Genomic DNA, 108288 nt, shown 5'->3' on the forward strand with positions numbered 1-108288 from the left:
CGCGGAACGCCTTCACCGTCGCCGGCAAGCCGGTCGACATCGGCAAGATCACCACGGTCGCCGTGAAGGTCGTCGAGGGCGAGGAGGATGACATCTCCGCCCCCGGCCAGTGCTACGCGGCGCTCGACCTCTTGACCGGCCTGCCCCGCGAGAAGAAGGCCGCGCATCTGGAGCCGGGCGCCGGGCATTACGGCATCTTCGCCGGCAAGTCCTGGCGCCACAACATCCGGCCGCTGGTCCTGAAGTTCATCGACGCCAATGCCGGCGCGCCGGCGGCGAAGCCGCGGCCCTGGCCGCGCATCGTGGCCGTGAACGAGACGAGCGACGAGGGGAACGAGCCGGAACCGGCGCGCAAGGACGGCGCGACGGCGGTTTGAGAGGGGGGCCGGCCCGTTGGGCCGGGTGGAGGCTCTGCCTCCACACCTCCGAGGTATTTTCGGCCAGATGAAAGGGGCGCGGGGGTTTCCCCGCCCCTTTTGCCTTCAGAAGATGATCGAGAGGCCGAGCCCGGCCGTCACCAGCCCGATGGCGCGCGAGGCATAGGGGCCGAGGCGCGCGAGGGCGAGGCCAAGGATGGCGCCGGCGGCATGGAGCGCCGCGGTGGCGGCGATGAAGCCGAGCCCGAAGGCCAGGGCGCCGGCCTCCCCCAGTTCCGCCCCATGCGCATGGCCGTGGAAGAGCCCGAAGAAGGCGCAGATGCCGCAGGCGATGCGCAGATCGGTGCGGAGCGCCAGCGCCACGACGAGGCCGAGGACCACCGTCGAGGCGAGGATCATCGGCTCCACCACCGGCAGCGGCAGACCGGCCATGGCGAGCGCATAGCCGGCCACCATCGCGCCGACGAAACTCGCGGGCAGCGCCCAAATTGCCCGGCGGCTGATGAGAACGCCCCAGAGCCCCACGGCCACCATGGCGAGCACATGATCGAGCCCGAAGAGCGGATGGGTCACGCCGGCGAGGAGCGAGCCATGCTCGCCCGGATCGACATGGGCGAAGGCCGGGGCGGCGGCGAGGGTCAGGAGGGCGGCGAGGGAATAGCGCATGAGGGATCCTTGTCATTGGTCATCCGGCACCCCGGAACGGGTCGTGCCACCCTGCCCCTCGCACGGGCGGCGCCCGGGGTCCAGCGAGGGAGCGACAGGTCAGGAGGCCTCGGCGACGGCCCGGACGATCAGCCGCAGGCACTCCGGCGTCGAGAAGCGGTGGTCCGCCCCCTTGACCAGCGTCAGGCGGATGTCCGGCCCCTCGGCATGGGCGAGGAGCTGGAGCGCGCGGGCCTGGGGAACATCCGCATCCGCCGTGCCCTGCAGCATCCGCACCGGCATCGTGAGGGTCAGGGGATCGGTCATCACCAGATGCTGCCGCCCCTCCTCGATCAGCCGGCGGGAGATCGGATAGGGATCGCCGTAATCCGACGGGCGGTGCGTCAGCCCCGCCTCGGTCAGCTCGGTGCGCTGGGCCTCCGTGAAGCTCTCCCACATCTCTTCCGTGAAGTCGGGCGCCGCGGCGATGGTGACGAGGCCTGCCACCCGCTCCGGCTGCGACCGCGAGAGGAGAAGCGAGATCCAGCCGCCCATGGAGGAGCCGACGAGCACGAGCGGCCCGTCGAGAAGCGCGATGGCGGCGGCGGCATCCTCGGCCCAGTCGCCGATGGCACCCTCCTCGAAGGTGCCCGACGAGCTGCCGTGGCCGGAATAGTCGAAGCGCAGGAAGGCGCGGCCCTGCTCGCGGGCCCAATCCTCGAGGAAGAGCGCCTTCGTGCCCTCCATGTCGGAGCGGAAGCCGCCGAGGAAGACGATGGCCGGCGCATCGAGCGAGCTGTCGCCGGGGGTGAGGTGATAGGCCAGGCGCCGGCCGCGGGGCGTGTCGAGATGATCCATGCCCCGGGTCATGGCCCGGGGCGCGGCGCCTGTCCACCCGCGCTATTCGCCGGCGAAGATGCCGACGGAGAGCCGCGCCTCCTCCCCGGTATAGAGCGAGGGCCCGTCGAAGCCGCGCTGGCCGAGGACGAGGATCTCGCCGTCGGCATCCTCGAAGAGCGACACCGGAAGCCAGGTATCGATGTCGAGCACGTTGCCCTGCCGGGTCAGCGTGCCCTCGGCATGTGTCGGCATCTGCGCGGTGAACCCGTCATCGCGGATGCTGGTCGCGAGGAAGCTGAGCTCGCCCTCCACCTCGCGATTGTCCACGTCGATGAAATGTGCCGCCTCGCCCTCCAGCCGCTCGGCGGCGAAGTCGAGCCGCATGGCAAGGCCGCCGACGGCCGCCGGCGCATCGTCCAGCGCCGGATCGCCGATGATGGCGAGGCCCTCCATCTCTGCGGTGCCGGAGGTCGGCAGATCGTCCGCCCGCAGGGGGCGCGCCTCTTCGAGCCGCTCGTCGAGCCCGGCGACGATGGCCCCCGCCTGGGCGATGCCGGTCACGTCGAGCGGCTCGAGCGGCGCCGCTGAGCAACCCGCAAGGGCCAGGAGCCCGGCCCCGAGAAGGGGGGCCGCAGACCCCGAAAGATAAGAGGATGTCATCCCGATCTCCCTGACTGAAACGATGCCGAGCCTACGCCCCGCCCCCTGCCCCCGGCAAATCCTTTCGGCGCCCGGCCTGCACGCCCCGCGGCCACGCGCCGGCTTGACCTCGCCGCCGCCCCGGGCCATGTCAGCGCCACGACATAGACCCGCAACCGGGCGCTTCGTAGGCGCCGAACCGACGAGGAGAGAGGCCCATGGCCGATATTTCCCTGACCTTCCCCGATGGCTCCAGCCGCGACTATCCCGCCGGCACGACGCCGGCCGAGGTCGCCCAGAGCATTGCCCCCTCTCTCGCCAAGCGCGCCATCTCGGCGGCGCTCGATGGCCAGCACTGGGATCTGCAATGGCCGCTGGAGCGCTCCGGCGAGATCACCATCCACACGATGAAGGACGATGCCGAGGCGCTGGAGCTCATCCGGCATGACCTCGCCCATATCATGGCCCGCGCCGTGCAGGAGCTCTGGCCCGATGTGCAGGTCACCATCGGCCCGGTGATCGCCCATGGTTGGTACTACGATTTCGACCGGGCCGAGCCCTTCACGCCCGAGGATCTCGGCGCCATCGAGGCGAAGATGAAGGAGATCATCAACGCCCGGGAGCCGGTCCGGACGGAGGTCTGGGACCGCGCCCGGGCGCTCGCCCACTACGAGGCGGCCGGCGAGCCCTACAAGGTCGAGCTGGTCGAGGCGATCCCCGAGGATCAGCAGATCCGCATGTACTGGCATGGCGACTGGCAGGATCTCTGCCGCGGGCCCCATCTGCAGAACACCGGGCAGGTGCCGGCGGATGCGTTCAAGCTCATGTCCATCGCCGGAGCCTATTGGCGCGGCGACAGCACGCGCCCGCAGCTCCAGCGCATCTACGGCGTGGCCTTCCGCAACCGCGACGACCTCAAGGCGCATCTGACGATGCTGGAGGAGGCCGCCAAGCGCGACCACCGCAAGCTGGGCCGCGAGATGGACCTTTTCCACATGCAGGAGGAGGCGCCGGGCCAGGTCTTCTGGCATCCGCGCGGCTGGACGATCTACACCGAGCTGCAGGCCTTCGTCCGCCGCCGCCAGAAGGCGGGCGGCTATGTCGAGGTGAACACGCCCGAGGTGGTCGACCGCAAGCTCTGGGAGGCCTCCGGCCACTGGGAGAAGTATCAGGAGAACATGTTCATCGTCGAGGTCGACGAGGAACATGCGCGCGAGAAGCGCATCAACGCGCTGAAGCCGATGAACTGCCCCTGCCACGTGCAGATCTTCAACCACGGGCTGAAGTCCTACCGCGACCTGCCGCTGCGCATGGCCGAGTTCGGCGCCTGCCACCGCTACGAGCCCTCGGGCGCGCTTCACGGCATCATGCGGGTGCGCGGCTTCAAGCAGGACGATGCGCATATCTTCTGCGAAGAGAAGGACATCGCCGCCGAATGCGAGCGGTTCATCTCGATGCTCTCCGGCATCTACCGCGACCTCGGCTTCCCGACCTACAAGATCAAGTTCTCCGACCGGCCCGACGTCCGCGCCGGCAGTGACGAGATCTGGGACAAGGCCGAGAAGGCCCTCCTCGACGCGACGCGCAAGGTCACCAACGATGTCGAGCTCAACCCCGGCGAGGGCGCCTTCTACGGGCCGAAGCTCGAATTCGTGCTGACGGATGCCATTGGACGCGACTGGCAATGCGGGACGTTCCAGGTGGATTTCGTCCTGCCCGAGCGGCTCGACGCCACCTATATCGGCCAGGACGGCGCCAAGCACCGCCCGGTGATGCTGCACCGCGCCATCGTCGGCTCCTTCGAACGCTTCATCGGCATCCTCATCGAGGAACATGCCGGCAAGCTGCCGCTCTGGCTGGCGCCGACGCAGGTCGTCGTCGCCTCCATCGTGTCGGATTGCGATGCTTACGTGCTCGAGACGGTGGAGAAGCTGAAGGCGGCGGGCATCCGCGCCGAGGCCGACATCCGCAACGAAAAGATCAACTACAAGGTCCGCGAGCATTCGCTGGCCAAGGTGCCGGTGATCTTCGCCGTCGGCCTGCGCGAGGTCGAGGAGAAGAGCGTCTCCATCCGCCGGCTCGGCGAAAAGGCGACCTCGACCGCCTCCCGCGAGGAGGCCATCACGGCGCTCGCCGCCGAGGTGACGCCGCCCGACCTCGCGGCCACGGCCATCGCCGCGGAATAGGCAGGAGGGGTGCCCCTGGCGGGCGCCCCTTCCCCAAGGTTACCTAAAAGTGTCGACAGCGCGCGGCCTGCGGGTGCAGGCTTTGCTCATCATTCCATGTCGATTCTAAGGGAACCCTTGAAATGAGAACGTTTGCTGCCATCGCCGCCATATCCGCCGTCGCCCTGTTTGCAGGCTGCGACACGGGCCCCTCTTCCACCGGCGAGGATGCCCCTCAGGTGACGCTGAGCTACGCCTCCGGCGGGCCTTTCATGGCGCTCAGCAGCAACGTGCCCGGCGCCGGCGTCGCGGCGCGCGGATGCCCCGGAGGGAGCGGCTCTGCAGACGCGGTGATCGTGCCGCGCGGCGGCACCGAACGGCTGCGTGTCGAGGCGAGTGCCGCCACCGGCATCGCGCAGATCCGCTTCACCTTCGAGAATTCCAGCACCTATGCCTTCGAGGATGCCCGGGTGGGCACCAGCAGCGGCGCCGGCGTCGCCCGCACCACGACAGGCGCGACTTATGCCTATGGCCAACAGGGCACCACGAATACGCAGACGATCTACACGGCCAATATCCCCGCCGAGCAGCGGCGGACGACGGATGGCATGACGCTCAGCTACGACATGTCGTCCCCCTCGCAGACTTATATCGTCCGCGTGACCTCCGGCGCGGGGGGCGTGACGACGCAGCGCGTCAATGTCGAGGACGCGGCCTACCGCTGCTGACAGGCGGCCTACCAGCGCAGCCACCGGGCGCCGGCCAGCGCGCCGAGCCCGGTGGCGATGCCGATGCCGCAGGAATACCAGACGGCATAGAACACCGGGGAATCCTCGGTGCAGAAGGTCGAATAGACCGCCGCGGCGAGCCCGCCCGCCACCAGCCCGGCCAGCGCCCCGGCGCGGGCCGGATGCTCCGGCGCGCCGCGGCGGAGCGCCGCCACGATCCCCGCGGTGAGCGGCAGCGACAGAAGCGAGATCGCCGGCAGGCAGACCTGGATCGAATGGCCGATGAAGGTGGCGAGCCGCTCACCCGGCGCCAGCCCGGCAAAGGCGAGCGCGAAGAGCCCCGCCGCCAGCGCCGGCACAAGCCAGAGCGCCCGTGCCCCCGCCCCGAGCGCCGCGCCGGGGCGGACGGAGGGCAAAAGCGCGGTCAGCGCGAGGCACGCGGCGGCGAGCGGCATCAGCGTTTTCGCGGCGATGAGCGGATCGGCCCAGAGCCCCAACAGCCCCGGCCGCGGCCCGAGCACCGCGAGGAAGAGTGCCACGCTCACCGCCAGCCCGGCGGCGAGCCCCAGCGCCAGCGCACGGCCCATCGGCGCCGGCGGCTTTGCGCCGGCGGGCCTCTTCGACAGTTCCGCGATCAGCTCCTCGGTCGTCATGGCTCTCTCTCGGTTGCACCGGCACCGGCCTTCAGCTCGGCCATGGCGCGGTGATAGGCGACGCGCACGGCGCCCTCGCTCATTCCCTCGCGCGCCGCCACCTCGGCGGCGCTCCGCCCCTCGATGCCGAGGGCGCGCACGATCCGCGCCGCCCGGCCGCCCTCGCCGCCGCCGAGCCGGGCCAGGAGCCGCGCCACGTCGCCGGCCGCGCCGGGCTCGGGGAGCCGCTCGTCGGCGGGCTCGGCCGCCTCGTCCAGCGGGCTCATCTGCCCACGTCGCCGCCCGGCCCGCGCCGCATCCAGCGTCTTGTAGCGGGCGATGGCGTAGAGCCAGGGGGCGACCGGCTCGCTCTCGCGCCAGGTGTGGCGCTTGGTATGAAGCGCGATCAGCACCTCCTGCACGACATCCTCCACCTCGGCGCCGAGGCTCCGGCCGCGCCCCGCCACCACGGTGCGGATCACCGGCGCGACCTCGGTCAGGAAGGCAGCATAGGCCGCTCCGTCGCCGCGGTTGGCGGCGCGGAGGAGCTCGCTCCACCGTCTGTCGCGCTCCGCGCCCATGCCCTCCCCTTCGCCGCGCTTCGGGGAAATGTTACACGCGGCAGGGCGAAAAGCGCCAGATGGTCACCGATGCGTGAAGGCGGTAACGCCGGCGGCCCGCCTCCCGAAGAGAGGAGCATGGGGCCGCCCGGCCCCGGCCAACATCGGGAGACCAAAGATGACCATCACCAAGACCAGCCTTCTCGTCGCCTCCGCCGTCGGCACCGCGCTCGCCGGCCTCGCCGGCGCCGCCACCGCCCAGGAACAGGTGAAATGCTACGGCGTCAGCCTCGCGGGCGAGAACGATTGCGCGGCCGGCCCCGGCACCACCTGCGCCGGCACCTCCACCATCGACTATCAGGGCAACGCCTGGACGCTGGTGCCCTCCGGCACCTGCGAGGAGATGATGCTGCCGACCATGGCCGACGGCTCCCCCCGCATGGGCTCGCTTGAGCCGCTCGAACGCGACCTGCCGGCGTAAATCCGGCCGCCCGGGGTGGCCGAACCAGCCACCCCGCACCATCTTTCAGCCATGCCCCGGGGAGGACCCGTAACATGCTCGACGCAAGCGCCGCCGCGCCCCGCCTGCCCGCCGCCCCAGGCGTCGGCTACAAGCCGCAGCATTACGCCGCGATCCTTGAAGACCCCGCCCCGGTCGAATGGCTCGAGATCCATGCCGAGAACTACATGGGCGAGGGCGGCCGCCCACTCGCGCAGCTCCGCGCCCTTCGCGAGCGCTTCCCCATCTCCGTCCATGGCGTCGGCCTCTCCATCGGCGGCGCGGGGCCGCTCGATGACGCTCACCTCGCCCGGCTGAGGCAGCTCTGCGACTGGCTGGAGCCGGCGAGCTTCTCGGAACACCTCGCCTGGTCGACGCATGAGAGCGCCTATTTCGACGACCTCCTCCCTCTGCCCTATACGGACGCGACCCTCGCCCGGGTCTGCGCCCATGTGAGCCAGGTGCAGGAGGCGCTCGGCCGCCCGATGCTGCTGGAGAACCCCTCCTCCTATCTCGCCTTCGCCGAGAGCACCTGGGAGGAGCCGGCCTTCCTCGCCGAGATCGCCCGCCGCACCGGCTGCGGGCTCCTCCTCGACATCAACAATGTCTTCATCTCGGCCACCAATCTCGGCACCTCCCCCCGCGCCTATCTCGATGCCTTCCCGCTCGCGGAGGTCGGCGAGATCCATCTCGGCGGCCATGACGAGGCGGAGGATGACGCGGGGCGCCCGCTCCTCATCGACAGCCATGGCCGCGAGGTCGCCGACCCGGTCTGGACACTGCTCGACTACGCGCTCGAGCGCGCCGGCCCCCGCCCCATCCTCATCGAATGGGACAATGACATCCCCGACTGGCCGACGCTGGCGCTCGAAGCCTCCCGCGCCGAAGCCGCGCTCGACGTGGCCCCGGCATGAGCCGGGCCCCCCTGTCTTTGCTCGCGGAAAATCTTCGGGGGGTCGTCATCGCAGCGCCACCGGTTCGAGCGCGATGACGACGCCGAAGGAGACGGGGGGCAGACAGCCCCCCTCCGACGCCGATGCCAAGGCACAGGGCTTCCCCACCGCCCTCCTCGACCCCACGGCCCCGCCGCCCCCCGGCCTGACGGACGGCCAGGGCGGCCCCGCCGGGCGGCGGTTCGACGTCTATCGCAACAATGTCGCCGTGGCGCTGAGGGAGGCGCTCGCGGCCGGCTTCCCTGTCACCCAGGCGCTGGTCGGAGAGGCGTTCTTCCATGCCATGGCCGGCGCCTTCGCGCGGGTCTCGCCGCCTCAGAGCCCCGTCATGCGTCTCTATGGCGCGGCCTTCCCGGAGTTCATCGCCGGCTTCCCGCCCGCCGCCACCCTGCCCTATCTGGCCGATGTCGCCCGGCTGGAGATGGCGCTCCGCGAGAGCTACCACGCCGCCGACGCCGCCCCGGTCGGGCCCGACGCGCTGGCGGCATTCCCAGAGGCCCGGCTACCGGCGCTCCGGCTCCGCTTCGCCCCGGCCACGCGGCTGGTGACCTCCGCGCATCCCATCGTCTCGATCTGGGCGGCGCATCACGGGGGGCCCAAGCCCGCCCCCGGCCCCGAGGCGGCGCTCGTCACCCGCCCCGGCTTCGACCCGGCGCCGCATGTCGTGCCCGAGACGGCCCTGCCCGCGCTCAGGGCTCACATGGAGGGCGCGCCGCTCGGCACTGCCGCCGCGCTTGCGCCGGAGGCGCTGCCGGGGCTCCTCCGGCTCCTCCTCACCTCCGGCGCCCTCTCGGAGCTCGCCTGATGGTCCCTGCCCTCACCCGCACGCAGGCGCACCTCGGCCGGATCGGCGAGGAGGCGCTGCCGCTTCTGGCGCGGCTCACCTTCGCCGGGGTGCTGCTCACCTATTTCTGGAAATCGGCGCTCACCAAGACCGGCCCCGGGATCTTCGGATGGCTCCACCCCTCCGCCGGCGCCTATGCGCAGATATTTCCGCGCCAGCTCGAAGCGGCGGGCTACGACCCGTCCGCGCTCGGCGCCTGGCCCTGGGCGGTCACCACCGCCGGCACGCTGGCGGAATTCGTCCTGCCGGCGCTGATCCTCCTCGGCCTCGCCACGCGGCCCGCCGCGCTCGGCATGATGGCCTTCATCGCCGTCCAGAGCCTCACCGACATCATCGGCCACGGGGCGGATTCTGCCACCATCGGCCGCTTGTTCGACCGCGATCCGGGCTCGCTCATCGCCGATCAGCGGGCGCTCTGGGGGCTCTGCGTCGCGGTCCTTCTCTTCAAGGGCGCGGGGGCGCTCAGCCTCGACAGGCTGTTGGCGCGCCGCCTCGGCGGCTAGAAATGCGCCTTTTCCTCGTCGGGCTTGCCGGCCGCGATGGCGAGCACGCCGGCGAGGGCGGCCATGGTGATGGGGAAGAGCGTCGCCACGTTGAAGCCGAAACCGGCATAGAGAAGCGCGGCGGAGAAAAGGAGGAGCACCCCGCCCCAGAGCGCCAGCGCCCGGGCCATGGCACCGCCGGCGATGGCGAGGACGGGCGCGAGGATCGAGGCCGCCCGCACCAGACCCTCGTTCTCGAAATCGAGGAACCGCGCCGCCTCGGGGTGAACCCGGGTCAGCTCCGTCCAACCGAAGCCGAAGAGCCCGACGAGAAGGCCGATGAGCCCGGCGATGATGCCGAGGACGAGAGCAGCGTTGCGCATGAAGGTGCTCCTTTCAGGTCTCGATCTAGGGCCCGGGGGCGGCCGCTCCAAGAGGGGAAAACCGGGCCGCCCTTCCCCGCGGCGCCCCTATTCCCCGAGCGCGCGCGCCCGCGCCTCGTCTTTCCAGCCCATCGACCAGCGCCCGCCCGCCTCGATCACCGGGCGCTTCATGAGGAGCGGATGGGCGGTGAGCAGCGCCTCGGGCGGCTGCGCCCGCTCCTCCTCCGTCAGGCCCCGCCAGGTGGTGGAGGCGCGGTTGACGACGCCCGGCCCCAGCGCCGCCACCATCTCGGCCGCCAGATCCGGCGGGATCCCCGCCTCGCGGATGTCGATCACCTCCGCGTCGCGGCCCGCGGCGGCCAGTTCCTTCCGCGCGCGGCGGCAGGTGTCGCACGCGGCCAGCCCGAAAAATCGCATCTGCTGCCTCCTTCATGGGCAAACGCGGCCGCCCGGCGCGCCGGGGCCGCGTTGTCATTTGCCTTTTGCAGGCATTGGCCAATTCTGGACCATACGGGCGGGAGGGGCCAGCCGGCCCCGAAGGGCCCCCGCCCCGGCCTGCCGCAGCGCCAGCGGCACGTGAAGGAGAAGGACATGCCGAAGGGCTCCGTGAAGTGGTTCAACACCACCAAGGGGTATGGGTTCATCGAACCGGAGGGCGGCGGACGGGACATCTTCGTCCACATCTCCGCCGTGGAACAGAGCGGCCTCACCGGGCTCGCGGACAACCAGCAGGTCGAGTTCGAGCTGATCGACGGGCGGGACGGACGGCAGATGGCGGGGAATCTGAAAAAGGTGTGAGGGGGGCGGCCTCCGCCCGGGAGGCCAACTCCATTGACCGGCAGGCCGCTTCATCCTAAATTAGTACGCAGGTCGTACGACGGATGATACGCAGCTTCGCGGACAGGGAAACGCAACGGCTCGCCGCCCGCGAGCGCGTCCGCCGGTTTCAGGCGGTGGAGCGTGTGGCCCTGCGCAAGCTGGCGATGATCGACGCGGCGCATGTGCTCGACGACCTGCGCGTGCCGCCCGGCAACCGGCTGGAGGCGCTGCGCGGCGACCGCGCCGGGCAGTATTCCATCCGCGTCAACGATCAGTACCGGATCTGCTTCCGGTGGGAGAATGGAGAGGTCCATGACGTCGAGCTCTGCGACTACCATTGAACGTCTGGCCCCAGTGCATCCGGGTGAAGTGCTGGCCGAGGAGTTCCTCGGCCCGCTGGAGATTTCCGCCGCCGCCCTCGCCCGCCGGATCGGCGTGCCGCCCAACCGGGTGACGGAAATCGTCCGGGGCCGGCGCGGGATCACCGGCGACACGGCGCTGCGCCTGGCCGAGGCGCTGGAGACGAGTGCGGAGTTCTGGATGAACCTGCAGAAGACGTGGGAGCTGGCGGTGGCGCGGGAGCCAAATATCGTTGAGCAAATTCACACTGCAAATGAAAAAGTATTCACGCCACTTGAAAAGCTCGTCGCGACTGACAACATCGAATCAGCGAAAAGCTACAAGAGAGGTGAAGATGTGGCCGAAGAACTTTCAGTTGGTGACAGGGTGCAGTTGAAATCCGGCGGGCCGGTGATGACTGTGGAAGAAATCACAGACGATGCGATATCTTGTGTTTGGTTCGAGGGGAAACAGGGCACGAAAAGGCCAGTTAGGGACGTTTTTTCAAGCAAGATTCTCACGAAGTTTAAGCCGAGTACTGGATTTTCCCTTCTAAGGTGATTTCGCTTGGAACTCCAATTTTGGAGGCAACTCGGTCATAGCGTAGTGGACAAATTGCTGACCCAATGCAGTGAGCTCGTAACCTTCCTCCCGATCAAATGCAGACTTTAGTGTAGTTGAGTCGCGACCACCTTTTCTGCTTGGGTTCTTTAAAAAGTTGCCATATCCATCTGTCGGACGGTATTGCCTTATTACCGAACCTGTGGATAGGTCTCGAACCAGTAGCTTGAAGAGGTCTGCATCAGCCGAGTTCTCCGGAACCCGGTCTTTGCCGATCTTGTCCCATATTTCCCCTCGAGAAATGCCCGCAGAGTTGTAAATTGCTGCGATAACTTGAAAGTGAAAATTGGAGTAGATTCGAAGCCAGTCCACAAAAAGCCTGACGACGTCGTCCCCGACAAGTTTGGCCGAGGCCGCATTTGACAGCAGGTTTCTGAGATAGATTCTCTTATCCTCGCTTTCGGCCACCGGCCAATCCCTGAAGCTCTTTTTGATTAACGACTGGAAGCTTGGCTCTGTTATTCGTTCTTGAATTTTTTCGTCATGTACGTCCAACCTTGCCATGATCTCTAGGATCGTGCGCTCTTTCTCAGCAACCTCGTCTCGAAGCATTTCTATCCAGCTTCGAAGGAACTCATTAACCTTCTCTTCCTCACGCTCGCCCCAAAATCCAGCAGCTGCGGAAAAGAGCCCTCCCGCGAACGGAACGGCCCCTAGGGTGTTGAGAGCCGCACGGCCCACTTTGCCCCGCGCAGAGGCGGGTAACTTATCAGGCAGTTTCTTCTTTTCTTCACCCACCCCAAACCTCCCAGAACTCCCGCCATTCCCCCTTGCTCATCCCGCTGGTCTCCTGGCTCACCTCTTCTCCCCCCAGCATCCGCTTCAGGCAAGCCACTCCCTTCGCCGAGAGCTGCACCCCGCCCATCCGGTAATCCTCGAAGGCCGCATAGGCCGCCGGCACCCAGTCCTTCACGATATCACAGATCGCCTCCGCATAGACGCGGATCTCGTATTGCGCATGGGCATCCGCCCTCAGCCTCAGGAAATGGAAGAGGTTGTGGAGGTCCACCTTCCAGTACCATTGCGTGTAGATATTCGCCGGCAGGTTCATCCGGGCGAGTTCTCGCGCCAGCCCCTGCTGGCCGTCCTGGGAGATCATCGCCTCGTAATGGTCATAGGCCCGCCCCGCATCGGCCCTGAGCCAGTCGAGCACGCGGGCGGCCTCCTCACCTGACAGCGCCTCGCCGCGGCCCTGGTTGTTGACGACCGACTGGGCGGCGAGCGCGTCGGGCTCGGGGATGTAGAACTCCCGGTCGAGGATCGAATAGCGGGCAGAATACTCGTTCACATTGGCCGTGCGGTGGCGGATCCATTGCCGGGCGACGAAGACGGGCAGCTTCACATGCAGCTTCACCTCGCACATCTCGAAGGGCGTCGAATGCCAGTGCCGCATCAGGTAGCGGATCAGCCCCTCGTCGTTCTGCACGCTCTTGGTGCCCCGCCCGTAGCTGACCCGCGCCGCCTGGCAGATCGCCGCGTCGTCGCCCATGTAGTCGACGACGCGCACCATCCCGTGGTCGAGCACCGGATGGGCGCGGTAGAGATGCGCCTCCATCCCCTCCGATACCGCGCGGAGGGTCGGCCGGCTTTCGGCCCGTTGCGCCTCGATCTCGGCGCGCTCGCTGTCACTCAGGCTCATCACTGTCACTCGCGTCTGAAAATCCCGCCCCCACTATATATGGCCACCCCCGTGGCGAAAGCGCCGATTGGGCGAAAAGCTTCCCCGCTCCTTTGTTGACAGGCACCGGAGCGGGCCGGATGATGGCGCGAAGAGCAGGCACCCTCGCCGAAGCACGAGGCACGGATACATGCGAAAACTGGCACTTTCCGCCGCGCTTCTGGCGCTTCTGGCCGCCTGTGGCGACGGCCAGCCCTTCTTCGAGGAGCCGGGCGGCGAGTCGCCGACGCAATCGGAGGGCGATGGCGAGGTCGAAGGCACCAATGACGAGGGCTCGCTCACCGGCACGCTCCCCCCGGGCACGAATGACCCCAGCCGCGGCCGGGGCATCACCCGCTACGAGGAAGAGAACGAGCAGGGCGGCGGCTATGTGCAGAACGCCCGCTACAATGCCGAGAACGACAGCTTCGTCGTCGACAACCTCGCCTTCGACGGCTTCAACCGCTACCGCCGCGGCCGCGATCTCGACACGCTCGGCGGCTACGGCGTCTTCGACGGGGTCGAGACGGTCCGCGACAGCCAGACCGGCGCGCTGATCGACCAGTTCACCTACCGCGCCCTCTACGGCGCCAGCCGCAACAACGTGCGCGTCGACGGCGAGATCCTGCCCTCGACGCAGTTCGCCATCGTGCGCACGGGCTCCTATCTGGAATACGGCTTCGGCGGCTTCATCTACCTGCGCAACGGCGATGTGACCCTGCCGACCTCCGGCCAGGCGCAGTTCACCGGCGATTACGCCGGGATCCGCACCTATTCGGAGGACGAGGGGCTGGAATTCACCCGCGGCGACATGGAGGTCGCCATCGATTTCGAGGATTTCAACGCCGGCAACGGCGTGCGCGGCCGGGTCTACAACCGCGAGCTCTTCGACATCACCGGCGACCCGATCCCGCTGACGAACGACCACAATGTCGACGGCGGCCGCATCTTCCTGCCCGACCTGCGCTTCGTCGTCGGCCCCGGCACGATGAGCGATGACGGCGAATTGACCAATGGCATCTTCTCGCGCGCCTATAACGACGCGGGCGAACTTGTGACCTACGAGGAAGGCAGCTACTACGCAATCCTCGCCGGCGACGGGCCCGACGAGCTGGTGGGCGTGTTCGTGATCGAAAGCGCCGACCCGCGCTTCGAGAACAACAATGCCCAGGAAACCGGCGGATTCATACTGTACCGATGAAAGCCCTGTTTGCCGCCTTGCTCGTCGCGCTCTGGCCCCTCGCCGGGGCAGCGCAGGGCGTGACACTTACGCCCGAAGAGCTGCGCGCCGTGGCCGTGCAGCTTCTGCGCGAGGGGAACGTGCCCGAGGCGCTCCGCCTCGCCCAGCTCCTCCTGGAGCGGGATCCGGCGGATGACATCGGGCTCTATGTGAAGGCCGAGGCCGCGCTCGTTCTAGGCCATCCCGAGATCGCGGCGCGCGCCGGACGGGCCGCCTTCCGCGCGACGGAGGAAGACCGGCTCCGCTTCCAGGCCGCACGGCTGACGGCGCTGGCCGAGGCGCAGTCGGGCCATCCGACCTGGGCGCAGCTCTGGCTCCGCAGGGCGACGCCCTACGTCCCCGATGTCGAGGCGCGCCGGGCGCTGGAGCAGGATTACCAGGCGCTCCGCGCCGCCAATCCCCTGTCGCTCTCCTTCGGCTTCGGCCTGACGCCGACGCAGAACGTCAACGGCGGCTCGGAGGCGGAGACGATCGAGCTGCCACTTCTGCCCGGCATCGACTTCGTGCTCTCGGGCGACGCGCGGCCGCTGTCGGGGCTGGAGGTCAACGGCGCCGCCAATATCGCCTACCGCCTCGCCGAGAGCGAACGGACGCGCACGACCTTCAACCTGCAGGCGCAGGGGCGCACCTATGCGCTGAGCCCCCAGGCCCAGCGTCAGGCGCCGGATGTGAATGGCTCCGATTTCTCCGACTCGGCGATCAGCGTCGGCTTCACCCATGTCGTGGCGCCGGAAAGCGGCCCCCGCCAGCTCACCTATTCCGCCGCCATCGGGCAGATGTGGTACGGGGGCGATCCGCTCCGCCAGTTCCTCCGCCTCGGGCATGACCGGCAATATGTGCTGGAGAACAGCGCGCTGACCCTCTCCTTCACCGCCGAATACCTGATGGAGGACGGGATCGAGGATTACTGGCAGCTCGGCCTTCGCGCCCGCCAGAGCTTCGCTCCGGGCGAGATCGGGCGGCTGTCGCTGACCTACGGGTTCAGCTCTGCGATGACGAGCGAGCCCGACCGCGGCTACGACGGGCTGACCATCGGGGCGGATTACGACCTCGAGGAGCCTCTGAGCGGCATCGGCCTTCTGGGGCCGACGGGCGTCAGCTTCGGCGCCTCGCTCGACGCGCGCCGCTTCGACGACACGATCTATGCCCGCGGCGAGCGCGGCGACCTGCGCGGCCGCGCCTATCTGTCGCTCGACCTGCCGAAATACGAGATCTACGGCTTCACGCCCCGGGTGACGATCGAGGCCTCGCACACCTGGTCGAATGTCGAGTTCTTCGAGCGCGACGACATGCGGCTCGGGATCTCCTTCTCTTCGGCGTTCTGACCCGGGGGCCGTCCTGCGCCCGCGGAGGCCACACGGCTTCCACCGGCGATTTCCATGCGGACGTCCAAGCGCCCGGCCAGCCCGTCCCGCATCGTCACCCCGCGGCCGCGCGGAGTTGTGATGGACGCCCTCGCCCTGCCTGATAGACTCGCCCCAAACCTCACCTTTCGGGAGACCCCATGTCCCTTCGCTATCTGCACACCATGGTTCGCGTCAAAGACCTCGAGGTCTCCATGGCCTTCTACCGGCTTCTCGGCCTCGAAGAGACGCGCCGCATCGACAACGAGGGCGGCCGCTTCTCGCTGATCTTCATGGCCGCCCCCGGCCAGGAAGAGGCGCCGATCGAGCTGACCTACAATTGGGACGGCGATGACGCCCTGCCCGACGACAGCCGCCATTTCGGCCATCTCGCCTATGGCGTCGACGACATCTACGCCACCTGCCAGACGCTGATGGATGCCGGCGTCACCATCAACCGGCCGCCGCGCGACGGGCACATGGCCTTCGTGCGCTCGCCGGATAACATCTCCATCGAGCTTCTGCAGAACGGCGAGCGCAAGGCGCCGGCCGAGCCCTGGGCCTCGATGGAGAACACCGGGCACTGGTGAGGCGGGGCGCCGCCCACCTTCCCTTCGCGGCCGCGACATTCGCGGCCGCTCTATTCCCTGCCGCCCCTGCCCATGCCTGCCGCCTCGCGCTCGTCCTCGGGCTCGACGTCTCGGCCTCGGTCGATCAGCGGGAGGATCTGCTGCAGCGCCAGGGGCTGGCGGCGGCGCTTCTGTCGGACGGCGTCCAGGAGGCGCTCTTCGGCTCCGGCGAGCCGCCGGTCGCCATCGCCGCCTTCGAATGGTCGGGCCGCGTGAACCACGACGTGATGCTCGACTGGCGGCTGATCGAGACGGAGGAAGACCTTCTGGACGCCGCCGCCGCCATCACCGCCTCCCGCCGCCACGATGACGAGTTCCCCACCTCCATCGGCGCCGCCCTGGGCTTTGCCTCGCGGATGCTGTCGGAGGCGCCGGCCTGCACGCGGGCGGTCATCGACCTCTCCGGCGACGGCGTGCACAACGACAGCTACCCGCCAAGCACCGCCTACCGGGTCTTTCCTCTGGAGGGCGTCACGGTGAACGGGCTGGTGATCGAGGGCGGCGTGAATGGCGCCGGCGAGGTGGAGGACGTCTATACCCATTACCTCCGCGAGGTCATCCGCGGCCCTGGCGCCTTCGTCATCGCCGCCGAGGGCTTCGACGATTACGAGCGCGCCATGCGGGTGAAGCTGGAGCGCGAGCTCCGGGCGATGGCCCTGGGCGCGCTGGACATGCCCGGGGGCGGCCCCGGGTGAGGCGTCTCGCGCTCGCACTGGCGCTCGCGCTCCCCGGCGCGGCGGAGGCCGCCTGCCGACAGGCGCTGGCCATCGGGCTCGACGTCTCGGGCTCAGTCGATGCCGAGGAATACCGGCTGCAGCTCGGCGGGCTGGCCGGGGCGCTCGCTTCGCCCGAGGTGATCGCCCGCCTGACGGAGCCGGGCCCCGAGGTGCGGCTCATGGTCTATGAGTGGAGCGGGCCGGCGGCGCAGCGGGTGCTCCTGCCCTGGACGGCGCTGCGCACCGAGGCCGATGTCCTCTCCGCCGCGGCGGTGCTGCAAGCCACGCCCCGCGTCGGCACGGCGCCGACGACGGCGCTCGGCACGGCGATGGGCTGGGGCGCGGCGGCGCTCGAGCCGCAGGATTGCTGGCAGCGGACGCTCGACCTCTCCGGCGACGGCAACAACAACACCGGCCCCCGGCCGCAGGACATAACGGTGCCGGAGGGGATCACGGTCAACGCCCTCGCCATCGGCGGCACCGCCATCGCTAGCGATCAGGACATGGCGGATATCAAGCAGCTCACGGCCTATTTCCGCGCCTATGTCATCCGGGGGCCGGATGCCTTCGTCGAGGCCGCGCTCGGCTGGGAGGATTTCGAGGAGGCCATGCGGCGCAAGCTCCTGCGCGAGCTGAAGGCGCTGGCCATCGGGGCGCTGGAGACGGCGCCGGGGTGAGGTGGGCGTGGCGCGGGGCTCGCCCCCGCCCGGTACGCGCCGGAACGGCGCAGGGCGAGCGCCGGCCCGTCCCGCGGGCTGGCGCTCTGGTGAGGCTGGGCGCGACGGTAAGGTGGGAGGTGGTTGCACCATAAAGCGCCCCACGGAACCGGCAGGAGCGCTAACCCCCAAGCCGGCGCTCACCCCGCGCGGCATCGTCGTGCCCGGGTGAGGGAGAGACGGTGGGTTGAAAACCCACCCTACGCGTGCCGCCCCCGTGGGCGCCCCGCCCTACTCCCCGAGCAACACCGCCGAGAGCGGCGCGAAGCTCACCTGCGCCGCGCGGTTCGCCGTCTCCCAGAGCGACAGCGCCGAGATCGTGTCGGGGCGGAGCCGCGCCAGCAGCACCACGCCACCGCCGTTCCGCGCCTGAAACGCCGCCTGGTCGAGGAAGCGGCGGATCACCCGCGCGTCCTGCCCCTCGGCATCGAGGTCGCGGTAGATCGCGGCGGAGGGCACATCCGCCGCCTCCGCCTCGCGCCGCGCCGTGCCGAGCCCCTCGTCGAGCGCCACGAAGCCGCGGCCGTCGGCGGCGAGGCGCGCCATCGTCTGCTCGGCCACCGGCTCGCGGGCCGTGAGCCCGCCGGCATCGACCAGCGCCACCGCCTCGGGCAGCGCGCCGAAGACGGCCTCGAGCGCCACTTCGACATCCTGCGGCGTCGCGCCCGCGGGCAGCCGCGCGATGGCGGCGACCTCGTATCCGGCGGCGCGCCAGGCTGTAGCGGCGGCGCCGGCATCGGGGCGGCTGGGGTCGATGAGCACCGTCAGCGGCATCTCGATCTCGCCGAGCGCCGAGGGCGGCAGGCTGCCGTCGTCGAAGAGAAGCACGGTGAGAAGTGGCAGGTCACTGCCTTCAAACGGCGCCGCATAGGCAGAGAGCGCGCCCTCCTCGGGGACGGGCGCGACGAGCACCTCGTCCTCCGCCTCCGCATCGCCGAGGCGGAGCACCGGCGGCCCGGATGAGGCGCCGGGCAACCCGCCGCCGGTTCCGGTGCGGGCGATGACCTGGGGGGCGTCCGCCGTCTGCTCCGGCGCATCATCCGGCTCTGGCAGCGCCATGTCCGGCAGCTCGGCAGGCTCCGCCACCTCCGGCTCCGCTTCCAGCGCCGGCGCGGCGGGCGGGGCGCTCTGCGGATTGGGGAGGACGGGGCTCTCCTCGGCGGGCTCGCCTTCGGGGAGGCTCCCCGCCTCGGGCGCGCCGAGGGCGGCGGGGGCCGGCGCCTCGCCGAGGGCGGGGGCCGGGGCGCTGGCGATCTCCGGCGCCGCCTCCTCGCCCGGCAGGGCCGGCAGGTCCGGCGCATCGAGCCCGGGGGCCCCGGCTTCGGGGCCGGCATCCCCACCCGGCAGCGCGTCGATCCCTGCCGGCTCGGCGCCCATGTCGGGCGTTGCCGGCGCGGCGGGCGCCGCATCGCTGACGGCGGCATCGGGTAGCGCGGCGGGGCTGGGCGGCGTGGCGCTTTCGGCGTCGAGCCCGCCCTCGGCCCCGGCGGCGGTGCCAAGCTCGGGCGTGGCCACCCGCTCCGGCGCGGCACCGGTGGCGGGCGCCTCCGGCGATTCCTCCGCGCCGCTGCCGGCGCTCAGCGCCTCGGCCTCGAGCCCGCCGGCCTGGGGCACGGCGGCGGCGACATCGGCCTCGGGCGCGGCCTCGGGCGCGACGCTGCCGGGCGCGGCGGGGGCATCCACCTCCGGCACGGCCTCGGCCTCCGCCGGGGTCTGGGGCGCCTCGTCGGCCTCGGGGGCCGCGGCGCCGGCGGGTGCCGTCACCTCTGGCGCGGCGGGCGGGGTGTTGCCGGGCGGCTGTGGCGCCGCGAGCGAGGCGACGACAAGCGTCCCGCCGCCGACGAGAAGCCCGAACACCACCCCCGAAAGTACGCCGCGCAACAAAGCTGCCTCCTGCCCGATTATCGGCCGACCGAATCCGGCGCGCGGCTTGACGCCGTGCCGGCCCCGGGGCCATCTTGGCCCGACCTTAGCGCTTGGGCCCGCCCCCGGGCCAGACCAGAATTTCCGGACCCTTGGATGCTCCTGCTCATCGATAATTACGACAGCTTCACCTACAACCTCGTCCATTACCTGGGCGAGCTCGGGGCGGAGGTGACTGTTCGCCGCAATGACAAGCTGGACGTGCAGGAGGCGATGGCGATGCGCCCCTCGGCGATCGTGCTCTCCCCCGGCCCTTGCGACCCCTCGCAGGCCGGCATCTGCCTGGCGCTGACTGAGGCCGCGGCCGAGACGGGCACGCCGCTCCTCGGCGTCTGCCTCGGCCACCAGACCATCGGCCAGGCCTTCGGCGGCAAGGTGGTGCGCTGCCACGAGATCGTGCACGGCAAGATGGGCCGGGTCACGCATAGCGGCACCGGCATCTTCGCCGGCCTGCCCTCGCCCTTCCTCGCCACGCGCTACCATTCGCTGGTGGTCGAACGTGAGAGCCTGCCGGAGGTGCTCGAGGTCACCGCCGAGCTGGAGGACGGCACGATCATGGGCCTGCGGCACCGCTCCCTGCCGATCCACGGCGTGCAGTTCCACCCCGAGAGCATCCGCTCGGAGCATGGCCACCAGATGCTGAGGAATTTCCTCGACATGGCCGCCGCGAGCGCCGAGGTGCCGGCATGAACGACGCGATGAAACGCCTGATCTACGCCGCCTCCGAAGGCCCGCTCTCCCGCGCCCAGGCGGAGGAGGCCTTCGCCATGCTCTTCGAGGGCGCCGCGACCCCGGCGCAGATCGGCGGCTTCCTGATGGCGATGCGGGCGCGGGGCGAAAGCGTCTCGGAATATGCCGCCGCGGCCCAGGCGATGCGCGACCGCTGCGTGGCCGTCACCGCGCCCGAGGGCGCGATGGACATCGTCGGCACCGGCGGCGACGGCAAGCACACGCTCAACATCTCCACCGCCACGGCCTTCGTCGTGGCCGGCGCCGGAGTGCCGGTCGCCAAGCACGGCAACCGCAACCTCTCGTCCAAGAGCGGCACGGCGGATGTGCAGGGCGCGATGGGCATCGACGTGATGGCCGGGCCGGAGGTGATGCAGCGCGCGCTCGACGAGATCGGCATCGCCTTCCTGATGGCGCCTCTCCATCATCCCGCAATGCGCCATGTCGGGCCCGTCCGCGCCGAGCTCGGCATAAAGACGATCTTCAACATATTGGGGCCGCTCACGAATCCCGCCGGGGTGAAGCGCCAGCTCACCGGCGCCTTCGCGATCGACCTGATCTTCCCGATGGCCGAGACGCTGCAGGAGCTCGGCAGCGAGGCCGCCTGGCTCGTCCATGGCGCCGACGGGACGGACGAGATCTCGATCTCGGGCCCGACCTCCGTCGCCGCGCTGGCCAACGGCAAGATCACCTCGATGGAGGTGCATCCCGAAGATGCCGGCCTGCCGGAGCATCCGTTCAGGGACATCATCGGCGGCACGCCCGAGGAGAATGCCGTCGCCTTCCGCGCGCTGCTGGACGGGCAGAAGAGCGCCTACCGCGACGCCGTCCTGATGAATGCCGCCGCCGCCCTCCTCATCGCCGGCAAGGCGAGCTCTCTCTCCGAGGGCGCTGAAATCGCGGCGGAAAGCATCGATTCCGGCGCGGCGCGGGGCAAGGTCGAGGGCCTCGCCCGGCTCACCTCCGGCACGTGACGCCCGAGGTTCCGGGCTGGGAGGCGCTGCCCTTCTGGCGTGACGGTTGGCCCGCCGTGGAAGCCGCGCTGGCCGCGGAGGAGCGGCAGATCCTGCCGCCGGAGCCCCGGATCTTCGCGGCGCTCCAGGCGCTCCGGCCAGAGGAGGTGCGCGTCCTCATCCTCGGGCAGGATCCCTATCCGACCCCCGGCCATGCCCATGGCCATGCCTTCTCGGTGGAACCGGACGTCCGCCCCCTGCCCCGCTCCCTTTCGAACATCTTCAAGGAGTTGGAGGCCGATGTTCAGGCGGCTCCGCCGACCGGCGACCTCCGCCCCTGGGTGGCGCAGGGCGTGATGCTCCTCAACACCGCCCTCACCGTGCCCGCCGGCACTACCGGCGGCCATACACGGCTCGGCTGGCTGCCGCTCGTCCGGCAGGTGGTGACGGAGGTCTCCTTGCGCCCCACCGCCTTCCTCCTCTGGGGCAAGCCCGCGCAGGCGCTCGGCGCCGCCTGCATCCGCCCGGGGGCCCACCTGATCCTTGAGAGCCCTCATCCCTCGCCCCTCTCGGCGCGACGCGGCTTCTTCGGCTCTCGCCCCTTCAGCCGCGTCAACGCCTGGCTCGAGGCGCGCGGCGAGGCGCCCATCGACTGGGCGGGGGCGCTTCCCTCCGCCGCAAGCCCGGAGTAGTGTCGCGCCATGGATATTCTCGACAAGATCAAGGCCTATAAGCTGGAAGAGGTCGCCGCCCGCAAGGCCGAGACCCCCCTTCAGGAGATCGAGGCCCGCGCCTCCGCCGCGCCCGCCGTCCGCCCCTTCGCCGAGGCGCTTTCCGGCGCGATCCGCGGCGGCTACGGACTCATCGCCGAGGTCAAGAAAGCTAGCCCGTCCAAGGGCTTGATCCGCGCGGATTTCGACCCGCCGGCCCTCGCGGAGGCCTATGAGGCCGGTGGCGCCACCTGCCTCTCCGTCCTCACCGACGGCCCGTCCTTTCAAGGCGACGATGCCTATCTCGTCGCCGCCCGCGCCGCGGTGTCGCTGCCGGTCCTGCGCAAGGATTTCCTCTACGACCCCTGGCAGGTCGCCGAGGCCCGCGCGCTCGGCGCCGATTGCATCCTCATCATCATGGCCAGCGTCTCCGACGCCCAGGCCGAAGAGCTGGAGGCCGCGGCCAGTCATTGGGGCATGGACGCGCTCATCGAGGTGCACGACCAGGAGGAGCTCGAGCGCGCGTCGCAATTGAGCTCCACGCTCATCGGGATAAACAACCGCAATCTCAAGACCTTCGAGACCGATCTTGAGACAACGCGAACCCTTGCGCGCCGGGTCCCCGAAGGGCGGATCATCGTGGCCGAAAGCGGCATCTTCACGCCCGAGCATATCGAGGACCTCGCCCGCTACGGCGCCCGCGCCTTCCTCGTCGGCGAGAGCCTCATGCGGCAGGCGGATGTCACGGCGGCGACCAAGGCGCTTCTCGACGTCCCCGCCCGCGCCGGTGGCCTCTGATGGCGCTCAGCCATTTCGACGAGAGCGGCGCAGCGCATATGGTCGACGTGTCGGGCAAACCGGTCACATCGCGCGAGGCGGTGGCCGTGGGGCGCATCAAGATGACCTCGCAAACCCTTGATATCGCGATGAGTGGCACCGCAAAGAAGGGCGACGTCATCGGCACGGCGCGCCTCGCCGGCATCATGGCCGCCAAGCGCACCGCCGAGCTCATCCCCCTTTGCCACCCCCTGCCGATCACGCATGTCTCGATCAGCATCGAGCCGGACGAGGGGCTGCCCGGCCTCCGCATCTCCGCCACGGTCCGGACCACGGGCCAGACGGGCGTGGAGATGGAGGCGCTGACGGCCGCCTCGGTCACGGCGCTGACGATCTACGACATGCTGAAGGCGGCCGAGAAGGGCATGGAGATCGGCGAGATCCGCCTGGCGCGGAAATCCGGTGGAAAATCTGGGGATTACGAGGCGTGATCACGGTCGCCGAGGCGCTGGAGCGACTGTTCGCGCTGGTCACGCCCCTCGGCGAGGAGGAGGTTCCCCTCACCGCCGCCGCCGGCCGCGTCCTTGCCCGGCCCATCGCCGCCCGCCGCAGCCAGCCCCCGTTCAACGCCTCGGCCATGGACGGATATGCCGTGCGGCAGGCGGATGTGGCCGCGGGCGGGCGCTTGAAGATCATCGGAGAAAGTGCTGCGGGGCATGGATTTTCCGGAAGCGTTGGTGCTGGCGAGGCGGTGCGGATCTTCACCGGCGCGCCGGTGCCGGACGGCGCCGATCAGGTGATCCTGCAGGAGGATGTGGCCCGCGAAGGCGATGTGATCACGCTCTCCTCCGAGGCCGGAAAGAGCATCAACATCCGTGCCATGGGCGCCGACTTCGGGCCGGGCGACAGCCTGTCCGCCCCGCGCCGGCTCTCCCCGGCCGACATTGCCCTCGCCGCCGCAATGAATCACGCGACCCTGCCCGTAACGCGCCGGCCCGAGGTGGCGATCATCGCCACGGGCGACGAGCTCGTGGCCCCCGGTGACGCGCCCGGCCCCGACCAGATCATCGCCTCCAACACCTACGGACTTTACGCGCAACTTCAGGCTCTTGGCGCCTTGCCGCGGCTCTTGCCGATCGCGCGCGACACGCTCGAGTCTCTCGCGCTCGCCTTCCGCCTCGCCGAGGGGGCCGACCTTGTGATCACGGTCGGCGGTGCCTCGGTTGGCGATCACGACCTGGTCGGCGAGGCGGCGGCCGGCGCGGGGCTCGAGCGCAGCTTCTGGAAGGTGGCCATGCGCCCGGGCAAGCCCTTGATGGCCGGCCGGATGGGCGAGGCCATGCTCTTGGGATTGCCGGGAAATCCCGTCTCCGCCCTCGTCTGCGGCAGCATCTTCATGGCCCCTGTGATCACGGCGATGCTCGGCCTGCCGCAAGGCGCCGCGCAGCGCCGCATGGCCCGCCTCGCTGCGCCGCTCGCCGCCAACGGGCCGCGGGAGCATTACCTGCGGGCAAAGAGCGGGCCGGAGGGCGTGACCGCCTTCTCCAAACAGGATTCCTCTTTGCTGTCAGTCCTTTCCGAGGCCGATTGCCTGATCGTCCAGCCGCCGGGCGACCCTGCGCGCGCGGTGGGCGAGACGGTCGAGATCGTGCCGATTGGCAACGGGCATTGACACAAAACAGGAACACATATAGAACATTGCCCAAACAGGCGGGCAATGAGGGCGACCATGCTGACACGCAAGCAACTGGATTTGCTGGAGTTCATCCACAAGCGCGTCCAGCGCGACGGGGTGCCGCCCTCCTTTGACGAGATGAAGGAAGCGCTCGATCTGCGCTCCAAATCCGGCATCCACAGGCTGATCACGGCACTGGAAGAGCGCGGCTTCATCCGCCGCCTCGCCCACCGCGCCCGCGCGCTGGAGATCGTGAAGCTCCCCGAAGCGCTCGAGCAGAAACTCGGGGCCGAGAAAGCCGCCGCGAATAAGGTCGTCGCCCTGCCGCGGCGCGCCCCCGCCCCCGTGGCGGAGAGCTCCGCGCCCGGCGTCATGGATCTGCCCGTCATGGGCCGCATCGCCGCCGGTGTGCCGATCGCGGCGATCAGCGAGGTCTCGCACATGATGGCGGTGCCGCAGGCGATGCTCGGCAAGGGCGCGCATTTCGCGCTCGAGGTGCGCGGCGATTCGATGGTCGGCGCCGGCATCAACGACGGCGACATCGTGGTGATCCACGAAAGCGACGCGGCCGACGATGGCGACATCGTCGTGGCCCTCATCGAGGAGGAGGAAGCGACGCTGAAGCGCCTCCGCCGCAAGGGCGGCATGGTGGCGCTCGAGGCGGCCAACCCCGCCTATGAGACGCGACTCCTCCGCGGCGATCAGGTGCGGGTGCAGGGCAAGCTCGTCGGGCTGATCCGCACCTATTGACGGATAAAGGGCCCGAGCCGCCAGGGCGGCCGGGCCGGATGCGGGCCCACCTCCGTCCAGGGGCGGAGCCCGGCGCGGGCGGCGGCAGTGACGAGCTGGAGCGGCGCAAGCGGGTGCTCTTCGCCGGCGCCCGGCTCTCCAAGCGCCGTAACCTCGGCTGAACCACCGTCGAAAGTGATACCCTCGGGTGCCGCAGGATCTGCGAACGGGATGGGCGCCGCGCCGTGACCGGCCGGGTCAAGCGCCAGGGCGCCCGTGCCGCGCAAGCGCAGGGAATCGTAGACGTCGCAGGGGCGCGGGCCCGGCACCTCGACATTTGCGATGAGGATCGCCGCCCCGCCGCAGTCCGGCCCGAGCGCCGCCAGCGCACGGGTGCCTCGGATCTGCAGGATCTCCACCCCGCCCAGGGCGATGCGGAGCTGGCCGGCGCTTTCGGCGAGCGCACCGCTGGCGGCCGCCTCCTCCTGCGTCGCGAGGCTGCCGTCATTCTGAAGCCAGATGCCAGCGTTATAGCTGTCCGTCCGCTCCCGGCTGAGGGCGCGGCCGTCGGGCGTCATGAGCCCCAGAAGGCCGCCGGTGTCGGAGACGAGCAGCGCCGGGCGCGGCGCGCCTTGCCAAAGGGCCAGCGCCAGGCCGAGGGGCGCGAGGCCCGCCCAGCGGCCGCGACCCCGCCAGAGCGCCAGCACCAGCCCGCCGAAGGCGAGAAGCGGCAAGACCGCCGCCGGCGGCGAGACGACGGCGCGCACCGCGCCCTCCGCCTCCGACACGCGGGCGGCCACTGCGAGGATCCAGCGGGCGCCGAATTCCATGAGGAGCAGGCCCGGCGCCGCAAGGCCGAGGGGCGCGAGGAGCCCGGCGATCACCGCGCCCGGCATGACGAGAAGCCCCATGGCCGGCACCGCCAGAAGGTTCGCGGCCAGCCCGTAAAGCGCCATCCTGTTGAAATGCACGGCCGCGATAGGCGCCGTCGCCAGCCCCGCCACCAGCGACGAGAGCCCGAGGAGCAGGGCCGGCATGGCCCATCGCCAGAGCCGCCCCCGCCGCGCCAGCCCCCAGAGCGGCATGGCGCCGAAGACGGCGACGAGCGCCACGACGGCCGCAAAGGACATCTGGAAGCCGGCATTCACCAGGCTCTCGGGGCGGAGGACAAGCACGATCAGCGCGGCGATGGCGACGGCGCGCATCGAGATCGCCCGGCGGTCGAGCAGCACCGCGACGAGCGCCACGGCGGCCATGACGAAGGCCCGTTCCGTCGGCACGGCGCGGCCGGCGAGCGCGAGATAGGCGGCGGCCGCCGGCAGGGCGACGAGCGCCGCGAGCTTCTTGGTGGAGAGCCTCAGCGCCAGCGCCGGGATCAGGGCCAGCCCGCCGCGCACGAGGGCGAAGACGAAGCCGGTCAGCAGCCCCATATGCATCCCCGAGATGGCGACGAGGTGATAGAGATTGGCGCCGCGGAGCGCCTCCGCCGCGCCGGGCGAGAGGCCCGAGCGGTCGCCCGTTGTCACCGCCGCCGCGAAGCCGCCGGCATCCCCCGCGATCCTGTCGCGCACAGCGAGGGACAGCGCCCGCCGGAGCCGGGCGAGCGGCAGGGCGCCGGGCTCCGCCTCTTCCGAGAGGAGGGCCGGCGCCCGGGTGTAGCCGAGCGCGCCCAGCCGCTCGAACCAGGCGTGGCGGCGGAAGTCGAAGCCGCCGGGCTCGGCCGGAGCGGAGGGGGGCGACAGATGCGCCGTGGTCATGATGCGCTGCCCCGGCTCGGGCGCCAGCCAGCGCATGTCTCCGAAGAGCGAGATGCGCACCCGGGCCGGTATCCGCTCCGGCGCCATGTCGCGCAGGACCACCTGATCGAGGAGGAGGCGCGGCGCCTCGCTGGCGGAGACATCTACCTCCAGCACCCGGCCCTCGACCGGGCCGTAGTAACGAAAGCCGAGCACCGGCTCGGCGACGGCAGCTACGCGCGCTCCGGCGAGGCCGGCGCCGAGCGAAGCGAGCACCAGGGCCAGCGCCAGGGCGCCGCCGAGCCGGCCGCGCCCCAGCCAGGCGCCACCGGCCAGCAGGGCCCCGACCAGCGCCAGGGCAGCCCAGCCGAGCCGCGAGGGCTCCACCGGCAAGGCGAAATAGAAGCCGATCCCGGCGCCGAGGCAGACGGGCACCCAGAGGAGCAGATGGCCGCGCTGCGCCTCCCATCCCGTCGCGGGCCCTGCCCCGGCTTGGATCCAGCGGCGCACTTGTTCTCGGCTCCCCAAGCCACTATCCCGCTTCTGCCGAGCCTCTCCCCTCATGGTGAAAGAAAGGTTAAGCCCTCATGCCAGACCGCTCCTCCGACCGGCCGGTCGTCACCCGATTTGCCCCCTCGCCCACCGGCGCGCTGCATATCGGCGGTGCCCGCACGGCGCTGTTCAACTGGCTCTTCGCCCGCGGCCGGGGCGGCAAGTTCCTGCTGCGCATCGAGGATACCGACAAGGCGCGCTCGACGCCGGAGAACACCGCGGCGATCCTCGACGGGCTGAGCTGGCTCGGGCTCGACTGGGACGGCGAGCCGATCAGCCAGGCCGCCCGCGCCGCGCGCCACGCTGAGGTGGCCGAAGAGCTGCTGGCCTCGGGCCGCGCCTACAAGTGCTTCTCCACCCAGGAGGAGATCGAGGCCTTCCGCGAGGCGGCAAGGGCCGAGGGCCGCTCGACGCTCTTCCGCTCGCCCTGGCGCGATGCCGACCCGGCGAGCCATCCGGACGCGCCCTATGCCGTCCGCATCAAGGCGCCGCAGGAGGGCGAGACCAGCATCGAGGATGCCGTGCAGGGCCGCGTGACGCTGCAGGCCGACCAGCTCGACGACATGGTGCTGCTGCGCTCCGACGGCACGCCCGTCTATATGCTCGCGGTGGTGGTCGACGATCACGACATGGGCGTGACCCATATCATCCGGGGCGACGATCACCTGACCAATGCCTTCCGCCAGAAGATGATCTTCGACGCGATGGGCTGGGAGCTGCCGGTCATGGCGCATATCCCGCTGATCTTCGGGCCCGACGGCAAGAAGCTCTCCAAGCGCCACGGCGCCACGGGCGCGGCCGAGTATCGCGCCATGGGCTATCCGGCGGCGGGGATGCGCAATTACCTGACGCGGCTCGGCTGGAGCCACGGCGATGCGGAATTCTTCACCGACGAGGAGGCCCGCGCCTGGTTCGACCTCGGCGGAATCAACAAGGCGCCGGCCCGGTTCGACACCAAGAAACTCGAAAATCTCTGCGGCCAGCACATGGCCGCGATGAGCGATGCCGCAGTGCTGCAAGAACTGGAAGGCTACCTCGCCGCGACCGGCACCGGCCCGCTCTCCACCACCGCCTGGAGCGCCCTTGAAGAGGCCATCGGCCCGGCGCGGCAAGGCGCCAAAACCTTCGATCAAGTCCTTGAAAAGGCTGGATTTGCCTTGGCGACCCGGCCGCTCGATCTGGACGAGAAAGCCGCCAGGGCGCTCGATCCGGTATCCCGTGGTATACTGCGAGAATTGACGCCGCAGCTGCAAAATGCTAGCTGGTCCCGCAGCGATCTCGAGGAGGTGGTCAAGGCTGTTGCGGAGGCGCATGGGCTCGGGCTCGGCAAGCTGGCCGCCCCCCTCCGCGCCGCGCTCAGTGGCCGCGCCGTGAGCCCGAGTGTGTTTGACATGATGATGGTCCTCGGCAGGGACGAAAGCCTCGCCCGTATCGCCGATCAGGCCGCGTGAAGCAGAACCTTTGCCATTCGGGTGCTATGCCCCGGCAAACGGTTGGTTGAGGCCCGCCCCGCCCGGGGCCAGGGCTTTGAGCATAAGGGGATAGACATGCCTGAAGAGACCAAGACAGCAACCCTGCAGATCGGCGGCGAGAGCTACGAGCTCCCCGTGCATTCGCCGACGGCGGGGCCCGATGTCATCGATATCCGCAAACTCTACGGCCAGGCCGGCGTTTTCACCTATGACCCGGGCTTCACCTCCACCGCGGCCTGTGATTCCACCATCACCTATATCGACGGCGAGGCCGGCGTGCTCCTGCACCGCGGCTATCCGATCGGCCAGCTCGCCGAGCGCTCGCATTATCTCGAGGTCTGCTACCTGCTGCTCTACGGCGAGCTGCCCGCGGCGAAGGAGCTGGAGGATTTCGAGAATCTGGTGACGCGCCACACGATGCTGCACGAGCAGATGCAGTATTTCTTCCGCGGCTTCCGGCGCGATGCGCATCCGATGGCCATCATGGTCGGCGTCGTCGGCGCCATGGCCGCCTTCTACCACGATTCGACCGATATCTCGGATCCGCACCAGCGCGAGGTCGCCTCGATCCGGCTCATCGCCAAGATGCCGACCATTGCGGCGATGGCCTACAAATATTCGATCGGCCAGCCCTTCGTCTATCCGCGCAACGATCTCGATTACGCGGCGAACTTCCTGCACATGTGTTTCTCGGTACCGGCGGAGCGCTATGAGGTCTCCCCCGTTCTCGCCCGCGCGATGGACAGGATCTTCACGCTCCACGCCGATCACGAGCAGAACGCCTCGACCTCGACGGTGCGGCTCGCCTCCTCCTCCGGCGCCAACCCCTTCGCCTGCATCGCCGCCGGCATCGCCTGCCTCTGGGGCCCCGCCCATGGTGGCGCCAACCAGGCCTGCCTGGAGATGCTCCGCGAGATCGGCACGGTGGACAAGATCCCCGAGTACATCGCCCGCGCCAAGGACAAGGACGACCCGTTCCGCCTGATGGGCTTCGGGCACCGCGTCTACAAGAACTTCGACCCCCGCGCGACGGTGATGAAGGAAAGCGCCGACGAGGTGCTCGAGCTCCTCGGCATCGAGGACAACCCGACGCTGCAGGTCGCCAAGGAGCTGGAGAAGCAGGCGCTCGACGATCCCTATTTCGCCGAGAAGAAGCTCTTCCCGAACGTCGATTTCTACTCCGGCATCATCCTCGAGGCGATGGGCTTCCCCACCTCGATGTTCACGCCGATCTTCGCGCTGGCGCGGACCGTCGGCTGGATTTCGCAGTGGAAAGAGCAGCTTGCCGATCCGCAGCTGCGCATCGGCCGGCCGCGGCAGCTCTACCTCGGCGAGACCGAGCGCGACTACGTCGATATCGAGAACCGCTGAGGGCGGGGCTGCCCCTGACACCATCAGGGGCAGCTCGGGCTACCGCTAGCCGACGCCAAAAAGGAAACGGCCCCGAGGTGAGCACTCACCCCGGGGCCGTTTCTCTTTCGCCGCACTGTGGGCTGTGGGTCAGCCCTCGTCCTCGGCCAGGGCGCGATAGATCTCGCGCCGCACGAGCTTGCGGACGTTGCGGGTGATGCGCTCGCCGAGCGCGCCCTGCAGCTCCTCGCGGATGATCTTGGTGACGAGCTCGCGAAGTGCCGCCTCGTCGATCCCGTCGACACGCAGCGCCGCATCGAGTCGCTCTTCGACGGAGGTATCGGCGGCGGCATCGGCGCGGCGGCGCTCGCCGACCTCATGCGCCTCGGCCAGGGCCTTGGCCCAGGCGGCGGCGGCCGGCTCCGGGCCATCGGCGGGGGCGACGATGGGCGGCAGCGCCGCCTCCTCCTCCACCGCCGGGTCGCGCGCCATGTCGACGAGCCGCAGCGGGCGCCGCGCCGGAGCTTCGGCGCCGCCGTCGGCAAGGATGCCGGACAGGTCGCCGGCGAGGTCATCGGCGGGTGCATCCTCGGCCTCGCGCTCTTCGGCCGGTGTCTCGGCCGCCCTCGGGGGAAGGTCTTCGCCCGCGGCCAGCGCTCGGCGGCGGGCGATGGCGGCCTCGAGGCTCGCGACCTCCTCGTCGAGCGCGGGGGCCTCGTCCTCCTCGTCCTCCAGCTCGGGTCCGATGCGGGGCTCATCCGTGCCCAGGGTCTCCGCCTCGGCCGGGCCGAGCCAGTCGTCGACGGACCAGAGCTCGCGCTCCGGCTCCTCGGCTGCTTCTTCAGGGATGTCATCCGCTTTTGGCGCTGCCGGGACCTTCCAGTGATCTTCGGCGTCGCCGAGTCTGGAAGCCTCTTCCATATCGGCATCCGACCAGAAGGGCGCCTCCGCCACGTCGGATGCCGGCGACTCCGCGGGGGCTTCCTCGGGGGCCTCGGCGGCGACCGGGGCGGGTGCCTCTTCCGGCGCCTCGGCCACCGGATCGGCCTCCGCCTCATCGGGCGCGACGCGCTGCGCCGGCGTCAGGATCAGCCGCCCGGCGCCGCGCCGTGCGGTGCCGTGACTCTGGCTGCGCTCGCCCTCCGACACCAGCCGGCGGATCGAGGCCAACACGTCCTCGATATCTACGTTCTTTGCGGGATCCGACATCGCTCTGCCCTTTTTAGGCGAGTCTAGACGGCAAACGTTACCAAGCAAACCGCTAAAAGCAGCGGCCTTTAGCGACCGGCGGCGACGTCACTCGCGGCCGATGGCCTCCAGCACCCGGTCGAGCGCCTGACCCTGCGCCGAGAGCCGCGTCGGCGCGCCTTCGACCAGCGAATAATAGGCTTCGGGATCATAGACCTGCACGTTGAGCCCGAGGTCCTCCGCCGTCAGCAGCCCCATCGCCGAGAGAACACCGTAGGACGCGATGGCCTCGTCCACCTCGGCGGAGATCAGGTTCGTGCGGGCGTCGAGCAGTTCCTGCTCGGCGTTCAGCACGTCGAGCGTCGTGCGGGAGCCGAGCTCGGCCTCCTCCCGGACACCGTTGAAGCCGACGGTCGAGGCCTCGACCTGGCGCTGATAGGCCTCGCGGCTGGCGCGGGCCACTTCGAGATAGGCCCAGGCATTGCCGACCCCCTGCTCGACGCCCTGCGCGGTGATCAGAAGCTGGCTGCGCGCCGCATCCCGCCGCTGCATGAGCTGGCGGATGGCGCTGGAGAGGCGCCCACCCTGGTAGATCGGCCCGGAGAGCTGAAGCTGCACGGTCCGCCCGGTGTTGCCGTCCCTGTCCACCCCGACGCCGCCGGAAAGGCCGAGAGTCGGGCGGAGCGCCGCCTCGCCGCGCTCGATGCCAAGCTCGGCCGCCGCGACGCTGTGCTGGCTCTGGATGATCGACGGGTGGTTGCGCAGCGCCCAGGCCTTGGCATCGGCGAGGCTACGGTTGATCGGCGCCGGGCCGGCCCATTCGAGCGAGCCGGGCTCGCGGCCGACCGCCACCTGGAATTCATAGACGGCGCGCACCAGCGTGCCCTGCTCGGCCGCATAGAGCGAGCGGGCGGCGGCGAGCCGCGCCTCGGCGAGCGAGACATCCGTCCGCGTGATCTCGCCGACCTCGAAGCGATCCCGCGCGGCGCGAAGCTCGCGGGTGATGAGGCTGACGTTGTTCTCGCGGAGCGCCACGAATTCCTGCGCGCGGCGCAGGTTGAAATAGGCCTCGACGATGCGCATCAGCACCTGCTGCTCGATCCCGACGAGCGAGGCGCGCGTGGCGAGCACGTTCTCCTTCGTGGCCTCGACAGCCAGCCGATTGGCCCCGCCGTCATAGAGCGTGAGCTGCGCCGAAAGCTGCAGGTTGGCGGAAACGAGATCCGCCCCCGGCTGGTCCTGCAGGGTGCTGGAGGCGGTGGCCGACCAGCTCACTACCGGGAGGAGCGCGGCATTGGCCTGGGCGACATCCTCGTCGGCGGCGCGCAGGAGCGCGCGGTTCTGCTCCAGAAGGCCGGAATGCTCGTAGCCATAGGCAAGCGCGTCGGCCAGCGTCTCCGCCGTGGCGGCATTGCCAAGAGGCAGCGCGAAGAGCGCCGCGGCGGCGAGCCGCCGACCCCAAGATTTCATGCGCATTGCCCCACCCCTGATGTCTGCCGGTTCTAGAATGCGAAGGCCGGCGCGGTGCTGAAGCCGGGCAGCACCGGCGCGCCGGCATGGAAGAGATCGCGCCAATGGACGGTGCCGCCGATGCGGATGCCGACCCGCACGGTGGCGAGCGTGCCCTTGGCGAAGATGGCGGCGATCCGGCCGCCCTCCTTGAGCTGGTCGGTCAGCGCGGCGGGGATGGCCTCCACCGCCCCTTCGACGAGAATGGCATCATAGGGGCCGCTCTTGGCGGCGCCCTCGACCAGGGGGCCGGCGATCACGGCGGCATTGTCGATCTCGACCTCCGAGAGGAGCGCCTCCGCCTCATCGGCCATCGGCGCTTCCTCGACGGCGACGACGAAATCGGCGATCCGCGCCAGGACGGCCGTCGAATAGCCCTGCAGGCAACCGATATCGAGGACGACATCCTGCGCCGTCAGCTCCAGCGCGTCGATCATCTTGGCGAAGGTGCGCGCGGCGAGCAGCGCCCGCCCGTCCCCCATCGCCAGGTTCTCGCCGGCATAGGCGGCCTCGCGCAGCGGGCCCGGAACGAAATGCTCGCGCGGCACATGCAGCATGGCGGCGATGATCGGATATTTCGTGACGTCGGAGGGCCGGACCTGCGTATCGACCATCATCGTGCGGCGGCGGGCATAATCGGCCATGACAGAGCCTTCCTCGAGGGGTCCTTCTCGAAGGGTGATGCCATAGCTTCCCCCGCCCTTCAACGCCCGATCGCCGCGCTTGAGTCCTTGTGATCGGCAAGGCGGGTGCGGGCCACCGGCTGCGGCCCTTTGGCGGCGAGACACCGGCCGGGCCGCCGCTCCGCAAGGCGTCGGCGCGCGGCTTGCATGGCGCCGGGGGCTGGGCTATCAGGGCCGGGCTCAGGCGAGTGGGCAGGTAGGTTATGCAGCGGATTGCAAATCCGTCTAGACCGGTTCGATTCCGGTACTCGCCTCCACAATCTTCCCAGACATTGTGTTTTTTGTTCCGGCCCCGAGTACGGAATGCGGTCGTTCGCTGCGGCCGGACCGGCACGTGCAAGACGGGCGCACACGCCGCCCGCCTGCAATCGGCCGGCGTGTGCAGACACCGATGGTGCGTCAGATATCCCGGGCGCGGAAGAGCAGATGACAGGCCCCGAGTGCCAGGGCGGCGCAGGCTGCGAGAATGCCGAGGCCCAACCCAGGCGCGACCGCCTCTGCGGAGGGCAATGTCGCATAGGCCGCCTGCCCCGCGTTGATCGGCCAATAGCGCGCGAAGGCCTCTCCGATGGCCCCCGGCAACCCGGGCGCGATGGCCGGCACAAGGAGTGTGATGCCCACCAACGCCCCCAGGCTGCCGGTCGCGGATTTCAGGATGCCTCCGACAGCCACGCCGAGAAGGCAGACGAGGGTCAGGTAGCCAATCGCTCCGGCGAGCGCCACGAGCACATTTGAGCCGTCCGCCAGGGCAGATGGGAGCCCGGCCCCCTGGAGCGTCAATTGCACGGCGGCGAAGCTGAATGCCGTTGTGACAAGAGAGGTCACGAAGGCGATCGCCAAGACCACTCCGGTCTTTGCCGCCAACAGCCGCCCACGCGACGGTGCGATTGAAAGGCTGGGCGCGATCGTCCCGGTGTCGAACTCGGAGGTGAAGACAAGCGCGCCCAGCATCCCGATCAGGAGTTGGGCAAAGAGGAAGCCCTTGAGGCTCTCTGCGGTCGGGTCCCAGTCTGCCGGCAGGTCGGCCGGCGCGCTTCCCAGCATATCGGAGACCCCCAGGAGGCTCAGCGCGACGCCCGAGCCAACGGCGCTGAGCGCCAGAATCCAGGTCGTCCGCAAGCTGCGGAGTTTGGTCCATTCGGAATGCAAAAGGCTCATGCGGCACGGCTTTCGTAATCTGTGGCATCGCGGGTGAGAGTGAGGAACACCTCCTCGAGCGAGTCGCGGACCTGCACGAGTTCCTCAAGGGCGATCCCCTCGGCGGCAGCGATCCGTCCGACAGTGGCGGTGTCGCCGCCGGTGATCAGCAATCCGGGGCCGGCGCCAGCGTCCACTTGCAGACCGGAGCGGCGCAGCACCCGCGCGAGGTCGTCCGGTGACGCGGCACGGGCCCTGACCCTCTGCTCGGTATGCGCATCGACGAAGGCGTCCAGCGACATCTGGGCGATCAGCCGCCCCTGCCCGATCACGATCAGATCGTCAGCCGTCAGCGCCATCTCGGACATGAGGTGGCTGGAGAACAGGACCGTCCGCCCCTCGTCCGCGAGGCGCCGGAGCAGCAGGCGAAGCCACCTGATGCCCTCGGGGTCGAGGCCGTTGAGCGGCTCGTCGAGCACAAGGATTTGCGGATCGCCGAGCAAGGCGGTCGCGATTCCCAGCCGCTGCAGCATCCCGAGCGAGAACTCTCCCGCAGGGCGATGCGCGGCGCCGCTGAGCCCCACCAGCTCGAGGACTTGCGCAACGCGCTCTCGCCCCAGCCCTGCCGCCTGGGCGAAGGCGCTCAGGTGGTCTTCGGCGGTGCGGCGCGGGTGGACCGCCCGCGCATCGAGCAGCGCGCCGACGACGCGCGCCGGCCTGTCGAACTCGGCAATGCTGCGGCCATCGATGGTGATCCGGCCGGCGGTAGGACGGGTGAGGCCGAGCAGCATCCGGAGCGTGGTGCTTTTGCCTGCGCCATTGGGCCCGAGAAAGCCGGTGATGACGCCGGGCTTCGCGTCGAACGACAGGCCCCTCACCGCGAACTTGTTGCCGTATTGCTTGGTCAGGCCCTCCGCCCGGATGCCCGGCGCCGCAGGGAGATGACCATGGGTCGAAGGTTTCATGGGCGGACTCGCTTGTTACACTACACCGTGTAGTGTAATTACGCGGTGACGGAACTTAAAGAGGCTCGATGCGATGAATTCAGATCTGGATCGACAGCCCGGCCGCCAGCCGAGATCGGACGCAAAGCGCACCGACATTCTGGACGCGGCCGAGGCGCTCTTCGTGGCCTACGGCTACGAGCGACCGAGCGTGGACGCGATCGCCGCCCGGGCGAACGTGTCCAAACGCACCATCTACAATCAGTTCGACGGCAAGCAGGCGCTCTTTGAAAAGGTCCTCGAGCGCGTCCATGAGACTCTGGTCGCCATCGTCCGGTCGGCGCTGGACGAGGAACTCTCGGACCCAGGCGACCTTCGCGCCTCCCTGATCGCCTTCGCGAGGCGGGTGACAATCGAGGCCCTTCCCTCGGCGGATTATGTGAAGTTCCGGCGGCTGACCTTGCCCTCCACCCCCAGGGAGCTGCTTCCCGCAAGCGTGCGGATACACCCCGAGACGCTGCTAGAAGAGCGCTTCGCCCAGCTCGCCGCTGAGGGCCACATCGCAACGGAAGAGCCCCGCACCGCAGCCAGACACTTCACTGCGCTGACCATCCGGCTCGTCCTGGAGGAATCCGGGGACGGTGAGGCGTTTGCAACGGCGGATGGTGGAGCGGGCAAGATCATCGCGGACGGCGTCGATGCCTTCCTGCGAGCCTATGGGACCCGCTGAAGTATGGTGACTTGGTCGCCGATTTTTCGGCTTCTCGCACACACCTACCCGGCCAGCCCCCCGGATGCGGCTCAGGAGCTCCGCACCGCCCCGGCGACGCTGGCGCCCAGTTCACGCGCCACGAGGGAGGTCTGCTCAAGGACCTCGGCATCCACATCGCGTAGCGTGACCGTGATGTGAGGCGCCTGTTGCAGGGTGACGGGCATGGCGGAGAGCGTTTGCGGGAAGCCGGCGCCGATCGCCGTGATCTCGCGCACGCGCTCCGGCCAGAGGAAGCCCAGGACCATCGCGAGGACGGCGCCCTGCCCCTGGCCGAGAAGGCCGACGGGGGTGCCAAGGCGCTCTGCGACCTCTCCCAGCACGATCTCGATCTGGAAGAGCGCATCGCCGAAGGTCGAAAGCTCAGGCCGCTCCACCGGGCCGATATGCCAATAGGCGCCGTAGGGCACGCCATTGCCGCCGATGGTCTGCACCCGCGAGCCCCGGACCGCGATGCGCCGGGTGTCGGCGGGCAGTTCCGCCTCGCCGAATCGCCGCACGTCATCGAGCGAGTGATACTTGTCGGCGAGGACGAGCCAGGGCAGCCCGCCCTCCGGCCCGTCCTGCGCGGTGTAAAGAAGACTGTCGGTCACTCTGAGACATCCGCGTCGGTCGGCTCGGCCGCGTCATCGGCGTCCGCGGCGTCCTCGCCTGCGTCCTCCGCCGCGTCTTCCGCCGCGCCCTCCTCGGGCGGCAGGCTCTCGATCCAGGCGAAGATCGCCTCAAGTTCGGCGTCGCGCAGCCGGCCGCCGAGCGGCATCCGTTCGCCGGAGCCGCCCACCTCGACATGAGTTCCCTGCAGCTTGTGCGCGAGGTAGGATTGCTCGAGGTTCCCCGGCTCGACGCGGTTCATCCCGGCCAGCTCGACGGAGGGCACGCCGAGGATGTTGTCGAGCGACGAGCCGGCCTGCAGAGACATTTCAGAGCCGGGCGCCCTGTCGTTGTGGCAGGCGACGCAGCGCCGGTCGAACGTGCGCTGCACGTCCGCCTCGAAATCCACGGTGGCAGCATTCTGCGCCGCAGCGGCGCCCGCAAGGAAGGTGAGACCGCCGAGGGCGGCCGCGAAAGGCAGTTTCATGGGTGGCATCCTGAGAGGGGAAGTGACCCCGCCCCGCGCAACCGGCGGGGCGGGATGGAGCCGGGTCAGCCCTGCGACGCGGCGTGTTCGCCCGCCATGTAGCCGAAGGTGATCCCGAGGCCGAGCGTGCCGCCACCGCCGAGGTAGCTCTTGCCCGAGGGCGAGGCGCCGGCATTGCCCGCCACGTAGAGGCCGGGGATCGGCTCGTCCCGGGTCGAGATCACCTGGGCGTTCTCGTTGAAGACCGGGCCGCCCTTGGTGTCGAGCGTGCCGGCCGCGAGGAGGATGGCGTAGTACGGCCCCTCCTCCGAGATCGGCGCCATGTAGGGGTTCGGATAGCCGCGGTCGAGCGGGATCGCATGGAAGAACCGGTCGATCGGCGCCTCGCCGCGGTGGAAATCCTCGTCCACGCCGGTCTCGGCGAACCCGTTGAAGCGCGTCACCGTCTCCGCCAGCGCCTCGGTGAAGTTGTCGGCCAACTTGTAACTGCCGATCTCGCTCGCCAGCGAGTCGAAGCGCGCCTGGATATTGGCCGCAAGCTCCTCCCAGGTCGCGCCGGTGATGACGTGCTTGGGCAGGTCGGCGCCCGGTTGCGGAATGAGGAAACCGCCGAACTCGCGGGCCTTCTCGTCGAAGATCATCATCTGGTAGAGATTGGGATAATCCCCGTTGAAGATGTCGTAGGCTTGGTGAGAGCGCGTGCGCTCGGGATAGACGTATTTCTCGTCATACATCCGCTGGCCGAACCGGTTGACCGCGATCATCGAGTCGCCGCCGAGGAAGAACACGCCCGACGGCACCGAGGAGTATTCGAGCACTTCCTCGAGGATCTCCTGCTGGTTCCACGCCTCGTTGAGGTTGCCGAGCTTGGCGCCGATCTCGGAGGCCATGAGGATCAGGTCTCCCTCGTTGGTCGGCACGGCGCAGCCGCCCATGACCGGGGTGCGCAGATAGGTGGTGCGCATCTGCTTGTTGTGGGTGAAGCCGCCCGACCCGAAGATGACGCCCTTGCGCGCGCGGAACATGCGCTCGCCGTCCGGCGTGTCGGCGACAACGCCGATGACCCGGCCGTCTTCCTCGCGGACGATCTTGGTCACGCGGTGGCTCGTCAGGATCTCGCCGCCGTGGTCGAGAACGTAATTCTCGAAATAGTAGATCATGTCGGCGCCGAAGCCTTCGGTGCCGTCCTCGTTGCGCGTGCTCGTCTGGCGGCCGCGGATGCCGGCGTTCTCGGCCAGCTGGGCATGATAGTCGGAGCCCGGCTCGCCCTCCCAGGACAGGGCCATGGTCGAGGGCAGCGCGCCGCTGTCGTTCAGCGTCTCCACGACGCGCGCGGCGTTGTCGTAGTAGGTGTCGAGCAGCTTCAACTGCAGATCATAGAGCCCGTAGGTCTCGCTCTGGTCGTTGTAGAGTTCGGGGAAGGAGACGCGGGCGCAATAGCGCAGGAAGTCTTCCTTGCTGTCCTCGATGCCCATCGCCCGCATATAGGGGCTGTTCGGGATCCAGAAGCCGCCGCCGGATTTCGCCGTCGTGCCGCCGGTATAGGGCGCCTTCTCGAGCATGATGACCTCGGCGCCGTTGTCGATCGCACCGACCGCGCCCGCAAAGGCCGCCCCTCCCGAGCCGACGGCGATCACGTCCGTTTCCTGGTCCCAGCTCTGCGCCTGCGCGCTCGATACCGTGACGACGCCCATGCTCGTGCCGGCCGCGCCGAGACCGGCAGCCTTCATGAAGCCCCGGCGCGAGACGCGCGAGGCCGACTTCTGTTGATCTGTCATCGTTTCCTCCCTGGGATTATTGTATCCCTGCATACTGTATTAAGGAATACAGCCTTTCCGGTCAAGGAGCCGGGCCCTGTGGCCCTTCCCGGGGGGACGAGGTAAAGGGGCCCGAAACAATCAGGCCGCGCCATGGATGACGATCATTCCGATGCTCAGACCGCGAAGGGCAAAGCTGCGCGCATCGCGCGGCAGAGCAGTGCCCTTTATGCGATCCACGAGGTCTCGCGCCTGATCTCGGTCGTCTATGACGACTACGTCGCGGAGCACGGGCTCACGCGGGCGCGGTGGTGGACGCTGATGCATGTGGGCGAGAACGAAGGCGCCTCGCAGACCAGCATTGCCGCCATGCTCGGCACCGGGCGGGCCGCCGCGGGGCGGCAGATCTCCAAGATGGAGGCGCTCGGGCTGATCGAGCGGCGCTCCGATCCGAACGACAGCCGGGTGCGCACCGTCTATCTGACGGCGAAGGGCCGCGAGCTGCTCGAGCCGATGGAGCACGCGGGCTACGTGCTCTTCGCCAAGTTCTTCAGGGGGTTCGAAGAGGCGGAAGAGAAGACGCTCGTGCAGTTCCTCGACCGGCTGAAGGCGAACGCGGCGGAGTGAGACGCCCGATGGCGCCCTTAGGCGTCAGACGAGCCGCTCCAGCCTGACGATTGCCCCTCGTCGGCCGCCCTGCTCCGCCCCCTACTCCGCCGGCCGCTTCCGATCGGGCCCGCCCGCCTCGCTCTCAAGCCGCGCCGCCCGAAGGCGGGCGGTCTTTTCGGCGCGGGCGTCGGTCTCCATCTCGATGAGCCGGCGTGCTTCGCGGTCGGTCCGTTCGAAGGGCGACAGGGGCGACCAGACCTTGGTCTTCTTCGTTGAGCGCGTCATGATTGCCTTTCATGATTGGGGGATATGGCCGGCGCCTCAGCCCCGGCCGGCGCTTTTAAAGGCGCTAGTGCTGCAGCCAGTGCCGCCGCCTGTCAGGCCAGGGCCAGGTTGGTGGCGTTCGGCCGGCCATCGCGGCCGTCCTCGACGTCGAAGGTGACCTTCTGGTCCTCGTCGAGCTGCGAGAGGCCCGCCTGCTCCAGGGCGGAGCGATGGACGAAGACGTCCTTGTCGCCCGTATCCGGCGTGATGAAGCCGAAGCCCTTGGTGGCGTTGAACCATTTCACGGTGCCGGTGGCCATCGTGACATCCCTTCGCATCTCCGCCGCCCGCAAGATGCGGCAGCCCGGCAGCTCAGGATCGATGCCTGAACCACGTGCGCCGGCAAACGGGCCACTGCGATTGGGGAGCAGAAAGTCGAAACGGGGTTGCCCTGTCACGCTACGCTCATTCCATCCGTTAAAGAACCCGGAAAAGGGGACAATGCAGGGCGAAGAGGAGGAAATAAATATTTCCGTTTATAATCAACATCCTTGGCGATCCGGCGCGCTTTTCCCGGCATTTACCCCGTATTTCGAGGTGCTTTTCGCCCGCGAGAGCCTATCTAAGAGGGAGAGCGGAAAACTCCGCCTTATCCATTGCCCGGAACTCCGCGACCACGCCCGCGGTCATGTCCGTTTTCGCCTTCACGATCAGCGCAAGCACGAGCCTCCCGGCATGCCCGGGCCCGGCTCGTGGCGGCCTTCCGGCGCCTCTGGGCGCCCGCCATAGCGGCGCAGGAGGGCGACCCGCGCCGCCCGTCTTCACCCGTCATACGGACAGGAGCCTTCCTTCGATGCGATCAAGTCAGACAGAGGCCGCCCACGACCTGGCCGCCCCCGCCATGGCCTCCCCCAATGTTGCTGCCCCCGACGTTTCTGCGCCCGACTTGGCCGGACGCGACTGGATTCGCGTTCTCGCGAGCTATCGCGACCCCTCCCCGCGCCGCAGCAATCTGGAAGTTGCGCTGACCATCATCCCCTTCTTCGGCCTCCTCGCCCTCGCCTGCTGGGCGTTGTCGATCAGCCATGCGCTGGCCGTCGCCATCGCGGCGCTGAACGGCGCCTTCCTCGTGCGGCTCTTCCTGATCCAGCACGATTGCAGCCACGGCGCGCTCTACCGCTCGCGCTCGCTCAACACCTGGCTCGGGCGGGTGCTCGGCGTCTTCACGCTGACCCCTTTCGACGTCTGGCGCCGCTCGCATTCGATCCACCACGGATCGGTGGGCGATCTCGACGAGCGCGGCCTCGGCGATATCCCGACGTTGACCGTCGGAGAATACCGGCAGCTCACCCCGCTCCGCCGCGCGATCTACCGCACCTACCGCCACCCGCTCTTCCTCTTCGGCTTCGTGCCGGCCTTTCTCTTCTTCGTGCGGAACCGCGTTCCCGCGGGCCAGATGTGCGCCGGGGCCCGGTACTGGACGAGCGCCATGCTGACCAATCTCGCCATCGCAGTGCTCGTCGCCATCGCGATCTGGCGGGCCGGGGCGCCGGCGCTCTATGCCTTCGTGCCCACGACGCTCGTCGGCTCCACGATCGGCATGTGGCTCTTCTACGTCCAGCACCAGTTCGAGAAGACAGAATGGGACAGGAAGCCGGAGTGGACCCTGCACGAGGCGGCGCTGCACGGCAGCTCGCATCTCGTCCTGCCGCCGGTGCTGCGCTGGTTCACCGCCAATATCGGCGTGCACCATGTGCACCACCTGCATGCACGGATCCCCTTCTATCGCCTGCCCGAAGTGCTGCGCGATCACCCCGCGCTCGACCAGGCGCAGCGGCTGACGCTGCTTGAGAGCTTCCGCTGCGCGCGCCTTCACCTTTGGGATGAGGATCGCCGCCGGCTCCTCTCGTTCCGCGATGCCTCCCGCGCCCCCATGGCCGGCGCGGCTGCCTGATCCCCGCCTTATCCCGCCCTCAGAAGGAGCCCGACATGGGTTATTCGACCCCGAAGAAGCCGTTCGACCTCAAGGAATTCCTCGAAAGACCGCCGGTGCCCGGCCGCAATTCCGGCTACCGCCGCTTCCGCTCGATCTACAGCATGCGCAAGAAGGAGGAGCTGGCGGAGGCGGAGGGCAAGCCCAAGAACGCGCCCTCCTGACGGCCCGCCAGTCCCTGCCCTTCCCGGCCCCCAACGGGGACCCTGCTCCATCGCCATGAGGAGGACCTTGATGCGTCTGCGCGTCGGTTTCCGGATCGAATTCCAGCTGCCCCAGCCCACCCCGATGATCACCCTGCTGAACATCCATTCCTCCCGCTCGGGCGATCTCGAAAGCCCCGACGGCCTCAGGGCGGCGCCGGCCGTCTGGCTGCGCGGCTATCATGACGGCTTCGGCAACTGGTGCACCCGCTTCGTCGCCCCCGCCGGGCGGTTCGAGATCACCAGCGACGCGGTGATCCGCGACAATGGCCAGCCCGATCCGCAGGCCCCGCGCGCGCGGCAACTGATGGTCGAGAGCCTGCCCGACGAGATGCTGACCTTCCTCCTCGGCAGCCGCTATTGCGAGACCGATGTCCTGCAGGAAGAAGCCTGGCAGCGCTTCGGCCAGATCGAGGGCGGATGGGACAGGGTGCAGGCGATCTGCGATTTCGTGCACGGGCACATCCGCTTCGACTATCTCGAGGCCAGCGCCACGCGGACGGCCGCCGGCGCCTTCCATGAGGCCCGCGGCGTCTGCCGCGACTTCGCGCACCTCGCCGTCACCTTCTGCCGCTGCCTCAACATCCCGGCCCGCTATTGCACCGGCTACCTGGGAGACGTCGGCACCCCCCCGCCGCATCCGCCGGGCGATTTCGCCGCCTGGATGGAGGTCTATCTCGACGGCGGCTGGCACGTCTTCGACCCGCGCAACAACACGCCGCGCATCGGCCGGATCCTCATCGCCCGCGGCCGCGACGCCGCCGACGTGCCGCTGACGCAGACCTTCGGGGCGAGCGAGCTTAAGGGCTTCGAGGTCTGGACCGACGAGATCGGCTGAGACGGCGAGCCTGGGTCTGGCGATGGGGAAATGGCGCACCCGAGAGGATTCGAACCTCTGGCCTCTGCCTTCGGAGGGCAGCGCTCTATCCAGCTGAGCTACGGGTGCCGCGCGCGCCTCTATAGGGGCATCCTCCCTGCCCTGCAACGGGCAAAGCGCCGGTCAGGCGAAGAGGTCGTGGCAGAGCTCGAGGGCCGAGATCAGCCGGTCGACCTCCTCCTCGGTGTTGTACATCGCGAAGGAGGCGCGGGCCGTCGCCGAGACGCCGAGGTGGTCGAGGAACGGCATGGCGCAATGCGTCCCCGCCCGTACCGCGATGCCGCGCTTGTCGAGCACGGTGGAGAGGTCATGCGCATGCGCGCCCTCCATCGTGAACGAGAAGATCGCGGCCTTGCCGGGCGTCTGGCCCTGCACCTGCAGCCAGTTGAGCCCCGCGAGCCGCTCCTGGGCATAATCGCGCAGGCGCCGCTCATGGGCGGCGATGTTCTCCATGCCGAGGCCCATTATGTACTCCAGCGCCACGCCGAGCCCGATGGTCGCGGCGATGCCGGGCGTGCCGGCCTCGAACTTCATCGGCGGGTCGTTGTAGCTGACGGCATCGCGGGAGACCTCGCGGATCATGTCGCCGCCGCCCATGTAGGGGCACATCTCGTCCATCCGGTCGCGGCGGATCCAGATGGCGCCGGAGCCGGAGGGCCCGTAGGTCTTGTGGCCGGTCATCGCGTAGAAATCGCAGCCGATCTCGGCCACATTGACCGGCATGTGGACGGCCGATTGCGAGCCGTCGACGAGCACCGGAATGCCCTTCTCGCGGGCGCCGGCCGAGATGGCGGCGACATCCACAACCGTGCCGGTGACATTGCTCAGATGCGTGACCGCGATGAGCTTCGTCCGGGGGCCGCAGGCGGCCAGCACCGCTTCGGGGTCGAGGGCTCCGGTCGCATCCGTCTCCACCCATTTCAGCACCACGCCCTGCCGTTCGCGCAGGAAGTGCCAGGGCACGATATTGGCATGGTGCTCCATGATCGAGAGGACGATCTCGTCCCCCGCCTCCAGCCGCGGCGCGGCCCAGGAGGAGGCGACCATGTTAATGCCGTGGGTGGTGCCGGTGGTGAAGACGATCTCGTCCTCGTCGGGCGCGCCGAGGAAGCGGGCGATGATGCCGCGGGTGCCCTCGTATTTCTCCGTCGAGATGTTCGACAGCGTGTGCAGGCCCCTGTGAACGTTGGAATAATCCTGCTCGTAGAGGCGGGTCATCGCGTCGATCACGACGCGCGGCTTCTGGGCGCTGGCGCCATTGTCGAGATAGGTCAGCGGGTGGCCGTTGACCTCTCGCGACAGGATCGGAAAATCGGCGCGGACGCGGGCGATGTCGAAGCTCACAGCGGCGCTCCCAGAAGGATGGATATGGCGGAGATCACCACCGTCCCGCCGATCAGGATGGCGAAGCCGAGGCCGACGATCAGCATGAAGCTCTTCATCAAGGAGCCGAACCTGTGGGTTTCATTGATGAAATGCAGCATGATCCAGAACTGCAGGATGATCGCGGCGATGGCGGTGAAGATCAGGACAGGCGGGATGACCAGCGCGAGGACGAGCTGACCGAGGCCGAGGACGACGCTCATCACCTCCGTCCAGAGAACGGTGGTGAGTGCGCCGGTGAAATCGCCCTCGCCCCCGATGGCGCGGCCGCCGTAGTGCAGCGCGAAGACGAAGATCACCAGCGCGGCGCCGACGATGAAGGCGAAGGTGATGGGGCTGAGCGCCACCATGCCTTCGGCGATCGGCTGGATGGTGCCCCCCGCCGGAATGCCGGCGACGAGGGCATTGAGGATGGCGACGAGCGCGATGCCCGGCCAGAGGACCTGCCGCGTCAGGCGCATGTCCAGAAGCTCTCGCGCGACGCCGGCCGGGTCGCGGAAGCTCTCACCAATGAGCCGCGCGAGGCCCGCCCCGCCTGCGGGACCGGAGCCGCCGGAGGGCAGGCTCACGACGGTGCCCCGGCCGCTTCGCGCAGACCCGCGACGAAGATGAAGGCGAAGCCGGCGATCCAGAGCGCGCCCACCAGATGCGTGCCGGGCGCGGGGCCGACGAAGCCGGCCATCAGCCCGTAAAGGAGCGCGCCGGGTGTCGCGGCGAGCAGCGCCCAGAAGAGCGACAGGCGGAGCTGCCAGCCCTCTATGCCGGAGCGGAGGAGGCGCAGGAGCCCCGCGGCCAGCCCCGTCAGCAGATAGAGCGCCAGCGGCCAGACGAACATCCAGGCGAGGAATTCATAGGCCATGAGCTGCGCGAGCTCGGTGCCCGTCGCCTCGGCCACCCGCGCCAGCCGCGGCCATTGCGCCACGAAGATCACGAAGCAGCCGGCCATGAGGAAGACCAGCGACCGGTCTTCCCGCCGTCCGGCGGCCGTGAGGCGGCGCATCACCGCACGCGGCGACCACCAGCTCGCCAGGATATCCGTCGAGACCGCCATCTCAGCCGCGCCGGCGGGCCAGCCAGCCCTCGAGCCGGTCGCGGATCTCGTCGGCGAGCCCCTCGTCCTCGATCTCCTCCAGCGCCTCGGCGAGGAAGGAGAGCGTCAGAAGGTCCGTCGCCCGCTCCTTCGGTATGCCGCGCGAGCGGAGGTAGTAGAGCGCCGTCTCGTCGATGGCGCCGGAGGTGGAGCCGTGGCTGCAAACGACGTCATCGGCATAGATCTCGAGCTCGGGCTTCGCGAGGAACTGGCTGTCGCCGTCGAGAAGGAGCGACTGCGAGATCTGGTAGCCATCGGTCTTCTGCGCGCCGGGCTTCACGAGGATCTTGCCCTGGAAGACGCCGGTGGCGCCGTTCCGCAGCACCTTCTTGAAGACCTGCCGGCTTTCGCAGCCGAGCGCGTCATGGGTGATGAAGACCGTGTCGTCGTCGTGGAAGTCCTTGCCGTCGCCGAGCGAGGCGCCGGCGACATGAGCCACGCCGTCATTGCCATCGAGCCAGAGCACCGCCTCGTTGCGGGTCATGGCGCCATTGGCGGTGAGCGTGAAGCTCTTGAAAAGGCTGCCTTCCCCGAGCGCGGCGAAGACATGCGTCGCCGCACGGCGCCCGTGCTCGCGGCCCTGGGTGCGCACGTGGTGGAACTTCGCGCCCTTGGCGACATCGACCTCCATCACAGCGTTCAGCCGCGCGGCGGCGGGGCCATTCTCGAGCAGCGTCAGCTCGGCGCCCTCCTCCAGCCGGATCACATGGTGCAGCGCCACATCCGCCGTCTCGCTCTCGCGGCGATAGGTGATGTGGACGGGCCGGTCTGCGGTGCCGGTGACGCGGATGACGACGCCATCGGTCGCGATGGCGGAGTTTAGCGCCGCAAAGGGCCGGGCGACGGGGCTCTGGCCGCGCGCCTCCAGCTTGCCGTAAAACTCGCGGGCCCAGTGGATATCAGCGTCCATGGCGGCGGAGAGCCGGGCGATCTCAAGCCCGGTGCCCTCGAGCGCGCTCGAGGCCGCGGCATCGAACACGCCATCGGTGAAGACGATGTGCAGCGTCTCGCGGGCGGCAAAGATGTCATCCTCGGCGCCGTCGAACAGCGCCGCGGGCGCCGCCTCGGGGGCGTTGAGGCTGTCCGGCCGGGTGAAGCGCCAGTATTCGTCGCGGCCATGCGGAAGGCCCATGGCCGTCAGCCGCCCGAGCGCCTCGGCCCGCGCCTCGCGGGCCCAGAGCGCGCCCTGGGGCAGCGTGAGCGTCGCCAGCCGCGCGTCGGTCACATCCTGCTTGGGCTTCGGCAGCGCCATCAGGCCAGCTCCCCGAGGATGTTGGCGTAGCCGTTCTCCTCGACCTCGAGCGCCAGTTCGGGCCCGCCCGTCTTGATTATCCGGCCATCGGCCATGATGTGCACGACATCGGGTGTGATGTGGTTCAAAAGCCGCTGGTAGTGGGTGATGACGAGGAAGCTGCGGCCCTCGGAGCGCAGGGCGTTCACCCCTTCGGAGACGAGCTTCATCGCATCGACATCGAGGCCGGAATCGGTCTCGTCGAGGATGCACATCTTCGGCTCGAGGACGGCCATCTGCAGGATTTCGTTGCGCTTCTTCTCACCGCCCGAGAAGCCGACATTGACGGGCCGCTTCAGCATCTCGGCGTCGATGTTGAGCGTCTTGGCCCGCTCGCGCACGAGCTTGAGGAAGTCCGCCGCGCTGACCTCCTCCTCGCCCTTGGCCTTGCGCTGCGCGTTGAGCGCGGTGCGGAGGAACGTCATGTTGCCGACGCCCGGGATCTCCACCGGATACTGGAACGCCAGGAACAGCCCGGCCGCCGCGCGCTCCTCGGGCTCCATCGCGAGCAGGTCCTCGCCCTCGAGCGTCGCCGTGCCGCCGGTCACTTCGTAGCCCTCGCGGCCCGAGAGCACGTAGGACAGTGTCGACTTGCCGGAGCCGTTCGGCCCCATGATCGCATGCACCTCGCCGGCGCCGACCTCGAGATCGACACCCTTCAGGATCTGCTTGTCTTCTTCTTCAAGATCGACCGTCAGGCCCTTGATGTTCAGCATATCGTCCTCATCATCTCATTTCGGCGTGACCATCAGCGACGCGATGCGCCGCAGGTCGCCGGGATTGATCGTCTGCGGCGAGATCTCGAAGCGGGCCATGCGGCCGCGCGTCTCGGCAGGCTTCACGAAGTCCTCCACGACCTTGTAGATCGGGCGGTCGGTGTAATCGTCGAAGAGCACCCGCATCGGCGCCTTCGTCAGAAAGAGGCAGGCCAGCAGGCAGGCGGGGCGGAAGCGCCCGTCGATCAGCGCGAGGTCAGGCTGCACGAAATCGGGGCGTTCCCAGACCGACAGCGGGTAGTCGGGAAACCGCGTGAAGGGCGGCTTCGGCAGCGGCATCCCCCAGTCGCCCGTCGGGCCGATATCGGCATGGTGCAGGTGCAGCTTGTCCATCGGCCCGTCGCCGGCCAGCGCCTCGCTGAGGCTCTTCAGCCATTCGGCATCGCTCTCGACGGAGAAGACGCGCTTGCCCAGCGACTGCGCGAGCGCCGTCGACCCGCCGGAGCCGTATTCTAGGATCACCTCGGCGCGGGCATATTCCTCCCGCAGCCAGGCTTCCTCCTGGTCCGGCATCGAAATCTTGGGCGCACCAGCCAATGCAACCATCACTCAACTCTCCTCGCTGAAATCAGAAAAAGCTCAACCCACGGAGCCTTCGAGCGAGATCGCCACGAGCTGCTGGGCCTCCATTGCGAATTCCATCGGCAGGGCCTGCAGCACGTCCTTGCAGAAACCGTTGACGACGAGCGCCACCGCCTCTTCCTCGTCCATGCCGCGCGAGCGGCAGTAGAAGAGCTGGTCGTCATCGACCTTGGAGGTCGTCGCCTCGTGCTCCACCCGGGAGGAATTGTTCTTCACCTCGATGTAGGGCACCGTATGCGCCCCGCAGCCGGAGCCGATCAGCAGCGAGTCACACTGGGTGTAATTCCGGCTGTTCGTGGCCTTGGGATGCATCGAGACGAGCCCCCGATAGGTGTTCTGCGCCCGGCCGGCGCTGATCCCCTTGCTGACGATGCGGCTCTTCGTGTTCTTGCCGAGGTGCTGCATCTTCGTGCCGGTATCGGCCTGCTGGGCGTTGTTGGCGATGGCGATGGAGTAGAACTCACCCTGGCTGTCGTCACCGCGCAGGATGCAGGAGGGGTATTTCCACGTGATCGCGGAGCCGGTCTCGACCTGCGTCCACATGATCTTCGCCCGGTCGCCCCGGCAATCGGCGCGCTTGGTGACGAAGTTGTAGATGCCGCCCTTGCCGTCCTCGTCGCCGGGATACCAGTTCTGCACGGTGGAATACTTCACCTCGGCGTCTTCCTCGATGACGATCTCCACCACCGCGGCGTGAAGCTGCGCCGTGTCGCGCTTGGGCGCCGTGCAGCCTTCCAGATAGCTGACGTAGGAGCCCTTGTCGGCGATGATCAGCGTCCGCTCGAACTGGCCGGTGTTCTCGGCATTGATGCGGAAATAGGTCGAGAGCTCCATCGGGCAGCGCACGCCCGGCGGCACGTAGACGAAGGAGCCGTCGGAGAAGACCGCCGAGTTGAGCGTCGCGTAGAAGTTGTCCGAGACGGGCACGACGCTGCCCAGGTACTTACGCACCAGCTCGGGATGCTCGACGATGGCTTCCGAGATCGAGCAGAAGATCACGCCGGCCTTGGCGAGCTCGTCCTTGAAGGTGGTGCCCAGGGAGACGCTGTCGAAGACGGCATCGACGGCCACGCGGCGGTCGCCTTCGGCCGGCTCGACGCCGGCGAGGAGCGCCTGCTCCTTCAGGGGGATGCCGAGCTTCTCGTAGGTGGCAAGGAGCTTGGGGTCGACCTCATCGAGCGATTTCGGCTTGGTTTCCATGCTCTTGGGGCGGGCGAAGTAATACTGCTCCTGAAAGTCGATGTCGGGCAGATCGAGCATGGCCCAGGTGGGCAGGCTCTGGTGCTGCCAGCGCTCGAAGGCCTTCAGGCGCCACTCGGTCATCCACTCCGGTTCGTTGTTCTTCGCCGAGATCAGGCGGACGATATCCTCGTTCACGCCCTTCGGAGCGTATTCCGTCTCGATCTCGGTGTTCCAGCCGAACTTGTAGGTGCCGGCGAGCTTGGCGACGGCATCCACCGTCTCCTGCTCGACGGCCTCTCTTGTGGTGACGACCTCGGTCATGCGTCTATCCTCGTCTCGGAGCGGGGGCCGATGGCCCGGCGCCGCTTTTCTCCAAATGTGCGGGCGAAGGCCAGCACGGATTCCTCTGTTGTGTCGGGCCCCAGCGAGATGCGCATCGAGCACGCCGCGTCCTCGCCGTAGCCCATCGCCTCGAGCACCCGGCTCCGCCGCACCTTGCCGGAGGAGCAGGCCGAGCCCGCCGAGACGGCGAAACCGGCGAGGTCCATGACCATCACCTGAGTCTCGCCCTTCCAGCCGGGGGAAATGACATTCGTGACGTTCGGCAGGCGCGCCTGCCCTCTCCCCACGATATGGACCCCCGGGGCGGCCTCTTCCAGTGCCTCTTCAAGAAGAGCGCGGCGGGCCGCAACCTCTTCCCAGACCCCGGCGGCCAGATCGGCCTGCGCGGCGGCGGCCGCGGCGCCGAGCCCGGCGATGCCGATGATGTTCTCGGTGCCGGCCCGGCGCGACATCTCCTGCCCGCCGCCGAGCGCGCGGGCGGCGACCTCCTGGCCCGGCTTGACGATCAGCGCGCCCACGCCCTTCGGCCCCCCGAACTTGTGGGCGGAGAGGACGGCCATGGAGATGCCGGACCAGCCGAAGGCGAAGGGCAGCTTGCCGAAGCCCTGGGTGATGTCGCTGAGCGCCAGCCCCTCGGGCAGATCCTGCAGGATCCCCGTCTCGGAATTGGCGAGCTGCAGCGCCGAGGTGGCCGGGTCGGTTACCGCCACCCTGCCCTCGCGGCTCACCTCCAGATCGGGGGTGCACCAGGCGAGCGCCGCCTCGTGCTCGACCGGCGCGCAGTGCAAGGCCCGGCCGGCGAGGCCGAGCCCGAGCGCCTCCGTCGCGCCGGAGGTGAAGATGATGTCATCTGCCTCGCAGCCCACCGCCTCGGCGAGCTGGGCGCGGGCCTTCTCGACCAGCCCCTTCGCCGCCCGCCCCTCGGCATGGACGGAGGAAGGGTTGCCGGCGACATCCATCGCCGCCGCCATGGCGGCCCTCGCCTCGGGGCGCAGCGGCGTCGTTGCCGCGTGATCGAGATAATGGCGCATCGGGTCCTCTTCCGGGCTCAGGCCGGGCTCACGGGGTCGCGCCCCACGATGTGGTCCTCCGACCCCTCGCCGGCAATCGGGCCGAGCGTTTCCTCGACGACCTCGAAGAGCGCCGGCACAGCGCGGCAGGGGGCGAGGCCGTTGCGGGTCACGTCCGACAGGCGCGTCTGGTGGAGGAAAACATAGACATGCGCCGCGAGCGATTCCCACAGGCGGTTGGTCAGGCTCTGCGCCCGGCTGCCCGAGGCGCCGCCCGAGGCGCCGGCGCCCTTGTGCATGGCGCTGACCGTCTCGTCGACTGCCGCCAGCACATCGGCGATGGTGATCTCCTCCGCCGGGCGCGACAGGCGGTAGCCGCCGCCGGGGCCGCGCACGCTGTCGACCAGATCGGCGCGGCGCAGGCGCACGAAGAGCTGCTCCAGATAGGGCAATGACAGATCCTGGCGGCGGGAGAGCTCGGTGAGGCTCATCAGCTTGCCCTCCGGCTGGAGCGCCAGATCGCAGAGCGCCACCATCGCGTAACGACCCTTTGTCGACAGCTTCATCGGCGTCTCTCCTCTCGCTCCAAGCCCGGGCGCGGGCCCTATTGCATTGACGCCGCGCCGGGGGGCCATTACCTCCCTTGCAGCTTGGCCGGGCCGAAAGGCGCCGGTTTAGAATTATTCTAAAGAGCCCGAGCGTTTCCGTCAAGAAACCCCGGGCGGTCTTGAGGACGCACATGCCCGAAGTCATCTTCCCCGGCCCCGAGGGCCGGCTCGAAGGCCGCTACCACCCGCAGCGGGCGGCCGACGCGCCCATCGCGATCATCCTGCATCCGCATCCGCAATTCGGCGGCACGATGAACAACCGGGTTGTCTACAACCTGCATTATGCCTTCCACGATCTGGGCTTCACGGTGCTGCGCTTCAACTTCCGCGGCGTGGGGCGGAGCCAGGGCGAATACGATCAGGGCATCGGCGAGCTCTCCGACGCCGCCTCGGCGCTCGACTACCTGCAGTCGATGAACTCCAACTCCAAGCATTGCTGGGTCGCCGGTTTCTCCTTCGGCGCCTGGATCGGCATGCAGCTTCTGATGCGCCGGCCGGAGATCACCGGCTTCATCTCCGTCGCGCCGCAGGCGAACATGTACGACTTCTCGTTCCTCGCCCCCTGCCCCTCCTCGGGCCTCGTCATCAACGGCTCGGCCGACCGCGTGGCGCCGCCCGCGGATACCGAAGCCCTTGTGAAGAAGCTGCACGAGCAGAAGGGCATCACGATCACCCATGAAACCATCGAAGGCGCCGGGCATTTCTTCGAGGATCCGCACATGGACACCATGATCGGCTCGGTGAAGGAATATGTGGCCCGCCGGCTGACGGAGAACACCCGCTGAGGCGCAATGAGCATCCTTGAAGAGATCGCCGACAAGCTCGCCATCGAGACCATCAAGGTGATGGATGCGCTCGGCGACGATCAGTATTTCAATCAGGTGGCGAAGGAGATCGGCTCCTCCAGCCAGACGATGGAAGAGGCGTTCCTGACCGCGATGCGGATGCGCCTCGCCGAGCGGCGCGCCAAGGCGATGCTGCGGGCCGAGGCCGAGCGGATCGCCGAGGCGCGCGGCAAGCCGAAGGCATGAGCGCCGGGCCGAATGCCCGCCTCGAGGCCCAGCTCGCCTTCCTGGTGGAGGCCGACCGGCTGAAGAGCGTCGCCCGCGCCAACCTCCTGATGGACGGCTCGCGCCGCGAGACGACCGCCGAGCATTCCTGGCACCTCGCGCTCTGGGCGCTGATCTTCGAGGATCTGGCGCCGCGAGGCTGCGACCTCGACCGGGCGCTCCTCATGGCGCTGATCCACGATCTGGTGGAGATCGACGCCGGCGACCATCCGATCCACGAGGGCCACGACCCCGCCGAGGTGGCGGCGAAGGAGGGGGCGGCGGCGCGGCGACTCTACGGGCTTCTGCCGGAGGATCAGGGCACCCGGCTCCACGCCCTCTGGGAGGAGTTCGAGGCAGGCCAGAGCCCCGAGGCGCGCTTCGTGCGGATTCTCGACGCCGCCCAGCCGATCCTGCAGACGCTTTTGCAGGAAGAGATGTCGGCAGCCGACCGCGACATCACCCGCGCCAACCTGACGCTCGGCCGCAGCGCCGCGCTTGCCGACCTCTGGCCGGCGTTCCACGCCCATGCGGTGGGCCTGATCGAGGGCGCCGCCCCGCGCCCGCCCGAGCCGCTCGGCGCCCGGCTGCGCTTCCTCGCCGAGGCGGACCGGCTGAAGACCGTGCTCCGCGGCACCACGATCTTCGACGGCTCCCGCCGCGAGAATTCCGCCGAGCATTCCTGGCATCTGGCGCTCTATGCGCATCTTCTGCCCGAACATGCCGAGCGCCCGGCCGATGCGGCCCGGGCGCTGCGGATGCTGATCCTGCACGATCTGGTGGAGATCGACGCCGGCGACGCGCCGATCCACGGCGATCACGACGTGGCGGCGCTGGAGGCGGCCGAGCGCCGCGCGGCAGACAGACTGTTCGGTCTGCTCCCCGGCGGCGCCGCGCTCCGCGCGCTCTGGGACGAGTTCGAGGCCGCCGAGACGGCGGATGCGCGCTATGCCAAGAGCATCGACCGCGTGCAGCCGGTCATGGCCAATCTCGAGGCTGGCGGCGGCACCTGGATCTCCTTCGCGGTCAGCCGCGAGAAGCTGGAGACGCGGGTCGGATCCAAGGTGCGCCGGGGTGCCCCGGCGCTCTGGGCGGCGCTCCTGCCCCGCATCGACGCCTGGTTCGGCGAACGGGCCTGACCGCCCTGGCCGTCAGGCGTCTGGGGCGGTCTTCGTCAGATGCGCGCGCAGGATCGCGGCATTGCGCAGGTTGGCCTTGAAGCCGAGGTCGAAGAGGTCGCCCAGGACGGGCACGAGACCCACGACGTAATCCACGCCGGTGTTTATCATCATCTTCGCGATCTGGTGCCGCGGCAGCCCGAGCTCCCGCGCCCGCCAGATCATCCAGGCCGAGGGCGCCAGCACGACCGTATCGCCGACGCCCGGCACGAGACCGATGAGGGAATCGAGCCCGAAGGGCACACCGAAGATGCGCCAGCGCGCATCGAGAAGCCGCGCCACCTTCTCCAGCCGCGCCAGCTCCGCCGCGTGGTCGACGGTGGCGTGGTCACTGGGTGTGGGACGGACCTGTCTGTCTGTATATGTCATGCGCGGAACCTCCGTGGCATCAACGCAAGCGGAGCGGAAAGGTTCGATCCCGGGTGTCTCGGGGCAGGAAGGGGGTGGCCGGCGCCAGTGCGCCGGCCAGCGGGGGCCCTGCCCCCGCACCCCCGAGGTATTTCCGGCCAGATGAAAGGCAGCGTATCGCCGGAGCGATGTATACAATGGCATACTCCCTTCCCCCATGACGGGGATTGGGCTATGAGCCGCGGCAACCCGCAACTCATCCGGAGATGGATCCATGACGAAGATCAAGGTTGAAAACCCGGTCGTCGAGCTCGACGGCGACGAGATGACCCGCATCATCTGGGACTTCATCAAGCAGAAGCTGATCCTGCCCTATCTCGACATCGACCTTCTCTACTACGACCTCGGCATCGAGGAGCGCGACCGCACGGACGACCAGATCACCGTGGATGCCGCCGAGAAGATCAAGGAAGTCGGTGTCGGCGTGAAATGCGCCACCATCACGCCGGACGAGGCGCGGATGGAAGAATTCGGCCTCAAGCGCATGTATCGCAGCCCCAACGGCACGATCCGCAACATCCTCGGCGGCGTGATCTTCCGCCAGCCGATCATCTGCAAGAACGTGCCGCGGCTCGTCCCCGGCTGGACCAAGCCCATCGTCGTCGGCCGCCACGCCTTCGGCGATCAGTACCGCGCCACCGACTTCCGCTTCCCCGGGCCGGGCAAGCTGACGATCAAGTTCGAGGGCGCCGATGGCGAGGTGATCGAGAAGGAGGTGTTCGACGCGCCCTCCTCCGGCGTCACCATGGCGATGTATAACCTCGACGAGAGCATCTACGACTTCGCCCGCGCCTCGATGAACTACGGGCTCAACCTCGGCTGGCCGGTCTATCTGTCGACCAAGAACACGATCATGAAAGCCTATGACGGCCGCTTCAAGGACATCTTCCAGGAGGTCTACGAGGCGGAATTCAAGGAGAAGTTCGAGGCCAAGAAGATCTGGTACGAACACCGGCTGATCGACGACATGGTGGCCTCGGCGCTGAAATGGTCGGGCGGCTATGTCTGGGCCTGCAAGAATTACGATGGCGACGTGCAGTCCGACACGGTGGCCCAGGGCTTCGGCTCGCTGGGGCTCATGACCTCCGTCCTGATGACGCCCGACGGCAAGATCGTGGAATCGGAGGCCGCGCACGGCACCGTCACCCGCCACTTCCGCCAGCACGAGAAGGGCGAGCAGACCTCGACCAACTCCATCGCCTCGATCTACGCCTGGACGGGCGGGCTCAAGCACCGCGCCAAGCTCGACGGCAACGAGCCGCTCATGACCTTCGCCACCACGCTGGAGAAGGTGATCGTCGACACGGTGGAGTCGGGGCACATGACGAAGGACCTCGCGCTCCTCGTCGGGCCCGACCAGAAGTGGCTGACCACGATGGGCTTCCTCGAGAAGCTCGACGAGAACCTGAACAAGGCGCTCGCGGGGTAAGCGGGGGCCGGTGGGGCCGGTGGGGCCGGGCTGAAGCCCGGCCTACGGCGGTCCGGCCTACGGATTGAACAGGCAGGCGGCGGCTCCTCCGAGGGGCCGCCGTTTTGCATGGGGCCAGATTGACCGGGCCGGGGGCCGGGCCTAGCCTTTCCCCCATGCCCGCGCCGATGCCCCTTCCCGATGAATACCGGCAGAGCCACACGCCGCTGGAGGATCTGCAGGGCCTCTCCATCGGGCTCATCGCAGCGGCACTGGGGCTCAGCTTCCTGACCAGCCTCGGCTTCCTCACCGGGCAGACGGCGGGGCTCGCGCTCATCATCGCCTATCTCGGCGGCTGGTCCTTCGGCATCGTCTTCTGGCTGGTGAATCTGCCGTTCTACCTGCTCGCCTGGCGGCGCCTCGGCCCCGAGTTCACGCTCAAATCGCTCGGCTGCGTCACGATCCTCTCTGTCCTCGTCGACCTCATTCCCCGCTGGATGGCTTTCGAGACGCTGAACCCGATCTTCGGGACGCTCTGCTTCGGCGTGCTCACCGGCTTCGGCCTGCTTGGCGTCTTCCGCCACAAGGGCTCGCTCGGCGGGCTCGGCGTCGTCGCGCTCCTTGCGCAGGACCGCTTCGGCCTCCGCGCCGGCTATGTGCAGCTCGCCGCCGACGTGCTGATCTTCGCCGCCGCCCTTTTCCTTTTCGAGCCCCGCGTTGTGGGATACTCGCTCTTTGGCGCGGTGATCCTCAATGGCGTGATCGCCTTCAATCACCGGCGCGACCGCTACATCGCCGAGTAGGATCCATGACAGACACCGCGACCCCGCCCCGCCACAGCCCGCTGGAGGATGCGCTGGGGCTGGTCAGCGGCACCACGCTATGCGCCTTCTCGCTGCAGATCCTGACGACGCTCGGGCTCATCACCGGGCAGACGGCGGGGCTGGCGGTGCTGCTCAGCTACCTCACTGGCGCGTCCTTCGGGCTCGTGTTCTTCGTGGTGAACCTGCCCTTCTACTGGTTCGGCTATCGCCGCATGGGGCTGCGCTTCACGCTGAAGACCTTCGCCTCCGTCGCGCTCCTCTCGGGCCTCTCCATGCTCATGGACCCGCGCGTCGCCTTCGAGACGCTGCACCCCGCCATCGGCATCCTCGTCTTCGGGGTGATGACCGGCACCGGCCTTCTGATCCTCTTCCGCCACGGCGGCTCGCTCGGCGGCATCGGCGTCATGGCGCTCTACCTGCAGGATTCCTTCGGCTGGCGCGCCGGCTGGGTGCAGCTCGGCTTCGACGCCCTGCTCTTCGCTGTCGCCTTCCTCTTCCTGCCGCCGCTTCTGGTCGTGCAATCCCTGATCGGCGCTGGCATCGTCAATGTCGTCATCGGCCTGAACCACCGCCGCGACCGCTACATCGCGACCTGAGGACGCGCCCCATGCATTACGTCTATCTCGTGTTCGCCATCATGGCGGAGACCATCGGCACCACGGCGCTGCAAGCCTCGCAGCAGTTCAGCCGGCTCTGGCCGTCGGTCGTGGTCGTCGTGGCCTATGCCGTGTCGTTCTACCTGATGGCGATGGCGCTGAAGGTCATGCCGGTCGGCATCGTCTATGCCATCTGGTCGGGGCTCGGCATCGTCTTCATCGCGCTCATCGGCTTTCTGGTCTTCCGCCAGCGGCTCGACCTGCCGGCGGTGATCGGGCTGGCGCTGATCCTCGCGGGGATCATCGTCATCCATGTCTTCTCGAAGACCACGACCCATTAAGGCCGCGCCGCAACCCTGCCCTGCGCGCAAGGCACTGGCCTTTGCTGCAATTGCACGGTAAGGGCGCGCAACCCCCCCTTCGAGGCAGAGACATGGACCTTCGCAATATCGCGATCATCGCGCACGTCGACCACGGCAAGACGACCCTTGTCGACGAGCTGCTCAAGCAATCCGGCACCTATCGCGAGAACCAGGCCACGACCGAACGTGCCATGGATTCCAACGACATCGAGCGCGAGCGGGGGATCACCATCCTCGCCAAATGTACCTCGGTCGAATGGCACGGCACGCGGATCAACATCGTCGACACCCCCGGCCACGCCGATTTCGGCGGCGAGGTGGAGCGGATCCTCTCCATGGTCGACGGCGTGGTGCTGCTGGTGGACGCCGCCGAAGGGCCGATGCCGCAGACCAAGTTCGTGACCTCGAAGGCGCTGGCGCTGGGGCTGAAGCCCATCGTCGTCCTCAACAAGGTCGACAAGCCCGATGCCGAGCCCGACCGGGCGCTCGATGAGTGCTTCGACCTCTTCGCCAATCTCGGCGCCACGGACGAACAGCTTGATTTCCCGCATCTTTATGCCTCCGGCCGCTCCGGCTGGGCGGATGCGGAACTCGACGGGCCGCGCAAGAACCTCGATGCGCTCTTCAAGCTCGTCGTCGATCACGTCGAGCCGCCGAAGCAGCAGGCGCATGATTCCGAGCCCTTCTCCATGCTGGCAACGACGCTCTCGGCCGACCCGTTCATGGGCCGGATCCTGACGGGCCGCGTCGAATCCGGGCGGCTAAAGGCGGGCGAGACGGTCAAGGCGCTCTCGCGCAAGGGCGACAAGATCGAGCAGTTCCGGATCAGCAAGATCCTCGCCTTCCGCGGCCTCGGTCAGCAGCCGATCGACGAGGCCGTCGCCGGTGACATCGTCACCCTCGCCGGCATGACCAAGGCCACCGTCGCCGACACGATCTGCGCGCTGGAGGTCGAAACGGCCATCCCCGCGCAGCCCATCGACCCGCCGACGATCACCGTCACTTTCGGCATCAACGATTCGCCCCTCGCGGGCAGGGACGGCAAGAAGGTGCAGAGCCGCGTCATCCGCGACCGCCTGATGAAGGAAGCCGAATCCAACGTCGCGATCCGCATCGCCGACACGCCCGGCGGCGAAGCCTTCGAGGTCTCCGGCCGGGGCGAGCTTCAGATGGGCGTCCTCATCGAAAACATGCGCCGCGAGGGGTTCGAGTTGTCGATCTCCCGCCCGCAGGTGATCTTTCGCAGCGAGAACGGCCAGCAGATGGAGCCGGTCGAGGAGGTCACAATCGACGTCGATGACGAGTTCACCGGCGTCGTCGTCGAAAAGCTCACCGGCCACCGCAAAGGCGATCTGGTGGAGATGAAGCCCGCCGGCGCCGGCAAGACCCGCATCGTGGCGCATGTGCCCTCGCGCGGGCTCATCGGCTATCACGGCGAGTTCCTGACCGATACGCGCGGTACCGGCGTGCTCAACCGCATCTTCCATGGCTGGACGGCCCATCGCGGCCCGATCCAGGGGCGGCGCCAAGGCGTGCTGATTTCGATGGAGAACGGCACCGCCGTCGCCTATGCCCTTTGGAACCTCGAAGAGCGCGGCAAGATGTTCATCGACCCGCAGGACCCGGTCTACGAGGGCATGATCATCGGCGAGCATGCGCGCGACAACGACCTCGAGGTGAACCCGCTCAAGGGCAAGAAACTCACCAACGTCCGCGCCTCCGGGACGGACGAGGCCGTGCGGCTGACGCCGCCGGTCAAGATGAGCCTCGAGCAGGCCATCGCCTATATCGACGACGACGAGCTCGTCGAGGTGACGCCGAACGCCGTGCGCCTCCGCAAGCGCTTCCTCGACCCCCACGAGCGCAAGCGCCAGGCCCGCGCGGCGAGCTGACACAGGGCCGGCGGCTGCCCCCAGCCGCCGGTCGCCGACCGGCCTCCTCTGACAGCCAGGAACTCACTGGTTCCGCATCGGCTCCTCCTTGACCTCGCCTCATGTTCACCTATTGTTCCCTCAATATGGTGAAGATGAGGTTAACGACGTGGCCCATATCGTCCTGCTGCACTCCGTACTCGGCCTCCGGCCGGTCGAACTCGGCATGAAGGCCCGCTGGGAAGCCGCGGGCCACTCCGTGACCCTCCCTGATCTCTACGATGGCGCCAGCGCCGAGAGCTACGAGGAGGGCTTCGCGCTCCGCAAGGAAATTGGCGATGCGGTCGGCGCCCGCGCCCGCGCCGCGATCCTCGCCGCGCCCAAGGGGGCCGTCCTCTCCGGCGTGTCGCTGGGCGCGATGTTCGTGGGCGAGAGCTGGAGCGAGCGGCCCGACATCCGCGGCGCCGTTTTCTTCGCCGGCGGGGCGGAATTCGTGCCGGGCCTCCGGCGTGGGCTCAAGGTCCAGGCCCATATCGCCCGCCCTGATCCCTTTGACGATGAAGACTATTTCGCGAGCTGGGCTGCCACCAAGGGCGACGCCGAGCTGGAAATCTTCCGCTACGACGGCGTCGGCCACTACTTTCTCGACCGCGCGCTCACCGACTACGGCGAGGCGGAGGCCGAACTCTGCCTCAGCCGAGTCGACGCCTTTCTGGCCGGGCTCTAGGGCTCTTCGACGATCACCAGCTCGCGCTCGGCCGCGCCCTTCGCATGGGCGAGCGCCTCTTGGTAAGCCTCTGAATGATAACAATCATGCGCGGCCTGAAGGCTCGGGAAGCGCGCAACGACGTTGCGCGGCCGGTCCGGCCCCTCGAGCTGCTCATAGGCCCCGCCGCGGACGAGGAACTCGCCCCCGAAGGCGGCAATCGCCCCCGTCGCCAGCGCGGCATAGCGGCCATAGGCCTCGTCATCCGTGACCCTCACATGGGCGATCCAGAGCGCGCTCATGCCGCCCCCCCGATCAGGCTTTCGACCGCCGCGATGGCCGCCGGGGCGTTCTCGGCGCTGGCCGCGCCGCCCTGCGCCATATCCGGCCGTCCGCCGCCGCCCTTGCCGCCGAGCTCGGCGACGGCGGCCTTTAGGAGGTCCACCGCCGAGATCCGGCCCGTCAGGTCCGCCGTGACGCCCGCGGCCACCGCCGCCTTGCCGCCGGCATCGGCGATGAGGAGGACGGCACCGGAGCCGAGCTCCGCCTTCATCCCGTCGATGATCGACGGCAGGTCCTTGCCGGTGACGCCGGAAAGTACCTGAGCAATGAGCTTCACGCCGTTGATTTCCTTGGCAGAGGCGCCACCGCCGCCGCCGCCCGTGGCCAGCTCGCGGCGGAGCTGCGCGACCTCGTTGGCGAGCGCCTTCCGCTCATCGAGCAGTGCCCGCACACGGGCCGCGACATCCGCGCCGCCGGTCTTGAGCGCCGCCTCGATCTCGGCCAGCGTCACGTCCCGCCGGCGGAGCTCCGCCATCGCCGCGGCGCCGGTCAGCGCCTCGATCCGGCGGACGCCGGAGGACGACGCGCTGTCGGAGAGGAGCGCGAAGAGCCCGATGTCGCCCGTCCGGCCGACATGCGTGCCGCCGCAGAGCTCGATCGAATAGGTGTCGCCCCTCAGGCCCTTGCCCGTCGCGGCGCGGCCCATGGAGACGACGCGGACCTCGTCGCCGTATTTCTCGCCGAAAAGCGCCTGGGCGCCGAGGCCGCGGGCATCATCCGGGGTCATGATCCGCGTCTCGACCGCGGTGTTCTGGCGGATGTACTCGTTCACCTCGCGCTCGACGGTCGCGATCTCGTCGGCACTCAACGCCTTGTTGTGCGAGAAATCGAAGCGGAGCCGATCCGGCGCGTTCAGCGAGCCGCGCTGCGCGACGTGATCGCCAAGCGCCTGGCGGAGCGCCTCGTTGAGCAGGTGGGTCGCCGAGTGGTTGGCGCGGATCATGCCGCGGCGGGCGTGATCGACCTTGAGTTCGGCCCCCTGCCCGCGCTCGATCCGCCCCTCGGTGACCTCGGCGAAATGCACGAAGACCCCGGCCGTCTTGCGGCAATCGGTGATGCGGGCGGCGCCCGTCTCGGTCTTCAGCATGCCGGCGTCGCCGACCTGGCCGCCGCTCTCGGCGTAGAAGGGCGTCTGGTTGAGGACGATGCGCAAGGCAGTGCCGGCCTCGGCGCTGTCGGCCGCGGCGCCGCCCTCGGCGACGAGCGCGAGGATCTGGCCCTCCGCCTCTTCGGTGTCATAGCCGAGGAACTCGGTCGGCCCGTGCTTGTCGGCGAGGTCGAACCAGATGCCCTCCTCCGCCGCCTCGCCCGTGCCCGTCCAGGCGGCGCGGGCCTTGGCCTTCTGCTCCGCCATCGCGGCGGTGAAGCCCGCGGTATCGACGCCGCGACCCTTCTCGCGGAGCGCATCCTGCGTGAGGTCGAGCGGGAATCCGTAGGTGTCGTAGAGCTTGAAGGCGGAGGCGCCAGACAGCTCGGCACCCTCCGGCAGCCCGGCCAGCTCGTCATCGAGGAGCTTCAGGCCCCGGTCGAGCGTCTGGCGGAAGCGCTCTTCCTCGGCCTTCAGCGTCTCGGTGATGAGAGCGCGGGCCTGGATCAGCTCGGGGTAATGCGCGCCCATCTCCTTTTCCAGAGCCGGAACAAGGCGGTACATGAGCGGATCGCGCGCACCGAGCAGATGCGCATGGCGCATGGCGCGGCGCATGATCCGCCGGAGGACGTAGCCGCGCCCCTCGTTGGAAGGCAGCACGCCCTCGGCGATCAGGAAGGAGGTCGAGCGCAGGTGGTCGGCGATCACCCGGTGATGGGTGAGGAACTGCTCCGACAGATCGGTGTTCGAGGCATGGGCGGAGGCGTCGATCAGCGCCCGGAAGAGGTCGGTCTCGAAAACGTTGTTGGTGCCCTGAAGCAGCGCCGAGATCCGCTCGAGCCCCATGCCGGTGTCGATCGACTTGGCGTCGAGGCTGCGGCGCGAGCCGTCCTCGAACTGTTCGAACTGCATGAAGACGAGGTTCCAGATCTCGATGAAACGGTCGCCGTCTTCCTCCGGCGAGCCGGGCGGGCCGCCCCAGAACTTCTCGCCGTGGTCGTAGAAGATCTCGGAGGACGGGCCGCAGGGGCCGGTCGGGCCCATCATCCAGAAGTTGTCGCTGGAGCCGTCGGCCTTGTCGCCAATGCGGATGATGCGGTCGTCGGGCAGGCCCGCGACCTTGCGCCAGAGATCGGCGGCCTCGTCATCGTCCTTGTAGACGGTGACGAGCAGCTTCTCCTTCGGGATGCCGAGCTCGCGGGTCACCATCTCCCACGCATAGGGGATGGCGGCCTCCTTGAAATAGTCGCCGAAAGAGAAATTGCCGAGCATCTCGAAGAAGGTCAGGTGCCGCGCCGTGTATCCGACATTGTCGAGGTCATTGTGCTTGCCGCCGGCGCGGACGCATTTCTGCGCGGTGGTGGCGCGGATGTAGGGCCGCGTCTCGACGCCGGTGAAGAGGTTCTTGAACTGCACCATGCCCGAATTGGTGAACATCAGCGTCGGATCGTTGCGCGGCACCAGCGGCGAGGCGGCGACGACCTCGTGATCGTTCCGGCGGAAGAAATCGAGGTAGCGCGAACGGATGTCGGCAAGGCTGGTCATGGGCGGCGTCCTTCTGGTCGGATTGAGGGTTTAGCCCTGCCCGGGTAGGCTGTCTACCGGATGTCGCGGCCCAGGAGAGCGGGCATGAGAGACTTCATTGCCGACACTCTGGCGCTGGTGCTGTTCTTCACGCTGACCGGGGCGCTGAACGAGCGGTTCATCGTCGGCATGTCCTGGGAAGAAGTGGCGCTCGCCCGGGCCATCGGCGCGCCCCTGATGGTGGCGACGGCGCGGCCCTACGGGCTCTGGCGGGGGCTGGTGATGGGCCGGGCCGGCACGGGGACGGCGTCGCGGCTGTTCTGGGACACATTGGCGCTTCTCAGCTTTCAGGTGCCGATCTACGTCGGCATCATCTGGGCCGGCGGCGCCGAGGGGGCGGAGCTGTGGCGAGGCGCGCTCGGGGCGGCGGTGATGATGCTGGCGCTGGGGCGGCCCTACGGGCTCTGGCTTGATCTGGTGCGCGGCTGGTTCGGCCTGCCGCCCGGCGGGCAGAAGCCGATGTCGGTGGATACGGAGCGCTGAGGGGCGGGAACCATCTGGTTTCCGCAGGCGAAGGCCATATCGAATTTGGCCTTACCGCCGAACGCAAAAGAGGCGGCCCATCGGCCGCCTCCTTGCACTCTCTCATGGCGGGCGAGGCCTCTGCGGCCCCGGAGCCGCGGTCAATCCTCGAGGATCTCCGTGTCGTCCTCTTCGCTCGCGCCGAAATCGAGCCCGTGGGCGGCGCGGATCTTGTCCTCGATCTCGAAGGCGATGTCGGCATTCTCGCGCAGGAAGGTCTTGGCGTTCTCGCGCCCCTGCCCGATCCGCTCGTCGCCATAGGAGAACCAGGCGCCGGACTTCTGGACGACGCCGGCCTTGACGCCGAGGTCGATGAGCTCGCCCGTCTTCGAGATGCCCTCGCCGTACATGATGTCGAATTCCACCTGCTTGAAGGGCGGCGCGACCTTGTTCTTGACGACCTTCACCCGCGTGGCGTTGCCCACCACCTCGTCACGGTCCTTCACCGAGCCGATGCGGCGGATGTCGAGGCGGACGGAGGAGTAGAACTTCAGCGCATTGCCGCCCGTGGTCGTCTCGGGCGAGCCGAACATCACGCCGATCTTCATGCGGATCTGGTTGATGAAGATGACCATGCAGTTGGAGCGCGAGATGGAGCCGGTGAGTTTGCGCATCGCCTGGCTCATCAGGCGGGCGTGCACGCCGACCGACGAGTCGCCCATGTCGCCTTCCAGCTCCGACTTCGGGGTCAGGGCGGCGACCGAATCGACCACCACGAGGTTCACGGCGCCGGAGCGCACCAGCGTGTCGACGATCTCGAGCGCCTGCTCGCCCGTGTCGGGCTGCGAGATCAGCAGCTCGTCGAGATCGACGCCAAGCTTCTTGGCATATTGCACGTCGAGCGCGTGCTCGGCGTCGACGAAGGCGCAGACGCCGCCCTTCTTCTGTTCCTCGGCGACGACATGCAGGGTCAGCGTCGTCTTGCCGGAGCTTTCCGGCCCGTAGATCTCGACGATGCGGCCCTTGGGCAGACCGCCGATGCCGAGCGCGATGTCGAGCCCGAGCGAGCCGGTCGAGGTCGCCTCGACCTCGCGCATGGCCTGGCCGTCGCCGAGCTTCATGATCGAGCCCTTGCCGAACTGCCGCTCGATCTGCGCCAGGGCGCTTTCGAGCGCCTTTTGCTTGTCCGCGCTGCGCTTGTCGCTCATCTGAAGAATTTCCGCTGCCGCCATTGCCCTGATCCCTTATTTCATGTTGCCCTACAGCCGGCAATTGCCTTGGATGTTCACTAGCTGTTCTCGCCAACATGAGATCAAAGAGAGAACAAAGCAAGAAAAAAATGTGTTAACGCGCGACCGGGCGGATTTGGGGCGCCGAAGGGGAGTGACCGCAAGATGATGGTGTTCTGGCAGAAGCGTCTGGCCATTCTGGCCGTGCCGAAGACCGGCACGACCGCGCTTGAAAAGGCGCTGGGGCCGGAGGCGGATATCGTCTTCCGTGACCCGCCGGGGCTGAAGCACATGACGCTCTTCCGCTTCAACCGTTTCGTCGCGCCCTTGATGGAAAAGGGCGGCTGCCCCCGCCCCGAGACGGTCGCGGTGGTCCGCGAGCCGCTCGACTGGCTCGGCTCCTGGTGGCGCTACCGCCAGCGGCCCGACGCCTGGATCTCCACCGCCGGCATTTCCTTCGACGAATTCGTCGATGCCTGGTGCCGCTCCAAGCGCCCGGATTTCGCCGATATCGGCACGCAATCGGCGATGCTGAAGGGCGAGGGCGACAAGATCGGCGTCGACCATATCTTCCGCTACGACCAGCTCGGGGAGCTCCATGCCTTCCTCGAGGAGCGGCTGGAGCGGAAGATCGAGGTGCCGCCGGCCAATGTCTCGCCGCAGATGCCGCTGGAGCTGCGGCCCGGCATGGTGCAGCGGCTCAAGAAGAAGGGCGCGGAGGAATTCGCGCTCTGGGAGAGCCTCGGCGGCACGCCGGCCATCTGAGCCCCGGGCGCGCTGCAAAAACCGGCAGCGCCGCAACGGTTTGCCGCCGATCCGCCCTTCGGGCGCCACGGGGGGTTTGTGCCCGGCCCCGGCGCATGAAAGTTAGGGACGACCCAAGGAAGGATTGACCCATGGCGATCAAGGCGGCGATCACCCATGTGACCCATTACAAGTACGACCGGCCGGTGGTGCTGGGGCCGCAGGTCATCCGCCTCCGGCCCGCGCCGCACAGCCGCACGCGGGTCATCTCGCACAGCCTGAAGGTCACGCCCGAGGATCACTTCGTCAATCACCAGCAGGACCCCTACGGCAACTGGCTGGCGCGCTTCGTCTTCCCCGAGCCCGTCCGCGAGTTCAAGATCGAGGTCGGGCTGACGGCGGACATGACCGTCTACAATCCCTTCGACTTCTTCGTGGAGGAAGACGCGAAGGATTTCCCCTTCAACTACCATGCCGACATCGCGCCCGACCTGGTGATCTACCGCCGGCCCGAGAAGGCCGGGCCGCTCCTGAAGGAGTTCATGAAGCGGGTCGACCGGCGCAAGCGCCCCGTCACCGATTTCATCGTCGAGCTCAACCAACTCGTCGCCAACCACGTCGGCTACGTGATCCGTATGGAGCCCGGTGTGCAGACGCCGGAGGAGACGCTGGAGCGGGGCACGGGCTCGTGCCGGGATTCGTCCTGGCTCCTCGTGCAGGTGCTCCGCCAGCTCGGCTTCGCGGCGCGCTTCGTCTCGGGCTATCTGATCCAGCTGAAGCCCGATCAGGAGGCGCTGGACGGCCCCTCGGGCACCGATCACGACTTCACCGACCTGCACGCCTGGGGCGAGGTCTACCTGCCCGGCGCCGGCTGGATCGGGCTCGATCCGACCTCCGGCCTCCTCACCGGCGAAAGCCATATCCCGCTGGCCGCCACGCCGCATTACCGCAACGCCGCGCCGATCTCGGGCATGGCGACGGCGGCGGAGGTGGAGTTCGATTTCGACATGACCGTGGAGCGGGTCGCCGAGCATCCGCGGATCACCAAGCCCTACAGCGACGACAGCTGGGCGGCGCTCGATGCGCTGGGGCAGAAGGTCGATGCGGCGCTCAAGAAGGGCGACGTGCGGCTGACCATGGGCGGCGAGCCGACCTTCGTCTCCATCGATGATTTCGAGAGCCCGCAATGGAACGAGGCCGCCGTCGGCCCCGACAAGCGCGCGGCCGCCGACATGCTGATCCGCCGCCTGCAGGCCCGCTTCGCGCCGGGCGGCTTCCTGCATTACGGGCAGGGCAAATGGTATCCGGGCGAGACCCTGCCACGCTGGACCTTCAGCCTCTACTGGCGGAAGGACGGCGTGCCGATCTGGCGGAACACCGACCTGATCGCGCAGGAGAAGGCCAAGACCGGCGCCAAGGTGGATGACGCCGGGCGCCTCGCCGCCGCCATCGCCGAAGAGCTCGGCGTGACGGACGAGAACATCGCCGCCGCCTATGAGGACCCGGCCCATTGGGTGCTGAAGGAAGCCGAGCTGCCGGCCAATGTGACGCCGGAGAATTCCAAGCTCGAGGATGCCGAAGAGCGCTTCCGCATGGCGAAGGTCTTCGAGCGCGGGCTGACGGATCCGGTCGGCTATGTCCTGCCCGTCCAGCGCTGGCAGAGCCGCGCCGGGCGCTGGCTGTCGGAGCGCTGGAGGTTCCGTCGCGGCAAGCTCTTCCTCGTCCCGGGCGATTCCGCGCTCGGCTACCGGATCCCGCTCAGCTCCCTGCCCTGGCTGCCGGCCTCGCGCTATCCCTACACGAACCCGGCCGACACGATGCAGGATCTGCCGGAACTGCCAGATTTCCATGAGGCGAGCGAAGAGGCCCTGGCCCGCCGCGGCCAGCCGGTCGCCAGCTTCACCGCCGCCGAGCCGCAGGAGCTCCGCCCCGGCCAGACGCTGGCGCCCGACATCGACGGCCATGTGCGCACCGCGCTTTCCGTCGAGCCGCGCGACGGGCGGCTCTGCGTCTTCATGCCGCCGGTCGAGAAGATCGACGATTACCTCGAGCTGGTCGCCGCCGCCGAGGCCGCGGCCGAGCGTCTGGGGATGCCCGTCCATATCGAGGGCTATGCCCCGCCCTTCGATCCGCGCGTCAACGTAATCCGCGTCGCGCCCGACCCCGGCGTCCTTGAGGTGAACGTCCACCCAGCGGACAGCTGGGAGGGCTGCGTCGAGACGACGGAGGCGGTCTACGAGGAGGCGCGGCAATGCCGGCTCGGCGCCGACAAGTTCATGATCGACGGCAAGCACACCGGCACCGGCGGCGGCAACCATGTGGTGGTCGGCGGCGTGACCCCTCAGGATTCGCCGTTCCTGCGCCGGCCCGACCTCCTCAAGTCGCTGATCCTGCACTGGAACCGGCATCCCTCGCTCTCCTACCTCTTCTCCGGCCTCTTCGTCGGGCCGACCTCCCAGGCGCCCCGGATCGACGAGGCGCGGCACGATGCGCTCTACGAGCTCGAGATCGCCATGGCGCAGATGCCCGCGCCCGGCGAGGGCGTGCCGCCCCTGCCCTGGCTGACCGACAGGCTCCTGCGGAACATCCTCACCGACGTCACCGGCAACACCCACCGGGCGGAGATCTGCATCGACAAGCTCTACTCCCCCGACGGCCCCACCGGCCGGCTCGGCCTCGTGGAGTTCCGCGGCTTCGAGATGCCGCCCGACGCGCGGATGTCGCTCGCCCAGCAGCTTCTGATCCGGGCGCTGATCGCGCGCTTCTGGGAGACGCCGGCCACCGGTCCGCTGACCCGCTGGGGCACGGCGCTGCATGACCGTTTCATGCTGCCCGAGATGCTCTGGGCCGATTTCCGCGAGGTCCTCGCCGACCTCCGTGAGCACGGCTTCCCCATGCAGGAGGACTGGTTCGAGGCGCAGGCCGAGTTCCGCTTCCCCTTCTGCGGCGAGATCGAGGCCGAGGGCGCGCATCTGGAGCTGCGCCAAGCGCTGGAGCCCTGGCATGTGCTCGGCGAGACCGGCGCCATCGGCGGCACGGTGCGCTACACCGACAGCTCGACCGAGCGGCTGCAGGTGAAGCTGACCACCGCCGATCCGGGGCGCTACATCGTCACCTGCAACCAGCGGAAACTGCCGCTGACGGGCGTCTCGAACGGCGTCGCGGTGGGCGCGGTGCGCTTCAAGGCCTGGCAGCCCTCGATGGCCCTCCACCCCGTCCTCAGGGTGGACGCGCCGCTCACCTTCGACATCTACGACACCTGGACGGGCCGGGCGCTGGCGGGCTGCACCTATCACGTCGCCCATCCGGGCGGGCGCAATTACGAGACCTTCCCGGTCAATTCCTACGAGGCCGACGCCCGCCGCCTCGCCCGCTTCGAGCCGCATGGCGGCACGGCGCATGGCTATGCGCCGCCGGAGGAGCATCCGCACGGGGAATTCCCGTTGACGCTCGACCTCCGGCGGCCGCCGGGGCTTTGGGCGTGACGTTGCGCGGGGAGGCGTGCGGGGGGCCGTGGGCCCCCCGGTCCCCCCGCCTCGGGGGCGCTCGCGCCCCCCGGTCGCCATTGGTGCTCGAACCAATGGCGCACTCAATAGCGACCCCCCTGAGGATTTCCTTGGAGCAAAGACTAAGGGCGCCGTTAAGGGCCCCGGTGCTATGAGACCCAGGCGATGAACAGGGACCAGCGCCAGATGCAATCGTCGCGGCCGGCGATGCTGGCCGGCTACACGCCGCTCGCCGGCGTGCCCGACGAGCTGATCGGCGAGGACGGCGCGCCGCGCCCGGCCTGGGGCGAGCTGATCTCCGCCCTTTCCGCCATGGCTCCCGCCGAGATAGCCGGGCGCCATGCAGCGGCGGAGCGCTACCTCTCCGACGCCGGGGTCTTCTACCGGCAATACGACGGCGAAGAGGCCGCGAGCAGCCGCGACTGGCCGATGAGCCACATGCCCGTCCTGATCGCCAAGGCCGAATGGGAAGAGATCGCCGCCGGGCTGACCGAACGCGCCGACCTTCTGGAGAAGGTCATGGCCGATCTCTACGGGCCCGGATCCCTCGTCTCTGGCGGGCATCTGCCGCCGGGGCTGGTGGCGGGCAACACCGAATGGCTCCGGCCGCTTGTCGGCGTCCGGCCCCGCTCGGGCCATTTCCTCCATTACCTCGCCTTCGACATCGGCCGGGGGCCGGGCGGCGCCTGGTGGGTGCTGGGCGACCGGACGCAGGCGCCCTCCGGCGCCGGCTTCGCGCTCGAGAACCGCATCGCCACCGCCCGCGCCTATTCCGACATCTATGCCCGCGCCCATGTCGAGCGGCTGGCCGGCTTCTTTCGCCGCTTCCGCGAGACTTTGATGGAGATGGGCGGCGAGGCGGAGGGGCGCGTCGCCATCATGACGCCGGGGCCGGCCAACGCCTCGTATTTCGAGCATGCCTATATCGCCCGCTACCTCGGCGTGCCGCTCCTCGAGGGCGACGACATGATCGTGCGCGGCGGGCGGCTGATGGTGCGGACGGTCTCCGGCCTCAAGCCCGTCTCCGTCCTCTGGCGGCGGCTGGACGCGGGCTGGGCGGACCCGCTGGAGCTCAACGAGCAGAGCCGGATCGGCACGCCGGGGCTCGTCTCGGCGCTCCGGGCGGGCTCGCTCTCGATGGTCAACGCGCTTGGCTCGGGCGTTCTGGAAACGCGGGCCATGCTCGCCTTCCTGCCGCGCATCTCGGAGCTCATCGACGGTAAGCCGCTCCGGATGCCCAACATCGCCACATGGTGGTGCGGCGCGGCGGAGGAGCGCGCCTATGTGCGCGAGAACGCCGGGCGGATGACAATCTCGGGCGCGCTTTCCACCCGGGCGCTCTTCGATGCCGGCGAGACCATGGCCGAAGCGGCCCGCGCCGAGGGCCGCTTCGACCGCTGGCTGGAGGAGGCGGGCGCCGGGCTCGTGGGCCAGGAGGCGGTGACTCTCTCGACCACTCCCGCCTTCGCGGCGGACGGGCGGCTCGTGCCGCGGCCGATGTCGCTCCGCGTCTTCCTCGCCCGCACCGCCACCGGCTGGCAGGTCATGCCCGGCGGCTATGCGAGGATCGGCCGCGAGAGCCGGCCGGCGGAACTGGCGCTGCAGCGGGGTGGGCTCGCCGCCGACGTCTGGGTGGTCTCGCCGCAGCCCGTCCAGCCAGACACGATGCTGCCGAAGGAGGGGGACGACCCGCTCCGGCTCCAGCCCTCCGCCCTGCCCTCGCGCGCCGCCGACAACCTCTTCTGGCTCGGCCGCTATATCGAGCGGGCCGAGATGATCGTGCGGCTCTGGCGGGCCTGGCATGTGCGGCTCGCCGAACAGGGCGCGGCCGACGATCCGATCTTCGGCCGGCTGGAGGCGCATCTGACCTCTCGCGGGGTCCTTCTCGGCAATGGCATCGAGGCGGCGGTCGGGCCGGTCCTCCGCTCGGCCATCGGCGCAGCGGCGCATGTGCGCGACCGCTTCTCGCTCGACGGCTGGCTGGCGCTCAGCGACCTGGACGCGACCCTGAGCGAGATCTCCGGCACGCTGGCGCCGGGTGACAGCACCGTGCGCGGCATGTCGGCGCTCCTGCGGATGATCGCCGGCTTCTCGGGGCTGGTGCACGAGAACATGTTCCGCTTCACCGGCTGGCGCTTCCTGTCGATCGGGCGCGACCTCGAGCGCGCGCATTCCATGGCGCGGCTCCTCGCCGATTTCGCAGCGCCCGACGCGCCTGACGGGGCGCTCGACCTCGCCGTCGAGCTCGGCGACAGCACCATGACCCACCGGCGCCGCTACGCGGCCCTGCCGACCCGAGCGACGGTGCTCGACCTTCTCGCGCTCGACCGGCTGAACCCGCGCGCCGTGGCCTTCCAGCTCGTCGAGGTGGGGGACCATGCGAGCTACCTGCCCGGCGCCGAGCGGACGCGGCAGAGCTCCGCCTTCCAGCGGGCGCTCCTGCATGCCCAGGCCGGGGTGCAGGGCGCGACGCCCGCCGAGCTGACCACCGAGCGGCTCAACGCCGCCGCCGACGAGATCGCCCATCTGGCGGTGCTCCTCGGCGACGCCTATTTCCGGTGATCCCATGCTCTACGACGTGACGCTGAGGATCAGCTACGAATACGAGACGCCGGCCACCGGGGCGCGCTACCTCCTTCGGATGCTGCCGCCCGACCTGCCGGGCCAGCGCCTCATCGCCGCCGTGCTCGACGTCTCGCCGAAGCCCGAGGAGCGGCAGGAGCGGCCCGATTATTTCGGCAACCGGGTGACGGAGCTGGCCTTCGACGAGGCCATCGCCGGTGTCGCCTTCACGCTGCGCGCCAGGATCGAGCGGCTGGCGGCGGGGGGCGGTCTCGATGCCTCGCCGCCCCTGCCCCGGCTCACCGCCGAGCTTGCCGCGCAGACGCGGCTGAGCCCCGCCTCGCCGCATCATGCCGTGGTCCCCTCGCCGCGCATCCCCGCCGCGGGGGCGGAGATGTCGGCCTTCGCCAGCGAGGCGGCGGCGGATGCGGCCTCCACCGCCGAGGCGGTGGAGCGGCTCGGGCGGGCGCTCCACCGGCACATGACCTTCGAGACGGGCGCGACCCATGTCGACACGACGCCGGAAGAGGCTTTCGCGGGCGGGCGCGGCGTCTGCCAGGACTACAGCCAGATCATGATCGCCATGCTGCGCTCGCTGGGCATCCCGGCGGGCTATGTCTCGGGCTTCCTGCGCACCGAGCCGCCCGAGGGGCAGCCCCGCCTCGAAGGCGCCGACGCCATGCATGCCTGGGTGCGCGCCTGGTGCGGCGCGGGGGCGGGCTGGATCGAATTCGACCCCACGAATGCCGTGCCCGCCGGGATCGACCATCTGACGGTGGCCGTGGGGCGGGATTATTCCGACGTGGCCCCGGTGCGCGGCAGCATCCGGCTCGCCGGGGCGCATGGGTCCGTCCAGGCGGTGGACGTGGTGCCGGTGGACTGAGCGCCCGGGCCGGGGCGATCCTGCCGCGGCTTGCGACAGGTCGCTGTCAGCGCTCCTTCGGCACGATTGCCGGCGCCACCTCCTCGACCGGATGGTAGCTCCGCACGGACATCTGCGCCTTGAGGGCCAGAAGCGCCGCGTGGCGATCCTCCGGCGCGTGGCGGCTGTCGAGGAAGCTCGCGCATTCCGCGGCGCCGGCCCGGCCCACATGCTCGTAGATGAGGACGATCTCGCCATCCGCCGCCGCCAGAAGCCGCACGTTGAAGGCCGACCGGCAGTCGCAGAGCGTATCGCGGATGCGCATCAGATGGGCGATCAGCCTGTCCCGGTAATCCGGCGGCGCCGTGAAACTGTTCACCCGCGTCATGCGCGCCATAAAAGCAACCTCGCACTCTACTCGTCAGCAACTCCTACAAGGAGAGACAAGAGGTTGACGTAAACGTCAAGTGCGCCTTAACCCCGCGTCGCTCCCGGCGCCGGGGTGCGGGCGGGCTCTGCCACCTGTTGCGCCGCCGCGGCCGCGGCGGCGGCGCGCTTCAGCTGCTGCTCGCGGAAGGTCATGTAGCCGATGGCGCCCATGATCAGCAGGCCGCCGACGACGACCCAGTGGTCGATCCCCTCGCCGAAGGCCAGCCAGCCGAGGAGGCTCGCCCAGACGAGCTGCAGGAAGGTCACCGGCTGCGTCACCGTCATCGGCGCCGCCGCGAAGGCGACCGTCATGAAGTAATGCCCCGCCGTCGCGAAGACCGCCGTGCCGCCGAACCAGGCGAGTTCGGTGAGGCTCGGCCAGACCCAGTCGGCCAGCGCGAAGGGTAGAAGACAGACGGGCACCAGCAGCGACAGCATGGCGACGATCACCGAGGGGCTCACCTCCCCCGCCAGCTGCTTGGTGAAGAGGTAGGAGCCCGCGAAGCAGACCGAGACCGCCAGCATGGCGAAATGCCCGGGGTCGAGCGCCCGGAAGCCGGGGCGGAGGATGATGTAGACGCCGACCAGCGCCACCGCGATGGCGAGGATCCGGCGGAGCGCCAGCCGCTCGCCGAAGATCAGCGCCGCGCCGATGGTGACATAGATCGGGTTGAGGTAGTTCATCGCCGTCACTTCCGCGAGCGGGATGCGGGCGATGGCGAAGAACCAGAGCATGACGGCGCCCGAATGGACGAGCGCGCGCAGCGAGAAGAGCCGCCAGAGCCGCGGCGTCAGCTTCGCCCGGCGGATCGCCCCCCACATCGGGATGAGGAAGGGCAGCCCCATCGCATAGCGCAGGAAGCTCGCCTCGGCGGCCGGCACCTCGGTGCCCACCGTCTTCACGATCGCCGTCATGCAGACGAAACTGAGGCCCGAGAGCAGCATGAACAGCACGCCGCGGAGCGGGCGCTGGTCCCTTGCGGCCATTGCCCCGGGCGGGACCGGGGCGGCGGCGGGCAACTATTCCGCCTCTTCGAAGGCGGCCATGACCTCGTCGGGGGCCTCGAAATTGGTGGTGACGTTCTGCACGTCGTCATCGTCCTCGAGCGTGTCGACGAGCTTCATCAGCTTCTGGAGGCCCTCCAGATCGACCGGCGCGGTGGTGGTCGGCCGCCAGACGAGCTTGGCCGTCTCGCTTTCGCCGAGCGCCGCCTCGAGCGCGGTGGAGACCTCGTTGAGGTCCGTGTCGGCGCAATAGATGTAGTGGCCGTCCTCGGAGCTCTCGACATCCTCGGCCCCCGCCTCGATGGCGGCGAGCATGATCGTGTCGGCATCACCGGCCTCGGGCTTGTAGTAGATCTCGCCCTTGCGGTCGAACATGAAGGCGACGGAGCCCGTCTCGCCGAGATTGCCGCCGGACTTGCCGAAGGTGGAGCGCACGTTGGAGGCGGTGCGGTTGCGGTTGTCGGTCAGCGCCTCGACGATGACGGCGACGCCGTTGGGGCCATAGCCCTCGTAGCGGATGCTCTCGTAATTCTCGGCATCGCCGCCGATGGCCTTCTTGATGGCGCGGTCGATGACGTCCTTCGGCATCGACTGGCTCTTGGCCTCCTTCACGGCGAGGCGCAGCCGCGGGTTCTTGTCGGGATCGGGGTCGCCCATCTTGGCGGCGACGGTGATCTCCTTGGAAAACTTCGAAAAGAGTTTCGACCGGGCTGCGTCCTGCCGCCCCTTGCGGTGCTGGATGTTCGCCCATTTGGAATGGCCGGCCATGGCGGATGCCCCCTCATGCTTGGATCGGAGCGTTCTATAGAAGGGCACCCGATCCGGGGCAAGGGGAGGCCGGGGGTCGGCTCCCCTGTCCCCGCTCAGCCCGGTAGCGTCACCACGATGGCACCCCGGTCGGTGGCGACGACCGTGTGCTCGTACTGGACGACCGGCGCCGGCGGCTCGGCATGGAGCGTCCAGCCGTCGCCCGCCTCTGCCGCCCAGAGCGCCCCGCGGGAGAGGAAGGGCTCCACCGTCAGCACCAGCCCCCGGTTGATGCGCCGCCGCTCGCCGCGGACGGGCCAGGTCGGGATCTCGCCCGGCTCCTCATGCAGCGCCCGCCCCACCCCGTGGCTCGCGAGGTTGCGCACCAGCGTGTAGCCGCGCTTTGCCGCGAACTGACCGATGGCGCGCCCGATGCCGCCGAGCGGCTTGTCGCTGCCCACCTGGGCCACGCCGATCTGCATGGCCTTGCGCCCGTCCCGGCAGAGCCGGTCGATGGAGGGCGCGACCTTGCCCACCCGGTAGCTCGCCCCGGTATCGGCGAAGAATCCGTCCTTCGAGGCGGAGACGTCGATGTTCACGAGATCCCCCGCCGCGATGACGCGCAGCCCCGGGATGCCGTGGGCAATCTCCTCGTTCACGCTGATGCAGGTGGCGCCGGGAAAGCCGTAGGTCGCCCGCGGCGCCGGCTCCGCCCCTTCCCGCTCCATGAAGGCCGCGCCGATGGCGTCGAGCTCTTCGGTGGTCATCCCCGGCTCCAGCGCCTTCGCCATCGCCGCAATGGTGTTGGCGACGATGCGGCCGATCTCCTTCAGCCCCGTCAGCTCGTCTTCATGGGTGATGGTCATGGGCGGGCGCCTTTCAGAAGTAGAGGAAGGCAATGACGGCCGCGGCCACCACCCCCATCAGGACGTTGAGCGGCAGGCCGATCCGCACGAAATCGGAGAACTTGTAGCCCCCCGGCCCGTAGACCAGCATGTTGCACTGATAGCCGATGGGCGTCGCGAAGCCGAAGCTGCAGCCCATCATCACGAGGATCAGGACGGGCTTGGGATCGAAGCCCAGGGTCTGCGCCAGCCCGATGGCGACAGGCGTCACCACCACGGCCACGGCGTTGTTGGAGAGGAGCTCCGTCAGCGCCGAGGTGATGGCGAAGATGGCGAAGAGCGTCACGAAGGCCGGCAGCCCGTCGAGGAGCGGCGCGGCGGCGGTAACGATCAGCTCGACGGCGCCCGATTGCTCGAGCCCCGCACCGACGGCAAGCATGGCAAAGAGCATCGCCAGAAGCCGCCCGTCGACATAGGAGAACGCCTCGTCGGCATCGATGCAGCGGCTCAGCAGCACAACGGCGACACCGAGGAAGGCGAGCACCTCGATCCGGGCCACCCCGATAGCGGAGAGCCCGACGATGGCGGCAAGGACTGCGATGACGATCCAGGCGCGCCCGCGGCGGAAGGCCTTCTGCTGCGGATGGGCGACATCGACGAGTTTCATGTCCGTTGCCAGCCGCTGGATATCGGCCGGCGCGCCTTCGAGGAGCAGCGTGTCGCCCACCTGCACGACGAGATCGTCCATCTGCCGCCCGACATTGCGGTCGCGCCGGTGGACGGCGAGCGTATAGACCCCGTAGCGGCGGCGGAGCCGCAGATCGCCGAGCCGCCGGCCAACCATCCGGCAATCGGGGGTGATCAGCGTCTCGACCGTGGTCGTCTCGACGGCAGAGACCTGATCGACGCGCCGAAGGTCCTTGTTGCGCTGCAGCGACAGAAGCTCCGTCATCTGGGTGCGCAGCACCACGCGGTCGCCCACCTCCAGCGCCACGCCGGCGAGGTTGCGGCGAAGCGACTCGTCGCCCCGGATCACGTCGATGAGCCGCACCCCCTCGCGCTTGAAGAGCTGCACGCCCAGCACCTCGCGGCCGATGAGGTTGGAGCCCGGCGGGATCACTGCCTCGGTGAAGAAGCGCATGCGGCTGCGGTCGCTCATCAGCATCGCCATGGAATCGCGATTGGGCAGCAGCGCATTGCCGAAGAAGGCGAGGTAGACGAGCCCGGTGATCGCGAGCGGGATGCCGACCGGGGCGATCTCGAAGATATGGAAGGGCTCGAGCCCAGCCGCCCGCCCCACCCCGTCGACCACGAGGTTGGTCGAGGTGCCGATGAGCGTCAGCGTCCCGCCCATGATGGACATGTAGCTGAGCGGAATCAGCAGCTTGGACGGCGCCAGATCCATCTGCCGCGCGAGCTGGATGAAGACCGGCAGCATGACGACGACGATGGGCGTGTTGTTGACGAAGGCCGAGAGCGTGACCACGGCGACGGCAATAGCCGCGATCGTCAGCTTCGGCCGGTGCATGGCCCCTCGCGAGGCGAGGGAGGAGAACCAGTCGAGCGCCCCCGTCCTCACCAATCCTCCGACGATCATGAACATCGCCGCGATGGTCCAGGGGGCGGGGTTGGCGAAGACCTCGAAGGCATCGGCCGGGCTGAGGATGCCGAGCACCAGAAGCGCCATGGCCCCGGTGAGGGCGACCACCTCGATCGGATAGCGCTCCATCACGAAGGCCACGAACATGGCCAGCATGATGGCGATGGCGAGGACCGATTCCTCCATCGGGCTGAATTCGATTCCGATCATGCGTTGCCCTTGCCCTGCCCCCCCGGCGCGGGAGCTTTGCCCGATGGCGCCCTGCGGCACAAGGGCGGCTCCTGCCCCGGCCGGCCCCGGCCCCCGCGCCTATTGCCGGGGCGCCACGTCCTGCGACATCGCCTGGGCGGTCGCCGGCCCCGAGGGCGCCAGCCGCCCGCCCTGCCGCACCGGGGCGATGGCGGTCGCCTTGCCGGTCCGGTCGTCGGTCTCGATATAGAGCCCCGCGAGCGTCGCCTCGCCCAGCGCCGGCGTGAAGCGCTCCTTCGCCATGCCGGTCACGAAGCGCCGCATCGGCTCGGCCTTGTCCATGCCGATCACCGAATTGTAGTCGCCGCACATGCCGGCATCGCTGAGATAGGCGGTGCCGCCCGGCAGGATCATCGCGTCCGCCGTCGGCACATGCGTATGCGTGCCGATGACGACCGAGGCCCGCCCGTCGCAGTAATGCCCCATGGCCATCTTCTCGGAGGTCGCCTCGCAATGCATGTCGATCAGGCTCGCCTGCACCAGCCCGCCCATCGGATGCGCCTTGAGCACCGGCTCGATGGCCGAGAACGGGTCGTCATAGCTCCGGCTCATGAAGACCTGGCCGAGCACCTGCGCGACGAGCACCTTTCGCCCGCCCTTCGCCTCGAAGACCTTCGCCCCCCGGCCCGGCACGCCCTTGCCGTAGTTGAGCGGCCGGATGATCCGACCCTCGGAGTCGCAGGTCTGGATCATGTCCTTCTGGTCGAAGGCATGATCGCCCAGGGTCACAACATCTGCCCCCGCCTCGAAGAGCCCCTTGGCATGGCTCCCGGAGAGCCCGTGGCCGGAGGAGGCGTTCTCGCCGTTCACCACGACGAAATCGAGCCGCCATGCCTCCCGCAGCTTCGGCAGCCGCTCCGCCACCGCCGCGCGCCCGGCACGCCCCATCACATCGCCAAGAAAGAGGATCCGCATAGGGCCCTCCTAGCTCCCTGCCCCGGCCACCGCAATCTCTCCCTGCCCACATGTCTTTGCTCCAAGGAAATCCTCAGGGGGGAGTCGCCAAAGGCGACGGGGGGCGCCAGCGCCCCCCTCACTCAAGGAATGCGCCGCAGGCGCTCCGCTTTCTTTCAGAAAATTCTTCCGCGAAGAATTTTCCGCCCCGCCCACCGGTCAGCGCCCCGCCGGCTCGCGGATCCCCTCCTCGGTCACGATGAGGTCGAGCGGCTGGTCGGTCTCCTCCAGCGGCAGCTCCTCCGCCTCCTGCCCCGCGAAGGCGAAGCCCACCGCCAGCACCGGCCCCCGGGCGCGGAGGCCCTCCAGCGTCCGGTCGTAGAAGCCGCCGCCATAGCCGAGCCGGTAGCCGGCGGCGTCGAAGGCAACTAAAGGCACGATGAGGATCTGCGGCACCACCCAGTCCAGCCGCTCGGGCCGGAGCGTGCGGAAGGGACCCTCCACCAGCCGCGCCCCCGGCTCCCAGGCCGCGAAGCGCAGGGGGGTGGCGGGGGCTTCGATGATCGGCACGGCGACCGGCCCGTGGGCGGCAGCCTCCTCCATCGCGGCGAGCGGGTCGATCTCGGTGCGGATCGGCAGGTAGCCGGCGAGCGGCACGCCGCGGTGCCCGGCCAGCAGCGCCGACAGATGCGCCCCGGCCCGCGACCGGCCGGCCTCGCCCAGCGCCTCGAAGGCGGCCTTGCGGCGGGCGAAGGCGGCGGCGCGGGCCGCGTCCTTCACCGCCTTCAGATCAGTCACAGAAGCACCATCGCCGCGAGGCCGAGGAAGGCGAAGAAGCCGACCACATCGGTGACCGTCGTCACGAAGGTGCCCGAGGCGAGCGCCGGATCGACGCCCATCTTGTCGAGGAGCACCGGGATGCCCATCCCCGCGAGCCCCGCCACCACGAGGTTGATGACCATGGCCGCCGCGATCACCGCGCCGAGCGCCGGCGAGCCGAACCAGAGGATGCCCACCCCGGCCATCACCACCGCGAAGATCAGCCCGTTCACCAGCCCCACGACCATCTCCCGCCTAAGCACCCGCCAGACGTTCGACCCGGTGAGGTCGCGCGTGGCGATGGCGCGGACGGCCACGGTCAGCGATTGCGTGCCGGCATTGCCGCCCATCGAGGCGACGATGGGCATGAGGATGGCCAGCGCCACCACCGCCGCCAGCGTCTCGTCGAAGATCGAGATGACGGCGGAGGCGATGATGGCGGTCAGAAGGTTGACCGCGAGCCACGGCAGCCGCTGGCGCAGGGTCTCGCGGATGCTGTCGGAGATCTCCGATTCAGTGCCGACGCCGGCGAGGCGCAGGATGTCCTCCTCCGCCTCGTCGTCGAGCACCTCCATGGCGTCGTCGATGGTGATGACGCCGACCAGCCGCTCCTCGTCATCCACCACCGGGGCGGAGATGAGGTGGTATTGGTTGAAGGCATAGGCCACGTCGCCCTGGTCGTCCTCCACGTGGAAGGTGCGGAAGCTCTCCTCGGCGAGGTCCTTCAGGAGCACCTCGCGCCGGTTCGACAGGATCCGGCCGAGCGTCACGTAGCCCCGCGGCTTCAGCCGGGCATCGATCAGGACGACATGGTAGAACTGGTCGGGCAGATTGTCCTCGCCGCGCATGAAGTCGATGGCCTGGCCAACGTTCCAGTCCTCCGGCATCCGCACGATCTCGACCTGCATGAGGCGGCCGGCGGAATATTCGGGATAGGCGAGCGCCTTCTCCACCACGATCCGGTCGGCGGCCTCGAGCGAGGCGAGGACGGCCTCCTGCTGGGCATCCTCCAGATCCTCGACGAGATCGACCACATCGTCCGATTCCAGCTCGCGAACGGCTTCGGCGAGCTGGTCGGCCGGCAGTTCGGCAATGACCTCCTCGCGGAGGTTGTCGTCGAGCTCCGAGAGGATCTCGCCGTCCATCCCCGTCCAGATCTCGAGCAGCGCCCGGCGGTCGCGGAAGTCGAGCTGTTCGAGAAGGTCGGCGATGTCGGCGGCGTGGAGCGGCTCGAGAATCATGTCGACCCGGGCGGCATCGCCCTCCTCCACCGCATCGAGAACATCGTCGAAGAGCTTCTGCGGCAGCGCGAAGGAGCCGTCATCGCCCTCGGTCGCGATCGTCTCTTCGGTCTCGGCCGGATTCGGGGTCTCGTCGCTCATATTCGCTCCTCCGGCAGGCATTTGCGCGACCATAGCGGAGCCACGGGGGGCGGCAATGGCGAGAGGGCCATGCCGGGCGTTTACCGGGGGCGCCGGGGCGCCTAACAATCGCCGGCATGGATAGACAGCTCCTCCTGGGCCAGACCCTCGCCTTCACCGCCGATCCCTTCGCGGACGGCCCCGCCGCAGCACGGCACAGCGCCCGGGGCGCCGTGCTCCTCGACGGCGGGCAGATCGCCGAGGTCGGCGAGGCCGATGCGCTCCGCGCCGCGCATCCGGATGTGCCGGTCACCGATCATGGCCAGGGGCTGATCCTCCCCGGCTTCGTCGATGCGCATATGCACTATCCCCAGACCGGCATCGTCGCTTCCTGGGGCAAGCGGCTGATCGACTGGCTGAACGGCTATACCTTCCCGGAGGAGATGAAGCTGGCCGACCCCGCCTATGCGGCGGAGGTGGCGGAGCGCACGCTCGATCTCGCCATCGCGCATGGCACGACGACGCTCCTCTCCTACTGCACGATCCACCCCGCCTCGGTGGAGGCCTTCTTCACGGCGGCCGAAGCGCGCGGCATGCGCGTCGCGGCGGGGCGCACTTGCATGGACCGCGACACCGCGCCGGAGGGGCTCCGCGACACGGCGCAATCGGCCTATGACGAGTCGAAGGCGCTCCTCGAGACCTGGCACGGGCGGGGCCGGGCCACCTATGCGATCACCCCCCGCTTCTCGCCGACCTCGACCGAGGCGCAGCTCGAGGCGCTGGGCGCGCTCTGGGCCGAGCATCCGGACTGCCTGATGCAGACGCATCTGAGCGAGCAGACCGACGAGATCGACTGGGTGCTGGGGATGTACCCCGATTGCGAGGATTACCTCGCCACCTACGAGAAACACGGGCTGATCGGCGAGCGCGCCGTCTTCGGCCATGCCATCCACCTGACGGAGCGCGAGCGGGCGCGGCTGGTGGAGACGGGCGCCGGCCTCGCCCATTGCCCGACCTCGAACACCTTCATCGGCTCGGGGCTCTTCGACCTCGCGGGGCTCCAGGCCGCCGGCGCCCGCATCGGCCTCGCCACCGACACCGGCGGTGGCTCCAACTTCTCGATGCTGCGCACCATGGGCGCCGCCTACGAGATCGCCCAGCTCCGCGGCACGGCGCTGCATCCCAGCCAACTCCTCTGGCTCGCCACCGAAGGCTCGGCGCGGCTCCTCCATCAGGAGGGCATCGGCCGGCTCGCCCCGGGGGCGGAGGCCGACCTCATCGTCCTCGACCTCGCCTCGACACCGGCCATCGCGCAGCGCGCGACCCGCGCTGGGGATATCTGGGAGGCGCTCTTCCCGACCATCATGATGGGGGACGACCGGGCGGTGGCCGCGACCTATGTGGCGGGGCGGCGGCTGAAGGGTTGACCCCTCGGGGGGGCCGGCCCGTTGGGCCGGGTGGAGGCTCTGCCTCCACACCTCCGAGGTATTTTGGGCCAGATGAAGGGGGGTCAGGGGGCTCGGAGGCGCGCGTCGAGGGCGCGCATGAGGGCGCCTGTCTCGCCGCCGCCCGGCGGGGCGGGCGGGTAGCGGCGGAGGACGGCGCGAACCTGCGGGGCGGCCGCGGCGGCGATCTCGTCGAGGAAAGCCTCCGCCCCTGCCCCCGTCAGCCCCTGGGCGCGGGCGGCATGGGCGGCGGCGCCGAGGATATGGCCGGTCTGGGTGGCCTTCGGCAGCGGATGCAGGAAGGCGGCCCCGGCGGCGGCCATGGCCGCGCGGGCCGCCTGCCCGGCCTCGGGCGCGCCCGCCGCCTCCGCCTCCCCCGCCGCCTTCAGGGCGGAGAGGGCGGCAAGGCGGAGCGCCTGGCGGCGGGGGCCGCCCGCGGCAAAGGCCTCCGCCTCCGCCAGGGCCGAAGCCGGGCGGTCATCGCCGGGGCGGGCGGCGGTGAAGAGCGGCAGGACGGGGCGGGCGGCGGCGAGGCAGAAAGCGGTGACGGCGCGCAGCTCGCCTGTGCCGAGAGGCAGCGGCTCAGCCATCCCCGCCCGGCACCAGCGCCGTCTCGTCGTGATCGTAGATCCAGCCGTAATGGCCGCGCATGAAGCGCGGGGCGATGGCGGAGCCGAGGCGGAGCGCCGCATGGCCCGCGAACCGCGGCAGGCCGGAGAGGTGGAACTTCTTCGCATTGCCGGATGAGGCGGCGATGACTTGCGCAGCCCGATCCCGCCGGCGCGCCTGATAGCGGGCGAGCGCCGGCTCGACCGCGCCGCCGGCCGTCACCTCGCTCGCCAGCGCCCAGGCATCCTCGATGGCCATGTTGGCGCCCTGGGCGAGGAAGGGCAGCGTCGGATGGGCGGCGTCGCCGAGGATCGCCACCCGGCCCTCGTGCCAGCGGGGCGCCACCTCGTGCCGGAAGAGGCCCCAGAGGTTCACCTCCTCCACCTTTTCAAGCAGCGCGCGGAGATCGTCGCAGGCATCCCCGAAGGCCGCCTGCATGGCCTGGGGCGAATCGCGCTGCGCCCAGCCCTCGCTGACCCAGCTGGACTGCTCGCGGACCGCGACGAGGTTGGTGAGCCCCGGCCCTACCGGGTAGGCCACCGCATGTCGCCCCGGCAGCAGCCACAGGCGCGACCAGGGCGGCGCCTCGGCCTCGACGACCGCGCGCCAGGCGACATTGCCGGTGAAGAACGGGCGCGCCGCGCCGTTGAGGCGGGCGCGGGTGCCCGAATTGATGCCCTCCGCCCCGATCACCAGATCGGCGCGGCGCCGGTCGCCGCTCGAAAGCTCGACCTCGCCCTCGGGATGGGCGGCGCGGACGCCGCAATCGAGCTCCACCCGGGCCCCGGCCGCCTCGGCCGCCGCCGCCAGCGCCTCCGTCAGGCGCCAGCGCAGGATGTAGCGATAGGGGAGGTCGCTGGCGATCGGCATTCGGAAGATACGCCGCCCGCCGATGCCGTCGATGGCCTCGACGGCCTGCGAGGCGGTGCCGATCTCGTCGAGCTTGTCCGCGAGGCCCAGCGCATGCAGGACCCGCGCGCCGTTGGGCGTGAGCTGGATGCCGCCGCCGGAATCGCGGAACGTCTCGTGGCGTTCGAGGACCGTGACCCCGGCCCCGGCGCGGGCGAAGGCCAGTGCGGCTGCGAGACCACCGATCCCGGCGCCGGCAATGATGACGTCCACCTCAGCCTCCGATCACTGCCGGGCCCGAAGGCCCCGGCAGCTACTGTCACCGCGACGTCAGTCGTCGCGATGCACTTTCTCGCGGCGCTCGTGGCGCTCCTGCGCCTCGAGGCTCATCGTGGCGATGGGCCGCGCATCGAGCCGCTTGAGGGAGATGGGCTCGCCGGTGATCTCGCAATATCCGTATTCGCCTTCCTCGATGCGGCGCAGCGCCGCGTCGATCTTCGCAACCAGCTTGCGCTGACGGTCACGGGTGCGCAGTTCGAGGGCCCTGTCGGTCTCCTCACTAGCGCGGTCGGCGATGTCGGGGATGTTGCGGGTGCTGTCCTTCATGCCGGTGATGGTGTCGCGGCTGTCGGACAGAAGCTCGGTCTTCCACGTCAAGAGCTTCCGGCGGAAGTATTCGAGCTGGCGATCGTTCATGAACGGTTCATCTTCAGCGGGACGATAGTCGTCCGGCAGAAACGCCTCGGCCTTCATGGCAGCTCCCTTTGCTGGACCGTCGCCGGGTTCCTTGAGTTCCCCTAACATCCGGTACCCCCTTTTGACTGGGGTCCCTTTAGCGCGCGCGTTGAAATAAGTCACCCCTCTTAACCCATCGGCAAGGTTTGTTTGGTGGCCCTCGATCGCGGGCCGGAGTAAAAATGTCGAGATGACAGGGCGATGGAGTTTAACCATGCAGTTCGATGGCACTCGAGATTACATCGCGACGCCCGATCTGATGATTGCCGTTAACGCTGCGATCACGCTCGAGAAGCCGCTTCTGGTGAAGGGCGAGCCCGGCACCGGCAAGACGGAGCTGGCCCGCCAGGTCGCCGCGGGGCTCGGGCTGCCGCTCATCGAATGGCATGTGAAGAGCACCACGCGCGCCGCGCAGGGGCTCTACGAGTACGACGCCGTCAGCCGGCTCCGCGACAGCCAGCTCGGCGAGGCGCGGGTCGGCGACGTCTCGGCCTATATCCGCCCCGGAAAGCTCTGGGAGGCCTTCGCGGCGCCGGAGCGCGTGGTGCTTCTGATCGACGAGATCGACAAGGCGGATATCGAGTTCCCGAATGACCTTCTGCAGGAACTCGACCGGATGGAATTCCATGTCTACGAGACGGGGGAGACGATCCGGGCTCGCCACCGGCCCATCGTGATCATCACCTCGAACAACGAGAAAGACCTGCCGGACGCGTTCCTACGCCGCTGCTTCTTCCATTTCATCCGCTTCCCCGACATCGACACGCTCCGGCGGATCGTCGCGGTGCATCATCCCGGCGTGAAGGACGAGCTTCTGACCGTCGCGCTCACGCGCTTTCTCGAGCTGCGCGAGACGCCGGGGCTGCGCAAGAAGCCCTCCACCTCCGAGGTGATCGACTGGCTGAGGCTGCTGCTGGCGGAGGATCTGACGGCGGCCGACCTCAGGGCAGATGCGCGCGAGGCGCTGCCGCGCCTGCACGGCGCGCTCCTCAAGACGGAGCAGGACGTGGCGCTTTTCGAGCGCCTCGCCTTCCTCAGCAGGCGGGGCTGACGGCTCAGAATTCCGGCGTCGGAAACCCGTTCGCGGCATGGGTGCCGAGCCCGCTCGGCGGCGCGGCGACGGCGATGAGCTCCGCCTCCAGCCGCTCGCGGACCTTGATGATATCGCTCCTCACCTCGGTCAGAGGCGAATCGTCCGGCTGGTTCCACATCTCACCTACGCCGCGCGAGATCTCCATCACCTCCTGCAGGATGCGCAGGCTGAGCGCCCAGGTGATCGCGTGCTGGTCGCGCGTCGTCCGGCCCGGAAAGCCGGTCTGCAGAAGGGTGAGGCGCGTCACGCCGCTCATCTGCCGCAGGGTGACGGTGATCATCGAGGCGGGATTGTCCGGCAGGCCGTAGCTGAGGACCAGGCGGGAGAAGGGCAAGATCTCGTGGTAGATCCCGGTGATCAGCGGCGCCGTCGGCACGTTCGACAGCTCCACCTGCCAGCGCCCGCCGATGCGCACGTCGGTCTTGGCGTTCTGTGCCTGGATCCCATGGCCCGCGCCGAGCCAGGCAGAGATCAGCTCCGGCCGCAGGTAATAGGAGAAGATCGCCTCCGGCGGGGCATGGATCATGCTTTCCAGCCGCAGGGTGTTCTCGGGATGGTCGGAGGGCGACGTGAACATGGGGCAGGCTCTTTCAGGCGAGGCTCGGGGCGGCCCGCGAAGGGCGGGCCGGCATGTCGGGGCGGGGCCCCGCTAGCAGCGTGGCCTAAACACATGTTGAACATCTTTCGGGCGGTTTTGGGGCGCGGCTTTGAGGACACGCGGCCCCGCCTGCCCCGGCCGCTCGCGCCGATTGGGCTCGCAGCCGGCGGCCGGCTGGCGCATGATCGGAGAAGAAGACGGGGGCGAGGCGAGAGCAAGCCGGGCGACAAGATCCGGTGCACAAGGGCCAACGCAGGGACTGGCGCCCCGGAGGCAAGGAGGCAGGCATGCCGAGAGATGATCTGCAGATTCGCCCGCTCGAGCCGGGCGACCGCGCCGCCTGGGCCGCGCTCTGGACCGCCTATCTGGCCTTCTACGAGACCGAGCTGCCGCCCGAGGTCCATGACGCCACCTTTGCCCGCCTGACCGACCCTGCCGAGCCGCAGATGCAGGGCCTGCTCGCCCTTGCCGGCGGCACGCCCGTCGGGCTCGTCCACTACATCTTCCACAAGGATTGCTGGAGCGTCCGCGACTGCTGCTACCTGCAGGATCTCTATGCCGACCCCGCCGTCCGCGGCACGGGTGTCGGCCGGGCGCTGATCGAGGCCGTCTATGCGGCGGCCGACGCGGCCGGGGCGCCCGACGTCTACTGGATGACGCAGGAGTTCAACGCCACCGCGCGAACGCTCTACGACCGCATCGGCAGGCTCACGCCCTTCATCCAGTACCAGCGCCCCGCCTGATGCGCGTCGCCGGCCCCCTCCTTTCGCTCGCGCTCGCCGCCTGCGCCCCCCTTCCGGGCGCGTCGCCGGAGCCGGCCGAGGTGTCGCGCGGGCCGGTCATCGCCAGCTCCTCGCTGCCGCCGATGCTGCATTTCCCCGTCCGCGCCGCCGCGGCGCCGGACCGCAGCAATGCCGAGATGGCGCGCGACTTCCTCGACCTCTCGTTCTCGCTCGAAAGCGGCCGGGCGCTGCCGGTCTTCACCCGCTTCGAGGGGCCGGTGACGCTCCGCCTCGCCGGCACCCCGCCGCCGACGATGGAGCGCGACCTCGCGGAGCTTCTCGCGCGGCTGCGGGCGGAGGCTGGGATCGACATCACCCGCACCGACGGGCCCGAGGCGAGCATCACGGTCGAGGCCGTCCCCCGCGACACGCTGGCCGCCGCCGTGCCCGGCGCCGCCTGCTTCGTCGTGCCGCGCGTCACCTCCTGGGCCGCTTTCACGCAGAACCGCCGGGGCCCGGCGCTTGACTGGACGACGCTGACGACACGGACCCATGCCGCCGTCTTCATCCCCGCCGATGCCGCCCCGCAGGAAGTGCGCACCTGCCTCCATGAAGAGCTGGCGCAGGCGCTGGGGCCGCTCAACGACCTCTACCGCCTGCCGGATTCGACCTTCAACGACGACGACATCCATGTGGTGCTGACCGGCTTCGACATGCTGATGCTGCGCGCCACCTATGCGCCGGAGTTGCGCTCGGGCCTGAGCCGGGCCGAGGTCGCGGCCCGCCTGCCCGCCATCCTCGCCCGGCTGAACCCGGCCGGCGAGCGGGCGGGCGGCGCGCTCCTGCCCGCCACGCCGCCCGGCTGGGCGGCGCAGATCGAGAGCGCCCTCGCCTCCGCCGCCTCCCCCGCCGCCCGGCGCCGCGCCGCGCGCGAGGCGGTGCGCGAGGCCGATGCCGCCGGCCTCGGCCCGCCGGAGCGCGGCTTCGCCCGCTATGCGCTCGGCCGGCTGGAGCTCGGCACCGATGCCGATGCGGCGAACCTCGCCTTCCGCGAGGCGGCGCGCATCTTCGCAGAGGCCGGCATGCCGCTCCACGCCGCCCATGTGACGCTGCAGCTCGCCGGCCAGGCGCTGGCTTCGGGCGATGCCGAGGCGGTCCTCCGCCTCACCACCCCCGCCATCGCCGCCGCCGAGCGCGGCGAGAATGCCGCGCTGTTGGCGCTCCTCATGGCCGAGAAGGCCGCCGCCCTGCGGCTTCTCGGCCGCACCGAAGAGGCAGAGGCGCTCACGGTGGACACGATCGGCTGGGCACGATACGGCTACGGCGCCGACAGCACCGTCCGGGCGCGGCTTTCTGAGATCGAGGGGCTGAGCCCCGCCGTCAGCGGTTAGATCAGCGGGTGACCCCATGTACTTTTCCCTCGGCGGCCTTCTTATCGGCATCGTCGCCGGCGTCCTCGCCGCCCGCCTGCGCGGCGGCGTCGGCAAGGACATGGCGCAATGGGGCGCGGTCTGGGGGATGATCGGCTTCGTCCTCGGGACGGTCCTTCTCATCATCCTCGTCCGCTCCGGCACCTGAGCCATGTTCCTCCCCTTCTTCGGCGCGTTGCGCGAAGCAGGGGTGCCGGTGTCTCTGCGGGAGCACCTGACCTGGCTCGCCGCGCTCCGCGCCGGCCTCGCGCTCTACGACATCGACGCCTTCTACCACCTCGCCCGCGCGGCGCTGGTGAAGGACGAGCGGCATATCGACAGGTTCGACCGCGTCTTCGCCGCCAGCTTCGGCGGGCTGGAGGCGATTCCGGCGGCCGCCGTGCTCGAGGCGCTCGACCTGCCCCCCGGCTGGCTGGAGCGTCAGGCGGAGCTTTACCTCACCCCCGAGGAACGGGCGGCGCTCGCCACCTCCGGCGGCTTTGAGGCACTGATGGAGACGCTTCGCCAGCGCCTCGCGGAGCAGGAGGGGCGCCACGAGGGCGGCAGCAAATGGGTCGGCACCGCCGGCACCTCGCCCTTCGGCGCCTATGGCGACAATCCCGAGGGCGTGCGCATCGGCCAGGAGGGCAGCCGCCGCCTCTCTGCCGCCAAGGTCTGGGACCAGCGCGCCTTTCGCGACCTCGACGGCGACGCGCCCATCGGCACGCGGGCGATGCAGGTGGCGCTCCGCCGGCTGCGCCTCTGGGCCCGCGACGGTGCGGCGGAAGAGCTCGACATGGCCGGCACCATCCGCGCCACCGCCCGGCAGGGCTGGCTCGACGTGCAGACCCGGCCCGAGCGGCGGAACGCCGTCAAGGTGCTGCTCTTCCTCGATGTCGGCGGCTCGATGGATGCGCATGTCACAAGGGTCTCCGAGCTCTTCTCGGCCGCCCGCAGCGCCTTTTCCCATCTCGAGCAGGTCTATTTCCACAATTGCCTCTACGAGGGCGTCTGGCGCGACAATGCCCGCCGCTGGCAGGAGCAGATCCCGACGCGGAACCTTCTCCGCCGCTACGGCGCCGACTGGCGGGCGATCTTCGTCGGCGATGCCTCGATGTCCCCCTACGAGATCGCCCTGCCCGGCGGCGCCAGCGAGCACTGGAACGACGAGAGCGGCGAGACCTGGCTGCGCCGCGCTTTCGAGCACTGGCCGGAGCACCTCTGGATCAACCCAGTGCGCGCCGAGGCCTGGGAGTACACGCAGAGCATCGGCATGATCCGCGCGCTCCTCGGCGAGGGCCGCATGGTGCCACTGACGCTGGACGGGCTGACGGCGGGCATGTCGCGTCTGGCGCGATGAGCCCCGCGCCCCCATATTGATCCCATGCTCTGGCGTTTCCTTCCCTTCATCGCCGCGCTGGCCTGGGGCCTGCTCGTCTGGCGCTTCTCCGTCTGGCGGACGGCGCGGGAGCTTGACGCCCGCTCGGTGGAGCTGGTGGAGCCGCGCCTCCGCCCGGTGCTGAACCGGATGGCGGCGGCGCTCGACCTGCCGCGGATCCGCGTGCATCTCTATGACGTGCCGCAGGTGAACGGTCTCGCGGCGCCCGACGGGCGGATCTTCATCACCCGCGGCTTCCTCGAGCGATTCCATCGCGGCGAGGTGACGGCGGAGGAGATCGCCTCGGTCATCGCCCATGAGCTCGGCCATGTGGCCTTGGGCCATTCCCGCCGCCGGCAGATCACCTTCGCGGTGGAGAACGCGCTGAAGGCGGGGCTCGCGCTCACCATAGGCCGCTTCATCCCGCGCTTCGGCGGCAGCCTCGCCGCCTTCCTCACCGGCCTCGTCACCTCGCGCCTGTCGCGCGGGGCGGAGTTCGAGGCGGATGCCTATGCGACCGCCCTCCTCGCCAAGGCGGGGATCGGCGCGTCGGCGCAGAAGAGCCTCTTCGGCAAGCTGGAGCGCCTCTCCGGCAGCGGCTCCGCCATGCCCGCCTGGATGATGAGCCACCCCAAGACCCCCGACCGCATCCGCGCCATCGAGGCCAACCAGGCGAAATGGGGCATCACCGACTGACGGCGCGCGCCCCGCGAGGTCTCCTCCGACCCCGCAACTCCCGCCCGACGCCCCTGTGAGCGCCGCCCGCCTTCCCCTCGCTTTTCTCCAAAGACCCGCCGAGGTCGCCGTGGAGTGCGCCATTGGTTTAAGCACCAATGGCGACGGGGCTGGTCCCCACGCCTGCCCTCGCCTCAATCGCCTGGCCCTCGGCACCGGCCATGGGCGGCCAGCCCCCCGTTGACCCTGCCTGCCCCCGGGCCTATTCCTGCCCCCATCAGCCATGGAGGCCGCCTTGGAATTCCTGCTTTCCGAATACCTGCCGATCCTCATCTTCCTCGGCCTCGCGGTCGCGGTCGGCGGCATCCTGATCCTCGCCGCGGTGGTCCTCGCCGTGCGCAACCCGGATCCCGAGAAGGTCTCCGCCTATGAATGCGGCTTCAACGCCTTCGACGATGCGCGGATGAAGTTCGACGTGCGGTTCTACCTCGTCTCCATCCTCTTCATCATCTTCGATCTCGAAGTGGCCTTCCTCTTCCCCTGGGCGACCTCCTTCGCCTTCATCTCCGACGCCGCCTTCTGGTCGATGATGGTGTTCCTCGCCGTCCTGACCATCGGCTTCGCCTATGAGTGGAAGAAGGGCGCGCTTGAGTGGGAGTGATCCCGCACCGGGATCCTCTCCCGATGACGGCCCGGGTGACAGCTCCGGCGGCGATCCCGTCGTCTACGGGGCACCTTCCAGCGTCTATGTCCAGGCTGTCCGCATCGGGCTGAGCCTCAAGGGCGTCGCCCACCGGCTGCACGAGGTCGATGCCTTCGCCCGGCCGCAGGCCGAGTGGTTCCGCGAGATCAGCCCCTTCGGCAAGATGCCGGCTTTCCGGCATGGCACCGTCACGCTCTACGAGAGCCGCGCCATCCTCGCCTATGTCGATGCCGCCTTTGCCGGCCCGCCGCTGGTACCGGAGGATGCGCTCGGCGCCGCCCGCGTCCATCTCGTCGCCGCGCTGATGGACGCTCAGGCCTATCCGCATTGGGTGTGGGGCCTCTACATGGGCCGCGACGGGCGCAAGCCGGCGGGCGAGATGGCCCGCCACCGCGCCGCCGCCCTCACCCTGCGCGATGCGCTCAACGACAGCGCCGGCCCCTTCCTGGCGGAGACGGCGGCGCCCTCGCTCGCCGACTGCCTCGCCGCCCCCATGGCGAACTGCCTCGCCGCGCTGCCGGAGGGGGCGGAGATCCTCGCGCCCGGCACGCCGCTCGGCCGCTGGTGGCAGATCATCCGGGAGATACCGGAGGTGGCGCGGCATCTCGACTGAGCCTGCGCCCCGGCACGGCCCCGGCCCGGCTGCGGCACGGCGGGGACGGCGGGCGGGGCGATTGCCGCAGGCGAGCGCCGCGCGCCGTGGCTCAGGCCGGCCCGGCCGCCGTTGACGCTGCCCTGCGGCGGGGTTAGGTCAGGCCAACCGCCACCCCAGCGACCTTCAGCGAGGATCCCCCATGGCCGAGACCACAGACGCAAGCGTCACCGAGGTCCAGGGCGAGGGCAGCCAGACCCCCCGCGTCAAGACCGGCCCCTCCAGCCTCGCGGCCTATGATGCCGGCGGCGACAACGAGGTCGCAACCCAGGCCCTCAACCGCGAATTGCAGGACCGGGGCTTCCTCGTCACCTCCACCGCCGATGTCATCAACTGGGCGCGCACCGGCTCGCTGCACTGGATGACCTTCGGCCTCGCCTGCTGCGCGATCGAGATGATGCATTCCTCGATGCCGCGCTACGATATCGAGCGCTTCGGCACCGCGCCCCGCGCCTCGCCCCGGCAGTCGGACCTGATGATCGTCGCCGGCACGCTGACCAACAAGATGGCCCCGGCGCTCCGCAAGGTCTACGACCAGATGCCCGAGCCGCGCTACGTGATCTCCATGGGCTCCTGCGCCAATGGCGGCGGCTATTATCACTACAGCTACAGCGTCGTGCGCGGCTGCGACCGGATCGTGCCCGTGGATGTCTACGTCCCCGGCTGCCCGCCGACGGCCGAGGCGCTTCTCTACGGCATCCTGCAGCTCTCCCGCAAAATTCGCCGCACCGGCACGATCAAGAGGTAAGCGATGGAAGACCTCGCCGCCCATATCGAGATGAAGCGCCCCGATGCGGTGCTCTCGCAGGTCATCGCCTATGGCGAGCTGACGCTGACCATCCCGGCCTCCGAGCTCATCGCCTTCGCCGAGTTCCTGAAGACGGACCAGACCTGCCGCTTCACCTCGCTCGTCGACATCACCGCCGTCGACCACCCGGGCCGCGCCGCCCGGTTCGACGTGGTCTACCACTTCCTGTCGATGTACCAGAACCAGCGGATCCGCGTGAAGGTCGCCGTCCACGAGGACGAGATGCTGCCCTCGCTGACCGAGATCCACCCCTCCGCCGACTGGTTCGAGCGGGAGGTGTTCGACATGTTCGGCATCATCTTCACCGGCCATCCGGACCTGCGGCGCATCCTCACCGACTACGGCTTCCGCGGTCATCCGCTGCGCAAGGACTTCCCGACAACAGGCTATGTCGAGGTCCGCTATGACGAGGCGCAGAAGCGCGTCGTCTACGAGCCGGTGACGCTTGTTCAGGAATACCGGCAGTTCGATTTCCTCTCTCCCTGGGAGGGGGCGAAATACGTGCTGCCCGGCGACGAGAAATCGGAGGCGAAATGATGGACGGCGCCAAGGGCTTCGAGGACGCGCGGACCGGCGAGCAGCAGATCCGCAACTTCAACATCAACTTCGGCCCGCAGCACCCTGCGGCGCACGGGGTGCTGCGCCTGGTACTGGAGCTTGACGGCGAGATCGTCGAGCGCTGCGATCCGCATATCGGCCTCCTGCACCGCGGCACCGAGAAGCTGATGGAGAGCCGCACCTACCTGCAGAACCTGCCCTATTTCGACCGGCTCGACTATGTCGGCACGATGAACCAGGAGCATGCCTGGTGCCTCGCCATCGAGCGGCTGACCGGCACCGAGATCCCGCGGCGGGCCTCTCTGATCCGCGTGCTCTATTGCGAGATCGGTCGGATCCTCAATCACCTCCTCAACGTCACCACGCAGGCGCTCGACGTCGGCGCGCTGACGCCGCCCCTCTGGGGTTTCGAGGAGCGCGAGAAGCTCATGGTCTTCTACGAGCGGGCCTCGGGCGCGCGGCTCCACGCCGCCTATTTCCGCCCCGGCGGGGTCCATCAGGATCTGACGCCGGAGCTGATCGACGACATCGAGACCTGGTGCGGCGAGTTCCCCGGCTTCCTCGACGATCTCAGCGATCTCGTCACCGAGAACCGCATCTTCAAGCAGCGCAACGTCGACATCGGAATCGTCACGGAAGAAGACATCCAGAACTTCGGCTTCTCGGGCGTCATGGTCCGCGGCTCCGGCCTCGCCTGGGACCTGCGCCGCGCGCAGCCCTATGAGTGCTATGACGAGTTCGACTTCCAGATCCCCGTCGGCAAGAACGGCGATTGCTACGACCGCTATCTCTGCCGCGTGGCCGAGATGCGCGAGAGCGTGAAGATCATGCTACAGGCGATCGAGAAGCTGCGCGCCGAGCCGGGCGAGGTGCTCGCCCGCGGCAAGCTGGCGCCGCCGAAGCGGGCGGAGATGAAGACCTCGATGGAGGCCCTCATCCACCACTTCAAGCTCTATACCGAAGGCTTCCACGTGCCCGAGGGCGAGATCTATGCGGCTGTCGAAGCGCCGAAGGGCGAGTTCGGCGTCTATCTGGTGGCGGACGGCACCAACAAGCCCTACCGCGCCAAGCTGCGCGCGCCCGGCTTCCTGCATCTGCAGGCGATGGATTACATCTGCACCGGCCACCAGCTCGCCGATGTCTCCGCCATCCTCGGCTCGCTCGACATCGTCTTCGGCGAGGTCGACCGCTAGGGCGGTGCGCCGGCGCCGAAGGTGCCGCCGGCGACGAGACGGGATCATCGCGGGAGCGCCGGGTCGAGAGCGGGCGGTGGGTTGCAAACCCACCCTACGCCCGGGTGCGCCGTCATCCCCTGTCCCCCCGCGCGGAATCAAGGCCGCAGGCCGCCGCGCCAGCGCCGGCCCGTCCCCGCGGGCTGGCGCTCTGGCTGAGCTTGGTACTTCGCTCGGGGTGGGGAGGTTGGTTGCACCATAAAGTGCTCCGCTTCGGGCGCCGGTGCGCCATCCCACGGGCCGGCGTGCGGGCGTGGCGCCGGTTGAGAACGGGCGGTGGGACAAAGCCCACCCTCCCCCAAGCACCGCGCCACCATCTACCCCTTGCCGCGCCCTGCCCCTCCGTGATCCTCTGGCCCCGGGCGCAATTGCCGCGTCTGCCGGAGAAGCCTCCATAAGGATTTCAGCGATGAGATTGACCGCCGCCCTCGCCCTTCTGCCTCTGCTCGCCGCCTGCGAGATGCCGCCCGAGGGGGCCGCCGACCCGGCGGCGGAAGCGGCCACGGAGGCTGAAACCTCCCCCGAGCTCCAGACGATGCCCGACCCCGACGCGGCGACGACGACCGAGGCCGAGGCCGAGGCCTTCGGCGCCGAGGTGCTCATCGGCCCCGGCGCCACCGAGGCCGATTTCATCGCCTCGCTCAGCGATGCCGAGCTCTATCCCGAGCTCACGCCCGAGGGCGCCGCCATCGCCCGGGTGCTCTTTTACGAGACGCCGCAGCGCGCCTATGGCGCCCAGCTCGCCGCGATCCTGCCGGCATATGATTGCGACATCCCCGTCACCGACTCGGAGGCGGACATGCTGCGCTTCGAATACTGGGCCGGCACCCAGGCGCTGGCGCGGACGGACATGCCGGCGCGGGACATCCCGCTCGTCGCCGCCGATTACGGGTCCAACCTCGTGCAGGTCGGCATGGGCCAGCTCGAGACCGAGCTCTTCACCTATGACGACGACAACGCCATCATCGGGCTGAGCACCTGCGCCTGACGCCCCCTTGCAACCGCCCGCCCCGCCGGGGAAACTGCGGCCAAGCAACATCCAGACCGGAGGCAAGACATGGCAGGCAAGAGACTGACGATGGCCCTGATCGCGGGGGCCGCCCTCGCGGGCTGTTCCGTCAACCCCGACCGGGTCACGGGCGGGCCCGACCAGACGTCCCCCCTCGTGGAGTTCAATCCCGGGCTCTTCGGCATCGGCCGCGGCGCCGGGGCGGGCAATGCCTCGGCCCCCGCGCCCGAGGTGCCGGCGATGCCGTCGAGCGCCGAGGACCGGCTGGTCACGGCGATCGAGGCGCAGGGCTGCGTGCTCACCGCGGCCAATGTCGATTCGGTCCTCGTCTCCGCCGGGCTGACCACCGAAGAGCTGCGCGTCGTCACCGAGCAGCTCGTCTCGAGCGGCCGGGCGGAGCTCTCCGGCGAGGGCGCGATCCGCGTCATCTCGTCCTCCTGCATCTGACAGGCAGCGCGTTGACACGGCCACGTCACACGCGCATTTGACACGCGCATTTGACACCGGCCGGCGGGGCTGGCACATGCAGCCCCACCGGCCACCCGCGGCCCCATCCGCGGCCCGAGGAGCGGAGCCAACCCCATGCTGAGACGTTTGTCCCCCGACCAGCCCGAGAGCTTTGCCTTCACAGAGGCGAACCAGGCCTGGGCCGAGGCGCAGATTTCCAAATATCCCGAAGGCCGCCAGGCCTCTGCCATCATCCCGCTCCTGTGGCGCGCCCAGGAGCAGGAGGGCTGGCTGACCCGCCCGGCCATCGAGGGCGTCGCCGAGATGCTCGGCATGCCCTATATCCGCGCCCTCGAGGTCGCGACCTTCTACTTCATGTTCCAGCTTCAGCCCGTGGGCTCCGTCGCCCATGTGCAGATCTGCGGGACGCTCTCCTGCATGATCTGCGGCGCCGAAGACCTGATGGCCGTCTGCAAGGAAAAGATCGCCCCCGCACCGCATCAGCTCTCTGACGACGGCAAGTTCTCCTGGGAGGAGGTCGAGTGCCTCGGCGCCTGCGCCAACGCGCCCATGGCCCAGATCGGCAAGGATTACTACGAGGATCTGACGACCGACGGGCTCGCCGCGCTCCTCGATGACATGGCCGCCGGCAAGGTGCCGGCCCCCGGCCCGCAGAACGGCCGCTATGCCGCCGAGCCGGCCTCGGGCCTCACCTCGCTGACGGCGTGGGAAGACGGCAGGATGGAGGCCAACGCCTCCGTCACCCTCGCCCGCGACATCGGCGACACGCTCAAGCGCATCGACGGCACCGAAGTGCCGCTGACCACGCCCTGGCGCGCCGCCGACGAGCCGGCCGAGCCGGAGACGCCCGGCGAGGCGACCGAGACCCAGGCCCCCGGCACCCAGCCGGAGCGCGACGAGGATGACCCCGGCCAGCCGGCCGATATCGTCGACCAGCCGGTCGCCGAGGAGGTCCCCGATGTCGAGGAGGGCGAGAGCACCACGGTGCAGACCGAGGGCGAGACGCCCGAGGCCGAGCCCGAGCGCCTCGACGCCGCCCGCGAAGGTGGGGCGGACGACCTCAAGAAGATCTCCGGCGTCGGGCCGAAGCTCGAGGGCATGCTCCACGATCTCGGCATCTGGCATTACGCGCAGATCGCCGCCTGGGGCCCGGCGGAGATCGCCTGGGTCGACAATCGCCTCTCCTTCAAGGGGCGCATCGAGCGTGACGACTGGGTGAGCCAGGCGCAGATGCTGATGAAGGGCCCGGCCGGCGCATGAGCCAGCCCGGCCAGAGCGCTGCTCCCGCCGCCACGCTGAGCGCCGCCGACAAGCGCCGCTGCCGGGGCGCCTGCCTCGGCGCGGGCGGCGCCGGCGGGCTGCTTTTCTGCCTGATCCTGGGGCTCGGCCCCACCGGCTGGGGGCTGGCCGTGGCCATCGGCCTCGGCTCCGCCCTCCTCCTCTCCGGCGCCTTCCTCTGGCTCTTCTGCCGCGGCGCGGCGCCCCTTGGCCCCAAGGGCTCCACCACCGGCATTCCGCTCGAGACTTCCGCCCCCATGGGAGAGGTCGAGGCGGCGCTGGAGCGCCGGGATGACATCTGAGGAAAAGCGGCTTCAGGCGCGCGGCCGCGCCGCGCGGGCGGCGGCCCTTGTGATGGCCGGAACGGGGCTCTATTGGATCATTGTGAACTTCGCAGGGGCGCAAGCCGGATGGCCGACCCGCATCCGCGCGCTCCTCGATCTCTTCGCCCTGGCCGGCTTCGGCCTCGGGCTCTGGATGACCTGGCGAGCCTGGCGGCTCGGCCGCGACGAGTGAGGCAGCGATGCTGAAGGACGAAGACCGGATCTTCACCAATCTCTATGGCATGCACGAGCGGACCCTCGCGGGCGCGAAGAAGCGCGGCCACTGGGACGGCACCGCCGGCATCATCCAGAAGGGCCGCGACTGGATCGTGGAAGAGATGAAGGCCTCGGGCCTCCGCGGTCGCGGCGGCGCCGGCTTCCCCACGGGGCTCAAATGGTCCTTCATGCCGAAGGAATCGGACGGCCGCCCGTCCTATCTCGTGGTGAATGCCGACGAATCGGAGCCCGGCACCTGCAAGGACCGGGAGATCATGCGCCACGATCCGCATACGCTGATCGAGGGCTGCCTGATCGCCAGCTTCGCGATGAACGCCCATGCGGCCTATATCTACCTCCGCGGTGAGTACATCCGCGAGCGCGAGGCCCTGCAGGCCGCGATCGACGAATGCTATGACGCGGGGCTCCTCGGCGCCAATGCCGCCGGCTCCGGCTGGGACTTCGACCTCTACCTGCATCATGGCGCCGGCGCCTATATCTGCGGGGAAGAGACGGCGCTGCTCGAGAGCCTCGAGGGCAAGAAGGGCATGCCGCGCATGAAGCCCCCCTTCCCCGCCGGCGCCGGTCTCTACGGCTGTCCGACGACGGTGAACAACGTCGAGAGCATCGCCGTGGCTCCGACGATCCTGCGGCGCGGGGCGAGCTGGTTCTCCGGCTTCGGGCGGCAGAACAACGCCGGCACGAAGCTCTTCGCCATCTCCGGCCATGTGAACAACCCCTGCGTGGTGGAAGAGGAGATGTCGATCACCTTCCGCGAGCTGATCGAGACCCATTGCGGCGGCATCCGCGGCGGCTGGGAGAACCTGCAGGCGGTCATCCCCGGCGGCTCCTCCGTGCCGGTGGTGCGGGGCGAGCTGATGCCCGATGCGATCATGGATTTCGATTACCTCCGCGGCGAGCTCGGCTCGGGCCTCGGCACGGCGGCGGTGATCGTGATGGACCGCTCGGTCGACATCGTGAAGGCGATCTGGCGGCTGGCGAAGTTCTACAAGCACGAGAGCTGCGGGCAATGCACCCCCTGCCGGGAAGGTACCGGCTGGATGATGCGCGTCATGGAGCGGCTGGTGAAGGGCGAGGCGGCGATCGAGGAGATCGACATGCTCTTCGAGGTGACGAAGCAGGTCGAAGGCCACACGATCTGCGCCCTCGGCGATGCCGCCGCCTGGCCGATCCAGGGCCTGATCCGCAACTTCCGCGGCGAGATCGAGGATCGCATCCGCCGGAACGGCGCCGCCATCGCGGCGGAGTGAGGTTCGGGGGGCAAAATTCTTCTGCGAAGAATTTTGGGGCTTCCGCGGCAGCGTCTGTCCAGGTTGATATCGGGGACCGGGGGGCTGTCTGCCCCCCGTCGCCTTTGGCGACTCCCCCCGAGGATTTCTTTGGAGCAAAGACATGGGGGCGGAGGCGCCGGCATGAGGCGGCGCGCCCCGTAGGCCGGGCTTCAGCCCGGCGACACCGGCCCCACCCCCGCCTGCCACAACGCCCCGACCTCGGCGCGGATGATGCGGGCGATCTGGGCGACGTCTTCCAGCGAGAAGGTCAGCGGCAGGCGCAGATCGACGAGGCCGGCGAGCGCCGCATCGGTCTGCGGCAGGCGCGGCGGGCTGGCGTAGCCCCAGTGGCTGTAGCGCGAGGTGAAGCCGACCGGCTCCGCCGCGCCGAACCACTTGAGCTCGACACCGCGCGCCGCGGAGCGTGCGACCAGCGCCTCGATGGCCGGGGGCGCCCAGCCCGGCAGCTGGAACTGGAAGGAGGAGCCGACATAGGCCTCCTTCCCCGGGCGCGGGATCAGGCGCAGGCCCGGCGTTTCGGCCAGCCCCGCCTCCATCACCCCATAGCGCTCGTTCCAGCGCGCCACCTGCGCCGGCAGCGCCCTGAGCTGCGGCCGGAGGATCGCGGCGCGGAGGTTGTCCATCCGGCCGGAGATGTTGGGCACCTCGGCGCGGAGGCCTTGGAACACTTCCGCCGGCGGCCGCGCCCGGTGACGCTCGTAGAGCATGTAGGAGCCTGAGAGCAGGATCGCCCGCGCCATGGCCTCGTCGTCGTCGGAGGTCAGGAGGCCCCCCTCCCCCGAGTTCATGTGCTTGTAGGTCTGCGTCGAATAGCAGGCCATCGCCCCATGCCGGCCCGACGGCGCACCGCCCCAGCCGCCGCCCATCGTATGGGCGCAATCCTCGATGACGGTGAGGCCGGCCGCATCCGCCACCGCCATCAGCGCCTCCATATCGGCGATATGGCCGCGCATGTGGGAGAGGAGGAGGACCTTTGCCTGCCCCGCCTTGGCGGCGAGGTCGGCGAGGTCGATGACGAGATCCTCCGTCACCTCGACGAACACTGGCCGCGCGCCGACGGCGGCGATGGCGCCGGGCACGGGGGCGAGCGTGAAGGCGTTGGTGAGGACCGGCTCTCCAGGCTTCACGCCGAAGGCGCGGAGCGCGGTGGTGATGGCAACGCCCCCCGAGGCGAGGGCGAGCGCGTAGCGGGCGCCGGTGAAGGCTGCGAATTCCTCCTCGAGGAGCGCCGCCTCGCCCGCCTCGCCGGGGGCGGTGTTGTAGCGGTGGAGCCGGCCATGGCGGAGGACGGCGAGGGCCGCCTCGATCGCCTCCTCCGGGATCGGCTCCTGCTGGGTGAAATTGCCGGTGAAGCGCTCGGGATCGGTCATAGGGAGAGCTCCTCTACGAGGGCGGGCAGCGCGGCGAAGCTCGGCACCAGAGCCTCGGGCTGGAGCGCCGCCATGTCGCCGCCCGCGGGGCCAAAGGTGACGAGGAGCGACGGCGCCTGAGCGGCGCGGGCCGTCTCGCGGTCGGTGACGCTGTCGCCGACGAGGCAGGCCCGGCCCGCCGTGCCGCCGGCGCGGGCCACGGCCTCGTGGAAGGGCGCCGGGTCGGGCTTGCGGGCGGCGAGCGTGTCGGCGCCGACGATGGGGCCGAAGGTTTCCGCCTCGCCGAGTTCCTCCATAAGCCGCACCGCGAGCCCCTCGGGCTTGTTGGTGCAGATGGCGAGCGTGTAGCCGGCGGCGCGGAGCGCTTGGGCGGCCTCCACCGCGCCCGGATAGAGGCGCGAATGGACGGCGAGCGCGGCGCCATAGGCCTCGATCAGCAGGGGATATTCCTCCTCCACCGCCGTGTCGCCAAAGCCCTCCACCCGCGAAAAGCCTAATCGCAGCATGGCCTTGCCGCCGCGGAGGGCGGTCGCGGCGTCGCGCGCGGGGTCGAGGAGATCGCCAAGGCCGAGGCGGCGAAAACAGCTGTTCGCCGCCGCCACGAGGTCGGCGGAAGTATCGGCTAATGTGCCGTCGAGATCGAAGATCACAGAGCGCATGGGGGAGGTGTAACGATTGGTAAAGGGATGTGAAGCCCGCGCCGCTTGTGCGAGGATGGCGCCCGGGTAAAAGGGTCGCAAACAAGACCAAAGAGGCAGGGCACATGGGACATCACGTCATCATTCTGGCGGCCGGGCAAGGCAGCCGCATGGCCTCCGACACCGCGAAGGTCTTGCATGAGCTGGCGGGATTTCCCTTGATCGCCCATGCCTTGCGGGCGGCGGAGGCGCTGGAGCCCGCGCGGATCATCGTCGTGACCGGCCATGAGGCCGATGCCGTCGAGGCCGCCGTGGCCGAGCTGGCGCCCGAGGCGATCTGCGTCCGCCAGGAGGAGCAGCTCGGCACCGGCCATGCGGTGCTCCAGGCCGCGCCGGCGCTCGCCGGCGCCGAGGGGCAGGCCTTCGTGCTCTATGGCGACACGCCCTTCCTCCGCCCCGGAACGCTGCTGGCGATGGCTGAGGCGCCGGCGGATTTCACTGTTCTCGGCTTCGAGGCCTCCCCCGAGGCGCGCTACGGGCGGCTGGTGACGGAGGGCGACGTGCTGGAGCGCATCGTCGAATGGAAAGATGCCGATGAGGCCACGCGCGCCGTAACTCTCATGAATTCCGGTGTGTTGCGCGGCGATGTTCAGGTGATGCTCGAGCTTCTCGCCGAGGTCGGCAACGACAATGCCGCCGGCGAATATTACCTCACCGACCTGCCCGCCCTCGCCCGCGCCCGCGGCCTCACGACCCGCGTCACCCGCTGCGCGGAGGACGAGACGCTGGGCATCAACACCCGCGCCGAGCTCGCGAGCGCCGAGGCCGCCTTCCAGGCCCGCGCCCGGGCGGAGGCGCTGGAGACCGGCGTCACCCTCACCGCCCCGGAAACCGTGCATTTCGCGATGGATACAGTCATTGGCCGCGATGCGCTGGTCGAGCCGCATGTCGTCTTCGGCCCCGGCGTGACCGTCGAATCCGGCGCCCGGATCCGGGCGTTCAGCCATCTGGAGGGCGCGCATGTCTCGCGCGGCGCCGTCGTCGGCCCCTATGCGCGGCTCCGGCCCGGGGCGGAGCTGGCGGAACATGTGCATGTCGGCAATTTCGTAGAGGTGAAGAACGCGCAGATCGCCGAGGGGGCGAAGGTCAACCACCTCTCCTATATCGGCGATGCCGAGATCGGGGCGAAGACGAATGTCGGCGCCGGCACGATCACCTGCAATTACGATGGCGTCTTCAAGCACCGGACCAGCATCGGCGCCGGGGCTTTCATCGGCTCGAACACCATGCTGGTGGCGCCGGTGCGGGTGGGCGACGGCGCCTTCACCGCCACCGGCTCGGTCATCACCGAGGATGTGGAGCCCGGCGCGCTGGCCATCGCCCGGGCGCGGCAGGTCGCCAAGCCGGGGCTCGCCACCAAGATGATGGCGCGGCTCCGCGCCCTCAAGACAAGGAACTGAGCCATGTGCGGCATCATCGGCGTTCTCGGCGACCACGAGGTCGCGCCGCTTCTCATCGAGAGCCTCAAGCGACTGGAATATCGGGGATATGACAGCGCCGGCATCGCGACGGTGGAGCGGGGGCGGCTCGACCGGCGGCGCGCCGTCGGCAAGCTCGTCAACCTCTCGGACCTTCTCGTCCACGACCCGCTCGCCGGCAAGTCGGGCATCGGCCATACCCGCTGGGCGACGCATGGCGCCGCCACCACGGGCAATGCCCATCCGCATGTCGCCGGGCGCGTCGCCGTCGTGCACAACGGCATCATCGAGAACTTCCGCGAGCTGCGCGAGGCGCTGGCCGCGCGGGGCATGACCCCGGCGACCGAGACGGATTCCGAGACCGTCGCCATGTATGCCGAGGCGCTGCTGGCCGAGGGGAAGACCCCGGAGGAGGCGGTGGCGGAGGTGCTGGGCAAGCTCCAGGGCGCCTATGCGCTCCTCTTCCTCTTCGATGGCGAGGAAGACCTGATGATCGCCGCGCGTCAGGGGCCCCCGCTCGCCATCGGCCATGGCCACGGCGAGATGTTCGTCGGCTCCGATGCAATGGCGCTGGCGCCGCTGACGCATCGGATCACCTATCTGGAGGATGGCGACTGGGCCGTCGTCCGCCGCTCCGGCGCCGTGATCCGCGATGCGGAGGGCCGGCTCGCGAACCGGGCCGAGAAGCGCATCCATGCCGAGCTGGGCGAGGTCACCAAGGCCGGCCACAAGCACTTCATGATGAAGGAGATCGCCGAGCAGCCGCAGGTGCTGGCGGCGGCGCTCGGCCACCACGCGCCGGGCGGTCACATCACCTTCGGCGGGCAGGAGATTGATTTCACAGCCGTTCAGCGGATCACCATGGTGGCCTGCGGCACCGCCTCCTTCGCCTGTCACGTCGCCCGCTACTGGATCGAGCAGATCGCCGGGATCCCGGTGGAGGTCGATGTCGCCTCGGAATACCGCTACCGCGAGCCGCCGGTGCCGGAGGGGACGCTGGCGATCTTCGTCAGCCAATCCGGCGAGACGGCCGACACGCTGGCGGCGCTGCGCTATGCCTCCGGCAAGGCGGCGAAGATCCTCTCCATCGTCAACGTGACCGAAAGCTCGATCGCGCGTGAGAGCGACATCGTGCTGCCGATCCTCGCCGGGCAGGAAATCGGCGTCGCCTCGACCAAGGCCTTCTCCTGCCAGCTCATGGTGCTGGCGCTCCTGGCCCTCAAGGCCGCCGAGGCCAAGGGCCGGATGACGGGCGCAGAGGTTAGGGCGCGGCTCGACGAGCTCGGCCAGGTGCCGGGGCTCTTCAACCACGCCATGGGCCTCGCGCCCGAGGCGGCGCGGATCGCCCATGAGCTGGCCGAGGCGCGCGATATCCTCTTCCTCGGGCGGGGGCGCATGTATCCGCTGGCCATGGAGGGCGCGCTAAAGCTGAAGGAAATCAGCTACATCCATGCCGAAGCCTATGCCTCCGGCGAGCTCAAGCACGGGCCCATCGCCCTCGTCGACCCCGCCGTGCCGGTGATCGTCATGGCGCCGCATGACGAGCTTTTCGACAAGTCGATCTCGAACATGCAGGAGGTGATGGCGCGGGGCGGCCGCGTCCTTCTCATCACCGATGCCGAGGGCGCGCGGGTCGCGGGCGAAGGCTGCTGGCGGGTGCTCGAGATGCCGCGCGTGCCGCCGCTCTGGGCGCCGCTGCTCTATGCGCTGCCGGCGCAGCTCCTCGCCTATCACACGGCCGCCGCCAAGGGCACGGATGTCGACCAGCCGCGCAACCTGGCGAAATCTGTTACGGTGGAATGAACGGCCGAATGCACGGCGACTGAGTCGTTAACCCAATTCGGGTTGAAGGCCGGCCCGCCCGGCCCTATTTTACACCATCAAAGTTGCAACGGCTGAAAGGACAACGCCATAGCCCGCAGACCCCACAACGCGCCGCCCGTCCGGGACACCGGACCGAGAGTGAACGACCGCATCCGGGCCACCGAGGTCCGGCTGATCGGCCCCGAAGGGGAGAACGTCGGCGTCGTCACGCCCGGCCGCGCCCTCGCGATGGCGGAAGACGCCGGGCTCGACCTCGTGGAGATCTCGCCGAACGCCAATCCTCCGGTCTGCAAGATCATGGATTACGGCAAGTTCAAGTACGAGTCCCAGAAGAAGGAGGCCGAAGCCAAGAAGAAGCAGAAGATCATCGAGATCAAGGAAGTGAAATTCCGCCCGAACACCGATGTGCATGACTACGAGGTCAAGATGCGCAACGTGTTCAAGTTTCTCGAGAATGGCGACAAGGTGAAGGTCACCTTGCGGTTCCGCGGGCGCGAGATGGCCCACCAGGAACTGGGCCGCGATCTGCTTCAGCGCGTGGCGGAGGATACCAAGGAGATCGGCAAGGTCGAGAACATGCCGAAGATGGAAGGCCGCCAGATGATCATGATGATCGGGCCGACCGCCAAGTAAGGCAGCGCTTCAGCCAGAGACGACGAAGGCCGCCCCGAAGGGCGGCCTTTTGCTTAGGGGTTAAGTTACCCCCTGCCTCAGACGGAGCCGCGCAGCAGCTCGGTGATGTTGCGCACCGAGGCGCGGCGGTTCAGGCGCTCGGCCTCTTCCGTCATCACCTTGAGGTCGGATTCGCCGTAGCCCTGGGTCACGAGGTTTTCCGGCGGCACGCCGAAATACTCGCTCAGCGCCAGCGCCACCGTCTCGGCCCGCCGGTCGGAGAGCGACAGGTTGTAGGCGGCATCGCCGACGGCATCGGTATGGCCCTCGATCAGGAAGACCTGGCCCGGATCCTCGTCGAGGATGCTGGCGATGGCGAGACCGAGGTCGGCGAGCTCGTCCGCCTGGCTCGGCCCGATGGCGGCGGAACCGGTGGCGAAGGTGATCGCGTCGATCTCCACCTCGGGGGCGAGCACGCGGACCTGCTTGATCTGCCGGATCTGGTTCAGCGAGAACGTCCGGCCGAGATCGGCGGCGAGACGCGCCGTCAGCGCATCGCGGAGCGCGGTCTCGTCGGCGCTGGCGGAGGTGGCGGCGCGGGCCTCGGGCTCCGGCAGGTCTTCCTCGACCACCGGCGCGAAGCCGCCCGTGTCGTCGAAGAGCACGACGACGGTCCCGTCGGCCTGCTCCAGCACCCGGCGGAGCGCGGTGCCGTCGGCGGCGCGGACGGTGGCGACGCGGCTGCCGTCCTCACGGACGACCACGGTACGCGTGGAGCCGTCATCGAAGGTCTCGGTGCGGACCTCGGCGCCCGGCTGACGCAGAAGCGCGTCGTCGTTCTTGAGGACGCGGAGCTGGCCGTTGGAGTTCACCACGACCCGGTCGCCGGAGTTGGAGACGACCTCGTCGCCGTTGCTCAGCACGGCGCCGACAGCGGCCGCACCGAGGCCCAGAAGGAGGGCCTGCTGGAAGTCGTTGAGGCCGTCATTGCCGCCCGATTGCTCGCCCTCTGCGGCGGCATTGGCGTCGGCCTCGGCATTGGCGTCGCCCTCGGCTGCGGCGGCATCGTCGCCGCCCATCGGGGCCATGCCGCCGGCTTCCTCGGTCGGGGCCGTGTCGAAATCCTCATCGGCGCGGCGCACGTCGTCTTCCTCGACGGTCTCGGTGGAGATCTCGGCACCGCTTTCGGAGCCGTCGTCAGCCGCCGCAGCCGCCGCCGCCGGGGCGGCAGGTTCGGCGGGGGTGGCGGCTTCGCCGGCATCGCCCGGCTCGGCGGGGGACGCCGGCTCGGCGGCAGGTTCTTCGGCAACGGTTTCCTCGGCCGGCTCTTCAGCGGGCTCTTCCGCAGCGGGCTCTTCAGCCACCGGCTCTTCGGCGGCGGGCTCTTCGGCCACCGGCTCTTCGGCGGCGGGCTCTTCGGCCACCGGCTCTTCCGCAGCCGGCTCCTCGGCAGCCGGCTCTTCGGCAGCGGGCTCCTCCGCGGCCGGCTCTTCGTCGCCGGTCAGAACCTCGTCCACGGCCTCGCCGGCATCCTCGACGAGATCGCCAGCGGCATCAAGGAGGCCACCGTCGTCCTCACCGTTCTCGCCCGGCATCTCCTCGACCTCCTCGCCCGGCATGTCTTCGCCGGAGGAAACCTCGGGCAGGCCCGCATCCTCGGGCAGGAGCGCCATCACGGCGTCGATATCCTCGACGCCTTCGGCCTCGAACTCCGCACGAAGGTCTTCGCGGGTCTCGATCACGGTGCCGTCGGCGGTGATGCAGGGCAGCACCGGCGCTTCGGCGGTGCATTCCGGCGGCGTCTCTGCCCCCTCCTGGGCGGCAAGCGGGAGCGGCGCGCTGGTGAGGGCAAGGGCCAGCGCGGTGCTGGTCTTGAGGAGGGTCTGTCGCATCATGGGGTTCACTCGTTCCATTGCGCAGGCGGAGTTGGCCGCCGGCTTCATCGCAAAGGAAACGGGTGAACCCGCCGGAGTGTTCCCCCTGCCCCGGCGAAAGCGGAGCCCCGCCGATCGGGCGCCCTCAGGAGGCGGCGGCGACCGCCCGGCGGAGCATGACGCCCGCCATCCGCGCCCGGTAGTCCGGCGCGCCGTGCATGTCGGCGATCATGCCCTCTGCGGGCAGCTCGATGCCGGCCAGTGCCTCTTCGGTGAAGCTATCCGCCAGCGCCGCCTCAGCCTCGCCCCAGCGGAAGACGCCGCTTTCCGAGACGCCGGTGACGGCGACGCCGACCCTGCCGTTGAAGCGCGCCACGAAGACGCCGGCGAGGGCGAAATGCGAGGCGGGCTGGATGAACTTGCCATAAGCGGAGACCTGCGGGATGGGGAAGGAGACGCCGGTGACGATCTCTCCCTCCTCCAGCGCCGTCTCGAAGAGGCCGGTGAAGAAGTCATCCGCCGCGATCTCGCGCTTGCTGGTGCGGATCGTGGCGCCGGTGGCGAGCGCCGCAGCGGGATAGCAGGCGGACGGGTCGTTGTTGGCGATGGAGCCGCCGATGGTGCCGCGGTTGCGCACCGCGGGGTCGCCGATCCGGGCGGCAAGCCCGGCGAGGCCGGGGAAGCTCTCCTTCGCCCCCCTGGCGATCTCGCCATGGGTGACGCCGCCGCCGATGACGAGGGCATCGCCCTCCACGGCCATGCCCTTGAGCTCGGCGATATGCATGAGCGAGACGAGCCGCTCCGGCATCGCCAGCCGCGCCTTCAGCGAGGGGATCAGCGTCTGCCCGCCGGAGAGCGGCTCCGCCCCCTCCTCCGCCAGAAGATCCAGCGCCTCGGCGAGGCTCGTCGGGCGGTCCAGCTCGAAATCGTACATCAGGAGGCCTCCACCGCGCGCGTGCCCATCACCTCCTGCCCGGAGGCGGCCTGCACGGCGCGGACGATGTTGTGATAGCCGGTGCAGCGGCAAAAATTGCCCTCCAGCCACTTGCGGATCTCGGTCTCGCTCGGGCTCGGGTTCTCCTTGAGGAGCGCCATGGTCGAGATGACCATGCCCGGCGTGCAGAAGCCGCATTGGAGCCCGTGATAGTCCTGGAACGCCTGCTGGACGGGCGAGAGCGTGCCGTCCTCGCCTGCGACACCCTCGATGGTGGTGATCTCGCAGCCCTCGGCCTCGAGCGCGAAGATCGAGCAGGCCTTCACGGCCGCGCCGTCCACCAGCACCATGCAGGCGCCGCACTGGCTGGTGTCGCAGCCCACATGGGTGCCGGTGAGGCCGAGGCCTCCCCGCAGGAGGTCGACAAGCAGGGTGCGGCCCTCGACCTCGCGGGTCACGGATTTTCCGTTCACGCTGAGCGACATCTCGGGCATGGGGCACCTCTTCTCTGCTGTCCTGCGGGCGAGAAAAGCATGGGCTCCCGCCGATGGGAAGGGCCGGCGGCGCTTTCCGCCGAGGCGCGGTCTAGCTGAGGCCGCCCCGGGCGATCTGTCGGGCAAGCTCGGCCACGGCGGAGCCGCGGGCGGCGGCGATCTCGGCCGCGCCGGCCTCTTCGCCGAGGGGCGTGGTGATCGCGAAGAGATGCGCCGAATCGCGCTGCGAGCCGTCGAGCGCGGCGACGAAATACTGGCCCGACAGGCGGAATTCGCCGCGCCGCGAGGCGATCATCTCTTCCACCCGAACCTCGACCCGCGCCGCCGGATAGGGGTCGAACGGCCAGGGCTCGCCGGCGACGATGACGCCGGTCAACGCCGATAGCGCCCGCACGAGCTCCAGCGAGGCGGCGCGCGCCGGATCGTCGGCCCACAGGAGCCCGTCCTCGGCCTGCAGCGTGCCGTCAGCGCCCTCGACATAGATCTCCTCGTAATTCGCGTAGGTGGGCAGCGTCACGTCGCGCACCTCGACGGAGGAGAAGGCGATTGGGATC

The 108288-nt window shown here is 69.2% G+C and carries 116 protein-coding genes and 2 tRNA genes (2 of these 118 cut by a window edge); 65 read left to right on the top strand and 53 right to left on the bottom strand.

The features are described from left to right. On the top strand, positions 1-377 hold the final stretch of the coding sequence (phaZ, locus tag ACAZ03_RS09040) for a polyhydroxyalkanoate depolymerase (protein WP_373352880.1). The gene continues 958 nt to the left of window position 1, outside the view; the window shows 377 of its 1335 coding nt (coding positions 959-1335); the start codon falls outside the window, past its left edge; the stop codon is at positions 375-377. A 105-nt stretch (positions 378-482) separates the two neighbouring features. Here phaZ and ACAZ03_RS09045 read toward each other — a convergent pair whose 3' ends face one another. The 3 genes from ACAZ03_RS09045 to ACAZ03_RS09055 form a co-directional block, all read right to left on the bottom strand. Continuing rightward, positions 483-1043 carry a HupE/UreJ family protein gene (locus ACAZ03_RS09045; protein WP_373352881.1) on the bottom strand — a complete coding sequence of 187 codons (561 nt, stop codon included), beginning with the start codon at positions 1041-1043 and terminating at the stop codon, positions 483-485. A gap of 99 nt (positions 1044-1142) precedes the next feature. Continuing rightward, the gene (locus tag ACAZ03_RS09050) at positions 1143-1880 is read right to left on the bottom strand and encodes an alpha/beta hydrolase (protein WP_373352883.1); all 738 of its coding nucleotides are present in this window, start codon (positions 1878-1880) and stop codon (positions 1143-1145) included. A 42-nt stretch (positions 1881-1922) separates the two neighbouring features. Next, positions 1923-2522, bottom strand: a complete 600-nt coding sequence (locus ACAZ03_RS09055; RefSeq protein WP_373352885.1) for a hypothetical protein — start codon at positions 2520-2522, stop codon at positions 1923-1925. Between the two features lie 197 nt (positions 2523-2719). Between ACAZ03_RS09055 and thrS the strand changes: the two genes are divergently transcribed. Beyond that, a complete protein-coding gene (gene thrS / locus ACAZ03_RS09060) occupies positions 2720-4687 on the top strand; it encodes a threonine--tRNA ligase (RefSeq protein ID WP_373352887.1) in 1968 nt (655 codons plus the stop codon). Between the two features lie 122 nt (positions 4688-4809). Beyond that, complete coding sequence (locus ACAZ03_RS09065) at positions 4810-5394, top strand: hypothetical protein (RefSeq protein WP_373352889.1); 585 nt, start codon at positions 4810-4812, stop codon at positions 5392-5394. 8 nt (positions 5395-5402) lie between these two features. Here ACAZ03_RS09065 and ACAZ03_RS09070 read toward each other — a convergent pair whose 3' ends face one another. Both ACAZ03_RS09070 and ACAZ03_RS09075 read right to left on the bottom strand, forming a co-directional pair. Further along, entirely contained in the window at positions 5403-6047 is a 645-nt protein-coding gene (locus ACAZ03_RS09070) for an NrsF family protein (RefSeq protein WP_373352890.1), read from the bottom strand. Next, positions 6044-6607, bottom strand: coding sequence for a sigma-70 family RNA polymerase sigma factor (locus ACAZ03_RS09075; protein WP_373352892.1), 564 nt, complete (start codon positions 6605-6607; stop codon positions 6044-6046). Before ACAZ03_RS09075 ends, ACAZ03_RS09070 begins: the two co-directional genes overlap by 4 nt. Before the next feature lie 157 nt (positions 6608-6764). Here ACAZ03_RS09075 and ACAZ03_RS09080 point away from each other — a divergent pair, with 157 nt between their 5' ends. The 4 genes from ACAZ03_RS09080 (at position 6765) to ACAZ03_RS09095 (ending at position 9385) form a co-directional block, all read left to right on the top strand. Beyond that, positions 6765-7067, top strand: a complete 303-nt coding sequence (locus ACAZ03_RS09080; RefSeq protein ID WP_373352894.1) for a DUF2282 domain-containing protein — start codon at positions 6765-6767, stop codon at positions 7065-7067. 74 nt (positions 7068-7141) lie between these two features. Continuing rightward, positions 7142-7999, top strand: coding sequence for a DUF692 family multinuclear iron-containing protein (locus ACAZ03_RS09085; protein ID WP_373352896.1), 858 nt, complete (start codon positions 7142-7144; stop codon positions 7997-7999). A 73-nt stretch (positions 8000-8072) separates the two neighbouring features. After that, positions 8073-8843 carry a DUF2063 domain-containing protein gene (locus tag ACAZ03_RS09090; protein ID WP_373352898.1) on the top strand — a complete coding sequence of 257 codons (771 nt, stop codon included), beginning with the start codon at positions 8073-8075 and terminating at the stop codon, positions 8841-8843. Continuing rightward, positions 8843-9385, top strand: a complete 543-nt coding sequence (locus ACAZ03_RS09095; protein ID WP_373352900.1) for a DoxX family protein — start codon at positions 8843-8845, stop codon at positions 9383-9385. The genes ACAZ03_RS09090 and ACAZ03_RS09095 overlap by 1 nt, the downstream gene beginning before the upstream one ends. Here ACAZ03_RS09095 and ACAZ03_RS09100 read toward each other — a convergent pair. Together ACAZ03_RS09100 and ACAZ03_RS09105 are read right to left on the bottom strand one after the other, a co-directional pair. Next, complete coding sequence (locus ACAZ03_RS09100) at positions 9382-9747, bottom strand: hypothetical protein (protein ID WP_373352902.1); 366 nt, start codon at positions 9745-9747, stop codon at positions 9382-9384. The two genes, ACAZ03_RS09095 and ACAZ03_RS09100, sit on opposite strands and share 4 nt — an antisense overlap. A gap of 87 nt (positions 9748-9834) precedes the next feature. After that, entirely contained in the window at positions 9835-10164 is a 330-nt protein-coding gene (locus ACAZ03_RS09105; protein WP_373352904.1) for an arsenate reductase family protein, read from the bottom strand. A 174-nt stretch (positions 10165-10338) separates the two neighbouring features. Here ACAZ03_RS09105 and ACAZ03_RS09110 point away from each other — a divergent pair, with 174 nt between their 5' ends. From ACAZ03_RS09110 to ACAZ03_RS09120, 3 genes are all read left to right on the top strand, one after another. Then, positions 10339-10545, top strand: coding sequence for a cold-shock protein (locus tag ACAZ03_RS09110; RefSeq protein WP_373352905.1), 207 nt, complete (start codon positions 10339-10341; stop codon positions 10543-10545). A gap of 83 nt (positions 10546-10628) precedes the next feature. Further along, entirely contained in the window at positions 10629-10907 is a 279-nt protein-coding gene (locus ACAZ03_RS09115) for a type II toxin-antitoxin system RelE/ParE family toxin (RefSeq protein ID WP_373352907.1), read from the top strand. Beyond that, a complete protein-coding gene (locus tag ACAZ03_RS09120; protein ID WP_373352909.1) occupies positions 10879-11466 on the top strand; it encodes a HigA family addiction module antitoxin in 588 nt (195 codons plus the stop codon). Before ACAZ03_RS09115 ends, ACAZ03_RS09120 begins: the two co-directional genes overlap by 29 nt. On the opposite strand, the gene ACAZ03_RS09125 is transcribed toward ACAZ03_RS09120, so the two are convergent. After that, on the bottom strand, positions 11458-12264 hold the full coding sequence (locus ACAZ03_RS09125) for a hypothetical protein (protein WP_373352911.1): 807 nt from the start codon (positions 12262-12264) through the stop codon (positions 11458-11460). The two genes, ACAZ03_RS09120 and ACAZ03_RS09125, sit on opposite strands and share 9 nt — an antisense overlap. Further along, entirely contained in the window at positions 12257-13165 is a 909-nt protein-coding gene (gene thyX, locus ACAZ03_RS09130) for an FAD-dependent thymidylate synthase (protein ID WP_373352913.1), read from the bottom strand. The genes ACAZ03_RS09125 and thyX overlap by 8 nt, the downstream gene beginning before the upstream one ends. A 169-nt stretch (positions 13166-13334) precedes the next feature. On the opposite strand from thyX, the gene ACAZ03_RS09135 reads away from it, so the two are divergent. The 5 genes from ACAZ03_RS09135 (at position 13335) to ACAZ03_RS09155 (ending at position 17788) form a co-directional block, all read left to right on the top strand. Further along, positions 13335-14384 carry a hypothetical protein gene (locus ACAZ03_RS09135; RefSeq protein WP_373352915.1) on the top strand — a complete coding sequence of 350 codons (1050 nt, stop codon included), beginning with the start codon at positions 13335-13337 and terminating at the stop codon, positions 14382-14384. Continuing rightward, positions 14381-15748 (top strand): hypothetical protein, encoded by a 1368-nt coding sequence (locus ACAZ03_RS09140; RefSeq protein ID WP_373352917.1) that lies wholly within the window; start codon positions 14381-14383, stop codon positions 15746-15748. The genes ACAZ03_RS09135 and ACAZ03_RS09140 overlap by 4 nt, the downstream gene beginning before the upstream one ends. A 179-nt stretch (positions 15749-15927) precedes the next feature. Then, a complete protein-coding gene (locus ACAZ03_RS09145) occupies positions 15928-16356 on the top strand; it encodes a VOC family protein (RefSeq protein WP_373352919.1) in 429 nt (142 codons plus the stop codon). Further along, positions 16353-17090, top strand: coding sequence for a DUF1194 domain-containing protein (locus tag ACAZ03_RS09150; protein ID WP_373352921.1), 738 nt, complete (start codon positions 16353-16355; stop codon positions 17088-17090). The genes ACAZ03_RS09145 and ACAZ03_RS09150 overlap by 4 nt, the downstream gene beginning before the upstream one ends. After that, on the top strand, positions 17087-17788 hold the full coding sequence (locus ACAZ03_RS09155; protein WP_373352923.1) for a DUF1194 domain-containing protein: 702 nt from the start codon (positions 17087-17089) through the stop codon (positions 17786-17788). Before ACAZ03_RS09150 ends, ACAZ03_RS09155 begins: the two co-directional genes overlap by 4 nt. A gap of 270 nt (positions 17789-18058) precedes the next feature. On the opposite strand, the gene ACAZ03_RS09160 is transcribed toward ACAZ03_RS09155, so the two are convergent. Continuing rightward, entirely contained in the window at positions 18059-19708 is a 1650-nt protein-coding gene (locus ACAZ03_RS09160; RefSeq protein ID WP_373352924.1) for a divergent polysaccharide deacetylase family protein, read from the bottom strand. Between the two features lie 138 nt (positions 19709-19846). Here ACAZ03_RS09160 and ACAZ03_RS09165 point away from each other — a divergent pair, with 138 nt between their 5' ends. From ACAZ03_RS09165 to lexA, 7 genes are read left to right on the top strand one after another with little or no spacing between them, the layout of a single operon-like run. Further along, positions 19847-20440: an aminodeoxychorismate/anthranilate synthase component II gene (locus ACAZ03_RS09165; protein WP_373352925.1), complete on the top strand. Its 594-nt coding sequence runs from the start codon at positions 19847-19849 to the stop codon at positions 20438-20440. Next, the gene (trpD, locus tag ACAZ03_RS09170; protein WP_373352927.1) at positions 20437-21453 is read left to right on the top strand and encodes an anthranilate phosphoribosyltransferase; all 1017 of its coding nucleotides are present in this window, start codon (positions 20437-20439) and stop codon (positions 21451-21453) included. The genes ACAZ03_RS09165 and trpD overlap by 4 nt, the downstream gene beginning before the upstream one ends. Continuing rightward, positions 21450-22124 (top strand): uracil-DNA glycosylase, encoded by a 675-nt coding sequence (locus tag ACAZ03_RS09175; protein ID WP_373352929.1) that lies wholly within the window; start codon positions 21450-21452, stop codon positions 22122-22124. The genes trpD and ACAZ03_RS09175 overlap by 4 nt, the downstream gene beginning before the upstream one ends. 9 nt (positions 22125-22133) lie before the next feature. Further along, positions 22134-22940: an indole-3-glycerol phosphate synthase TrpC gene (gene trpC, locus ACAZ03_RS09180; protein WP_373352931.1), complete on the top strand. Its 807-nt coding sequence runs from the start codon at positions 22134-22136 to the stop codon at positions 22938-22940. After that, positions 22940-23410 carry a cyclic pyranopterin monophosphate synthase MoaC gene (moaC, locus tag ACAZ03_RS09185; RefSeq protein ID WP_373352933.1) on the top strand — a complete coding sequence of 157 codons (471 nt, stop codon included), beginning with the start codon at positions 22940-22942 and terminating at the stop codon, positions 23408-23410. Before trpC ends, moaC begins: the two co-directional genes overlap by 1 nt. Further along, entirely contained in the window at positions 23407-24591 is a 1185-nt protein-coding gene (glp, locus tag ACAZ03_RS09190) for a gephyrin-like molybdotransferase Glp (protein WP_373352935.1), read from the top strand. Before moaC ends, glp begins: the two co-directional genes overlap by 4 nt. Positions 24592-24648: 57 nt before the next feature. After that, positions 24649-25344, top strand: a complete 696-nt coding sequence (gene lexA / locus ACAZ03_RS09195) for a transcriptional repressor LexA (protein ID WP_373352937.1) — start codon at positions 24649-24651, stop codon at positions 25342-25344. Here the strand turns inward: lexA and ACAZ03_RS09200 are convergent. Beyond that, positions 25338-27569: a ComEC/Rec2 family competence protein gene (locus ACAZ03_RS09200; RefSeq protein ID WP_373352938.1), complete on the bottom strand. Its 2232-nt coding sequence runs from the start codon at positions 27567-27569 to the stop codon at positions 25338-25340. The genes lexA and ACAZ03_RS09200 overlap by 7 nt on opposite strands. A 77-nt stretch (positions 27570-27646) precedes the next feature. Between ACAZ03_RS09200 and gltX the strand changes: the two genes are divergently transcribed. Continuing rightward, a complete protein-coding gene (gene gltX, locus ACAZ03_RS09205; RefSeq protein WP_373352940.1) occupies positions 27647-29062 on the top strand; it encodes a glutamate--tRNA ligase in 1416 nt (471 codons plus the stop codon). 96 nt (positions 29063-29158) lie between these two features. Beyond that, entirely contained in the window at positions 29159-30454 is a 1296-nt protein-coding gene (gltA, locus tag ACAZ03_RS09210; protein WP_373352941.1) for a citrate synthase, read from the top strand. Between the two features lie 129 nt (positions 30455-30583). On the opposite strand, the gene ACAZ03_RS09215 is transcribed toward gltA, so the two are convergent. The 3 genes from ACAZ03_RS09215 to ACAZ03_RS09225 form a co-directional block, all read right to left on the bottom strand. Continuing rightward, positions 30584-31642, bottom strand: coding sequence for a hypothetical protein (locus tag ACAZ03_RS09215; RefSeq protein WP_373352943.1), 1059 nt, complete (start codon positions 31640-31642; stop codon positions 30584-30586). An 87-nt stretch (positions 31643-31729) separates the two neighbouring features. After that, entirely contained in the window at positions 31730-33091 is a 1362-nt protein-coding gene (locus ACAZ03_RS09220) for a TolC family outer membrane protein (RefSeq protein WP_373352945.1), read from the bottom strand. 32 nt (positions 33092-33123) lie between these two features. Beyond that, positions 33124-33774 (bottom strand): protein-L-isoaspartate O-methyltransferase, encoded by a 651-nt coding sequence (locus tag ACAZ03_RS09225; RefSeq protein ID WP_373352947.1) that lies wholly within the window; start codon positions 33772-33774, stop codon positions 33124-33126. Positions 33775-33996: 222 nt separating this feature from the next. On the opposite strand from ACAZ03_RS09225, the gene ACAZ03_RS09230 reads away from it, so the two are divergent. Beyond that, positions 33997-34070 (top strand) — tRNA-Cys (locus ACAZ03_RS09230). 142 nt (positions 34071-34212) lie between these two features. Here the strand turns inward: ACAZ03_RS09230 and ACAZ03_RS09235 are convergent. Both ACAZ03_RS09235 and ACAZ03_RS09240 read right to left on the bottom strand, forming a co-directional pair. After that, complete coding sequence (locus tag ACAZ03_RS09235) at positions 34213-34971, bottom strand: ABC transporter permease (RefSeq protein WP_373352949.1); 759 nt, start codon at positions 34969-34971, stop codon at positions 34213-34215. Next, on the bottom strand, positions 34968-35915 hold the full coding sequence (locus ACAZ03_RS09240) for an ABC transporter ATP-binding protein (RefSeq protein WP_373352950.1): 948 nt from the start codon (positions 35913-35915) through the stop codon (positions 34968-34970). The genes ACAZ03_RS09235 and ACAZ03_RS09240 overlap by 4 nt, the downstream gene beginning before the upstream one ends. Positions 35916-35988: 73 nt before the next feature. Between ACAZ03_RS09240 and ACAZ03_RS09245 the strand changes: the two genes are divergently transcribed. Continuing rightward, on the top strand, positions 35989-36624 hold the full coding sequence (locus ACAZ03_RS09245; RefSeq protein ID WP_373352952.1) for a TetR/AcrR family transcriptional regulator: 636 nt from the start codon (positions 35989-35991) through the stop codon (positions 36622-36624). A 71-nt stretch (positions 36625-36695) separates the two neighbouring features. Here ACAZ03_RS09245 and ACAZ03_RS09250 read toward each other — a convergent pair whose 3' ends face one another. The 3 genes from ACAZ03_RS09250 to ACAZ03_RS09260 all read right to left on the bottom strand — a co-directional run bounded on the left by ACAZ03_RS09250 (position 36696) and on the right by ACAZ03_RS09260 (position 39519). Continuing rightward, complete coding sequence (locus tag ACAZ03_RS09250; protein ID WP_373352954.1) at positions 36696-37256, bottom strand: hypothetical protein; 561 nt, start codon at positions 37254-37256, stop codon at positions 36696-36698. Continuing rightward, positions 37253-37741, bottom strand: a complete 489-nt coding sequence (locus ACAZ03_RS09255; protein ID WP_373352956.1) for a c-type cytochrome — start codon at positions 37739-37741, stop codon at positions 37253-37255. The genes ACAZ03_RS09250 and ACAZ03_RS09255 overlap by 4 nt, the downstream gene beginning before the upstream one ends. A 65-nt stretch (positions 37742-37806) precedes the next feature. Next, positions 37807-39519, bottom strand: a complete 1713-nt coding sequence (locus ACAZ03_RS09260; protein WP_373352958.1) for an FAD-binding protein — start codon at positions 39517-39519, stop codon at positions 37807-37809. A 132-nt stretch (positions 39520-39651) separates the two neighbouring features. Here ACAZ03_RS09260 and ACAZ03_RS09265 point away from each other — a divergent pair, with 132 nt between their 5' ends. Then, complete coding sequence (locus ACAZ03_RS09265; RefSeq protein WP_373352960.1) at positions 39652-40125, top strand: MarR family winged helix-turn-helix transcriptional regulator; 474 nt, start codon at positions 39652-39654, stop codon at positions 40123-40125. An 81-nt stretch (positions 40126-40206) separates the two neighbouring features. On the opposite strand, the gene ACAZ03_RS09270 is transcribed toward ACAZ03_RS09265, so the two are convergent. Further along, a complete protein-coding gene (locus tag ACAZ03_RS09270) occupies positions 40207-40392 on the bottom strand; it encodes a hypothetical protein (RefSeq protein ID WP_373352962.1) in 186 nt (61 codons plus the stop codon). Between the two features lie 92 nt (positions 40393-40484). Further along, entirely contained in the window at positions 40485-40691 is a 207-nt protein-coding gene (locus ACAZ03_RS09275; RefSeq protein WP_373352963.1) for a cold-shock protein, read from the bottom strand. A gap of 626 nt (positions 40692-41317) precedes the next feature. Here ACAZ03_RS09275 and ACAZ03_RS09280 point away from each other — a divergent pair. From ACAZ03_RS09280 to ACAZ03_RS09290, 3 genes are all read left to right on the top strand, one after another. Then, on the top strand, positions 41318-42325 hold the full coding sequence (locus ACAZ03_RS09280) for a fatty acid desaturase (protein ID WP_373352965.1): 1008 nt from the start codon (positions 41318-41320) through the stop codon (positions 42323-42325). Positions 42326-42360: 35 nt separating this feature from the next. Beyond that, positions 42361-42528 (top strand): hypothetical protein, encoded by a 168-nt coding sequence (locus tag ACAZ03_RS09285; protein ID WP_373352967.1) that lies wholly within the window; start codon positions 42361-42363, stop codon positions 42526-42528. 70 nt (positions 42529-42598) lie between these two features. Beyond that, on the top strand, positions 42599-43405 hold the full coding sequence (locus ACAZ03_RS09290) for a transglutaminase family protein (protein ID WP_373352969.1): 807 nt from the start codon (positions 42599-42601) through the stop codon (positions 43403-43405). A gap of 31 nt (positions 43406-43436) precedes the next feature. Here ACAZ03_RS09290 and ACAZ03_RS09295 read toward each other — a convergent pair. The 10 genes from ACAZ03_RS09295 to ACAZ03_RS09340 form a co-directional block, all read right to left on the bottom strand. Continuing rightward, a tRNA-Arg gene (locus ACAZ03_RS09295) sits at positions 43437-43513 on the bottom strand. A gap of 54 nt (positions 43514-43567) precedes the next feature. Continuing rightward, complete coding sequence (locus ACAZ03_RS09300; protein WP_373352970.1) at positions 43568-44788, bottom strand: cysteine desulfurase; 1221 nt, start codon at positions 44786-44788, stop codon at positions 43568-43570. Continuing rightward, positions 44785-45396 (bottom strand): Yip1 family protein, encoded by a 612-nt coding sequence (locus ACAZ03_RS09305; protein ID WP_373352972.1) that lies wholly within the window; start codon positions 45394-45396, stop codon positions 44785-44787. Before ACAZ03_RS09305 ends, ACAZ03_RS09300 begins: the two co-directional genes overlap by 4 nt. After that, positions 45393-45878: a hypothetical protein gene (locus tag ACAZ03_RS09310; RefSeq protein WP_373352973.1), complete on the bottom strand. Its 486-nt coding sequence runs from the start codon at positions 45876-45878 to the stop codon at positions 45393-45395. Before ACAZ03_RS09310 ends, ACAZ03_RS09305 begins: the two co-directional genes overlap by 4 nt. Position 45879: 1 nt before the next feature. Further along, positions 45880-47169, bottom strand: a complete 1290-nt coding sequence (locus tag ACAZ03_RS09315; protein WP_373352975.1) for a SufD family Fe-S cluster assembly protein — start codon at positions 47167-47169, stop codon at positions 45880-45882. Next, positions 47169-47924, bottom strand: coding sequence for a Fe-S cluster assembly ATPase SufC (sufC, locus tag ACAZ03_RS09320; RefSeq protein ID WP_373352977.1), 756 nt, complete (start codon positions 47922-47924; stop codon positions 47169-47171). Before sufC ends, ACAZ03_RS09315 begins: the two co-directional genes overlap by 1 nt. A 15-nt stretch (positions 47925-47939) precedes the next feature. Beyond that, a complete protein-coding gene (locus ACAZ03_RS09325; protein ID WP_373352978.1) occupies positions 47940-48530 on the bottom strand; it encodes a hypothetical protein in 591 nt (196 codons plus the stop codon). A gap of 33 nt (positions 48531-48563) precedes the next feature. Continuing rightward, entirely contained in the window at positions 48564-50069 is a 1506-nt protein-coding gene (gene sufB, locus ACAZ03_RS09330; RefSeq protein ID WP_373352980.1) for a Fe-S cluster assembly protein SufB, read from the bottom strand. Then, positions 50066-51121: a cysteine desulfurase family protein gene (locus ACAZ03_RS09335; protein ID WP_373352981.1), complete on the bottom strand. Its 1056-nt coding sequence runs from the start codon at positions 51119-51121 to the stop codon at positions 50066-50068. Before ACAZ03_RS09335 ends, sufB begins: the two co-directional genes overlap by 4 nt. A gap of 17 nt (positions 51122-51138) precedes the next feature. Then, entirely contained in the window at positions 51139-51666 is a 528-nt protein-coding gene (locus ACAZ03_RS09340; protein WP_373352983.1) for an Rrf2 family transcriptional regulator, read from the bottom strand. 173 nt (positions 51667-51839) lie between these two features. On the opposite strand from ACAZ03_RS09340, the gene ACAZ03_RS09345 reads away from it, so the two are divergent. Genes ACAZ03_RS09345 through ACAZ03_RS09355 form a run of 3 tightly spaced genes read left to right on the top strand, consistent with a single transcriptional unit; the run spans position 51840 to position 53896 of the window. Continuing rightward, positions 51840-52493: an alpha/beta hydrolase gene (locus ACAZ03_RS09345; protein WP_373352985.1), complete on the top strand. Its 654-nt coding sequence runs from the start codon at positions 51840-51842 to the stop codon at positions 52491-52493. A 6-nt stretch (positions 52494-52499) separates the two neighbouring features. Then, on the top strand, positions 52500-52739 hold the full coding sequence (locus ACAZ03_RS09350) for a hypothetical protein (RefSeq protein WP_373352987.1): 240 nt from the start codon (positions 52500-52502) through the stop codon (positions 52737-52739). Continuing rightward, positions 52736-53896: an HD domain-containing protein gene (locus tag ACAZ03_RS09355; RefSeq protein ID WP_373352989.1), complete on the top strand. Its 1161-nt coding sequence runs from the start codon at positions 52736-52738 to the stop codon at positions 53894-53896. The genes ACAZ03_RS09350 and ACAZ03_RS09355 overlap by 4 nt, the downstream gene beginning before the upstream one ends. A gap of 12 nt (positions 53897-53908) precedes the next feature. Here the strand turns inward: ACAZ03_RS09355 and ACAZ03_RS09360 are convergent, their stop codons facing one another. Continuing rightward, a complete protein-coding gene (locus tag ACAZ03_RS09360) occupies positions 53909-54304 on the bottom strand; it encodes a DUF4112 domain-containing protein (protein ID WP_373352991.1) in 396 nt (131 codons plus the stop codon). A 253-nt stretch (positions 54305-54557) separates the two neighbouring features. Here ACAZ03_RS09360 and ACAZ03_RS09365 point away from each other — a divergent pair, with 253 nt between their 5' ends. The 6 genes from ACAZ03_RS09365 to ACAZ03_RS09390 all read left to right on the top strand — a co-directional run bounded on the left by ACAZ03_RS09365 (position 54558) and on the right by ACAZ03_RS09390 (position 60131). Then, positions 54558-55772 (top strand): NADP-dependent isocitrate dehydrogenase, encoded by a 1215-nt coding sequence (locus tag ACAZ03_RS09365; RefSeq protein WP_373352993.1) that lies wholly within the window; start codon positions 54558-54560, stop codon positions 55770-55772. A 155-nt stretch (positions 55773-55927) separates the two neighbouring features. Next, positions 55928-56554 carry a YitT family protein gene (locus ACAZ03_RS09370; protein ID WP_373352995.1) on the top strand — a complete coding sequence of 209 codons (627 nt, stop codon included), beginning with the start codon at positions 55928-55930 and terminating at the stop codon, positions 56552-56554. A 5-nt stretch (positions 56555-56559) separates the two neighbouring features. After that, positions 56560-57171 (top strand): YitT family protein, encoded by a 612-nt coding sequence (locus ACAZ03_RS09375; RefSeq protein ID WP_373352996.1) that lies wholly within the window; start codon positions 56560-56562, stop codon positions 57169-57171. Positions 57172-57182: 11 nt separating this feature from the next. Beyond that, positions 57183-57512 carry an SMR family transporter gene (locus ACAZ03_RS09380; protein WP_373352998.1) on the top strand — a complete coding sequence of 110 codons (330 nt, stop codon included), beginning with the start codon at positions 57183-57185 and terminating at the stop codon, positions 57510-57512. 92 nt (positions 57513-57604) lie between these two features. Continuing rightward, on the top strand, positions 57605-59425 hold the full coding sequence (gene typA, locus ACAZ03_RS09385) for a translational GTPase TypA (protein WP_373353000.1): 1821 nt from the start codon (positions 57605-57607) through the stop codon (positions 59423-59425). 148 nt (positions 59426-59573) lie between these two features. Beyond that, a complete protein-coding gene (locus ACAZ03_RS09390) occupies positions 59574-60131 on the top strand; it encodes a dienelactone hydrolase family protein (protein WP_373353002.1) in 558 nt (185 codons plus the stop codon). On the opposite strand, the gene ACAZ03_RS09395 is transcribed toward ACAZ03_RS09390, so the two are convergent. After that, on the bottom strand, positions 60128-60412 hold the full coding sequence (locus ACAZ03_RS09395) for a DUF1330 domain-containing protein (protein ID WP_373353003.1): 285 nt from the start codon (positions 60410-60412) through the stop codon (positions 60128-60130). The two genes, ACAZ03_RS09390 and ACAZ03_RS09395, sit on opposite strands and share 4 nt — an antisense overlap. Further along, on the bottom strand, positions 60409-63084 hold the full coding sequence (gene alaS, locus ACAZ03_RS09400; RefSeq protein ID WP_373353005.1) for an alanine--tRNA ligase: 2676 nt from the start codon (positions 63082-63084) through the stop codon (positions 60409-60411). The genes ACAZ03_RS09395 and alaS overlap by 4 nt, the downstream gene beginning before the upstream one ends. Positions 63085-63168: 84 nt before the next feature. Here alaS and alaE point away from each other — a divergent pair, with 84 nt between their 5' ends. Continuing rightward, complete coding sequence (alaE, locus tag ACAZ03_RS09405) at positions 63169-63606, top strand: L-alanine exporter AlaE (protein ID WP_373353007.1); 438 nt, start codon at positions 63169-63171, stop codon at positions 63604-63606. Positions 63607-63746: 140 nt separating this feature from the next. On the opposite strand, the gene recA is transcribed toward alaE, so the two are convergent. Then, positions 63747-64817, bottom strand: coding sequence for a recombinase RecA (gene recA / locus ACAZ03_RS09410; RefSeq protein WP_373353008.1), 1071 nt, complete (start codon positions 64815-64817; stop codon positions 63747-63749). Between the two features lie 162 nt (positions 64818-64979). Between recA and ACAZ03_RS09415 the strand changes: the two genes are divergently transcribed. The 4 genes from ACAZ03_RS09415 (at position 64980) to ACAZ03_RS09430 (ending at position 72509) form a co-directional block, all read left to right on the top strand. Next, positions 64980-65579 (top strand): gamma-glutamyl kinase, encoded by a 600-nt coding sequence (locus ACAZ03_RS09415; protein ID WP_373353010.1) that lies wholly within the window; start codon positions 64980-64982, stop codon positions 65577-65579. Between the two features lie 131 nt (positions 65580-65710). Beyond that, complete coding sequence (locus ACAZ03_RS09420) at positions 65711-69043, top strand: DUF2126 domain-containing protein (RefSeq protein WP_373353011.1); 3333 nt, start codon at positions 65711-65713, stop codon at positions 69041-69043. A 186-nt stretch (positions 69044-69229) separates the two neighbouring features. Continuing rightward, complete coding sequence (locus tag ACAZ03_RS09425) at positions 69230-71626, top strand: circularly permuted type 2 ATP-grasp protein (RefSeq protein ID WP_373353013.1); 2397 nt, start codon at positions 69230-69232, stop codon at positions 71624-71626. A 4-nt stretch (positions 71627-71630) separates the two neighbouring features. Beyond that, complete coding sequence (locus tag ACAZ03_RS09430; RefSeq protein WP_373353015.1) at positions 71631-72509, top strand: transglutaminase domain-containing protein; 879 nt, start codon at positions 71631-71633, stop codon at positions 72507-72509. A 46-nt stretch (positions 72510-72555) separates the two neighbouring features. Here the strand turns inward: ACAZ03_RS09430 and ACAZ03_RS09435 are convergent, their stop codons facing one another. The 8 genes from ACAZ03_RS09435 to mgtE all read right to left on the bottom strand — a co-directional run bounded on the left by ACAZ03_RS09435 (position 72556) and on the right by mgtE (position 80458). After that, complete coding sequence (locus ACAZ03_RS09435) at positions 72556-72885, bottom strand: hypothetical protein (protein ID WP_373353017.1); 330 nt, start codon at positions 72883-72885, stop codon at positions 72556-72558. A gap of 77 nt (positions 72886-72962) precedes the next feature. Further along, a complete protein-coding gene (locus ACAZ03_RS09440) occupies positions 72963-73904 on the bottom strand; it encodes a DMT family transporter (protein ID WP_373353019.1) in 942 nt (313 codons plus the stop codon). A 33-nt stretch (positions 73905-73937) separates the two neighbouring features. Continuing rightward, entirely contained in the window at positions 73938-74690 is a 753-nt protein-coding gene (locus tag ACAZ03_RS09445) for a YebC/PmpR family DNA-binding transcriptional regulator (RefSeq protein WP_373353021.1), read from the bottom strand. Between the two features lie 95 nt (positions 74691-74785). Then, entirely contained in the window at positions 74786-75535 is a 750-nt protein-coding gene (map, locus tag ACAZ03_RS09450) for a type I methionyl aminopeptidase (RefSeq protein WP_373353023.1), read from the bottom strand. A 13-nt stretch (positions 75536-75548) separates the two neighbouring features. Next, the gene (locus ACAZ03_RS09455) at positions 75549-77324 is read right to left on the bottom strand and encodes an SLC13 family permease (RefSeq protein ID WP_373353025.1); all 1776 of its coding nucleotides are present in this window, start codon (positions 77322-77324) and stop codon (positions 75549-75551) included. Positions 77325-77423: 99 nt separating this feature from the next. Beyond that, on the bottom strand, positions 77424-78278 hold the full coding sequence (locus ACAZ03_RS09460; RefSeq protein ID WP_373353027.1) for a YmdB family metallophosphoesterase: 855 nt from the start codon (positions 78276-78278) through the stop codon (positions 77424-77426). A 198-nt stretch (positions 78279-78476) separates the two neighbouring features. After that, positions 78477-79055 carry a 5-formyltetrahydrofolate cyclo-ligase gene (locus ACAZ03_RS09465; protein ID WP_373353029.1) on the bottom strand — a complete coding sequence of 193 codons (579 nt, stop codon included), beginning with the start codon at positions 79053-79055 and terminating at the stop codon, positions 78477-78479. Beyond that, a complete protein-coding gene (gene mgtE / locus ACAZ03_RS09470) occupies positions 79052-80458 on the bottom strand; it encodes a magnesium transporter (protein WP_373353031.1) in 1407 nt (468 codons plus the stop codon). Before mgtE ends, ACAZ03_RS09465 begins: the two co-directional genes overlap by 4 nt. Before the next feature lie 116 nt (positions 80459-80574). On the opposite strand from mgtE, the gene guaD reads away from it, so the two are divergent. Then, complete coding sequence (gene guaD, locus ACAZ03_RS09475; RefSeq protein ID WP_373353033.1) at positions 80575-81864, top strand: guanine deaminase; 1290 nt, start codon at positions 80575-80577, stop codon at positions 81862-81864. An 83-nt stretch (positions 81865-81947) separates the two neighbouring features. On the opposite strand, the gene ACAZ03_RS09480 is transcribed toward guaD, so the two are convergent. From ACAZ03_RS09480 to dksA, 3 genes are read right to left on the bottom strand one after another with little or no spacing between them, the layout of a single operon-like run. After that, positions 81948-82472, bottom strand: coding sequence for a putative immunity protein (locus tag ACAZ03_RS09480; RefSeq protein ID WP_373353034.1), 525 nt, complete (start codon positions 82470-82472; stop codon positions 81948-81950). Next, complete coding sequence (locus ACAZ03_RS09485) at positions 82465-83613, bottom strand: FAD-dependent oxidoreductase (protein ID WP_373353036.1); 1149 nt, start codon at positions 83611-83613, stop codon at positions 82465-82467. The genes ACAZ03_RS09480 and ACAZ03_RS09485 overlap by 8 nt, the downstream gene beginning before the upstream one ends. Positions 83614-83670: 57 nt before the next feature. Beyond that, the gene (gene dksA / locus ACAZ03_RS09490) at positions 83671-84093 is read right to left on the bottom strand and encodes an RNA polymerase-binding protein DksA (protein ID WP_373353038.1); all 423 of its coding nucleotides are present in this window, start codon (positions 84091-84093) and stop codon (positions 83671-83673) included. A gap of 196 nt (positions 84094-84289) precedes the next feature. Here dksA and ACAZ03_RS09495 point away from each other — a divergent pair, with 196 nt between their 5' ends. Continuing rightward, positions 84290-85126 carry an AAA family ATPase gene (locus tag ACAZ03_RS09495; protein WP_373353040.1) on the top strand — a complete coding sequence of 279 codons (837 nt, stop codon included), beginning with the start codon at positions 84290-84292 and terminating at the stop codon, positions 85124-85126. A gap of 4 nt (positions 85127-85130) precedes the next feature. Here the strand turns inward: ACAZ03_RS09495 and ACAZ03_RS09500 are convergent, their stop codons facing one another. Then, positions 85131-85745, bottom strand: a complete 615-nt coding sequence (locus tag ACAZ03_RS09500) for an SRPBCC domain-containing protein (RefSeq protein ID WP_373353042.1) — start codon at positions 85743-85745, stop codon at positions 85131-85133. A gap of 308 nt (positions 85746-86053) precedes the next feature. On the opposite strand from ACAZ03_RS09500, the gene ACAZ03_RS09505 reads away from it, so the two are divergent. The 16 genes from ACAZ03_RS09505 (at position 86054) to nuoF (ending at position 98468) form a co-directional block, all read left to right on the top strand. Continuing rightward, complete coding sequence (locus tag ACAZ03_RS09505) at positions 86054-86509, top strand: N-acetyltransferase family protein (RefSeq protein WP_373353044.1); 456 nt, start codon at positions 86054-86056, stop codon at positions 86507-86509. Beyond that, positions 86509-87879, top strand: coding sequence for a DUF2927 domain-containing protein (locus tag ACAZ03_RS09510; protein ID WP_373353046.1), 1371 nt, complete (start codon positions 86509-86511; stop codon positions 87877-87879). Before ACAZ03_RS09505 ends, ACAZ03_RS09510 begins: the two co-directional genes overlap by 1 nt. A 16-nt stretch (positions 87880-87895) precedes the next feature. Beyond that, positions 87896-88066, top strand: a complete 171-nt coding sequence (locus ACAZ03_RS09515; protein WP_373353048.1) for a hypothetical protein — start codon at positions 87896-87898, stop codon at positions 88064-88066. A gap of 3 nt (positions 88067-88069) precedes the next feature. Beyond that, the gene (locus tag ACAZ03_RS09520; protein ID WP_373353050.1) at positions 88070-89257 is read left to right on the top strand and encodes a VWA domain-containing protein; all 1188 of its coding nucleotides are present in this window, start codon (positions 88070-88072) and stop codon (positions 89255-89257) included. 24 nt (positions 89258-89281) lie between these two features. Further along, complete coding sequence (locus tag ACAZ03_RS09525; protein ID WP_373353052.1) at positions 89282-89971, top strand: M48 family metallopeptidase; 690 nt, start codon at positions 89282-89284, stop codon at positions 89969-89971. A gap of 274 nt (positions 89972-90245) precedes the next feature. Then, complete coding sequence (locus ACAZ03_RS09530; RefSeq protein ID WP_373353054.1) at positions 90246-90611, top strand: NADH-quinone oxidoreductase subunit A; 366 nt, start codon at positions 90246-90248, stop codon at positions 90609-90611. Further along, entirely contained in the window at positions 90598-91266 is a 669-nt protein-coding gene (locus tag ACAZ03_RS09535) for a glutathione S-transferase family protein (RefSeq protein ID WP_373353056.1), read from the top strand. The genes ACAZ03_RS09530 and ACAZ03_RS09535 overlap by 14 nt, the downstream gene beginning before the upstream one ends. 181 nt (positions 91267-91447) lie before the next feature. Continuing rightward, a complete protein-coding gene (locus ACAZ03_RS09540; RefSeq protein WP_373353058.1) occupies positions 91448-92053 on the top strand; it encodes an NADH-quinone oxidoreductase subunit B family protein in 606 nt (201 codons plus the stop codon). 3 nt (positions 92054-92056) lie between these two features. Beyond that, positions 92057-92650: an NADH-quinone oxidoreductase subunit C gene (locus tag ACAZ03_RS09545; RefSeq protein WP_373353060.1), complete on the top strand. Its 594-nt coding sequence runs from the start codon at positions 92057-92059 to the stop codon at positions 92648-92650. Beyond that, entirely contained in the window at positions 92650-93864 is a 1215-nt protein-coding gene (locus ACAZ03_RS09550) for an NADH-quinone oxidoreductase subunit D (RefSeq protein WP_373357063.1), read from the top strand. Before ACAZ03_RS09545 ends, ACAZ03_RS09550 begins: the two co-directional genes overlap by 1 nt. Before the next feature lie 448 nt (positions 93865-94312). Beyond that, positions 94313-94891, top strand: coding sequence for a hypothetical protein (locus tag ACAZ03_RS09555; RefSeq protein WP_373353061.1), 579 nt, complete (start codon positions 94313-94315; stop codon positions 94889-94891). 69 nt (positions 94892-94960) lie between these two features. Further along, entirely contained in the window at positions 94961-95359 is a 399-nt protein-coding gene (locus ACAZ03_RS09560) for a hypothetical protein (RefSeq protein WP_373353063.1), read from the top strand. A 135-nt stretch (positions 95360-95494) separates the two neighbouring features. After that, entirely contained in the window at positions 95495-96640 is a 1146-nt protein-coding gene (locus ACAZ03_RS09565) for an NADH-quinone oxidoreductase subunit E (RefSeq protein WP_373353065.1), read from the top strand. Then, a complete protein-coding gene (locus ACAZ03_RS09570) occupies positions 96637-96960 on the top strand; it encodes a hypothetical protein (RefSeq protein WP_373353067.1) in 324 nt (107 codons plus the stop codon). The genes ACAZ03_RS09565 and ACAZ03_RS09570 overlap by 4 nt, the downstream gene beginning before the upstream one ends. Next, entirely contained in the window at positions 96950-97174 is a 225-nt protein-coding gene (locus ACAZ03_RS09575; protein WP_373353069.1) for a DUF5337 family protein, read from the top strand. The genes ACAZ03_RS09570 and ACAZ03_RS09575 overlap by 11 nt, the downstream gene beginning before the upstream one ends. A gap of 7 nt (positions 97175-97181) precedes the next feature. Continuing rightward, positions 97182-98468 carry an NADH-quinone oxidoreductase subunit NuoF gene (nuoF, locus tag ACAZ03_RS09580; protein ID WP_373353071.1) on the top strand — a complete coding sequence of 429 codons (1287 nt, stop codon included), beginning with the start codon at positions 97182-97184 and terminating at the stop codon, positions 98466-98468. Positions 98469-98659: 191 nt separating this feature from the next. Here nuoF and ACAZ03_RS09585 read toward each other — a convergent pair whose 3' ends face one another. Together ACAZ03_RS09585 and ACAZ03_RS09590 are read right to left on the bottom strand one after the other, a co-directional pair. Beyond that, a complete protein-coding gene (locus ACAZ03_RS09585; RefSeq protein ID WP_373353073.1) occupies positions 98660-99880 on the bottom strand; it encodes a DegT/DnrJ/EryC1/StrS family aminotransferase in 1221 nt (406 codons plus the stop codon). After that, positions 99877-100539, bottom strand: a complete 663-nt coding sequence (locus ACAZ03_RS09590) for an HAD-IA family hydrolase (protein WP_373353075.1) — start codon at positions 100537-100539, stop codon at positions 99877-99879. The genes ACAZ03_RS09585 and ACAZ03_RS09590 overlap by 4 nt, the downstream gene beginning before the upstream one ends. 104 nt (positions 100540-100643) lie before the next feature. On the opposite strand from ACAZ03_RS09590, the gene glmU reads away from it, so the two are divergent. The 3 genes from glmU to infC all read left to right on the top strand — a co-directional run bounded on the left by glmU (position 100644) and on the right by infC (position 104453). Further along, on the top strand, positions 100644-101978 hold the full coding sequence (glmU, locus tag ACAZ03_RS09595; protein ID WP_373353077.1) for a bifunctional UDP-N-acetylglucosamine diphosphorylase/glucosamine-1-phosphate N-acetyltransferase GlmU: 1335 nt from the start codon (positions 100644-100646) through the stop codon (positions 101976-101978). Between the two features lie 3 nt (positions 101979-101981). Then, positions 101982-103799: a glutamine--fructose-6-phosphate transaminase (isomerizing) gene (glmS, locus tag ACAZ03_RS09600; protein WP_373353079.1), complete on the top strand. Its 1818-nt coding sequence runs from the start codon at positions 101982-101984 to the stop codon at positions 103797-103799. A 108-nt stretch (positions 103800-103907) separates the two neighbouring features. Then, on the top strand, positions 103908-104453 hold the full coding sequence (gene infC / locus ACAZ03_RS09605; protein WP_373357064.1) for a translation initiation factor IF-3: 546 nt from the start codon (positions 103908-103910) through the stop codon (positions 104451-104453). Positions 104454-104530: 77 nt separating this feature from the next. On the opposite strand, the gene ACAZ03_RS09610 is transcribed toward infC, so the two are convergent. The 4 genes from ACAZ03_RS09610 to ACAZ03_RS09625 form a co-directional block, all read right to left on the bottom strand. Continuing rightward, complete coding sequence (locus ACAZ03_RS09610; RefSeq protein WP_373353081.1) at positions 104531-106327, bottom strand: OmpA family protein; 1797 nt, start codon at positions 106325-106327, stop codon at positions 104531-104533. Positions 106328-106451: 124 nt separating this feature from the next. Further along, the gene (locus ACAZ03_RS09615; protein WP_373353083.1) at positions 106452-107240 is read right to left on the bottom strand and encodes a xanthine dehydrogenase family protein subunit M; all 789 of its coding nucleotides are present in this window, start codon (positions 107238-107240) and stop codon (positions 106452-106454) included. Next, entirely contained in the window at positions 107240-107734 is a 495-nt protein-coding gene (locus ACAZ03_RS09620) for a (2Fe-2S)-binding protein (protein ID WP_373353085.1), read from the bottom strand. Before ACAZ03_RS09620 ends, ACAZ03_RS09615 begins: the two co-directional genes overlap by 1 nt. Before the next feature lie 91 nt (positions 107735-107825). Continuing rightward, a protein-coding gene (locus ACAZ03_RS09625; RefSeq protein WP_373353086.1) for a membrane integrity-associated transporter subunit PqiC crosses the window boundary here: on the bottom strand, positions 107826-108288 show its 3' portion. It continues 119 nt past the right edge of the window; the window shows 463 of its 582 coding nt (coding positions 120-582); its start codon lies beyond the right edge, outside the window — the gene reads right to left on this strand; the stop codon is at positions 107826-107828.

This window comes from Pseudoroseicyclus sp. CXY001, assembly GCF_041714655.1.
Classification (GTDB): domain Bacteria; phylum Pseudomonadota; class Alphaproteobacteria; order Rhodobacterales; family Rhodobacteraceae; genus Pseudoroseicyclus_A.

Bases quoted from the DNA above. Each gene is read 5' to 3' on its own strand.
- ACAZ03_RS09045 (WP_373352881.1), bottom strand. From the start codon at position 1,043: ATGCGCTATTCCCTCGCCGCCCTCCTGACCCTCGCCGCCGCCCCGGCC.
- ACAZ03_RS09050 (WP_373352883.1), bottom strand. From the start codon at position 1,880: ATGGATCATCTCGACACGCCCCGCGGCCGGCGCCTGGCCTATCACCTC.
- ACAZ03_RS09055 (WP_373352885.1), bottom strand. From the start codon at position 2,522: ATGACATCCTCTTATCTTTCGGGGTCTGCGGCCCCCCTTCTCGGGGCC.
- thrS (WP_373352887.1), top strand. From the start codon at position 2,720: ATGGCCGATATTTCCCTGACCTTCCCCGATGGCTCCAGCCGCGACTAT.
- ACAZ03_RS09065 (WP_373352889.1), top strand. From the start codon at position 4,810: ATGAGAACGTTTGCTGCCATCGCCGCCATATCCGCCGTCGCCCTGTTT.
- ACAZ03_RS09070 (WP_373352890.1), bottom strand. From the start codon at position 6,047: ATGACGACCGAGGAGCTGATCGCGGAACTGTCGAAGAGGCCCGCCGGC.
- ACAZ03_RS09075 (WP_373352892.1), bottom strand. From the start codon at position 6,607: ATGGGCGCGGAGCGCGACAGACGGTGGAGCGAGCTCCTCCGCGCCGCC.
- ACAZ03_RS09080 (WP_373352894.1), top strand. From the start codon at position 6,765: ATGACCATCACCAAGACCAGCCTTCTCGTCGCCTCCGCCGTCGGCACC.
- ACAZ03_RS09085 (WP_373352896.1), top strand. From the start codon at position 7,142: ATGCTCGACGCAAGCGCCGCCGCGCCCCGCCTGCCCGCCGCCCCAGGC.
- ACAZ03_RS09090 (WP_373352898.1), top strand. From the start codon at position 8,073: ATGACGACGCCGAAGGAGACGGGGGGCAGACAGCCCCCCTCCGACGCC.
- ACAZ03_RS09095 (WP_373352900.1), top strand. From the start codon at position 8,843: ATGGTCCCTGCCCTCACCCGCACGCAGGCGCACCTCGGCCGGATCGGC.
- ACAZ03_RS09100 (WP_373352902.1), bottom strand. From the start codon at position 9,747: ATGCGCAACGCTGCTCTCGTCCTCGGCATCATCGCCGGGCTCATCGGC.
- ACAZ03_RS09105 (WP_373352904.1), bottom strand. From the start codon at position 10,164: ATGCGATTTTTCGGGCTGGCCGCGTGCGACACCTGCCGCCGCGCGCGG.
- ACAZ03_RS09110 (WP_373352905.1), top strand. From the start codon at position 10,339: ATGCCGAAGGGCTCCGTGAAGTGGTTCAACACCACCAAGGGGTATGGG.
- ACAZ03_RS09115 (WP_373352907.1), top strand. From the start codon at position 10,629: ATGATACGCAGCTTCGCGGACAGGGAAACGCAACGGCTCGCCGCCCGC.
- ACAZ03_RS09120 (WP_373352909.1), top strand. From the start codon at position 10,879: ATGACGTCGAGCTCTGCGACTACCATTGAACGTCTGGCCCCAGTGCAT.
- thyX (WP_373352913.1), bottom strand. From the start codon at position 13,165: ATGAGCCTGAGTGACAGCGAGCGCGCCGAGATCGAGGCGCAACGGGCC.
- ACAZ03_RS09135 (WP_373352915.1), top strand. From the start codon at position 13,335: ATGCGAAAACTGGCACTTTCCGCCGCGCTTCTGGCGCTTCTGGCCGCC.
- ACAZ03_RS09140 (WP_373352917.1), top strand. From the start codon at position 14,381: ATGAAAGCCCTGTTTGCCGCCTTGCTCGTCGCGCTCTGGCCCCTCGCC.
- ACAZ03_RS09145 (WP_373352919.1), top strand. From the start codon at position 15,928: ATGTCCCTTCGCTATCTGCACACCATGGTTCGCGTCAAAGACCTCGAG.
- ACAZ03_RS09165 (WP_373352925.1), top strand. From the start codon at position 19,847: ATGCTCCTGCTCATCGATAATTACGACAGCTTCACCTACAACCTCGTC.
- trpD (WP_373352927.1), top strand. From the start codon at position 20,437: ATGAACGACGCGATGAAACGCCTGATCTACGCCGCCTCCGAAGGCCCG.
- trpC (WP_373352931.1), top strand. From the start codon at position 22,134: ATGGATATTCTCGACAAGATCAAGGCCTATAAGCTGGAAGAGGTCGCC.
- moaC (WP_373352933.1), top strand. From the start codon at position 22,940: ATGGCGCTCAGCCATTTCGACGAGAGCGGCGCAGCGCATATGGTCGAC.
- lexA (WP_373352937.1), top strand. From the start codon at position 24,649: ATGCTGACACGCAAGCAACTGGATTTGCTGGAGTTCATCCACAAGCGC.
- gltX (WP_373352940.1), top strand. From the start codon at position 27,647: ATGCCAGACCGCTCCTCCGACCGGCCGGTCGTCACCCGATTTGCCCCC.
- gltA (WP_373352941.1), top strand. From the start codon at position 29,159: ATGCCTGAAGAGACCAAGACAGCAACCCTGCAGATCGGCGGCGAGAGC.
- ACAZ03_RS09215 (WP_373352943.1), bottom strand. From the start codon at position 31,642: ATGTCGGATCCCGCAAAGAACGTAGATATCGAGGACGTGTTGGCCTCG.
- ACAZ03_RS09220 (WP_373352945.1), bottom strand. From the start codon at position 33,091: ATGAAATCTTGGGGTCGGCGGCTCGCCGCCGCGGCGCTCTTCGCGCTG.
- ACAZ03_RS09225 (WP_373352947.1), bottom strand. From the start codon at position 33,774: ATGGCCGATTATGCCCGCCGCCGCACGATGATGGTCGATACGCAGGTC.
- ACAZ03_RS09235 (WP_373352949.1), bottom strand. From the start codon at position 34,971: ATGAGCCTTTTGCATTCCGAATGGACCAAACTCCGCAGCTTGCGGACG.
- ACAZ03_RS09240 (WP_373352950.1), bottom strand. From the start codon at position 35,915: ATGAAACCTTCGACCCATGGTCATCTCCCTGCGGCGCCGGGCATCCGG.
- ACAZ03_RS09245 (WP_373352952.1), top strand. From the start codon at position 35,989: ATGAATTCAGATCTGGATCGACAGCCCGGCCGCCAGCCGAGATCGGAC.
- ACAZ03_RS09255 (WP_373352956.1), bottom strand. From the start codon at position 37,741: ATGAAACTGCCTTTCGCGGCCGCCCTCGGCGGTCTCACCTTCCTTGCG.
- ACAZ03_RS09260 (WP_373352958.1), bottom strand. From the start codon at position 39,519: ATGACAGATCAACAGAAGTCGGCCTCGCGCGTCTCGCGCCGGGGCTTC.
- ACAZ03_RS09265 (WP_373352960.1), top strand. From the start codon at position 39,652: ATGGATGACGATCATTCCGATGCTCAGACCGCGAAGGGCAAAGCTGCG.
- ACAZ03_RS09270 (WP_373352962.1), bottom strand. From the start codon at position 40,392: ATGACGCGCTCAACGAAGAAGACCAAGGTCTGGTCGCCCCTGTCGCCC.
- ACAZ03_RS09275 (WP_373352963.1), bottom strand. From the start codon at position 40,691: ATGGCCACCGGCACCGTGAAATGGTTCAACGCCACCAAGGGCTTCGGC.
- ACAZ03_RS09285 (WP_373352967.1), top strand. From the start codon at position 42,361: ATGGGTTATTCGACCCCGAAGAAGCCGTTCGACCTCAAGGAATTCCTC.
- ACAZ03_RS09290 (WP_373352969.1), top strand. From the start codon at position 42,599: ATGCGTCTGCGCGTCGGTTTCCGGATCGAATTCCAGCTGCCCCAGCCC.
- ACAZ03_RS09310 (WP_373352973.1), bottom strand. From the start codon at position 45,878: ATGGCGGTCTCGACGGATATCCTGGCGAGCTGGTGGTCGCCGCGTGCG.
- ACAZ03_RS09315 (WP_373352975.1), bottom strand. From the start codon at position 47,169: ATGGCGCTGCCGAAGCCCAAGCAGGATGTGACCGACGCGCGGCTGGCG.
- sufC (WP_373352977.1), bottom strand. From the start codon at position 47,924: ATGCTGAACATCAAGGGCCTGACGGTCGATCTTGAAGAAGAAGACAAG.
- ACAZ03_RS09325 (WP_373352978.1), bottom strand. From the start codon at position 48,530: ATGGTTGCATTGGCTGGTGCGCCCAAGATTTCGATGCCGGACCAGGAG.
- sufB (WP_373352980.1), bottom strand. From the start codon at position 50,069: ATGACCGAGGTCGTCACCACAAGAGAGGCCGTCGAGCAGGAGACGGTG.
- ACAZ03_RS09335 (WP_373352981.1), bottom strand. From the start codon at position 51,121: ATGCGCCATTATCTCGATCACGCGGCAACGACGCCGCTGCGCCCCGAG.
- ACAZ03_RS09340 (WP_373352983.1), bottom strand. From the start codon at position 51,666: ATGAAGCTGTCGACAAAGGGTCGTTACGCGATGGTGGCGCTCTGCGAT.
- ACAZ03_RS09345 (WP_373352985.1), top strand. From the start codon at position 51,840: ATGCCCGAAGTCATCTTCCCCGGCCCCGAGGGCCGGCTCGAAGGCCGC.
- ACAZ03_RS09350 (WP_373352987.1), top strand. From the start codon at position 52,500: ATGAGCATCCTTGAAGAGATCGCCGACAAGCTCGCCATCGAGACCATC.
- ACAZ03_RS09355 (WP_373352989.1), top strand. From the start codon at position 52,736: ATGAGCGCCGGGCCGAATGCCCGCCTCGAGGCCCAGCTCGCCTTCCTG.
- ACAZ03_RS09360 (WP_373352991.1), bottom strand. From the start codon at position 54,304: ATGACATATACAGACAGACAGGTCCGTCCCACACCCAGTGACCACGCC.
- ACAZ03_RS09365 (WP_373352993.1), top strand. From the start codon at position 54,558: ATGACGAAGATCAAGGTTGAAAACCCGGTCGTCGAGCTCGACGGCGAC.
- ACAZ03_RS09370 (WP_373352995.1), top strand. From the start codon at position 55,928: ATGCCCGCGCCGATGCCCCTTCCCGATGAATACCGGCAGAGCCACACG.
- ACAZ03_RS09375 (WP_373352996.1), top strand. From the start codon at position 56,560: ATGACAGACACCGCGACCCCGCCCCGCCACAGCCCGCTGGAGGATGCG.
- ACAZ03_RS09380 (WP_373352998.1), top strand. From the start codon at position 57,183: ATGCATTACGTCTATCTCGTGTTCGCCATCATGGCGGAGACCATCGGC.
- typA (WP_373353000.1), top strand. From the start codon at position 57,605: ATGGACCTTCGCAATATCGCGATCATCGCGCACGTCGACCACGGCAAG.
- ACAZ03_RS09395 (WP_373353003.1), bottom strand. From the start codon at position 60,412: ATGAGCGCGCTCTGGATCGCCCATGTGAGGGTCACGGATGACGAGGCC.
- alaS (WP_373353005.1), bottom strand. From the start codon at position 63,084: ATGACCAGCCTTGCCGACATCCGTTCGCGCTACCTCGATTTCTTCCGC.
- alaE (WP_373353007.1), top strand. From the start codon at position 63,169: ATGAGAGACTTCATTGCCGACACTCTGGCGCTGGTGCTGTTCTTCACG.
- recA (WP_373353008.1), bottom strand. From the start codon at position 64,817: ATGGCGGCAGCGGAAATTCTTCAGATGAGCGACAAGCGCAGCGCGGAC.
- ACAZ03_RS09415 (WP_373353010.1), top strand. From the start codon at position 64,980: ATGATGGTGTTCTGGCAGAAGCGTCTGGCCATTCTGGCCGTGCCGAAG.
- ACAZ03_RS09420 (WP_373353011.1), top strand. From the start codon at position 65,711: ATGGCGATCAAGGCGGCGATCACCCATGTGACCCATTACAAGTACGAC.
- ACAZ03_RS09425 (WP_373353013.1), top strand. From the start codon at position 69,230: ATGAACAGGGACCAGCGCCAGATGCAATCGTCGCGGCCGGCGATGCTG.
- ACAZ03_RS09430 (WP_373353015.1), top strand. From the start codon at position 71,631: ATGCTCTACGACGTGACGCTGAGGATCAGCTACGAATACGAGACGCCG.
- ACAZ03_RS09435 (WP_373353017.1), bottom strand. From the start codon at position 72,885: ATGGCGCGCATGACGCGGGTGAACAGTTTCACGGCGCCGCCGGATTAC.
- ACAZ03_RS09440 (WP_373353019.1), bottom strand. From the start codon at position 73,904: ATGGCCGCAAGGGACCAGCGCCCGCTCCGCGGCGTGCTGTTCATGCTG.
- ACAZ03_RS09445 (WP_373353021.1), bottom strand. From the start codon at position 74,690: ATGGCCGGCCATTCCAAATGGGCGAACATCCAGCACCGCAAGGGGCGG.
- map (WP_373353023.1), bottom strand. From the start codon at position 75,535: ATGACCATCACCCATGAAGACGAGCTGACGGGGCTGAAGGAGATCGGC.
- ACAZ03_RS09455 (WP_373353025.1), bottom strand. From the start codon at position 77,324: ATGATCGGAATCGAATTCAGCCCGATGGAGGAATCGGTCCTCGCCATC.
- ACAZ03_RS09460 (WP_373353027.1), bottom strand. From the start codon at position 78,278: ATGCGGATCCTCTTTCTTGGCGATGTGATGGGGCGTGCCGGGCGCGCG.
- mgtE (WP_373353031.1), bottom strand. From the start codon at position 80,458: ATGAGCGACGAGACCCCGAATCCGGCCGAGACCGAAGAGACGATCGCG.
- guaD (WP_373353033.1), top strand. From the start codon at position 80,575: ATGGATAGACAGCTCCTCCTGGGCCAGACCCTCGCCTTCACCGCCGAT.
- ACAZ03_RS09480 (WP_373353034.1), bottom strand. From the start codon at position 82,472: ATGGCTGAGCCGCTGCCTCTCGGCACAGGCGAGCTGCGCGCCGTCACC.
- dksA (WP_373353038.1), bottom strand. From the start codon at position 84,093: ATGAAGGCCGAGGCGTTTCTGCCGGACGACTATCGTCCCGCTGAAGAT.
- ACAZ03_RS09495 (WP_373353040.1), top strand. From the start codon at position 84,290: ATGCAGTTCGATGGCACTCGAGATTACATCGCGACGCCCGATCTGATG.
- ACAZ03_RS09500 (WP_373353042.1), bottom strand. From the start codon at position 85,745: ATGTTCACGTCGCCCTCCGACCATCCCGAGAACACCCTGCGGCTGGAA.
- ACAZ03_RS09505 (WP_373353044.1), top strand. From the start codon at position 86,054: ATGCCGAGAGATGATCTGCAGATTCGCCCGCTCGAGCCGGGCGACCGC.
- ACAZ03_RS09510 (WP_373353046.1), top strand. From the start codon at position 86,509: ATGCGCGTCGCCGGCCCCCTCCTTTCGCTCGCGCTCGCCGCCTGCGCC.
- ACAZ03_RS09515 (WP_373353048.1), top strand. From the start codon at position 87,896: ATGTACTTTTCCCTCGGCGGCCTTCTTATCGGCATCGTCGCCGGCGTC.
- ACAZ03_RS09520 (WP_373353050.1), top strand. From the start codon at position 88,070: ATGTTCCTCCCCTTCTTCGGCGCGTTGCGCGAAGCAGGGGTGCCGGTG.
- ACAZ03_RS09525 (WP_373353052.1), top strand. From the start codon at position 89,282: ATGCTCTGGCGTTTCCTTCCCTTCATCGCCGCGCTGGCCTGGGGCCTG.
- ACAZ03_RS09540 (WP_373353058.1), top strand. From the start codon at position 91,448: ATGGCCGAGACCACAGACGCAAGCGTCACCGAGGTCCAGGGCGAGGGC.
- ACAZ03_RS09545 (WP_373353060.1), top strand. From the start codon at position 92,057: ATGGAAGACCTCGCCGCCCATATCGAGATGAAGCGCCCCGATGCGGTG.
- ACAZ03_RS09550 (WP_373357063.1), top strand. From the start codon at position 92,650: ATGGACGGCGCCAAGGGCTTCGAGGACGCGCGGACCGGCGAGCAGCAG.
- ACAZ03_RS09555 (WP_373353061.1), top strand. From the start codon at position 94,313: ATGAGATTGACCGCCGCCCTCGCCCTTCTGCCTCTGCTCGCCGCCTGC.
- ACAZ03_RS09560 (WP_373353063.1), top strand. From the start codon at position 94,961: ATGGCAGGCAAGAGACTGACGATGGCCCTGATCGCGGGGGCCGCCCTC.
- ACAZ03_RS09565 (WP_373353065.1), top strand. From the start codon at position 95,495: ATGCTGAGACGTTTGTCCCCCGACCAGCCCGAGAGCTTTGCCTTCACA.
- ACAZ03_RS09570 (WP_373353067.1), top strand. From the start codon at position 96,637: ATGAGCCAGCCCGGCCAGAGCGCTGCTCCCGCCGCCACGCTGAGCGCC.
- ACAZ03_RS09575 (WP_373353069.1), top strand. From the start codon at position 96,950: ATGACATCTGAGGAAAAGCGGCTTCAGGCGCGCGGCCGCGCCGCGCGG.
- nuoF (WP_373353071.1), top strand. From the start codon at position 97,182: ATGCTGAAGGACGAAGACCGGATCTTCACCAATCTCTATGGCATGCAC.
- ACAZ03_RS09585 (WP_373353073.1), bottom strand. From the start codon at position 99,880: ATGACCGATCCCGAGCGCTTCACCGGCAATTTCACCCAGCAGGAGCCG.
- ACAZ03_RS09590 (WP_373353075.1), bottom strand. From the start codon at position 100,539: ATGCGCTCTGTGATCTTCGATCTCGACGGCACATTAGCCGATACTTCC.
- glmU (WP_373353077.1), top strand. From the start codon at position 100,644: ATGGGACATCACGTCATCATTCTGGCGGCCGGGCAAGGCAGCCGCATG.
- glmS (WP_373353079.1), top strand. From the start codon at position 101,982: ATGTGCGGCATCATCGGCGTTCTCGGCGACCACGAGGTCGCGCCGCTT.
- ACAZ03_RS09610 (WP_373353081.1), bottom strand. From the start codon at position 106,327: ATGATGCGACAGACCCTCCTCAAGACCAGCACCGCGCTGGCCCTTGCC.
- ACAZ03_RS09615 (WP_373353083.1), bottom strand. From the start codon at position 107,240: ATGTACGATTTCGAGCTGGACCGCCCGACGAGCCTCGCCGAGGCGCTG.
- ACAZ03_RS09620 (WP_373353085.1), bottom strand. From the start codon at position 107,734: ATGCCCGAGATGTCGCTCAGCGTGAACGGAAAATCCGTGACCCGCGAG.